Genomic DNA, 115,343 nt, shown 5'->3' on the forward strand with positions numbered 1-115,343 from the left:
GGATGATGTGTTTGGTGAAGAAGTCGTCGCTGGGCACCGCCTGCAGCGTCACCTGGACCCCGATCTGGGCGAGCATGTTCTGGATCAGCTCGCCCTCCGACTTGGTCAGCTGGAGGCCCGACGGCATGACGAACTTCAGGTTCAGCGGCTTGCCGTCCTTCATCCTGGTCTGCCCGCTGAGCTTCCAGCCCGCCGCGTCGAGCGCGGCCTTGGCCTTCTCCGGGTCGTAGGTCCCGAGCGCCCCCGCGTTGTCCTGGTAGCCCTCCTGGGTGTTCATGAAGAAGTGGTTGTTCAGCAGCGTGATGGGCCAGTCGAGGCCCTGCAGGTCGGACTGGGCGATGGCCTGCCTGTTGATCGCCATGGTGATGGCCCTGCGCACGTTGACGTCCGACAGGACGGCGCTCTCGCCGTTCATCGTGATGTGCCGGAAGTCGGGGCCGGCCGCCTGCCGTACGAGCGAGCCCTGGGTGGACTTGGCCCTGGCGTAGTCGGGAGCGGAGGGGCCGATGTCGAAGACGTCGATCTCGCCGTTGGTGAAGGCGCCGACCAGCGAGTCGCTCTCCATGGAGCGGTAGATGACCTGGTCGAGCTTGGCCTTCTCGCCCCACCAGGCGTCGTCGCGGACGATCGTGATCGTCTTGGCCGTCTGGTCGAAGCCCTGGAACCTGAACGGGCCCGCCGTGACGGGGATCTTGTTCAGCCACGAGGTGTTGAAGGTCTCGGGCGAGGTGTTGGTGGCCTTCGGATAGAGCGGGGCGAACAGCGACTGCCAGTCGCCGAAGTCGTTCTTGAAGGTGATGACGACCTCGTAGTCGTCCTTGCCCTTGGCGACGCTCTCGATGTCCTGGTACCCGGTGGTGGAGGCGACGCGGAAGTCGGGGTTGGCGCCGTTCAGCGCCTTCCACTGGGCCGCGTAGTCCTGCCAGGTGATCGCCTCGCCGTTGGACCACCTGCCCTTGGGGTTGAGGGTCAGGGTCACCACCTGCTTGGGGTCGGTGGCCGTCACCCTGCCGTCGGTGAGGTAGTCGGCGTTGCCGCTGATCACGCCCTTCTCGTCGGAGACGAACGGCGAGGGCAGCATCCCCGCCACCACGCTCCGCACGTTGGCCAGGTTGCCGTCGACGTGGTTGATGTTCCACTGGGTCGGATACTCGTCGATGCCCCAGCGCAGCGTGCCGCCGTCCTTGACCCGGTCGCGGGGCACCACGTTGACGTCGAAGGCCTTCAGCGCGGCAGGGGCACCCGCCGAGGGCTCTCCCGCCGGGCCTGCCGTGCCTTGCTCTCCGCCACCGCCTCCACAGCCCGCCAGGGCCAGCGAACCTGCCATGGCCAGGGCCACGGCGAGCCGGGATCTGCTCACTTGCTCCTCCTGCGCTAGACGACTTCGAGCTTCTCGGCGTAGTGACATGCCACGCCTTGATCGACGTCGAGCGGCCTGACCTCCGGCTCGACCTCCACACACCTGACGCGTTCGCCGTCGGTGAGGGCCTTGAACTTCGGGCACCGCGTGCGGAACCTGCAGCCCGAGGGCGGGTGGGCGGGGCTCGGCAGGTCTCCCTCGAGCAGGATGCGCCGCCTGGAACGTTCCTTCACGGGGTCGGGCAGCGGGATCGCCGACAGCAGGGCCTGCGTGTACGGATGCATCGGCGCCCCGTAGACCCGCTCGACGTCGCCGATCTCGGCGATCCTGCCGAGGTACATCACCGCCACGCGGTCGGCCAGGTGCCTGACGACGGCCAGGTCGTGCGCCACGAACAGGTAGGACAGGCCGAGGCGGCGCCTGAGGTCCTCCAGCAGGTTGACCACGCCCGCCTGGATCGAGACGTCGAGGGCCGAGACGGGCTCGTCCAGCAGGACCAGCTTGGGTTCGAGGGCCAGCGCCCTGGCGATGCCGATGCGCTGGCGCTGCCCGCCGGAGAAGTCCTGCGGATAGCGGGCGGCGTGGCCGGGATCGAGGCCGACCAGGTCGAGCAGTTCGCGCACGCGCGTGCCCGCGTCGCGCCGCCCCTGGGTGCGCAGCGGCTCGGCGAGGATGTCGTAGACGGTCATCCTCGGGTCGAGCGAGGCCAGCGGGTCCTGGAAGACGACCTGCATGTCGCGCCGCAGCGCGGTCCTGTCGCGGGCGCCGAGGGCGGCCACGTCACGACCGAGCACGGCGATCGTGCCGCGCTGCGGCTTCGTCAGCTCGAGGATCTCCGTGAGCGTCGTGGTCTTGCCGCAGCCCGACTCACCGACCAGCCCGAGCGTCTCGCCCCTGCGGATGTCGAAGGTGATGCCGTCGACCGCGTGGACGGTGCCGACCCTGCGCCTGAACACCGCGCCTTTCGTCAGCGGGTAGTGCTTGACCAGGTCGGCCACCGACAGCACGACCTCGCGGCCCTCGCGGGGCGTGGGCGCGGCCCTGACAGCGGGCCCGGCGGCGGGTTCGGCGGCGGGCTCCGGCGTCGCGGCGTGCCTGCCTCTGACCTCCCCCGCCACGTCGTATACCTCGGCGGGCGACAGGTTCTCCCTGGCGATCTCCTCCGCCCGGATGCACGCCGCCAGATGCCCCGGGCCGTTCACCGGCTCGAGCGGCGGCTCGGCCTCGGCGCACGCCTCGATCGCCATCGGGCAGCGCGGCGTGAACGGGCAGCCGGGCGGCAGCTCGGCGGGTGAGGGCGGGTTGCCCTCGATCGGCACCAGCGGCCGGCGCCCTCCGGCGTCGAGGCGGGGAACGGAGCCCAGCAGGCCCATCGTGTACGGCATGCGCGGCCGGTAGTAGATGTCGTCGACCTGCCCCACCTCGACGGCCCTGCCCGCGTACATGACCAGGACCCTGTCGGCGAAGCCCGCCACCACCCCGAGATCGTGGGTGATCATCACGATCGCCGCGCCCGTCTCCTTCTGCGCCTTCTTCAGCACGTCGAGGACCTGCGCCTGGATGGTGACGTCGAGCGCGGTGGTCGGCTCGTCGCAGATGATGACGTCGGGGTCGTTGGCGACGGCCATGGCGATCACCGCGCGCTGGCGCATGCCGCCGGAGAACTCGTGAGGGAAGGCCCTGGCCCGCTGTCCCGGGTTGGGGATGCCGACCAGGTCGAGCAGCTCCACGGCCCTGACCATGGCCTGCTCGGCCGTCACCTTCTGGTGGACGCGCACCGCCTCGGCGATCTGGTCGCCCACCCTGTAGACGGGCGTGAGCGCCGAGAGCGGGTCCTGGAAGACCATGGAGATCGTCCTGCCGCGGAAGGCGGTGAGCGTCTTCTCCTTCGCGCCGAGGATCTCGGTGCCGCGCAGCCGTACCGACCCCGTCACGCGGGCGTGCGGGGGCAGCAGACCCATGACCGCCAGGGCGGTCACCGACTTGCCCGAGCCCGACTCGCCCACGATGCCGAGCACCTCGCCCGCGCGCACCTCGTAGCCGACGCCGCGCACCGCGCGCACGTCCCCGAAGCGGACGTCGAGATCGGCGACCTGGAGAACGGGATCGCTCATGAGCCCCTCTTCGAGGTGGGGTCGAAGGCGTCGCGCAGTGAGTCGCCGATGAGGTTGACCGACAGCACGGTGAGGATGAGCAGGCCCGCGGCGAACCAGAACGTCCACGGCGCGAAGACGGCGGTCTTGGAGCCGTCGGCGATCAGGCTGCCCAGCGAGACGTCGGGCGGCTGGATGCCGAAGCCGAAGTAGGACAGCGTGGTCTCGGTGAGGATCGCCGAGCTGACGTTCAGCGTGGCGTCGACGACCAGCAGGGACGACATGTTCGGGATGACGTGCCTGAAGATGATCGTGGGGGCGGGCACGCCCATGTAGCGGGCGGCGCTGATGAACTCGCGCTCCTTGAGCGAGACCGTCATCCCGCGCACGACCTTGGAGGTGATCATCCAGAGGAACAGCGCCAGCATGATCACGAACAGCACCCACGCGCCTCCCGCGAACAGCGGCGACATGATGGCCAGGATCAGGAAGCTGGGCAGCACGAGCAGCAGGTCGACCACCCACATCAGGACCCTGTCGGTCCAGCCGAGGAAGTAGCCGGCGAAGGCGCCGACCACGGCCGCGAGCGTGGTGGCCACGACCGCCACGAGCAGGCCGACGATGAGCGACTTCTGCATGCCGCGCAGGGTGACGGCGAAGACGTCGGCGCCGGTCTGGAGCGTGCCCCAGTAGTGCTCGGCCGACGGCGGCCGCAGGAAGGCGGCGAAGTCCTTGTCGGTGTAGGTCCAGTGGGTGAAGTGCGGGCCGGCGAAGGCCAGCAGGAACATCAGCGCGAGCAGGGCGAAGCCGAGCTGTCCCTGGCGCATCGTGAAGAAGCGCCTGGCCACCACCCTGCCCCTGGACGGCGCCTTGATCTTGACGACCTGCTCGGCCAGCTCCTCGTCGGCGATGCTCACGCCTCAGCCCACCCTCACCCGCGGGTCGAGCGCCGCGGTCAGCACGTCGGACAGCAGGGAGGCCACCAGGACCGACAGCGCGGTCAGGAGCGCGATGGCGGCGACCGTGTTGACGTCGTTGGTGTTGATGGAGTCGATCAGCTGCTCGCCCAGCCCGTGCCAGCCGAAGATCTTCTCGGTGATGGTGGCGCCGACCAGCAGCGAGCCGAAGGTGAAGGCGAAGTAGGTGACGGCGGGGATGAGCGCGGTCCTCAGCGCGTGCCTGGTGAGCGCGGCCCGCCTGGACAGGCCCTTGGCCATCGCGGTGCGGACGAAGTCGGCGCCGAGCACGTCGAGCATCATGTTGCGCTGGTAGCGGCTGAAGATCGCGATCAGGCCGATCGACAGCGAGATCGTCGGCAGGATCAGGTGCTGGACGCGGTCGAGCGCCTGCCCCGGCAGTCCGGCGTCGAGGCCGGGCGTGTACTCGCCGCTGACGTAGACGATCCTCTCTCCGACCAGGCCGTTGAACCACACCCCTGCCAGGATCAGCACGTTGGCGATGACCACCACGGGAACGGCCAGCACGACGAAGGAGCCGATGGTGGTCAGCCTGTCGAACCAGCCGTACTGCCTGACCGCGGCGTAGGCGCCCACGGCGACGCCGAGGAAGCCGCCGAAGAACACCCCGAGGATGATGAGGCGGAAGGTGACCCCCGCCCGTCGCCTGAGGTCGTCGTTGACCGAGTCGCCGCCGACCGTCAGCCCGAAGTCACCGGAGACGACCCCTCCCGCCCAGGTGACGTAGCGCGCGAGCAGCGGGGTGCGGTTGTTGAGGTTGAGCTCGTCGAGCCTGGCGTCGATCACCGCGGGAGGCAGCGGCGGGTTGCGTCCCTCGTAGTTGGCCCGCGGGTCGAGCGCGCTGGCCGCCAGCATGTAGGCAAGACTGGTGGCGACGACCACGAGCACCACGTAGTTGAGCAGCCTGCGGACCAGGAACCCCGCCATCGCCTCCCCTTCACCCCTCACCAGGTGTAGCCATATTGCTACACCATGTGATCCCCGGGGTGTGGCGAAGCGCCGAAGAGAGCCTGACTACCTTCCCGACAGCTCGTCGACGGCGGCGCGCACGTCGTCGCTGGTGATGGTGGTCAGCTCCGACTCGCTGGCCGTGTTGCCCAGGGCGGCGAGGCGGACGTCCCTGCGCATGGCCGCCCGCTCGAACAGCGAGCGGGCGAAGCGGCCGTTGCCGAGGCCGTCGATCAGCCGCTCCTGGCAGACCCAGGTGAAGACCTCGTCCAGGTCGGCCTTCGCGGCCTCGTCGAAATGGTCGCCCGACCGCTCGGCCAGCAGGATCGCGATCTCGGCGAGCTCCTGCGGCGCGTAGCTGGGAAAGGCGACCCGCTGGTTGAAGCGGCTGGACAGCCCCGGGTTGGTGGACAGGAAGCGGTCCATCTCACGCTCGTATCCGGCCAGCACGATGACGAGCCTGTCGCGGTCGTCCTCGGCCCGCTTGAGCAGCGTCTGCACGGCCTCGGCGCCGAAGGCGTCGCCGCCGGAGTAGCCGGGGTTGACCAGGCTGTATGCCTCGTCGATGAACAGCACCCCGCCGAGCGCCCTGTCGACCAGCTCGTTGGTCTTGATCGCGGTCGCGCCGAGATGCTGACCGACCAGGTCGGCGCGTTGCCCCTCGACCACGTCGGGCCTGGCCAGCAGGCCGAGCGCGGCGAAGATGCGGCCGAGGATGCGGGCGACAGTGGTCTTGCCCGTGCCGGGCGGCCCCGCGAAGACGAAGTGGCGCATCTGCGGAGGGGTGGGCAGGCCGCGCTCCTGGCGCATGCGGGCCACCTGGAGCTGGGCGGCAATGGCGTGGACCTGTCGCTTGACGGGTTCGAGCCCCGCCATGCGGTCGAGGTCGGCCAGCGCCTCCTCCAGCGTGGGGGTGGCCTGGTAGCCGCGGAAGCGCGCGGTGAGCTCGTTGAAGGCCTTGGTGACGTCGGCGACGGTCGTGGTGGTGAGGTCCGCGGTCGAGGGGGTGCCGCCCGCGCCGACCACCCGCACGTCGCGGGCCTGCGCCGCGGCCTCGACCAGGCTGCGCACGAAGCGCGCGTTGCCGAGCTCGTCGACCAGGCCGCGCCGCTGGACGTCCTCGAACAGGCCGAGCAGCGCGGGCCGCGCCTCGGGGGCCAGGCTGTCGCCGCGCCGTCTCTGCAGCAGGTCGGTGATCTCCAGCAGCTCGGCGGGCGAGTAGCTGGGAAAGCGCACCCTGGTGGCGAACCTGCTCGACAGCCCCGGGTTGGAGGCCAGGAAGGAGGTCATCTCCTGCTCGTAGCCCGCCAGGATGATGATGAGGTGCTCGCGGTCGTCCTCGGCCCGCTTGAGCAGCGTCTGCACGGCCTCGGCGCCGAACCTGTCGGGCTGGCCCTCTGAGGAGTTGACCAGGCTGTACGCCTCGTCGATGAACAGCACCCCGCCGAGCGCCCTGTCGACCAGCTCGTTGGTCTTGATCGCGGTCGCGCCGAGGAACTCGCCGACCAGGTCGGCCCGCTGGGCCTCGACGACGTAGGGGGTCTCCAGCAGCCCGAACGCGTAGAAGATCTTCGCGACCGAGCGGGCCACGCTCGTCTTGCCCGTGCCGGGCGGTCCGACGAAGACGAAGTGCCTGGTCGGCCTGTCGGCGGGGTAGCCCGCCTCGGCGCGCAGCCTGGAGGCCTCGATGGAGGCGGCGATCGAGCGCACCTGCTCCTTGACGGGCAGCAGGCCGATCATGTTCTCGAGCTCGGCGAGGGCCTCCTCCACCGAGATGGGCGGCGGCGGGGTGTTCCTGTCGGCCTGCTGGGGCCTGCCCTGCTGGGTCTCACGGACGCGCACCCTGACGGGCTCCTCGGCCACCAGGTGCGCGCGGGCCCTGCGGGCCTGGACGAACCGGTAGAGCAGGACGGCCGCGGCGGCGCCGTAGGCGGCCCAGAGCGCGATGCCGTCGGAGACGGGAGCCAGGGCCGCGGCCAGCGCGCCCGCGGGGACCAGGGCCATCAGCACGGTGATCCACGGCGGCACCCAGCGGATGAGGTGCGCGGCGGCGGCCACGGGCACGGCCAGCACGAGCAGCAGCGTGGGCACCATCGAGCCAGGAGGGAACATCTGGTCGATCAGCGAGACCGCCACGGCCCACCCGGCCAGCACCACGGCGGTGGCGGCGGCGCGGGGGAAGCGCAGGGCCAGCGCGACGAAGCCGAGAAGGATCAGCGTGACGAAGAAGGTCTGCAGCAGGTCCCAGCCCATGGCCGCGCCCACGCCCACCGAGCCGATCAGGACGCAGGCGAACAGCACCCTGCGGACGGCGGGGGGAAGGCGGAAATAGCGATGCCGTACCTTCTCGAACTGCTCCCGCGCCGCGTCCCGCATCACGCCTCCCCGGTCCGACCCCGGTTATACCGTACGGGCGTGGGCCGCGCGCTATGCGGCGCGCGCGAAAACCGCGATTGGACAGGGCTCAGCGGCGCTGGTGCCGTCCCGGGTACTCCCCGACGACGACCTGCTTGGGCGTCACGCGCAGGACGTCGGAGCCGGGGTCGGGCAGCGCGACTCCGCGCACCTCGATCCAGAACCTGGGATGCGGCTGGTCGGTGGCGAACACGGCGACGCGGGGGTCGCGCTCGGCCGCCTCCCACGCCTCCTCTCCCGCGATCAGGCGCAGCTCGCCCGAGGCGCTGATCGAGGTGACCGCGCCGACGGCGAGCGCTCTGGGGCCGAGGGAGTCGGCGTAGGCCAGGACGACGCCCCTGGAGAAGGTGAGAGCCTGCCGCACCTCGGCAGTGAGGGTCACCGGCGGCCCCGCCCCTTCCATGGAAGGCTCAGCCATGATCAGGGAGGCGCGCCATGGGCCTGGCGCGCCGCGCCACCAGGCTCTGACGGCGCGCAGCACGAAGAGCACGACCACCGCCGCGCTCGCGCCCAGCGCCACCCGCCAGCCCCACGCCGCCGCCTGCTCCCCTGCTGGGCCCACCCCGCCGGGCGCCGCCGCGCCCGGCAGGGCCCCGCCAGGCGCGAACGCCGCGACCAGGCTCGCCGTCGCGGCGGCGGCGCAGGCCAACGCGGCCGTGAAGGTCAGCGCCACGGCCGCGGCCAGCCATCTGTCCGCGCGCAGCGCGCCGAGTCCCGCGAGCCCTCCCCTGTCGCGGACCCTGACCAGCAGGTACGGCACCGCCAGCGCGGCCAGCCCGCCCGCCGGGTGCGTCACCAGGGCGGCGAGCTCCAGCGCCACCAGCACCGACCAGGCCCTGGCCAGCACGACCCACAGCGTGACGCCCAGATCGCGGCGGGCGGTGCGCTCGCCGTACGCCATCGACAGCTGAGCGAGCGCGCGCACCGGACGGCCGCGCCAGGCCTCGGACAGCACCCGCAGCGCGACCAGCGCGGGCGCGTTGAGCAGCACGATCCCGGCCAGCCCCGCCCACAGCGGGTCGGCCACGGGCACGAACAGGGAGGCGGCGTAGGCGGCGAAGGCGATGGCCGCCGTCGCCACCGACAGCCCGAGCCAGCGGTCGCGGCCGAGCATCACGGGGACGACGGACCAGATCCGCACCCTGCGCGCCTGCCTGAAGGTGAGCGAGCCCAGCAGGACGATCACGATCAGCCCCGACAGGCCGAGCGGCACGTCGGGGACGGGGCCCGTGACGACCAGCGCGCCTGAGACGGCGACGGCGACGGCGGGCAGCAGCCTGGTCTGCCGCGACCAGACCTCCAGCGCGCGCCTGGCCCTGCCGGTCTCGCGCGGGTCGATCGTCCACGCGGGGTCGTGGTGGGCTCGCGGTGGGTCCCATCGCAGCAGGGTGAGTCCGTAGTTGACGCGGGCGCCGGCGTGCGCGCCGTCCCTGTGCAGCGCGGACAGGTAGGCGGCCGCGGCGCGGCGGTGCTCGCCGCGCAGGAGCGCCAGGTCGCCGGTCAGGGCGTGCGGCCCCGCCTCCTCGGGGGCGAACCTTCTCGCGGCGGCGATGTGGGCGGCCGCCTCCCCGAAACGTCCGGGGACGCGGCGCAGCGCGGCACCGAGCCGCAGTCTCGACTGCCACGACCCGGGGGCCAGGCGCGCGGCCTGCTCCGCCTCGAGCACGGCCTCGGGGTCGCTGCCGAGACGTTCGAGGGCGAGGCTGGCCAGGCGGTGTCCCCACTCGCCCGCGTGGTCGAGGGTGATCGCGCGCCGGGCCGCGGTCAGCGCGGCCTCGGGGTGGTCGGCCACGAGGTGGTCGAGAGCGACGGCGCACCATTCGGCAGCGGAATCCGAAGCCTCGCCGTCGCTCCCCACACCCGCCATGATCCGTTCGCGGCACCCCATACGAAAGATCAGGACATATGGCTGTATCTCTCTAGAGAGGTACCGGCACGGTATGTGATCAGTCGATCCAGGTGTGCGACGTACCGGACATCGCCTAAGCTGCCACGCATGTTCCATGACCGAGCCAGACCCGTCATGGACACCGCATGACGATCCTGCAGAGCGCACCGAGGTCGTCGCGGGTCACGGGGCAGCGGCAGGCCAACCGGTGGTCGGTCCTGGTTCTGCTGTGCCTGAGCCTGCTGCTCATCACCGTCGACGCCACCGTCCTGCACATCGCCGTCCCCGCGTTGACCGCGGCGCTGGAGCCTTCCTCGGTCGAGCTGCTGTGGATCATCGACGCCTACTCGCTGATCGTGGCCCCCCTGCTGATCATGTTCGGCACGCTGGGCGACCGATACGGGCGAAAACGCCTGGTGCTGTGGGGCTACGTGCTCTTCGGCCTCGCCTCGGCGGCCGCCGCCTTCGCGCCGACGCCGCTGACGCTGATCCTGGCCAGGGGGCTGCTCGGCGTGGGCGGCGCGATGATCATGCCGGCCACGCTCTCCATCATCCGCCAGGTCTTCACCGACCGCCGCGAGCGCGCGCTCGCGCTGGGCGTGTGGAGCGCGGTCGCGGCGGCGGGCGCCGCCGTCGGCCCGCTGGTCGGCGGCCTGCTCGTCCAGCACTTCTGGTGGGGCGCGGTCTTCCTGATCAACGTCCCCATCCTGCTCGTGCTGCTGCCCGCGGCCTCCCGCCTGCTGCCCGAGTCGCGCAGGCTCACCGGTCGGCCGTGGGACGCCACCAGCGCGGCGCTGTCGGTGTTCGGCATCCTGGCCCTGGCCTTCGGCCTGAAGGAGGCGGGCGCGGGGCACGCCGCCGGCCTCGCGGTCCTCCTCACCGGCGCCGGTCTGCTCGTCTGGTTCGTACGGCGGCAGCGCCGCCTGCCCCATCCCCTGCTCGACGTGGGCCTGTTCAGGGACAGGGCCTTCGCCACCGGGGTGGCGGGCGTGCTGTTCGGCGTCTTCTCCCTCGTCGGGCTGCAGCTCATGCTCGCCCAGTACCTCCAGCTCGTCCTCGGCGACAGCCCGCTGCGCGCGGCGCTCAGGATGCTGCCGCTGGTGCTGTCGGCCATCGCAGGCGGTCTCGCGGCGGCGAGCGTGCTGCGCAGGATCGGCATGCGGGCCACCATGAGCGGCGGGCTCGCGCTGGTGGCCGTCTCGCTCACGCCGACCCTGTCATGGGGCGTCGAGGCCCATCCGCTCATGCTCGCGGTCTGCTTCGTCGGCATCGGGTTCGGGCTGCAGGTCGCCCTGCTGGCCGCCTCCGACACCATCATGTCGGCCGCGCCCGAGGCCAGGGCCGGTGGCGCGGCGGCCATCGAGGAGACCGCCTACGAGCTCGGCGCGGGGCTCGGCGTCGCGGTGCTCGGCACGATCACCGCGGTGGTCTACGCGCCCGGCGTGCCCACGGTGCAGGGGGTGCCCGCTCCCGCGATGGACCAGGCCAGGCAGTCGCTGGCGGGCGCGGCGCACGTCGCGCACGAGGTGGGCGGCGGCCCTGGCGCGGCGCTGCTCGACGCCGCGAGGTGGGCTTTCGTCCACGCGCTTCACACGACGATCGTCGTCAGCGTCGTGCTGCTCGCCCTCACCGCGGCCGCGGTGGCCCTGCTCATCCGACGCGACTGAGGTTTCAAATGACCCGATCAGGTCACAGGAATACCGTGAGACGGACCCTCCACGATCTCGCCACGCTCGCCGCCAGGATCGGGGTCGGCGGGATCTTCTTCGCAAACGGCTGGCACAAGCTCGAGGTGGGGCTCACCGCCACCGGCACCCAGTTCGCCACGCAGGGTGCCCCGGCTCCCGGCGCGTGGGCGGCGGTCACCATGCTCACCGAGCTGATCGGCGGGGCGTTACTCGTCGCCGGGCTGTTCACCGCCCCCCTGGGGCTGGTGCTCTTCGCCGAGACCTTGGCCGTCTTCTTCGTGGCCAGGCCGCTGAACCCGATCGACACCAACCTCATCGTGGTGCTGGGCGCGGCCGCCGTGCTGCTGGCGGTGACGGGCGCCGGGCGCGTCTCGGTCGACCACATGGTGGTGATCAGGCGCAGGGAGGCCGAGGCGGCCGACGAGTTCGCCGCCGATCACGAGGCCGACAACGTCATCGCCTCGCTGCGCGACCCCGACGCCCCGCACCAGCCCGGCCCCCTGCACGGCGACGACATGCGAGGTTCGGCCGCCCCCGAGACGGGTCCCCCCGTGCCGGACTCCCGTGGAGCGGGCGAGACGGAGGTGGGGCCCGGTGAGGACACCGCGCCGCACCACCTCCCGCGCACCGTGACCGACGAGCTGCCCGGCGACACCCTGGTGGCGGGCAAGAAGACGGCGAGCGCCGCGCGGAGCGGGCGCGACCGTACGGGAAGGAAGCCTGCCGACCCCGCCGAGTGACGCCACCCCCTCAGGACGCGCCCCGGGCGCGGCTCAGATCTCCACGCGGCTCGGGGCGGGCGGCGCGGGTTCGGCGACGCGCCTGCGGACGGGGCGCAGGAGCCCCTGGGTCATCGCGATCGCGACGAGGATCACCACCGCCCCTACGGGCTGGTTCCAGGCCAGGCTCTCCCCCAGCACCGCCACGCCGGACACCACGGCGAAGACGGGCAGGAGGTAGGTCACCGTCGAGGTCGTCGTCACCCCCGCCCGCACCTGGACCCAGTACAGCAGCAGGTAGGCGATGCCGGTTCCGAGCCCGCCCAGCGCCAGCATGCTCCACCACACGGCGGGCGGCGCCGACAGGTCGACCAGGGCCACCCCCGCCAGCGGGGTGATCACCCCCAGTTGGAGGGTGCCGCTCAGCAACTGGCCCGCCGCGAGCACCACGGGCGCCTCCGAGCGGCGCCCGGTGATGAAGCGGCCCAGGTAGGAGCCGCCCACGCCGTAGCAGAGCGCCGCCCCGAAGCAGGCCAGGCTGCCGCCGAGCTCACCGCCGCTCAGCGGCTGCCAGACGCCGAGGACCACCATCACGCCCGCGAACCCGAGCCCGAGCCCCGCCATCCTGCTCGCGCTCGGCTTCTCCGCGCGCAGCAGCAGCGTGAAGGCGAGGGTGCACAGCGGGGTGGTGGCGTTCCAGATGGCCGCCACGACGGAGGAGACGTACTGCTCGCCGTAGGCGAAGAGGGTGAAGGGCAGGGTCGTCAGGACCACCGAGGCGACCTGGAAGTGGGCCCACAGCCGCGGGTCGCGCGGCAGCGCCCTGCGGCTGAGCGCCAGGGCGACCAGCAGGGTCGCCGCGCCGATCGCCATGCGGCCGAAGGAGACCTGGAGGGGGTGCAGCGCGCCGACGGCGACCTTGATGAAAAAGAAGCTGTTGCCCCAGATGAGGGCCAGTAGCAGGAAGGCGGGCAGCCAGCGGCCCACGGGGGTGCTCTTCACGAGGACAGGAGCGTAGTCGTGACGCCCCGCCGAGTCGTAGGGAAATATCCCTATTTGTCCGTAGCGGCGGCCGCGGTCGCGCACGCCTCGCGGTAGTCGCCGCCCGTGGCCAGGTAGTGCGCGGTCAGGCGCTGGAGCATCTCGCGCAGGTGGGCGCGCTCGCCGGGCTCCAGCGGGGCGAGCACGTGGTCGTCGACGAAGCGGAGGACGGCCGTGGCCTCCTCGAGCCTCACCCTGCCCTTGTCGGTGGCCACGATCATCTTGCTGCGCCTGTCGGCGGGGTCGGGCACCCGCTCGACCAGCCCCGCCTCGACCAGCTGGTCGACCAGGTAGACCATCACCGTGCGGTCGAGCCTCAGCTGGTTGGCCATGTCGATCTGGTTGCGGGCGCAGCCGTGCGCCGCCGCGTTGACGACCATGTAACCGCGCTGCGAGCCGGGGAAGCCCTCGAGCGCCCGCTGCGAGGCGGACAGGTGATTCTGAAAGACCTGGGCGAGCAGCCAGCCGAGGGTGTCGTCGAGCCCGGCCGGGAGCTCGTGCTCAGTCTTCATGGGGACCAGTCTACTGCGCTTGACAGACAAGCTGCTCGACAGACAATCTGTAAAACAGATTATCTGTCCAGCCGATGAAAAGGATCACCATGCCCCAGCTGCTGCACATCGACGCCTCGGCGGTCCACGACGGATCGGTCTCCAGGCAGGTGGCCAGGTCGTTCAGGGACGCGTGGGAGGGCGAGGTCGTCTACCGCGACCTCGGGGCGCGCCCGGTACCGCACCTCACCGAGGCCGGGATCGTCGCGAGGCACGCTCCTGCCCAGGAGCACGACGCGGAGCAGGCGACCGCGGCCTTCCTGCAGGATGCGCTGGTGGAGGAGTTGCTACAGGCGGAGGCATACCTGTTCGCCGTGCCGATGTACAACTTCGGCGCGCCCTCGACGTTCAAGGCGTGGCTCGACCAGGTCCTGATCCCGGGGCGGACCCTGGGCATGAGCCCCGACGACAGCCCGATCGCCGGCAGGCCCGCGACGCTCATCAGCGTGCGCGGCGGCGCGTACGGCCCCGGCATGCCCAGGGAGGGCTGGGACTTCGCCGACCCGTACCTGCGCAAGATCCTCACCGAGGTGTTCGGTCTGGAGCTGCGGGTGGTCACCGCCGAGCTGACGCTGGCGGACACGACGCCCGCCATGGCAGGGCTGCGCGAGGCGGCCGCCGCCTCACAGGCCGCCGCGCACGTCGCCGCCCGCGAGCACGCGCGCCGGATCAGCGCGAGGTCGCTCGTCTAGCGGGTGCTCGCCCTGATGGCCAGCCGCGGTTCGAGAAGTGTGGCGTCGGGCACCGGGCGGCCTTCGAGCTTGGCCATGAGCAGCTCGACCGCCCGGTTGCCGACGTCCTCGGCGGGAATCAGCACCGAGGTGAGCGGCGGGCTGGCGCGCTCGGCGACGTCGTCGGGGCAGATGGCGACCACGGACACCTCGTCGGGCACCCGCCTGCCGAGCAGTCGCAGGGCGCCGAGCACGTGACCGACCGACGCCTCGTTGTGCACCACCAGCCCCGTGAGGTCGGGATGCTGGGCGAACAGATCCTTGACGGTCGCGGCCACCTCGTCGAAGGTCTCCTCGCACGGCAGCGCCACGCCCGCCTCGCCCGCGGCCTCGACGAACCCCTCTCTGGTACGGCGGGCATAGCCCGTGCCCCGTTCGTAGACCACCGACGGAGCGCCGAGCAGGGCGAGCCTGCGATGCCCCAGGGAGGTCAGGTGCTCCACGCACAGCGCGCCCGCCCTGGCGAAGTCGAGGTCGACGCAGGTCAGGCCGGAGGGGTCGGCGGGGAAGCCGATCAGCACGCTGGGCTCCTCCAGCCCGCGCAGCAGCGGCACGCGAGGGTCGTCGAGCTCGACGTCCATGAGCACCATGCCGTCGACCATCGAGCTGGCGGCGACCCTGCGCAGGCCGTCGGGGCCCTCGTCGGCGGTCATGAGCAGCACGTCGTGGTCGTGCCTGCGGGCCATGGCCACGACCGAGCTGGCGAACTGCATCAGCACCGGCAGGTGCATGCCCGCGCGCAGCGGCAGCACGAGCGCGATGACGTTGGAGCGCCTGCTGGCCAGGGCTCTGGCTCCCGCGTTGGGGTGGTAGCCGAGCTCGCCGATGCTGCGCAGCACCCGCGCCCTGGTCGTCTCGGAGATGGCGCGCTTGCCGCTGAGCACGTAGGAGACTGTGCTCACCGCGACGCCCGCGTGCCTGGCGACCTCGGCGATGGTGACTGCTCGGTTGGTCATGCGAACCGCATTCCGCTCAGAGTGACCCCTTCATTCTCGAACACGACATAAAGATCGTGCACGCCTGCCGTACTCGCAAGATCGCAGCGGGTCTCGGCGAGCTCGCCGGGTCCCGGCACGGGGACGGTGGCCAGCACCTGGCCGGAGAGCGGGTCGCCGAGGCGCAGGGTCAGCATCGCGCCCCCCGCGCTGGCCGCGGTGATCACGCAGGAGTCGTGCGCGGCGAAGGCGACCTGCCGGTAGAGGATCCAGGCGCCCGGCGCCTCCCCTCGGACGGTGTCGCGGTCGGTGAAGGTGATCGCGTCGTACTCGTCGTGGTCCACGGCCCTCAGCTCGCCGGGGTCGCGGGGTGGGATGCGCTCGCCCTCGACGTCGAAGGCCGCGCACAGGCGCAGGTCGCGGGCCGAGCGGCCGACCATCAGCAGGTGGGTGGCCTCCTCCACGACCAGGCGGCCCCTCGTGACGTCCCAGAAGGCGAGGTCGCGCCGGTCGGGCTCGAAGCTGACGCGGGCGCTCTGTCCAGGGGCCAGCCGTACGCGCTCGAAGCCGCGCAGGCGGCGCAGCGGCTGCTTGACGCGGGAGCGGCGCTGGTGGGTGTAGAACTGCACGACCTCGACGCCCTCGCGCTCGCCGGTGTTGGTGACGGTCACCTCGGCCCTCGCTCCGTCCATCGTGAGGTCGGTGTAGGCGAAGCCGGTGTAGCTGAGGCCGTGGCCGAAGGGATAGAGCGGGGCGCCCCGGTAGTAGAGGTAGGTGGCGTCCGAGGCGATGATGTCGTAGTCGAGCAGGTCGGGAAGCTCGCAGGCGTCCCTGTACCAGGTCTGGGTGAGGCGGCCCTCCGGGTCGCGGTCGCCGAACAGCACCTCGGCCAGGGCGTGGCCGTACTCCTGGCCCCCGTGCGAGGACCACAGGACGGCGGGCACGTGCTCGTCGGCCCAGGTGACGCCGAACGGGTAGCCGCTGCTGAGCACCAGGACGGTGGCGGGGTTGGCGGCGTGGACGGCGCGCAGCACGGCCTCCTGCGCGGCGGGCAGGTCCAGGTCGGTGCGGTCCTCGGTCTCCCGCCCGTTGACCAGGGGATGGTCGCCCGCCACGACGACCGCGACGTCGGCGGTGGCGGCCAGCTCGGCCGCCTGCCTCGCGCCGCTCGACAGCAGCTCCCACGACAGGGCGGCCGGCTCGTCGGCGAGCACGAGGCGTCCGTCCTCCTCGGTGACGTAGCGCCCCGAGTGCAGGTGGCGCAGGGCGCCGTCGGCCCTGCGGAAGGTCTGGCGCACCTCCCACCCGTTGGGGCCCGGCTGGTCGCAGGCCAGGCGCCCCTCCTCGTCGGCCGAGAGGAACTGGCCGTTGAGCGGCGAGCGCAGGGCCAGCGCTCCCCCGCCCCAGTCGAAGACGTCGAACTCGTGCCCTCCGAGGGCCACCCTGTCCACGCCCTCGCAGAAGACGGTCTCGCACCTCTCGGCCATGCCCTGCAGGGCGGTGACCGCGTAGGGCAGGGTGCCGCTGTACCAGTCCTCCATCAGGGTGTCGGCGAGCTGGCCGATGACGGCGACCTTGAGAGGGGCGCGCAGCGGGAGCAGGCCTTCGTTCTTGAGCAGCACGATCGACCTGGCCGCCGCCTCGCGGGCGAGGTCCTGATGCTGCCCGGGGGTGTACGGCGCGCTCTCCCCCGGCTCGGCGGCCTCCTCGTCGTCGAACTCGCCGAGGCGCACGCGGATCGACAGCACGTGGCCCGCGGCCCTGTCGATGTCCTGCTCGTCGAGCAGGCCCCGCTCGAGGGCGGTCCTGAGGTGGGCGAGGGTGTCGGCGGGACGGTCGTCGTCCTGGGTGAAGCTGTCGAGGCCCGCCTTGACGGCCGCGGCGTAGGCGGTGGGCGCGTCGGGGTGGTAGGCCTGCAGGCCGTACAGGTTGCCCGGGGCGTAGGCGTCGCTGACGACCAGCAGCTCGTCGGGCGCGGCGGCGCGCAGCACGTCGTTGATCAGCGGGCTGAGGTGGGCGGGCCGCCCGTTGACCAGGTTGTAGGAGGGCATGACGGCGACGGCGGCCTGGAGCGGCGGCAGGAAGGCGGGCAGCTCGTACTCGTGCAGCACTCTCGGCGGCAGGTTGCTGGAGGTGACGCAGCGGTCGGTCTCGTTGTTGTAGCCGAGGAAGTGCTTGAGCGTGGGGGCGGTCCTGAGAACGGGACCCCTGCCGCACAGGCCCGTGGCGTAGGCGGTGGCCAGCAGCCCTGTCAGCCACGGGTCCTCGGAGTAGCCCTCCTCGTTGCGGCCCCATCGCGGGTCGCGCAGCGGGTTGACGACGGGGGCCCACACGTTGCGGCCGGCTCCCGCGGGGTCCTTGCGATGGGAGGCGAGCACCTCGTCGGCGGTCGCGGCGCCCACCCTCTCGACCAGCTCGGGGTCCCAGGTGGAGGCGAGGCCGACGGCCTGGGGGAAGACGGTGGCGGGACCGAGCCAGGCCAGCCCGTGCAGGGCCTCGGTCCCCGTCCTGAACGCCTTGACGCCGAGCCTGGGGATGGCGGGCTGGTGCTGGTGGAGCAGCGACAGCTTCTCCTCGAGCGTGAGCCTGCCGAGCAGGTCTGCCACGCGGTGCGCGGTGGGGTGCGCCGGGTCTCGGAAGGGTTCGTTCATGTGGGGGGTCCGCCTGTCGAAGCGCTTCGATAACCGATCCGGATATTTCGGGGTTGTTACCGGGATGGGTGCTCTGAGCGTGCCCGCTGGTGCGTCCCCGGGTCAAGACCCCTTGGCGAAGCGCTTCGACAATCTCTCGCCGGCCCGCCACCGATCAGCGGGGCGGACCGGAGACAGGCCGGAGGTCAGGGACGGCGCGTGAGGTAGCCGCCCATGGTGCGGAAGAGCTCGGTGGCGGGCAGGTCCGTGCCGTCCTCGGTGCGGACGCGTTCGATCACCAGGCCGTGGCTGCGGCCCTTGCGCGCCTCCGCGCCGGCGACGATGACGACGCCGTCTCCCTCGCGGATGAAGACCCGGCCGGGCGTGCCGCCGTACCTGCCGGTGGAGACCGACGCCTTCAGCACGCGCACGCGGGCGCCGTTGTAGTGGGTGAAGGCGTTGGGGTACGGGTCGGACTGCGCCCGCACGAGCCTGGCGATGTCCTCGGCAGGCCAGTTCCAGTCGATCTCGCTGTCCTCGATCGAGCGCTTGTGGAAGAAGCTGGCCTTGGACCTGTCCTGGGGCGTCCAGTCGGTGCGTCCCGAGGCGATGAGGGCGAGCGACTCGGTGACGATGGGGGCGATCAGGTCGACGGTGCGATGGAACAGGTCGGTGGCGGTGTCGTCGGGCCCCACGGGCACCGCGCGCTGCAGCACGATGTCCCCCGCGTCGAGGTCCTCGTCCATCATGTGCGCGGTGACGCCCACCTCCTCCTCTCCGTTGATCAGCGCCCAGATGAGCGGGGAGAAGCCCGCGTAGGCGGGTAGCAGCGAGTCGTGCACGTTGAGCGTGCCGTGGCGGGGCAGGGTGAAGATCTCCGGCGGGATCCAGGTGCGCCAGTTGTTGGCGACGATGAGGTCGGGATCGGCCTCCTTGAGCCTGGCCATGAGCTCCTGGTCGTCGGGGCGGTTGCGCAGGAGCACGGGCACGCCGTGCTCCTCGGCCAGGTCGGCCACGGAGTCGCTCCAGATCCGCTCGTAGGCGTGCTCGCTCCTGGGGTGCGTGACGACGAGGACGACCTCGTGGCCGGAGTCGAGCAGCGCCCTCAGTGTGCGGTGGCCCCAGGTCTGGTAGCCGAACATCACGATCCGCATGGCGTCTCCTTGTAGGGGGGATCGGAACGGGTTAGGCTCCCCTTAATTAGGAGAGGCTAACCTAACCTCGAAAGGCGCTCAATGCGGGTTCACGACCTGATCGGCATCGGATTCGGCCCTTCCAACCTCGCGCTGGCGATCGCGTTAAAGGAGAACGGACCGGTTGACGCGGTCTTCTTCGAGAAGCAGGCGACGTTCGGCTGGCACCGCGGCATGCTGCTCGACGGCACGACGATGCAGGTCTCCTTCCTGAAGGACCTGGTCACGATGCGCAACCCGGCCAGCGAGTTCGGCTTCCTGAGCTACCTGCGCGACAGGGGGCGCCTGGCCGACTTCATCAACCACAAGACGATGTTCCCCTCGCGCCTGGAGTTCCACGACTACCTCGAGTGGGCGGCGGCCCCCTTCGCCGACCAGGTGGAGTACAGGTCCGAGGTGGTCGGGGTCACGCCGGTGAGCGTCGACGGCGTGGTGGACCACCTCGACGTGGTCGTACGGCAGGGCGGCTGCGCCGACGAGCTGACGACCAGGCGCACCAGGAACGTGGTCATCGCCGCCGGTCTGGAGCCCGTGCTCCCGCCGGGGGTCGTGAGCGGCGAACGCGTCTGGCACAGCGAGGAGCTGCTCGACCGCCTTCCCTCGCTGCGCGACCCCCGGCGCGTGGTCGTGGTGGGGGCGGGACAGAGCGCCGCCGAGGTCACCGACCACCTGCACGGCGCCTTCCCCGACGCCGAGGTGTGCGCCGTCTTCTCCAAGTACGGCTACACCCCCGCCGACGACAGCTCCTTCGCCAACCGCATCTTCGACCCCGAGGCCGTCGACCACTTCTACGGGGCGTCCGAGGAGGTGAAGAGGATGCTGCTGGCCTACCACGCCTCGACCAACTACTCGGTGGTGGACCTCGAGCTCATCGACGAGCTCTACCGGCGCCACTACCAGGAGAAGGTGCGGGGGACCGAGCGGCTGCGCATCTTCAACGCCTCCCGCGTGGTGGAGGTGGCGCGCGGCCCCAGGGTCACCGTGGAGTTCCTGCCCACGGGAGAGCGCACCGTCCTGGACGCCGACGCCGTCGTCTACGCCACCGGCTACCGCTCGGGCGACCCGCTCACCCTGCTGGGCGAGGCGGGCGAGCTGTGCGAGCTCCTGCCGGACGGCGGCCTGCGGATCGGGCGCGACTACCGCGTGGCCACCAAGGAGGAGATGCGCTGCGGCGTCTACGTGCAGGGCGCCACCGAGCACACCCACGGCCTCACCTCCACCCTGCTGTCGAACACCGCGCTCAGGGCGGGCGAGATCGCCGCCTCGGTCAGCATGAACCGGTCGTACGCGCTCCCCCGCTGACGGGCCCGACGTGGTGGCGGCCGATCGGGATGACCAGCGGGGTCGCGCTGACCGGGTCGGCCGTCACCACGCAGCGCAGGCCGAAGACCTCCTCGACCAGCGCCGCGTCGACCACCTCGAGGGGCGGGCCCTCGGCGACGACGCGGCCCTCCTTCATCACGATCACGTGGTCGGCGTAGCGGCAGGCCTGGTTGAGGTCGTGCAGGACCATGACGACCGTGCGGTCCTGCCGTCTGTTGAGATCGACGACGAGGTCCAGGACGTCGATCTGGTGGGCCAGGTCGAGGAAGGTGGTCGGCTCGTCCAGCAGGAGCACCGGGGTGTTCTGGGCGACCGCCATGGCGATCCACGCCCGCTGGCGCTGCCCTCCCGACAGCTGGTCGAGCGGCCTGCCCGCGTGTTCGAGCATCCCGGTGGCGACCAGCGCCGCCGTGACCGCGTCCTGGTCGGCCGCCGACCACTGCCGCCACCACGTCTGGTGCGGCGACCTGCCCTGCCCGACCAGGTCACCGACCGTCAGACCCTCCGGCGCGACGGGCGACTGGGGCAGGATGCCGAGCCGCTGGGCGACCTGGCGGGTCGGCATCGCGTGGATGGAGCGGCCGTCGAGGTGGACCGCGCCGCCGCGCGGGGACAACAGCCTGGCCAGCGCGCGCAGCAGGGTCGACTTGCCGCAGGCGTTCGCGCCGATGATGACGCTGATCCTGCCAGGCGGCACGGCCAGGTCGAGCCCGTCGACGACGAGCCTGTCGTCGTAGGCCAGCCGCAGCCCCGTGGCCGTCAGCGACGGATTGGTCACGTCTTTCACCCTCCCGTGCCCGTCCTGTTGGCGCGGGCCAGTTGCCACAGCAGGAACGGCGCCCCGAGGACGCCCGTCACCACCCCGACGGGCAGGACGGAGTCGGCCAGCAGGCGCTGACTGATCAGATCGCCCACCAGCACGATCGTCGAGCCGGTGAGAGCGGAGGCGGTGAGCGGCGGGCTGCCCGCGCGGGCGGTGCGCTGCGCGATCTGCGGCGCGGCCAGCGCGACGAAGAGCACGGGCCCGGCGGCGGCGGTGGCGAAGGCGGCCAGCGCCGCCCCGCCCAGCAGCAGCGCGAGGCGGACGCGCTGCACGGGCGTGCCGAGCCCTCCCGCGACCTCGTCGCCGAGACGCAGCGTCCGCTGCCACCGCCCGAGCAGCAGCACCGAGGGAAGCAGCACCGCCAGCGCGAGCGCCAGCGGCCCCGCGTGCTGCCACCCTCTGTCGTTGAGGTTGCCCACCAGCCAGCCGAGCACCTTCTGCGCCTGGTACAGCTCGGCCCTGCTCAGCAGGTAGGAGGTGAGGCTGACGCACATCCAGCTGACCCCGATGCCCACGAGCACGATCCGGTAGCCCGTGGTGCCGCGTTTCCAGGCCAGCAGGTAGATCGCCAGCCCGGACGCCAGCGCGCCCGCCAGGCCGAGCGTCTGCGGGGCCAGGCCCGCTCCTGTGCCGAGCACCACGCCCGCGGCCACGGCGGTGCCGGCTCCCTGGGTGATGCCGAGCATGTCGGGGCTGGCCAGCGGGTTACGGGTGACGGACTGGAAGATCGCCCCCGACAGGCCCAAGGCCGCGCCCGCCAGCAGGGCCACCGTCGCCCTGGGAAGGCGCAGCTCCCAGACCACGAACAGGTCGGCCCGCTCACCCGCGCCCAGCAGCGCGTTCAGCAGGCCGTGGGGAGTGAGGGCGTAGTCGCCCGAGCCCATGGCGACGGTCAGGCAGAGGGCGAGCAGGGCGGCCAGGCCCGCGCCCAGCCAGACCACCGCCAGGCGCAGGCGCAGGATGCCGGAGACGGGCGGCCTGGTCAGCCGGAAGTGCAGGCGCCCTCGGGAGAGTTCGAGCACGGTCACAGCTCCGCGAGCCTGCGACGGCGCACGAGCGCGATGAAGAAGGGTGCTCCGAGGAAGGCGGCGACCAGGCTCACGTCCAGCTCGCTCGGGCGCACGACGACCCTGCCGAGGATGTCGGCCGCCAGCAGCAGGCAGGGGGCCACCAGCATCGAGGACGGCAGCAGCCAGCGGTGGTCGGGCCCTGTGACGGTCCTGACCAGGTGCGGCACGACCAGGCCGACGAAGACGATCGGGCCGGTGACCGCCACGGCCGCGCCGGTGAGCAGGGTGATCGCCAGCGCGCCGCCCAGCCGTACCAGGGCGAGCCTGCGGCCGAGCGCGGCGGCGACGTCTTCGCCGAGCGAGAGGCTGTTGAGCGCGGGCGCGGTGCTCAGCGCGAGGAGGGCGCCGGCGGCCAGGAACGGCGCGACGGCCAAGAGCGTGCCGCCGTCGTGACCGGTGAGGGAGCCCGACGACCAGTACCTGTAGCGGTCGAGCGCCTCGGGGTCGGTCAGCGCGATGCCGCCGGTGAGCGAGTCGAGCAGGTAGGTGACCGCGATGCCGGCCAGCGCCAGCTTGACAGGGGAGGCGCCGCCCCTGCCCCTGCTGCCCAGCAGGTAGACGGCCACGGCGGCGGCGGCGGCCCCGGCGAAGGCGAACCAGATCGACGGCAGCAGCCCGCTCACGCCCAGCGCTCCCGCCGCCAGGACGATGCCGAACGCGGCGCCCGCGCTGACGCCCAGCAGCCCGGGATCGGCCAGCGGGTTGCGGGTCAGGCCCTGCATGACCGCGCCCGCCAGGCCGAGCGCCGCCCCCGCCAGCACGGCGACCAGCGTGCGGAACAGCCGCGTGCCGCCGACGATGGCGGCCACCTCGGGATCCACGCTCGCCGGATCCACGAGGGCGCGCGCGACCTCGTCGAGCGGGATCGCCCGGCTGCCGATCGCCAGCGACAGCAGGCAGAGCACGGCCAGGACGGCGGCGCTGCCCACGATCAACCTCTTCATTAGGTTAGGCATACCTCACTTAAGCCTGACATACAAGGCTTTTCACGGGCGTCAAGATAGGTAAGGCTTACCTTAGTACTCAGATCAAGAAGAGGGAACCATGTCCACACGATTGTCGATGGTGCTCGCCGTCCTGGCGCTGGCCGTCGTCACGGCCTGCGGCGGCCAGACCCCCGCCGGTACGGCCGCGACGCCCGCCCCCACCGCCTCGGGCTCGGCCCCGGCCGCGGCCTTCCCCGTGAAGGTCGAGCATCTGCACGGCACGACCGAGATCGCCAGGCGACCCGAGCGCATCGTCACCATCGGCCTCAGCGACCACGAACCCGTCCTGGCTCTCGGGTTCAAGCCCATCGGCGTGGTCGACTGGTTCCAGCGCACCCCGTTCACCGACTGGCCCTGGACCACGGGCGTGTGGGGCGGCGCCGAGCCGACCGTGCTCGGACTGCGCGAGGACGGCGTCAAGATGGAGAAGCTCCTCGCGCTCAAGCCCGACCTGATCTTCGCGATGTACTCGGGCATCCAGAAGGAGCAGTACGACCAGCTGTCGAAGATCGCTCCCGTGGTCGCGCAGCCGAAGGGCTACGACCCCTACGCAGCGCCGTGGCAGGAGATGACGCTGCTGGCGGGGCGCGCGCTGGGCGAGGAGCCGAAGGCCGAGCGGCTCATCGCCGGCATCAAGGACAGGTTCGCCCAGGCCCGCGCCGCCAACCCGCAGTGGAAGGGGCTGACCGCGGTCGCCGCCGACAGCTTCAAGGCGGGCCAGTACTTCGCCTTCCAGAAGGGCGACCCCAAGTCGGCCTTCCTGGCCGAGCTGGGATTCACCGTCCCCGAGGGGATCACCAAGGAGGCCGGCAAGCTCAACGGCGTCGAATTCGGCTCCGAGCGCATGGACCTGCTCGAGGTGGACCGCCTCGTCTGGCTCACCACCGGCAAGCAACCGTGGGAGCGGATCAAGAACGACAGCGTCTACAAGCAGCTGAAGGTCGCCAAGGAGAGCCGCGACCTCTTCCTGACCTACCAGGACCCGCCGATCGGCGCGGCGCTGTCCTTCAACACCGTGCTCAGCATCCCGTACGCCATCGACCAGGTCGTCCCGCTGCTCAAGAAGTGACCCACCGAAAGGCTGCCAGATGTCCGTCCTTCCGCTGACCGGGGCCCAGACGGGCATCTGGCTGGCCCAGCAGTTCGAGCCGGACAGCCCGGCCTACACCATCGGCTGCTACGTGGAACTGCCCGCCGAACCGCCCGCCGACGCCTCCGTGCTGGCGGCGGCGGTGCGGCGGGCCGTCGAGGAGGCCGAGAGCCTGCACGTGGTCGTCGCCGAGCGCGGGGACGGCCCCGTCCAGACGCCCGCGCCCCCGCCCGCCGGCTGGTCGCCTTCCGTGCTCGAGCTGACCGAGGCGCGGGCCCGCGCGTGGATGGCCGCCGACATGGCGACCGTCGCCGACCTCGCCACAGGCCCGCTGTACGGGCACGCGCTGCTGCAGCTCGACGACGGCAGGCTGTGGTGGTACCAGCGCTACCACCACCTGGTCACCGACGGCTTCGGCATCCTGCGGATCATCCAGCGCGCCGCCGAGCTGTACGGCGGCGCGAAGGGATCCGCAGGCGACTGGTCGCTGGAAGGGCTCGTCGCGGCGGACACCGCCTACCGCGCCTCCGCCGAGCACGCGGCCGACCGCGACTTCTGGCACGGCAGGCTCAAGGGCATGCCCGACGAACCCGCCAGGCTGGTCGAGTGCCCGCCCGTCCCCGCACGCGACGTCGTGCGCAGGACCGTCGAGCTCTCGGTGGAGCGTTCCGACCTGCTGCGCGAGGCCGCCGCCGCCATGGGCACCCGCCTGTCGCGCCTGGCCATCGCCGCCGTCGGCGCCTACCTGCACCGGTCGAGCGGCGAGCGCGACATCGTGCTCGGGCTCCCCGTGACGGCCAGGCGAAGGGGCGAGGACTCCCCCGCGCTGATGTCCAACGTCCTGCCGCTGCGGCTCGCCGTGCGCCAGGCCACCACCGCCGCCGAGCTGGTAGCGGCGGTGGCTGACGAGGTCGGACGGCTGGCCGCGCACGCCCGCTACCGGGGCGAGGACCTGGCCAGAGAGCTCGGCCACCCCGAAGGGCTGCGCTCGCTCATCGGGCCCACGGTGAACGTCATGCCCTTCCACGAGGGCATCAGATTCGGCGAGAGCGCCGCCGCCATCCACTACCTGTCGCTCGGACCTGTCAGCGACCTGTCGGTGGCGGTCTACGACAGGCCCGCAGGACACGGGCTGCGCATCGACCTCGACGCGGACGCGTCGGTCTGCGGTCAGGAGGAGCTCGCCGAGCACGAACGGCGCCTACTGCTCGTGCTGGAGGCGATGGCCGAGCGGCCTCACCTGCCGCTCGGCCGCATCGAGCTGTCCACCGCCCCGCCGCTCGCCCCGCTGCCCGACCTGGCCGAGCTCTCGTGGACCTCCGCCTTCGAACAGCAGGCGGAACGCACCCCCGGCAAGGTCGCGGTCGTGTGCGAGAGCGAGCGGCTCACCTACGCCGAGCTGAACGGCAGGGCCAACGCGCTCGCGCACCTGCTGCGCGCCAGGGGGATCGGCGTCGAGGACGTCGTCGCGGTGGCCGTGCCGCGCTCGGCCGACCTGGTCGTGGCGCTGCTCGGCGTCATGAAGGCAGGCGCCGCCTACCTGCCCCTCGACCCCGACCATCCGGCCGACCGGCTGACCTTCATGGTGGCGGACGCGCGGGCGCGCCTGGTGGTCTCCGTGGCCGGCCACGCCGAGGAGCTGCCGCTGCCCCGCCTCCTGATGGACGAGCTCGGCCCCGAGCCCGCGCCGAACCTGCCCGACGCGGGCGGGGACCGCGCCGCGTACGTGATCTACACCTCGGGCTCGACCGGCCGTCCGAAGGGTGTGGTGGTCACCCACGACGGCGTCGGCGCGCTCATCGCCACCGCCACCGGACGCCTCGGCGTCGACGACACCAGCAGGGTCGCGCAGTTCGCCTCTGCGGGCTTCGACGTCGCCGTCTGGGACCTCATCATGTCGCTGTGCGTCGGCGGCACGCTCGTCGTGGTGCCCGCCGAGCGGCGGGTGGCGGGGGTGGAGCTGACCGGCTACCTCGCCGAGCACCACGTCACCCACATGATCCTGCCACCCTCGCTGGTGGCCGCGCTGCCCGCCGAGTGCGAGCTGCCCGAGGGGGCGGTGCTCGTCGTGGGCACCGAGACCGTGCCGTCCGAGCTGGTGGCCAGGTGGGCGGAGCGGCTTCGCGTCGTGGTCGCCTACGGACTGACGGAGGCGAGCGTCAACTCCACGCTCTGGCAGGCGGAGAAGGGCTGGCGGGGGCCGGTGCCGATCGGCCTGCCCGACCCCGGCACCCGCTGTCACATCCTCGACTCCGCGCTGCGCCCCGTGGCGCCGGGCGTCACGGGCGAGCTGTACGTGGGGGGCCGTGGGCTGGCCAGGGGCTACCTCGGCAGGCCTGGGCTGACCGCCGAGCGGTTCGTCCCCGACCCGTTCGGCGCGCCGGGCGAGCGCATGTACCGCACCGGGGACAGGGCGCGCCTGCGCCCCGACGGGAACATCGACTTCCTCGGCCGCGAGGACGGCCAGCTCAAGATCCGCGGTCACCGGATCGAGCCAGGCGAGGTCGAGAGCGTCCTGATGGCCGATCCCTCCGTCGCCCAGGCCGCGGTCGTCGCCCTCGAGGACCACCGCGGCGCCAAGCGGCTGGTCGGCTACGTGACAGGCTCGGGCGACCTCGACGCGGGACGGCTGCGCGGGCGCGCGGCGAGCGCGCTGCCCGAGCACATGGTGCCGAGCGCGATCGTGGTGATGGAAGGCCCGCTGCCGCTCACCCCGAACGGCAAGCTCGACAGGCGCGCGCTGCCCGATCCCTCCTGGACCGCGCCGGTGGGCGGCGCCGCCCCCTCCACCCCGGCCGAGCGCACGCTCGCCCGGGTCTTCGCCGAGGTGCTCGGCCTGGAGTCGGTGGGCGTCCACGACAGCTTCTTCGAGCTCGGCGGCGACAGCATCGTCGCGATCCAGCTGGTGAACAGGGCCAGGCGGGAGGGTATGGCCCTCACCCCTCGCGAGGTCTTCCTGCACAGGACGGTCGCGGCGCTGGCCAGGGGCAGGACGGAGACGTCCGCCGCGCCCGCCCACGACCCCGGCGTCGGCCTCGCGGCCGAGACCCCGATCGTCGCCGCGCTGAGGCGGCGGGGCGGGCCGATCGACGGCTTCCACCAGTCGGTGGTGGTGCGCCTGCCGGGCGAGCTGGACCCCGAGGTGCTCGTGGGGGCGCTGCAGGCCGTCCTCGACCATCACGGGATGCTGCGCGCGCGGCTGCTGGGAAGCGACGAGGGCTGGGAGCTCGAGGTGCCTCCGCCCGGCTCGGTGCGCGCGGGCGACGTGCTCTCCCGCGCGGGATCGGGGACGGTCGCCGCGCATCGGGCGCGGGCGGCGGCGCGGCTGGATCCCCGTGCGGGGGTGATGCTGAGGGCGGTGTGGCTGGAGGCGGAGCGGCGGCTCGTGCTGGTGGTCCACCACCTGGTCGTGGACGGCGTCTCGTGGCGCATCCTGCTGGACGACCTCGCCCAGGCGGCCCGCGCGCTGTCGGACGGCGCCCGCGTCGAGCTCCCCCCTGTCGCCACCTCGTTCACCCGCTGGTCCCATCTGCGGGAGAGCGATCCTGCCTCCGGCGGCGTGGCGGGGCCCTCGGGCCCCGGGGACCCAGGCGCCGGGGACCCGGGCGCCGGGGACCCGGGCGCCGGTTCCGGGTGGGAGCCGTTCGGGTTGCGGGCGTTGGACGCCTCGCTCGACACCGCGGCGGGCGAGCGCTCGCTCACGGTCTGTCTGCCGGTCGCGAAGACCGCGCCGCTGCTGGCCGAGCTGCCCGCCCGCTACCACGGCACGGTCGACGACGTGCTGCTCACCGCGCTCGCCCACGCTCTCTCGCGCGGACGGCGCGACCCCGTCCAGGTCGACCTCGAAGGCCACGGCCGCGACGGCGACGCCGACCTCACCCGCACGATCGGCTGGTTCACCACGGTCTCCCCCGTCGTGCTCGACCCCCTTGAGCTGGGCGACGCTCCTACGACGGGCGGCGCGATCAAGCGGGTCAAGGAGCGGCTGCGGGCCGTACCCGCCCCGGGCCGGCCCGCCGGCTCGATCCTGTTCAACTACCTGGGCCGCTTCAGGTCCGGTGAAGGCGCGGACTGGGCGCCCGCCGACGACGCCGAGCCGTTGACCGCCGGGAGGGACCCCGGCATGCCGCTCTCCCACCCGCTGGAGATCAACGCCCTCGTCCGCGACGGCGCGGAGGGGCCCGAGCTGAGCGCCACATGGTCGTGGCCCGGCGGGGTGCTCGCCGACGCCGACGTCGCCGACCTGGCCCAGGGCTGGCTGGAGGCGCTGGGCGCGCTCGCCGTCCACGCGGGCGAGCCCGGAGCCGGGGGGCACACGCCCTCCGACTTCCCCATGGTCGCGCTGTCCCAGGAGGAGATCGACGCGCTCGGCCCCGAGCTCGAGGACGCCCTGCCCGCCACGCCCCTGCAGCAGGGGCTGTACTTCCACTCGCTGTCCGACCCCGGCGTCTACACCGTCCAGCAGGTCATCGAGCTGGCGGGCCCCGCCGAGGCGGGCGCTCTGCGCGCCGCGCTGCGCCGTCTGGTGGAACGGCACGCGCCGCTGCGCGCCGGGTTCCTGCGCGGCGACGACGGCAGGGTCACGCAGTTCGTCGTGCGCGACGCGCCCGTCCCCTGGCGGGAGGTCCACGACCAGGACGTGGAGACCGTCGCCGCGCAGGAGCTGGCGCGGCCCTTCGATCCGGCCGAGCCGCCGCTGCTCAGGGCGGCGCTGGTCGGCGGCTCGACGCTCGTCCTGACGCTGCATCACCTGGTCGCGGACGGCTGGTCGGTGCCGATCATGCTGCGGGAGCTGCTGGGCGATCACCGGGCTCGCGTCACGCCGTACCGCGACTACTTCACCTGGCTGCTCGGACGCGACAGGGAGGCGGCGCGCGAGGCCTGGCGGCGAGCGCTGGACAGGCTCGAAGGGCCGACGCTGCTGGCCCCGCAGGAGGGACCTGGAGGGCAGGTGCGCTTCGAGGTCGGCGGCCTGCTCCCGTGGGCGCGGTCGCGGGGGCTGACGCTCGGCACGGTCGCGCAGGGCGCGTGGGGGCTGCTGCTCGGCCGCCTCACCGGCGGCCACGACGTGGTCTTCGGCTCCACGGTCTCGGGCAGGCAGGCCGACGTGGAGGGCGTCGAGTCGATGGTCGGCCTGCTGGTCAACACCGTTCCCGTACGGCTGGCGTGGCGTCCGGACGACCGTCCGGCCGAGCTGCTGGCACGGCTCCAGGACGAGCAGGCCGACCTGCTCGACCACCAGCACCTCGGACTGGCCGAGATCCAGCGGCTGACCGGATTCACCGGCCTGTTCGACACCCTGGTGGCGGTGGAGAACTACCCCATCGAAGGGGACATCCAGGGCATCGCAGGCGTCGAGGTGCGGGACGGCTCGCACTACCCGCTCTCGCTCACGGTCGTGCCGGGAGAGCGGGTGGAGTTCAGGCTCGACCACGCCATCGGCGAGCAGGCCGCGCTCAAGATCGCCGAGGGGCTGCGACGCCTGCTGGAGGCGATCATCGCCGACCCCGGGCTTCCTGTCGGGCGGATCGATCTGGCCGACCCTGAGGGCGCGCCGCTCGTGGGCGCGGTCAGGGAGGTTCCACCGGCGACGCTGGCCGGCGCCTTCGCCGCCCAGGCCGCCCGCACCCCCGAGGCGACGGCTCTGATCTCCCCCGCCGAGCTGCCGGAGGCCGAGCGCTCACGCTCCGAGCTCGCGAACGCCGAGCTCTCCCACGCAGAGCTGTCCTACGCAGAGCCGTCCTACGCAGAGCTCTCCTACGCCGAGCTGGATCGCAGGGCCGAGAGGCTGGCCCGGCGACTGGCCGCCCGCGGCGCGGGTCCCGGCTCGTTCGTCGCGGTGGCGCTGCCCCGCTCGGCGGAGCTGGTCGTCGCGCTGCTGGGCGTGCTCAAGGCGGGCGCGGCCTACGTCCCTCTCGATCCTGGCTACCCGGCCGAGCGCCTGGCCTTCATGCTCTCCGACAGCGGCGCCCGCCTCGTCGTCGGCGGCCGGGACCTCACCCCGCCGGACGGCGTGACCCGCATCACCGTCGACGAGAGCGTTCCCCTGGAGGAGGTGTCCTCCGGCGGTGCGGACGGGGACGCTCCGCGGGCCGCTTCGCCTGACGACCCCGCCTACCTCATCTACACCTCGGGCTCGACCGGCAGGCCCAAGGGTGTGGTCGTCACGCATCGGGCGATCGTGAGCCACCTGGCGTGGGCGCAGGGCGAGTTCGCCATGGACGCCTCCGACCGCATGCTCCAGCAGGCCTCGGCCGGCTTCGACGCCTCGGTCTGGCAGATCTTCTGGCCGCTGTGCTCGGGCGCGGCCGTGGTGCTCGCCGAGCCGGGCGGGCACCTCGACCCCGCCTACCTGGCCACGCTCATCAGGGAGCAGCGGGTCAGCGTGCTCGACATCGTCCCCTCGATGGTGAGGGCGTTCCTCGGCACGGAGGAGGTCACCGCCGACCCCTCGTGGGCCGCCAGCTTGCGCAGGGTCTTCGGCGGGGCCGAGGCGCTGGACGCCGACCTCGCCGACCGCTGGCGTGAGCTGACCGGCGTGCCCGTGGACAACTGCTACGGACCGACGGAGGCCACCGTCCAGGTCACCTGGCAGGACGGCTCCGCGCGACCCGCCTTCCCGGCCCTCGACGCCGCCCGGGTCGCCGGTGCGACCGTGCCGATCGGCGGGCCCGTGTGGAACACCAGGCTGTATGTCTTGGACGTCTGCCTGCGCCCCGCGCACCAGGGCGAGCTCTACGTCGCGGGAGACCAGCTCGCCCTCGGCTACCACGGGCGAGCCGCGCTGACGAGCGAGAGGTTCGTCGCCGACCCGTACGGCCCGCCGGGCACCCGCATGTACCGCACAGGCGACCTCGTGAGGCGGCGCGCGGACGGGGCGCTCGACTTCGTCGGCAGGACCGACCACCAGGTGAAGATCCACGGCAACCGCGTCGAGCTCGGCGAGGTCGAGGCCAGGCTCGCGCGGCTGCGGGGCGTCGCCGAGGCCGTGGTCGTGGCCCGCGAGCACGGCGGCGCCACCCGGCTGGTGGGCTACGCCGTGCCGGAGGAAGGGACGGTGGCCGACGGCGGCGAACTGCGAGCCGCGCTGGCCTCGGTGCTGCCGGCGCCGATGGTGCCGAGCGCGGTCGTCGTGCTGGAGCGGCTGCCGCTGACGCCCAACGGCAAGGTCGACCGCGCGGCGCTGCCCGTCCCCGACGCGCTCCCCCGTCAGGTGCGCGCGCCTGGCACCGCGCGTGAGCGGCTGTTCTGCGAGATCTTCACCGAGGTCCTGGGCGTCGAGGCGGGGGCGGACGACGACTTCTTCGCCCTCGGCGGCGACAGCATCGCCGCGATCGCCGTCTCGGGCCGCGTCCGGGCGATGGGTCTCGCGGTCAGCCCGCGCGACGTCTTCGCCCGCCGTACGCCGTCGGTGCTGGCGGAGGGCGCGCGCGAGGTGGGAGAGGAGCGGGCCAGGCCTGACCTGCTGGGCCTGGGAGAGGAGGAGATGGAGCTGGTGCGCGCGGCCGGCGACGTCGCCGTCGAGGACGTCTGGCCGCTCTCGCCGCTCCAGGAGGGGATCTTCTTCCACTCCAGCTACGACGCGGGCGCGGTCGACGTCTACACCTCCCAGGACGTCTTCGACTTCGACAGGCCGCTCGACGCCGGCAGGCTGCGCGCGTCGTGCGCGGCGCTGCTGGCCCGCCACGCGAGCCTGCGCGCCGCCTTCACCGCGGAGGGGTTGTCGCGTCCGGTGCAGGTCATCCGCGCGGAGGTGGAGCCGCCGCTGCGCGAGGTCGACCTGTCGGGGCTGCCGCCCGCCGAGCAGGAGGAGGCGGTGGCCGCGCTGCTGGCCGAGGACAGGAGGCGCCGCTTCGACCTCGCCGAGGCGCCGCTGATGCGGCTGCTGCTGATCCGTCTGGGCGGCCGTGACCGCGTGGTGCTCACCCACCACCTGATCCTGTGGGACGGCTGGTCGGCCTGGCTGGTGCTGGAGCAGCTGTTCGACGGCCTCGCCGACACCGCGAGCCCCGCAGGACCGAGCGGCCTCGCCGACGACGCGAGCCCCGACCGGCCGAGCGGCCTCGCCGGGCAGGCGAGCCAGGACGGACCGAGCGGCCTTCCCGGCGCAGCGGGTGCCGCGGCTTCGGGCTCCTACCGGGACTATCTCGCGTGGCTGGCCGGCCAGCCGCCCCAGGCGGCGCTGGCGGCGTGGGGCGAGGCGCTGTCGGGCCTGGCCGAACCGACCCTGGTACGGCCTGCCGACGACGGACTGAGCCCGGCGATCGCGGTGAACCTCGACGTCGTGCTGCCCGCGGGCCTGTGCGACCTGCTGCGCGCCACCGCCCGCGAACGCGGGCTGACCCTCAACACCCTGCTCAACACCGCGTGGGCCCTCGTGCTGTCCGCCGCGGTGGGCAGGGACGACGTCGTCTTCGGCGCGGCCGTGGCGGGCCGTCCTGCCGAGGTGCCCGGCGTGGAGGACATCATCGGGATGTTCCTCAACACCGTCCCCGTGCGCATCGCGCTCGACCCGCGTGAGTCCGTGCTCGGCCTGCTGCGGCGGGTGCAGGAAGAGCGGGTGGCGCTGATGCCGTACGAGCATCTGGGCCTGGGTGAGCTGCAGCGGCACAGCGGTCATCGCAGGCTCTTCGACACCCTCTTCGTCCTGCGCGACGCGGGCGGTGAGGAGCGGATGGCCGCGTTCACCCACCGCAACGGCATCGTGGGCGTGTCGGGGGTGGACGCCACCCACTACCCGCTCACCCTCGTGGTGACCCAGGGCGCCAGGCTGCGGGTGACGCTGTCGTACCGGCCCGACGTGATCGGCGGGGACGAGGCCCACAGAACGCTGGAGCGCTTCACGACCGTGCTGGAGCGCCTGATCGCGAGCCCGCACGACCGGGTCGGCGCGCTCGACCTGCTCCTGGACGATGAGCGTTCGCGAGCGGACACATCCAGGCCGCTGCCTCCCGCGACCGTGGCCGAGCTGCTCGCCGAGCAGGCGGCGCGCACGCCCGGCGAGGTGGCGCTGGTCTCGCGCGAGGGCAGCCTCACCTACGCCGAGCTCGGCGCCAGGATCAACCGGCTGGCCAGGCTGCTGCTGGAGCACGGCGCCGCGCCTGAGCAGGTGGTCGCCCTGGCGCTGCCGCGCTCGGCCGACATGGTCGTCGCGCTGTTCGCGGTGCTCCAGACGGGCGCCGCCTACCTGCCGCTGGATCTGGAGTACCCGGCAGAGCGGCTGGAGTTCATGATCGGTGACACCTCGCCCGTGTGCGTGGTGACCACGAGCGCCGTCGCGCTGCCCGAGACGGGGGTGCCGCGGGTGGTGCTCGACGATCAGGCGACCGCGCGCAGGCTCGCGGCCCTGCCCTCCTGCGAGCCTGCCGACGACGAGCGGCCCCGCTTCGCGCGCGGCCTGCCGCACCGGCTCGACCATCCGGCGTACGTGATCTACACCTCGGGGTCGACAGGGCGGCCGAAGGGGGTCGTCACGCCGTACCGCGGGCTGACGAACATGCAGTTCAACCACCGCGAGGCCATCTTCGAGCCGACGATCGCGGCCGCGGGCGGCAGGCGGCTGCGGGTGGCGCACACGGTCTCCTTCGCCTTCGACATGTCGTGGGAGGAGCTGCTGTGGCTGGTCGAGGGGCACGAGGTGCACATCTGTGACGAGAACCTGCGCCGCGACGCCGAGGCCCTGGTCGCCTACTGCGACAGGGAGCGCGTCGACGTCGTCAACGTGACGCCCACCTACGCCCACCACCTCATCGAGGAGGGCCTGCTCGAGGGGCACAGGCCCGCGCTGGTGCTGCTCGGCGGCGAGGCGGTCGCCGAGACCGTCTGGACCGCCCTGCGCGACACCCAGGACACCTTCGGCTACAACCTCTACGGGCCGACCGAGTACACGATCAACACGCTGGGCGCCTCCACGCACGACAGCCCGACGCCCACCGTCGGGCGGCCGATCTGGAACACCCGCGTGTACGTCCTGGACCGCGCGCTGCGCCAGGTGCCGCCCGGCACCCCCGGCGAGCTGTACATCAGCGGGGCGGGGCTGGCGCGCGGCTACCACCGCCGCCCCGGCCTGACGGCCGGGAGCTTCGTCGCCGACCCGTACGGCACGCGGCCGGGCGCCCTGATGTACCGCACAGGCGACCTCGTACGGCTGCGCCCCGACGGCAACCTCGACTTCCTCGGCCGCACCGACGACCAGGTGAAGATCCGCGGACACCGGGTCGAGCCAGGCGAGGTCGCGGCGGCGCTGGAGGAGCACCCGCAGGTCTCCCACGCGGCGGTCGTCGCCGACGGCGGCCACCGGCTGCTCGGCTACGTCGTGCTCCACGACGAGGCGGCCGACCTCGCGGCGCTGCGGCTCTCGCTGAAGGCCAGGCTGCCGGGTTACATGGTGCCCGCCGCGCTCGTCGCGGTCGGCAGGCTCCCCCTCACGGTCAACGGCAAGCTTGACGTGCGGGCGCTGCCCAGGCCCGCCGTCACCGGCGGCGGCGCTGCCCGCCCGCCGGGCTCGGCGCGCGAGCGCGTCCTGTGCGAGCTGTTCGCCGACCTGCTCGGCGTGGAGCACGTCGGTGTCGACGACGACTTCTTCGATCTGGGCGGCCACTCCCTGCTGGCCACCCGCCTGGTCAGCAGGGCTCGCGCCGCGCTCGGCGCCGAGCTGGCGATCCGCGACCTGTTCGAGGCGCCCACCGTCGCCGAGCTGGCGGCGAGGGTCACGCTCTCGCGGCGGCGGCCGGCGCTGACACCCGCCTCGACGCGCCCCGACGAGCCTCCGCTGTCGTTCGCCCAGCAGCGGCTCTGGCTGATCGAGCAGTTGGAGGGCGCCTCCGCGCTCTACAACTTCCCGCTGGTGATGCGGCTGCGCGGAGAGCTCGACCTGGAGGCGCTCGGCGCGGCGCTGGCCGACCTGTCGGCCCGCCACGAGGCGCTGCGCACCCTCGTCGTCGAGCGGGAGGGCCGTCCCTTCCAGCGCGTGCTGCCCCCCGAGCGGGCGCGTCCCGCGCTGGAGCTGGTCGAAGGCTCCCTGGAGAGCTTCCTCGAGCGCCCCTTCGACCTGGCCGCCGAGCCGCCGTTGCGGGCGGGCGTCGTCAGGCTCGGGCCTCACGAGCACGTGGTGGCGCTGCTGCTGCACCACATCGCCACGGACGAGTGGTCGGACGGCCCGTTCCTCCGCGACCTGTCCGCCGCCTACGCCGCCCGCAGGGAGGGGCGGGCTCCTTCGTGGGAGCCGCTGCCCGTGCAGTACGTCGACTACACGCTCTGGCAGCGGGAGTTGCTCGGCGACAGGAACGACCCTGAGAGCCTGGCCGCGCGCCAGCTCGCCTACTGGGGGCAGACGCTGCGCGGCGCGCCCGAACGGCTCGACCTGCCCGTCGACCGTCCCCATCAGGCCAGGCCGAGCCCGGCGGGCGCGCGGCTGGCGGTCGAGCTCGACCCCGAGACCTGCGGGCGGCTGAGGGCGCTGGCGCAGCGGGCGGGGGCGAGCATGTTCATGGTGTGCCACGCGGCCGTCGCGGCGCTGCTGCACCGCATGGGCGCGGGCGACGACCTCCCGGTCGGCGCGCCGATCTCGGGCAGGACCGACGAGGCCGTGGACGACCTGGTGGGCTTCTTCGTCAACACGCTCGTGCTGCGCGCCGACCTGTCGGGCGAGCCGAGCTTCGCCGAGCTCCTCGACCGCGTCAGGGAGCTGGACCTGGCCGCCTTCTCCCACCAGGACGTGCCGTTCGAGGCGGTCGTCGAGGAGCTCAACCCGGTGCGCTCCCCCGACCGCAACCCGCTGTTCCAGGTCATGGTCGGCTACCGCAACAGGGCGGGCGACGACTTCGCGCTGGAGGGCCTCGAGGTGCTCCCGCACCCGTTCGAGGTGACGACCGCCACGTTCGACCTCGTGTTCTCCTTCGTGGAGGGCGAGGGCCTCACCTGCGTGATCGAGTACCGCACCGAGCTGTTCGACCGCTCCACCATCGCGTCGCTGGGCGAGCGGCTGGCGGCGCTGGTCGCCGAGGTCGCCGCCGATCCCGCACGCCCCGTCGGCTCGGTCGAGGTGCTCGTCGGGGGAGAGCGCGAGCGCGTCCTCACCGGCTTCAACGGCACCGACCGCCCGGTGACCGAGGAGAGCCTTCCCGCGCTGTTCGGGCGGATGGTCGCCGAGCGCCCCGACACCGTCGCGATCGTGGACCACTCCCCTGCGGTCACCGGGGGCTGCCACGCGGCGCCTGACGGCGCGCGGTCGCTCACCTACGCGGAGCTGGACGCGCTGTCGGACCGGGTGTCCTTGTTGCTCGCCGAGCACGGTGTGCGCGCCGAGAGCGTGGTCGGGGTGGCGCTGCCGCGCTCGGTGGAGAGCGTGGCGACGATGATCGCCGCGACCAAGCTGGGCGCCGCCTTCCTCCCGCTCGACCTGGCCCACCCCGCCGACCGGCTGGCCTACATGGTCGCCGACTCGGGCGCGCGGGTGGTGGTCGCCGCCGCCCCGATCGACGGGCTCGACGTGCTGCTGCTCGACCCCGGCCGCCTGCCCGACGGGCCCGCCCCCGTCCGTCCGGCCGTGGCGCGGGACCAGGCCGCGTACGTCATCTACACCTCGGGCTCGACGGGACGCCCCAAGGGAGTGGTCGTTCCGCACCAAGGGCTCGCCAGCCTGCTCGCCACCGCCGTCGACAGGATGGGGCTCACCCCTGACAGCAGGGTGCTGCACTTCGCCTCCATCGGGTTCGACGTGACCGTCTTCGAGCTGTGCATGGCGCTGTGCCACGGCGGCACGCTGGTGCTGATCCCCGACGAGGCGAGGGTGCCCGGCAGGGAGCTGACCGACTTCATGACCCGGCAGCGGATCACCCACGCCATGCTGCCGCCCTCGCTGGTGGCCGCGCTGCCCGAGGGCTGCTCGCTCCCCGAGGGCTGCACGGTGCTGGTCGGCACCGAGACCGTGCCGCCGGGCGTGATCGAGCGGTGGGCCGGACGGCTGCGCCTCATGGCGGCCTACGGGCTGACCGAGGCGACGGTGAACTCGACGCTCTGGGAGGCCCGTCCCGGCTGGACCGGCGCGGTGCCGATCGGGGTGCCCGATCCCAACACGCGCGCCTACGTGCTCGACGATCGCCTGCGTCCCGTGCCGCCAGGTGTGGGGGGCGAGCTGTACATCGCGGGCGACGGCCTGGCGCGCGGCTACCTCGGGCGTGCGGCGCTGACCGCCGAGCGCTTCGTGGCCTGCCCGTTCGGCCCGCCCGGCAGCAGGATGTACCGCACCGGCGACAGGGCCAGGTGGAGGGCCGACGGCTCACTCGACTTCCTCGGCAGGGCCGACGACCAGGTGAAGATCCGCGGCTTCAGGATCGAGCCAGGGGAGGTCGCGGCGGCCATGACCAGGCACCCCTCGGTCGCCCAGGCGGCCGTCGTCGTCGACACCGGCGGCCCCGAGCCCCGGCTGGTCGGCTACGCCGTGCCGGCGGGCCCGCCGGAGGGCTCCTCACAGGCGCGCGGCGCGCTCGATCCCTCGCAGGTGCGCGCGCACGTGGCAGGGCTGCTGCCCGCCGCGATGGTCCCGTCCGTCGTGGTGGTGCTCGAAGGGCCGCTGCCGCTCACGCCCAACGGCAAGCTGGACCGCGCGGCGCTGCCCTCGCCCGACTGGTCGGCGCTCGCGGGCGGCTCCCGTCCGAGCACCGGCGGGCAGCGGGTGCTGGCCGAGCTGTTCGCGGAGGTGCTCGGCCTGCCCGAAGTGGGCGTCCACGACAACTTCTTCGAGCTCGGCGGCCACTCCATGTCCGCGATGCGGCTGATCGGCAGGATCAGGACCCGGTTCGACACCCGCCTCTCGCTCAGGGCCGTCTTCGACGCCCCGACCGTCGCCGCGCTGGCGGACAGGCTCGCGGCTGACGCGCTCAAGAGCCTGGACGAGAGCGCTCGCACCGGGCAAGAGGCGGGCGAGGGCGCGGGGGGCGGCACAGGGCGGCGGGTGCCGCGGCGGAGGGCGCTGCCCGCCGCGCCCGCCCAGGAGTGGCAGTGGACCAGGCAGGGCGAGGGCCGCCCCTACGACATGGCCTTCGCGCTCCGCTCCCCCGTCCAAGGCGCGGCCGCGGCGGCGCTGGCCGACGTCGCCGCCCGCCACGAGCCCCTTCGTACGGCCGTGGCGATGAGGAACGGACTGCTCGTGCAGGAGCCCGCCGCCCAGTGGCTGGAGCTCGTCGGGGTGGACGACCTCGACGAGGCGCTCCACACGCTGGCGGCCGAGCCGGCCGACCTGGAGGGCCGCCCGCCGCTGCGGGCCAGGCTGCTCACCGACCCCTCGGGTGGCAGCGCGCTGCTGCTGACGATGCACTACCTCGGCGTGGACGAGTGGTCCGTGGTGCCGCTGCTGCGCGACTTCGCCACCGCCTACCAGGCCAGGACCAAGGGCCTCGCCCCCGCGTGGGAGCCGCTGCCCTTCGGCTACGCCGACTACACGCGATGGGCGCACGAGACCGACGACGGCGGACAGCTCGCCTACTGGCGGCGAGCGCTGAGCGGCCTGCCGCGCGAGCTGGCGCTGCCGTACGACAGGGCGGGCTCGAACGGCGCCGCGCGCACGGACGGCGCGCCGCGGCGGGGTGACTTCCTGCGGGTCGCCTTCGACGAGGAGTTGCAAGCGGGCATCGACAGGCTGGCCGCCGAGACCGGCGTGAGCAGGTTCATGGTGCTGCACGCGGCGCTGGCCGCGCTGCTGACCGCCAGGGGCGCGGGGACCGATCTCCCGATCGCCTCCCTGGTCGCGGGCCGCGCGGAGGATGGCCTCGCCGACCTGGTGGGGTGCTTCTTCAACACCGTCGTCCTGCGCACCGACACCTCAGGCGAGCCGGGCTTCCGCGAGCTGCTCGCCCGGGTGCGCGAGACCGACCTGGCCGCGCTCGACCGGCAGGACGTCGCCTTCGACAGGGTGGCGAGGGCCCTCGGCCTGACCGCCCCGCAGGTGATGCTGGTCCACCACGAGCAGGCCGACCTCGGCGGGCTGGTCTTCGAGCAGATCCCGACGGGCGCGCTGCTCGCCGACCTGACGCTCAGCTATTTCGAGCCGCGCGGCGACGCTCCCGTGGTGTGCCTGCTGGAGTACGCGACCGGCCTGTTCGACAGGTCCACGATCCAGTCCCTCGCGGACGACCTGGTCCGCATCCTGACGACCGAGACAAGGAGAGACGCATGAGCACCAACCCGTTCGACGACCCCGAGGGCCGCTTCCTGGTGCTGGTCAACGACGAGGGCCAGCACTCGCTCTGGCCGTCCTTCGCCGAGGTGCCCGCCGGGTGGCGGACGGTGTTCGGCGAGGAGGCCCGCGACGCCTGCCTGGAGTACGTGGAGCGAAACTGGACCGACCTGCGGCCCCGCAGCCTCGTGGAGGCCATGGAAGCGGGCGGGGCCGCGGGCTGACTAGGGCGCGCGGTGGCCCGACCAGGCCGCCCACAGCGTCGCGTAGCGCCCTCCGGCGCGCACGAGCTCGTCGTGCGTGCCGGTCTCGGCGACCCGCCCCTGGTCGAGCAGCACGACGTGGTCGGCGGAGGCGGCCTGGGTGAGCCGGTGCGCGACGACGAGAGCGGTCCTGCCCTCGATCGCGGCGGCCGCCGACGCCTCCAGGGCCCTCGCCCCGGCGCTGCCCGCCTCCGCCGTCGCCTCGTCGAGCACGACGACGGGAGGATCGGCCAGCACGAGCCTGGCCAGCGCGAGCTGCTGGGCCTGCGCGGCCGTCAGCCGGTGCCCGCCGTCCCCCACGACGGTGGCCAGGCCGTCGGGCAGCGCCCGCGCCCAGCCCAGCGCCCCCACCCGGTCGAGCGCCTCGGCCAGCTCGCCGTCGCTCGCCTCCGGCCTGGCCAGCCTGAGATCCTCGGCCAGCGGGCCGGCGAACACGTGCACCTCCTGCGTGACCAGGGCGACCGAGCGGGCAGGGCCGTCCACGGTGATCGAGCCGCTGTCCGGCGGGTGGATGCCCGCGATGAGCTTGGCCAGCGTGGTCTTGCCCGCGCCGCTCGCGCCGACCAGCGCGACGCGCTCCTTCGCCGCGAGGTCGAGGTCCACCTCGCGCAGCACGGGATGTCCGCTCCTGTAGGAGTAGCCGACGCCCCGGACGCCGACAGCGGCCGCCGCCCCCGAGGCCAGCGCCGGAGCGGGCTCGGCGGCGGCGCCGACCACGCCGACCAGCCTCGCCAGGCCAGCGCCCGCGGCCTGGGCGTCGTCGACCAGCCCGAGCGCGATGTTGATCGGGGTGAACAGGCTGTGGAAGTAGAGGGCGGCGGCGCCTGCCGTGCCGATGCTCACGCCGCCGCTCCGCACCAGCAGGAACCCGGTCACCAGCACCGCCGACAGGCCGACGAACTCCGCGAGGTTGAGCCTGGCGTAGAACCTGGTCACCAGCCTGGCGCCGCGCAGCACGAGATCCACCGCCGCCGACGACCTGGTCGCGACCAGGCCCACGTGCTCGTCGCCGAGCCCGAACGCCCGCACGGTCGAAGCACCGCCGACCGTGCCGAGCAGTTGCTGCTGCTGGGCGCCGACGGCCACGCGCTGCGCGGCGTACAGTGGGACGGCGCGCCCGGCGTACCAGCGCAGCGTGTGGATCTGGATCGGCGCGGCCAGCAGCGCGACCAGCAGGAACCTCCAGTCGAGGACGGCCAGGCCCACCAGCGTGAGCCCGATCGTCAGCACCGAGCGGGCGAGGGCGGGAAGGGCGTCGCGCACCGCGTTGGTGATCACCGAGACGTCGCCGGTGACGCGGGAGGTCAGGTCGCCGGAGCCGGCCCGCTCCAGCTGGTCGAGCGGCAGGCGCAGCGCCCTGTCCACGAAGCGTTCGCGCAGCGTGGCCAGCATGCCCTCGCCGAGCTTGGCGATCAGCGAGACGCCGATCGCGGTGGCCACGCCGTGCCCGACCGCGATGGCCGCCAGCCAGGTGACGGGCTCGGTGATCGCGGCCGCCGGGCTCGACCGGCTGACCAGATCGATGATGTGGCCCAGCACGGGGGCGGTGAGCAGGCCGATCGCCGTCGCCGCCACCAGCACGGCGAAGCCGCCGAGCGCCGTCAGCCGGTGGGGGTGGGCCAGCTCGCGCACCGCCGCCCAGGTCTGCGCCGCGTTCGCGGTGGGCAGCAGTTCGCGCTCCTCGGAGGTCGCCATGGGTCCTCTCCTCGTGGCACTCACGTCAGGACCGTGGCCCTGTAGGTCTCGTGTCCTTCGACGAGCTCGGCGTGGGTTCCGCAGGCGGGCGGGCCGCCGCCGTCCACGAACACCACGCGGTCGGCGGCGGCCAGCAGCGCGGGACTGGTGACGACCATGATCGTCGTCCGGCCCTGTCGGGCGGCCCTGACGCCGTCGGCGATCCTTGCCTCGGTGGCGGCGTCGACGGCGGTGGTGGGGTCGTGCAGGACCAGCACGGGCGGGTCGGCGGCCAGGGCCCGGGCGAGGGCCACCCGCTGGCGCTGGCCCCCCGACAGCGACAGGCCCCGCTCGGTCAGCGGGGTCAGCAGGCCGTACGGCAACGCGCCTGCCACCTCATCGGCCCCCGCGGCCACCATCGCCGTCTCGGGAGCCGGCGTCTCCGGCGGCGCGGACGCCGAGGGGGTGCCGGTTGCCGGGGTGCCGGTTACCGGGATGGCGGCGGTGATGTTGTCGAGGAGGGTGCCCTCGAACAGGTCGGCGTCGTGCTCGGCGACCACGATCGCGCGGCGCAGTTCGGCGGGGTCGAGGCCGGTCAGCGGCGCGCCGTCCAGCTCCACCACCCCCGCGTCCGGATCGGCCGTCCTGCCGAGCACCCGCAGCAGCGCGTGCGCCACCGCCGCGTCCCTCGTCACGACGCCCAGCAGCTCACCAGGAGCCACCTCGAAGCTGACCGCCCGCAGCGCGCCGTAGGAGACCTCGCGCAGCGCGATCGCACCCCTGACCGGACGCGAGGGGGTGGCCTGGCCGCCCGTCACGGCGGGCGGCGAGGACAGCACGGAGGCGATCCGCGCGGCCGACGCCCTTCCCTGCGCGAACTCGCCGTTGGCCCACGCCAGGATCGACAGAGGGCTGAGCAGGAACTGCGCGAGGCCGACCGCGGCCACCAACTGGCCGACGGTGATGTCGCCCTGGGCGGCCAGTCGTCCTCCGACCAGCGCGACGACGGCGATGAACAGGCCGGTCAGCACGAGCATGCCGCCGTCGTGCCAGGCCTGGGCGCGGGCCGCCCGCAAAGTGGCGGCCAGGGCGTCCCTGCTGGTGCGGCGGTACCTGGCGACGGCGGCGTTCTCCGCGCCGATGCCCTTGAGCACCCGCAGCCCCGCGATCAGGTCGGCCGCGACGCCCGAGGCGCGGGCGGCGCGCTCCTGCTCGGCCCCGCTGCGCCGTTCGAGCGGCTTGCCCAGCAGGTGCGCGAGCATCAGCAGCGGCGGAATGCCCAGCAGGACGAGCAGCCCCAGCGGGAGCGAGACCCGCAGGAGCGCGATCCCGCCCGCCAGCAGGCCGGCCAGCGCCGCGACGGCCGCTGCCATGGCGACGTTGACGGCGCCGACCCGTTTGGCGTCGGAGGTGGCGACGGCGACCAGCTCGCCTGGCAGCCGCCCTGTCTCGGCCCCGCCCCTGGGCTCGAGGACGCGCTCGGTCAGCTCGATCCGCAGCCGGTGCGCGGCCTGCTCGGAGGCCCGTTCGGCGGCGCGGAAGCTGAAGCGGTAGCTGGAGGACAGACCTGCGAAGACGACGGCGAGCGCGGCGATCCAGAGCAGGAGCGCGCCGCCGTCGCCCGGCGAGATGGCCTCGTCGATGACCACGCCCACCATGACGGGGACGAGGGCTTCACCGGTCTGGTGGCCGGCGGCGAGCAGGGCGCCCGCCGCGGACTGCTTCCACTGTCCGGTGACGGCGCGCCGCAGCACGTCACGGCCGTTGATGGGCACTTGCTCGTCCCTCCGGTCGCCAAGATCAGGCAAACATAAGGTAAGCCTAACCTAATGGCCGGGTCACGGGGAGGGCAGGCGGCCCGAGTCGACGGAGTCGAGCACGCGCGCCGCCCCGCCCAGGGCGGCGGCGCCGTACCCGAGGGTGGAGGCGACGATCTCGCAGCCGCCGAAGTCGGCCGCGATGCTCAGCGCCCGCGCCTGATCGGCCGCCGCGGGCAGCAGCCAGGGTGCGAGCGGCACGTAGTAGCCGCCGAGGATCACCGCGTCGGGGTCGAGCAGGTTGGCCGCGATCGCGATGCCCCTGCCGAGGTCGCGGCCCACCGTCGCGAGCTGGTCGAGGGTCGCCGCGTCGCCCGCCTTCGCCCTGCGGACGACCTCGTCGATCTCCGACTCCACCTCAGCGGGGTCGGTGGTGGAGACGAGCACGCCGATGCCCGCCACCGCCTCCAGGCAGCCCGTACGGCCGCAGCGGCACCGCGGCCCCTGCGGGTCGATCTGGATGTGCCCGATCTCGCCGCTGAAGCCCTGGCCGCCGCGGCGCAGCCGTCCGTCGAGGATGACGCCCGCGCCGACGCCCACCTCGCCGGTCAGATAGACCAGGTTGGGCGTGCCGCCGAGCGGCCCGAAGCGGTGCTCGGCCAGGACCGCCAGGTTGGCGTCGTTCTCGACCTGGATGGGGAAGCCGGGATCGCGCAGCGCCTTGGCCAGGTCGCCGGCGAGGTCGACCTCGTGCCAGCCGAGGTTGGGCGCCACCCTGACCGTGCCGTCGGTGCCGATCAGCCCGGGTACGGCGACCGCCACCCCGAGCACCTGCCGCTGGTCCTTGGTCATGCGGTTGACCACGCGCCTGGTGAGGGCGGCGACCGCGGCGACCGCCTGGGCGGGCGTGGCGGTGGCGCCGGGGAAGGCGCGCCGCCACGACAGCAGCCGCTCTCCCGACAGGTCGACGGCGACCGCGGTGAGGTAGTCGACGTTGACCTCGAGACCGATCGACGCGTACGGCGAGCCGTCGAGGACCAGCATGGTGGCGGGCCGTCCGACGCGGTTCTCCGTCAGGCCGGTCTCGCGCACGAGCCTGCGGTCGATGAGGTCGGCCACCAGGCTGGAGACCGTCGCCTTGTTGAGCCCCGTCGAGGCGGCGATGTCCGCCCTGGAGCACGGCGCGTTGTCCCGCACGAACCTCAGCACGACGGCCAGATTGGTCGCCCGGACGTCGCCGAAGTCCGCAGGCCGAGGGCCTGTTGAGGAAGTGATCAAGATCAGCCCCGTTCCCGATCGGCCTGGCAGGCCCCATCATGCCGCAACAGCGCGCCCGTTCACCAATCCGTGACGCCTTTCCCTTGTGGGAGCGGTGCCACTGGACTAATTTGTTTGGCTAGCAGACGAACTAACCTTACATGGAGGGAGCACGCCGTGACCACTCGCCGCGGATTCCTCGGGCTGGTGGGCATGAGCGCCCTGGCCCTGGCCGGCTGCGCCACGCCCAGCACCCGCAAGCCAGGCTCCGGAGGCGCCACCGCGGCAGCGGCCGACAAGCTCAAGACCCTCATCCCGACCTACGTCCCGTTCGCGGGGGTGAAGCCCGACCTGCCTGGCACCGTCTCCACCCTGCCGGGCGTCCCCGACATCAGCGGCGGCTTCACCCGCTACCCCGCCAGTCCCGCGGCGGCGCTCACGCAGAAGGCGGGCAAGGGTGGCTCCTACAAGGCGATGACCCCGCTGTGGGGTCCCCCTCCTCCTGGGCTGGCCGGCAACTCCTACTTCCAGGCGGTCAACGCCGACATCGGCGCGACGGTCGAGTTCCAGATCTCCGACGGCACCACCTACGCCGACAAGGCCATCGCCAGGCTCGCGGCGGGCGACGTGCCCGAGCTCATGGTCATCCCCAGCTGGGAGATCGAGAAGATGGCGGACTTCAACACCGCCGTCGACAGGGCCTTCGAGGACCTCACCCCCTACCTGCAGGGCGACAAGGCCAAGCCGTACGCGTTGCTGGCCAACCTGCCGACGGCGGCCTGGCAGTGGTCGGTGTGGAACGGCAAGCTCATGGGCGTCCCCTACCCCACCGAGCCCTTCCCCTTCGCGCTGCTCTACCGCAAGGACGAGTTCGAGAAGAACGGATGGAACCAGAGCCCGAAGAGCGCCGAGGAGCTCTACCAGCTCGGCAAGGAGATCACCGACCCCAAGGCCAGGCGCTGGGCGTTCGGCGACATCCACGAGATGGCCTGGCCGATCTTCAAGGTGCCCCAGGATTGGCGGCTCGAGGGCGGCAAGCTCGTGCACAAGTACGAGACGCCCGAGTGGCAGCTCATGCTGGAGTGGATGCGCAAGCTCTTCGCCGAGGAGCTCATCCATCCCGACGTGGCCAGCAGCAAGGGCGCCAACGAGAAGGAGCTCTTCGCCGCCGGCAAGATCGTGGTCTACCGCGACGGCCTCGGCGGCTGGAAGGAGCTGCTGCAGCAGCACACACCCAAGAACCCGTCGTTCGAGCTGGGCGCCTTCCCCGTGTTCGCGCACGACGGCGGGACGCCGATCATGTACCACAACAACGCCGCAGGCATCTTCACCTTCATCAGGAAGGGCCTGCCCAAGGCGCAGGTCGAGGAGTTGCTGTCGATCCTGAACTGGTGCGCGGCGCCGTACGGGACCAAGGAGTACGAGCTGTCGAACTTCGGGGTCAGGGGCAAGCACTTCGAGCTCGACGCCGCCGGCACCCCCAAGCTGACCGAGCTCGGCACCAAGGAGGTCGCCTACACCTACGGCTTCCTCGGCGGACGCCCGCTGTACGTGGACTGGCCCTTCCCCGAGGCGGCCAAGGCCAACGTGGAGTGGCAGAACGCCACCTTCCCCTTCATCGAGAAGACCCCCTTCGACGGCATCAGGGTGCAGCGGCCCTCCAAGTACTCAGGCCTGCAGGTGCCGACCGAGGACAAGTTCACCGACATCATGCGCGGACGCCGCCCCGTCGGCGACGCCAAGCAGATCGTGACCGAATGGAAGCGCGACGGAGGCGACGAGGCGCGCGAGTTCTACATGAAGGTCCTGCGGGACAACGGCCGTGCTTGAGCAGGCCGAACGCTCCGGGCCTGCGGGCGACCTGACCTCGCCCGCAGGCACCGGTCGCCGCCGGGGGAAGGCGTCGGCGCTGCGGGTCAGGCTGCGGCGCGACTGGCAGCTGCTGCTGATGGTCTTCCCCGCCATCGGGCTGCTGCTGCTGTTCCACTACGTGCCGCTGCTCGGCAACGTGATCGCCTTCCAGGAGTACTCGCCCTACGTGGGCATCGGCGACAGCCCCTGGGTGGGCCTGGCCAACTTCCAGTGGCTGCTCATGGACGAGAGCTTCTGGCAGGCGACGCTCAACACCCTGTTCATCACCGCCTTCCAGCTGATCTTCTACTTCCCCGTGCCGATCGCGCTGGCGATCCTGCTGGACAGCGTGGCCAGCAGGCGGCTGCGCATGCTCATCCAGAACATCGTCTACATGCCGCACTTCTTCTCATGGGTGCTGGTCGTCACGCTGTTCCAGCAGATGTTCGGAGGCGCGGGACTGCTGGCGCAGACGCTGCGCGCCAACGGCTACCAGGGCGTCGACATCATGACCAACCCCGACACCTTCGTCATGCTGGTCACCGCCGAGTCGGTGTGGAAGGACGCCGGCTGGGGGATGATCATCTTCCTGGCCGCCCTGGCCGCCATCGACCAGAACCTCTACGAGGCCTCGGCCGTGGACGGCGCCTCCCGCTGGCGGCGCCTGTGGCACATCACGCTGCCGGGGCTGCGTCCGGTGATCATCCTGCTGCTGATCCTCAGGCTGGGCGACGCGCTGAACGTCGGCTTCGAGCAGTTCTTCCTCCAGCGGGACGCGGTCGGCCGCGACGCCGCCGAGGTGCTCGACACCTTCGTCTACTGGCGCACGATGCTGACCGGCGAGTGGAGCTACGGCGCGGCGGCCGGGCTGGTCAAGGGGCTGGTCGGCCTGATCCTCATCCTGGTGGCCAACAAGCTGGCCCACCGCTTCGGCGAGCAGGGAATCTACAAGCGATCATGAATGTCTGGGAAGAGAAGCCCTCGAGGCTCGGACGGCTGGCGAAGGGCGCGATCCTCACCGCCATCGCGGTCTGCGTGCTGTTCCCCCTCTACATGGTGGTGCTGACCAGCCTGTCCACCCAGGACGCGGTGGCCAGGGCCGGCGGCCTGGTGACCGTGCCGGGCGAGCTGTCCCTGGGCGCCTACCAGGAGCTGTTCTCCGGCGGCGTGGTCAGCAGGGCGGCGATGGTCAGCGTCGGGATCACCGTCGTCGGCACGCTGATCAGCGTCACGGTCACCGCGCTGGCCGCCTACGGCCTGTCGCGGCCCGGCTCGGTGATGCACAGGCCGCTGCTGTTCCTGGTGCTGCTGACCTTCCTGTTCAGCCCCGGCATCATCCCCAAGTACCTGCTGGTCAGCTCGATCGGGCTGATCGACTCCTACTGGGCGCTGATCCTGCCCGGCGCGGTGGCCGCCTTCAACCTGGTGGTGATGCGCGCGTTCTTCATGAGCATCCCGCAGGAGGTCATGGACAGCGCCCGCATCGACGGGGCGAGCGAGTTCACCGTCCTGCGCAGGATCGTGCTGCCCATGTCGAAGGGCGTCACGGCGGTGATCGCGATGCTGTACGCCGTGGGGTACTGGAACAACTTCTTCGACGCCGTCCTCTACCTCAACGACAACGCCAAGTGGCCCCTGCAGATGGTGCTCAGGCAGTACGTGCTGCAGGGCCAGTCGATGTTCGTCGGCCAGGGCGGCGACACCACGATCGCGGGCCGGGCGCTGCCGCCCGACCTGGCCATCAAGATGTCGATCGTGGTGGTGGCGCTGCTGCCGGTCCTGGTGGTCTACCCGTTCGTGCAGAAGCACTTCACCAAGGGAGTGATCATCGGGGCGATCAAGGGCTGAGGCGCCACTCGTCCAGGAACTCCTCGATGTCGTAGGGCATCAGGTTGAGCGGCGGCCCTGACATCGCCTTGCGGTTGCCCTCGACGATCTTCTCGTTGATCTCTTCGAGAATGCGTCTGACCTCGGCCTCCGTGGTGGCCCCCCGCGCCTGCGCCAGGGCGGCGTGGGCCTCCTTGCGCAGGGCCAGGGAGGGCGGCAGCGGCATGGACAGGTTCTCCTCCGCCAGCTTCCTCTTGACCCACCACAGCTCGTCGGCGATCTCGTTCCTGTCGGGCAGCGGTTTGCCCGCGCCCGGAAGGTTGTCGAACTCGCCGCGCTCCTGCGCTTCGCGGATCTGCCTGTCGATCAACGTCTCGAAGCGATCGGTCATGGGCGTTCCTCCCGCGTCTCAAGGGACCTCTCCATCCTGACACGCGCCGGCCCCGCCCCCTCAGCCGGAGGCGGCCAGCGCGGGAACAACCCTGAGGGAGGGCGTGGCGGGGGCGACCGTTCCCAGATCGAGTAAGGCCGAGGGATGTGGTCACATCTCGGCGGTGAGCCTGGCGATGGCGCGCATCTTGTTCATGGCGTCGAGGGCGGCGACCTTGTACGACTCGGCCAGCGTCGGGTAGTTGAACACCGCGTTGACCAGGTAGTCGACCGTCGCCCCGCACCCCATCACGGTCTGCCCGATGTGCACGAGCTCAGTGGCGCCCGTGCCGAACACGTGGACCCCGAGCAGCCGCCTGTCCTCCGAGGAGACCAGCAGCTTGAGCATGCCGTACGAGTCGCCGATGATCTGGCCCCTGGCCAGCTCCCTGTAGCGGGAGATGCCCACCTCGAACGGGATCCTCTCGCGGGTCAGCTCGTCCTCCGACTTCCCGACGAAGCTGATCTCCGGGATGGTGTAGATCCCGATCGGCTGCAGTTCGCTCATGTCGGGGACGGGCTCGCCGCAGGCGTGCTGCGCGGCGAGCCTGCCCTGCTCCATCGAGGTGGCCGCCAGCGCGGGAAAGCCGATCACGTCGCCGACGGCGTAGATGTGCGGGACGGGGGTGGCGTAGTCGGCGTCGACCCTGATCCGGCCGCGATCGTCGGCGGACAGGGCCCGCGGCCTCCAGGCAGAGCTCGGCCGTCTTGCCCTGGCGTCCCGCCGAGTACATGACGCAGTCGGCGGGGATCTTCTTGCCGCTCTCCAGGAGGGTCAGCGCCCCGCGCGGCCTGCGCTCGACGGCGGCGACGCTCTCGCCGAAGCGGAAGGTGACGGCCAGGTCCCTGAGGTGGTACTTGAGCGCCTCGACGATCTCCAGGTCGCAGAACTCCAGCATCCGCTCGCGACGCTCCACGACCGTCACCTTGGTGCCGAGCGCGGCGAACATCGAGGCGTACTCGATGCCGATGACCCCCGCCCCGACGACGACCATCGTCTCGGGGACCCGGTCGAGGTGCAGGATCGCGTCGGAGTCGATGACCGTGCGGTCGTCGAACTCCACGGTGGAGGGACGGGCGGGCGACGTGCCGGTGGCGATCACTATCTTCTCGGCCGTGACCTTCCGCTCCTCCTCGCCCGTGACGCCGATGGTGTGCGCGTCGAGGAAGCGGCCCGTCCCCTGCAGCAGGGTGACGTGGTTGCGGGCCAGCTGGCTGCGGATGACCTGGATCTCGCGCCCCATGACGTGCTGGGTGCGCATCCCGAGGTCGGCGACGGTGATCTCCTCTTTCACCCGGTAGCTGGCGCCGTACAGCTCCCGCTGGTTGAGGCCGGTGAGGTAGAGCACGGCCTCGCGCAGCGTCTTGGACGGGATCGTGCCGGTGTTGATGCACACCCCGCCCAGCATGTGCGTCTTCTCGACGACGGCCGTGCGCCTGCCGAGCTTGGCGGCGGCGATGGCCGCCTTCTGCCCACCGGGACCCGACCCGAGCACAAGGAGATCGAAGTCGTACATCGGTGCAGGCCTCCCAGCCGATGGACTCTCCCGGCGGTTCGCCGGCAGTTCCATTGCAACACGCGCGGACGCCCGGGAGAACGGCACCGATCAGGCGGGCTAGGCCGAGGTTCCCGCCATGACCCTGTCGACGATCGCCGTCGCCCCCTCCTGCCTGGCGCAGTGGGCGCAGCAGAACCAGCGCCTGTTCGCCTCGACGCCATGACCGATGATCTTCTGGCCGCAGTGCTCGCAGATGGGCGCCATCGCCTGGATGGCGCACTGGAAGGAGTCGAAGGTGTGCACCGCGCCCTGGGCGTGCACCTCGAAACTCATGTCGTAGTCGTTTCCACACACTTCGCAGACGGCCATGTCGCTCCTCCGATCAGGGATCCTCCAGCGGAGATACCCAGGTGGGGCGGCGCATGCGTGCCTCCGGCGAAGTCTTGGCCGATGATCTACCGGCGGGGCTAGAGCGTGGCGCCGCCGTCCACCACCAGGTCGGTGCCGACGGTGAAGCCCGCCTCGGGAGAGGCCAGGTAGAGCACGGCCGCGGCGATCTCCTCCAGCCTGCCGACCCTGCCCACCGGCACCGCCGACCTCATCCGCTCGTCGCGCTGCTCCACGCTCTCCCCTGGGCGCATGGACATCGCGGTCGCCGCGGGGCCGGGGCTGACGGCGTTGATGCGCACGCCCTCGGCGATGTACTCCAGCGCCGCGGCCTTGGTCAGCGCGCTCACCGCGGCCTTGGAGGCGATGTAGGCGGCCATGCCGCTGTAGCGCTTGTGCGCGCCCAGGTTGGAGGCGGTGTTCACGATGACGCCGCCGCCGGAGCGGCGCATGTGCTCGATCTCGTGCTTCATCGACAGCCACACGCCTGTCACGTTCACGTCCATGACGCGGGCCCAGGTCGCCTCGTCCAGGTCGGTGACCGCCCCGCCGGCGAAGACGCCCGCGTTGTTGAAGGCGATGTCGAGGCGGCCGTGCCTGGCGACCGTCTGCTCGACCATCGCCGCGGCGCCGCCCGAGGTGCTCACGTCGGCGATCACGTGGCTCGCCGACCCGCCGGCGTGCTCGATCAGCTTCACCGTCCCGGTCAGCGGCTCGGCGCCGCGCCCTGCCACCACGACCGTGGCCCCCTCGGCCGCGAACGCCTGGGCGGCGGCCCTCCCGATGCCCGATCCGCCGCCGGTGACGAGTACGACCTTGCCGTTGAAACGCATGACCACTCCTATCGAGAACGAGTGGTCTTGAATATGCCCTATCTGGAACGAACGGTCAAATATCCGAGGAGCAGGGGCACGCCGAGCGCCCCGAGCAGCGCCAGCGCCACGGGCAGCGAGAACGCCGCGCTCAACCCCGCCACCAGCAGCGGGCTGATGACGAACCCGGTGTAGGAGATGGTCGAGACGGCCGAGACCAGCGTCCCTTCCTCGTCGCCGACCGCGGCCCTGCTGAGCATCGCGGGCACCAGCGGCCCGAGCGCGAGCCCGGTGATCGCGAACCCGACCAGTGACAGCCAGGCCGTGGGAGCCAGCCCCGCCAGGACGATGCCGCCACCGCCGCCGAGCCCCGCCAGCACGTAGAGCGGGCGCAGCCCGAGCCTGGGAAAGGCCTGCGCGGTCAGGCGGCCCGCGGTGAGCGCGCCCATGTAGGCGGCGGGCGCCGCGCTGGCCAGCAGCGCGGAGGCCGAGCGGAAGTCCTCCAGCAGCAGGACCGACCACTGCTCGACCGAGTTCTCGATGATCAGCGCGAACGCGGCGAGCACACCGAGCAGCAGGGCGTGCCGCCAGGCCCCCTTCGGTCTGCTGTCGGCCACCGGCTGCACGCCCCTGCCGAGCGGCAGCCCCATCGCCAGCGCCGCGCAGGCCAGCACCAGGACGGCGATGACCGCCAGCACCTGCGCGGGGCCGTACCCGAGAGAGCGGGCCAGCCCCGTGGCGGGAGCGGCCACGATCACGGCGACGGGGAAGGCGGCGTGCACGGTCTGGAAGAGCCTGCCGCCGGACTCACGCTCGGCCCTGCCCGTGGCGGTGTTGAGCGCGATGTCGAGGGCGCCGCTGGCCGCGCCGAGCCCGACCAGGGCCAGGCCCAGCGCCAGCGGGGTCGTGACCAGCCCGATGCCCGCCGCCGCCAGCGCGAACAGCGCGGTGCTGACGGCCAGCGCGATCCGCTCCCTGCCCCTGACCAGCCGGCCGGTGAGCGCCATCGCGGGGATGGCGCCCACGGGCACACCGGCCAGCGCCAGACCCAGGTCCGCGTTGGTGGCGCCGACCTGGGTCTGCACGGCCGGCAGCAGCGCCGACCACGACCCCCAGAAGACACCCCAGACCGCGCAGACCGCGACGAGCCTGGCCAGCGTCATGCGAGCGTGAAGGTGCCGACCCTGACGTCGCCGGTGAAGACGAGGTAGACGTCGTGGACGCCACGGACCGGAGTGATCGGTGTCATGGCCGTAGCGTATGTGTAGACATCACCCGTCGCAGGCGCTTGGAGCGTGCCGAGCAGCCTGCCCGTCGGCGAGCCGAGCCGCACCTCGACGGAGCCGCCGGTCACGGAGGCGAGCTGCGCGGTGAAGGTCGAGCCCAGCCTGGAGTCCTTGAAGGCCAGCCAGTCCCCCGCCTTGCCGCCCACGGCCTCGCCGCGCTCCTTGCTGAGATCAACCAGCCGCACGCCCTTGTAGTCGTCGAAGTCGATGGCCCTGGTCGGCTTCGACAGCTCCCGCGGAGGGATCCGCTCCCCCGCGACCTGAAGGGTGGCGCGCTGTCTGATCGCCGAGGACGAGCCGCCGACCAGCACGTCGTGGGTGGCGCTCTCGACCGTCCATCTGCCTCTGGTGACGTCCCAGAGCGCCAGGTCCTCCTTCTTGAGCGTGAACCGCACCTCGCGGCTCTCGCCGGGCCGCAGCGAGATGCGCTGGAAGCCGCGCAGCTGCTTGACCGGCTGGACCACGCGGGAGCGCTGCTGGTGGGTGTAGAGCTGGACGACCTCGTCGCCCGCCCTCGACCCTGTGTTGGTGACCCTGACGCTGACCTGCCCGTCCTTGGTGACCTTCAGTCCCTGGTAGCCGAACGTGGTGTAGGACAGGCCGTGACCGAAGGCGTAGAGGGGGTCGCCCCGGTGGTACAGGTAGGTCATCCCGGTCTTGGTGATGTCGTAGTCGAGGATGTCAGGCAGGTCGCTGGAGCGGTACCACGTCTGGGTGAGCCGTCCTGCGGGGTTGACCTCGCCGAAGATCGCGTCGGCCACCGCGTGCCCCGTCTCCGGGCCGGCGTGCGTGGTCCACAGCAGCGCCTTGGCGGTGACCGTCACCGGGTAGCTCGTCTCCAGCACCACGACCGTGTTCGGGTTGGCCCGCTGCACGGCCTCGATCAGGCGCAGCTGGGAGGCGCCGAGGGTGAGGTCGGCCCTGTCGTGGAGCTCGCGTCCCGCGACGAACGGGTGGCTGCCCACCACCACGACCGCCGCGTCCGCGCCCTTGGCCGCCTCGACGGCCTGCTTCACGCCGTCGGAGACGACCTCCATGGCGAAGCGGGCCGCGTCGGCCTTCGCCCCCATCGCCAGCGTGCCGTCCTCGCGGACGGTGAGGTAGTGCTCGGGGATCGACCACCAGCTCTCGTTGACCTCGTAGCCGACGTACTGGATCAGGTAGGAGCCGTCGCCCTGCTTCTCGAAGCGGAACTGCTGCTGGACGAACCAGCCGTCGGGCTCGTCGGAGTTGGCGAGGAAGGTGCCCCAGTTGCCGGTCAGCAGCTTGCCGCTGGCGGCGTTGCGCAGGGTGGAGACGCCGCCCGTCCAGTCGGTGAGGTCCCACTGGGCGGCGGCCGTCCTGTCGGATCCGACCGTGACGGCCTGCGCGAGGTCGGCGGAGGCGGTGACGTACTTGCCGGTGGCGGTGTGCCTGAGCGCGACCCTGTCGAGCGCGTCGAGCCCGGTCACCTGCGCGCGCTCGGCCAGAGCCCGCTTCGGGGTCACCTGGTACGGCAGCGCGCCGCCGTACCAGTCGCGGTGCAGCCTGTCCTGCAGCGGTCCGACGACCGCCACGGATCTGGTCCTGTCCTGGTCGAGCGGCAGCCTGCCGTCGTTGCGCAGCAGCACCATGGCCTCGGCGGCGGTGCGCCTGTTGAGCGCCCTGTGCGCGGGCGAGTCCACGACCTCTTTGGTGATCTTCGCGTAGGGGCCGCCACCGGGGTCGGCGTGGCCGAGCCTGATCCTGATCGACAGGACGTGCCGTACGGCGGTGTCGATGTCGGCCTGCGTGATCAGGCCGCGCTCCAGCGCCGCCTTGATGGAGGCGGTCATCGGGGCGGTGTCCATGCCGTCGACGGTGAAGCTGTCCTGGCCGGCCTTGAGCGTGGCGGCGTAGGAGGTCGGCTCGTCGGGGTAGTAGTTCTCGACCTGGTAGAGGGCCTGGGGCGCCCACGCGTCGCTGACGTTGTAGAGGACCTTGTCGGTCCAGGTGCGCACGACCTCGTCCTGGTCGGGGTTGACGGTGTTCGGGCGGCCGTTGACGAGGTTGTAGGAGCCCATCACCCCCGTGGCGGCGTCCGCGCTGATGGCGGGCTTGAAGGCGGCCTCGTCGTACTCGTGCTTGACCCTGGGCGGCAGGTTGGAGGAGGTCAGGGAGCGCTGGTACTCGTTGTTGTTGGCCAGGTAGTGCTTCAGCACGGGGGCCGTCTTCAGGTACACGGGGTCGTCGCCCGACAGCCCCTTGCCGTAGGCGGTGGAGATGGCGCCGGTCAGCAGCGGGTCCTCGGAGTAGCCCTCCTCGTTGCGTCCCCAGCGCGGGTCGCGCAACAGGTTGACCACCGGCGCCCACACCTGCGTGCCCCACAGCTCGGGATTCTCGGCCGCGTAGCCGCGCACCTCGTCGCCGGTGGCCGCGCCGACCCGCTTGATCAGCTCGGGGTTCCAGGTGGAGGCCAGGCCGACGGCCTGCGGGAAGATCGTGCCGCTGGCGAACTTCTGCTTCCACCCGTCGCCGTGGTCGTTCGACCAGCCCACACCGTGCAGGGCCTCGGTGCCGTTCTTGTGGTACGGCAGGCCGAGGCGCGGTATCGCCTCCTGCGACTGGTGCAGCAGCGAGATCTTCTCGTCGGGCGTGAGCCTGCCGAGCAGGTCCTCCACCCGCTCGGCCAGCGGCCTGGACGGATCCTGGTAGACGGGCGCGTCGGTCGTGAAGGCCGACAACGACACGACGAGGGCAAGTGCTAAGAGAGCTCGCTTCACTTGATCGCTCCTACGGTGACGCCGCGGGTGAGTGTGCGCTGGAAGATGAGGAAGAAGGCGACCGCGGGGACGATCCCGAGCAGCGCGGCGGCGCTGGACATCGTGGCGTCCATCATCTTCTCGCCCTGGAGCAGGCCGAGGACGACGGGCACGGTCTGGTTGTCGTTGGAGACCAGGAAGATCAGGGGCAGGAAGAACTCGTTCCACGTCCAGATGAAGAAGAAGATCATCAGGACGCTCAGCGTCGGGCGGCTGATCGGGACCACCACCGACCACAGCGCTCTGAAACGACCCGCGCCGTCGATGTGGGCCGCGTCGAGGATCTCCCTGGGGAACTGGCCGAGGACGGCGCTGAGCAGGTAGGTGCCGAAGGCCGACTGGATCACCGTGAAGATGATGATCACGGCCAGCCTGGTGTCGTAGAGGCCCGTCGCCTTGGCCAGGTAGTAGAGCGGGTAGACCAGCGCCTCCTGCGGCAGGGTGTTGGCCGCGAGGAAGACCACGAGCACCCACATCCTGCCGCGCACCCTGCCGATGCCGATGGCGTAGGCGTTCAGCACCGACAGCAGCACCGCGAGCACGGCGACGCTGCCGCTGATGAGCGCGCTGTTGAACAGCTTCTCCCCGAAGTCGACCCTGGTCCAGAAGTCGGCGACCGCCTCGAGGGAGAGCCCCTCGGGCAGGGAGAAGGGGCCGTTGGCGGTGTAGTCGCGCTTGGACTTGACGGCGTTCAGCGCGACGATCACGAACGGCGCGACCATGGCCAGCGCGAGCACGGCGAGCGAGGCCGTCAGGGCGCCCCTTCTCATTCGCGCTCCTGCAGGCGTAGGAAGGCGACGGTCACCAGCAGGATGACCAGCGCGAGCACGGTGGCGATCGCCGAGCCGTAGCCGACGTTGAGCCGCTCGAAGAAGTTGAGATAGGAGAAGTAGGAGGGCACCATCGTGGCGTTGCCAGGCCCTCCCCTGGTCAGCACGTAGATCGGGCCGAAGACCTTCAGCGCGGCGATCGTGCAGGTCAGCAGCACGACGAAGATCTCGGGCCTGATCTGCGGGATCGTGACGTGCCAGAACCTGCGCCACCAGGAGGCCCCGTCGAGCTGTGCGGCCTCGTAGAGGGCGGGGTCGACGCGCTGGAGCCCGGCCATGAAGATCACGACGGGGTAGCCGAGCTGGAACCACACCATGACGGCCATGACGGTGGGCAGGGCGTAGCCGGGGTCGCCGAGCCAGTTGCGGTCCAGGCCGAGCGGGCCGAGCAGCTCGTTGAGCGCGCCGTACGACGGGTTGAGCAGCCAGCCCCAGACCACGCCCGCGACCGCCACCGGCAGCACCTGGGGCAGGTAGTAGGCGGCGCGCAGCACGCTGGGCAGGCGCCTGCCGCGCAGGGTGAACAGCGCGGCCGCCAGCACCAGGCCTAGCAGCGTCGGCACGACCGCCATGGCGACGATCAGCGCCACGTTGTGCTGGAAGGACTGCCAGAACCGCTCGTCCCTCAGCAGCCGCGCGTAGTTGTCGAGGCCGATCCAGCGCGGCGCCCCCACCCCCGACCAGCGGGTGAAGCTCGCCGCCACGTTCATGCCGAACGGCACGACGATGACGGCGAGGATCAGCACCGCGCTGGGCGCCAGGTAGAGCCAGTAGCCCCTGCCCGCCCTAGTCGCCGACATCGGCGAGGTTGTCGTTGTACGGCCCCGCCAGCTCGTCGAGCACCTGCTGCGGCGTCTTGGTGGCGTTGATGAGCTCCTGCACGCCCGCGACGAGCACGTCGTAGTAGCCGGGGGCGGGCCAGTCGGGGTAGAAGGCGAGGCCGTCCTGGCCCGCGAGCCTGCCGAAGTTCTCGATCAGCTCCTTGCTCTTGGGGTCGGTGATGGCCGAGGTGTCGGCGGCCACGGGGATGCCGCCCGAGTTGCCGAGGAGGTTCTGGATCTCCTTGCTCATCGTGATGTCGATGAAGTCGTAGGCGAGCTCCTTGTTCTTCGCGCGCTCGGGCACGACCCACAGGTTGCCGCTGGAGCCCGGTGCCATGCGGCTGCCGGGCCACAGGAAGGTGCCCCACTCGAAGTCCTTCACCGTGGACTGCACGGTGCCGTACCACCAGCTGCCTGACACCATCATCGGGAACTTGCCGGCCATGAACGCGTCGCCCATGTCCTGGGCCTTGAGCCCGGCGGCGTCCTTGCTGATGTAGCCCTTCTTGACCCAGTCGGCCATGGTCTGGGCGGCGTAGGTGAGCTCGGGGCCCTTGAAGTCGGTCCTGCCCTGGTAGAGCTGGTAGGCGTTGACCCACGGGCGCTGCGCCTTGCTGAGCGCGAGCTGGTAGAAGACCTGCTGGGCGGGGTACTCGGCGCCGCCCATGGCCAGCGGTGTCTGGTCCTTGGCGACGAAGGCGTCCATCACCTTCGTGAACTCCTCGAAGGTCGTGGGCACCTCGAGCCCGGCCTTCTCGAAGAGCTTCTTGTTGTAGTAGACCATGACGAACTCGCCGTAGTTGGGCACGCCGTACCAGTTGCCCGACCCCATGATGCCGCGCTCGTCGTACCTGGCGGTGGTCTGCAGGCTGCCGGTCAGCAGCTTGTCCCAGCCCCGCTCGGCCGCCTCGGCGCTGAGGTCGGTGAGCAGTCCGGCCTTGGCCAGCGCGCCCGCCGTGGCGTTGCCCTTGTTGTACTCGGTCAGGTCGGGGGCGGCGTCGGAGTTGAGCACCTGCGAGGCGGTCTTCTGCATCGCCTCGAACCCCTTCTCCTCGAACTTCACCTTCACGCCGGGGTGCGTGGCCTCGAACTTCTTGATCGCCTCGGCCCACGCCTTGGCCATGGCGCTGTCGGGGCCCTCGTAGTGCCACAACGTGAGGGTCTTGGCCTCCTGCGGTGAGGGGGCTTCGGCCGTGGCGCCGCAGGCGGTCAGCACCAGGGTGGCCGCGACGGCCAGCGCTAGTCTGCGCATCGTCATCTCCTGAACGAGACCCGCTTGGGCCCCGTGCTCGTCAGGACACCGCGGGTGCGGGTGACCGTGGTCTCCCCGTCGGTGTCGTGGATGGTGGTACGGCCGTCGCCGTCCCCGAAGGAGACGACGGTGATCTCGGGGTGGTCGCCCACGGTGTCGCCGGGCTCGGCGGTCGGGATCAGGGCGCCGTGCCGGACGAACAGCGGGATCTGGTCGAGCGGCTTGATCACGGTCACGTAGCGCCCGCCGGTCAGCGTCTCGCCGCTCCACCAGTCCACCCAGTCGCCCTGCGGCAGGTAGACCTGGCGCTCGCCGGTGGGCGAGGTCATGGGCGCCACGAGCAGGTCACGGCCCAGCAGGTACTCCAGGTCGGCGCGCCAGGCGACGGGGTCGTCCGGATGGTCGACGCACAGCGCGCGCATCATGGGCGTCCCGGTGCGCGCCGACTCGACGGCCGCGGAGTAGAGGTAGGGCATCAGCGAGTACCTGAGCCTGATCGCCGCCCTGACCTCCTCCTCGACGGCGGGGAACTCCCACGGCTCGCGGCTGGTCGTGCCGTGGAAGCGGACCAGCGGCGACAGCGCGCCGAACTGCGCCCAGCGCACGTAGAGGTCGTCGGAGGGGGTGCCGGTGAAACCTCCCGCGTCGTGGCTCCAGAACGGGATGCCCGACAGGCCGTGCGACAGGCCGCCGCGGATGGTCGAGCCCATGGCGGCGTAGCTGGTGGCGATGTCGCCGCTCCACTGCGCGCTGTGCCGCTGGCCGCCGAGGAAGGAGGAGCGGGCCCAGACCAGGGTGTGACCGTGCACCTCCCTGGTGACCTCCGCCACGGCGTCGTTGAAAAGCAGCGAGTAGACGTTGTGCAGTTCGAGGCCGCTCATGCCGTTGTGCGCCCGCGCGTCGTGCGGCACGCCCTCGGCGAAGTCGGTCTTGAAGACCTGCACGCCCTGCTGGAGCAGCGGCCTGAGCAGTCCCTGGAACCAGGCGACCGCCTCGGGGTTGGTGAGGTCGACGAAGGCGCAGGCGGGGTAGGAGCCGTGCCAGCAGTCCGCGACGTACACCTCTCCTTCCTGGTTCTTCAGGAAGTAGTCGGTGGCCTCGGCGAAGAGCGGGCTGAGGTGGGAGACGTAGGGGTTCATCCAGAGGCAGACCTTGAAGCCCATCCCGTCCAGCTCGGCCAGCATGGCGTCGGGGTCGGGGAAGCGGTCGGGGTCCCAGCGCAGGTCGGACCAGTGGCCCTCGGTCTGCCAGTAGGTGTCGAGGTGGAGCACGTCGCAGGGGATGCCGCGCTCGCGGATCTTCTTCGCCCTGTCCAGCACGCGTTCCTGGGTGTCGACGAAGAAGCCCGAGGAGATCCAGGTGCCGAACGCCCACTTCGGCGGCAGCGCCGGACGGCAGGTCAGCAGGTCGAACCGGTCGAGCACCTCCGAGGGGGTGGGCCCCGCGATGACGTAGTAGTCGATGAGGTCGTCGGGGACGATGATCTGCACGGTGCTGTGCGTGGTCTGGCAGACGTCGAACTCCGTCGGCAGCCCGCTGTCGACCAGCAGCCCGTAGCCCCTGCTCGACAGGTAGAACGGCACGTTCTTGTAGGCGCGCTGCGACTCGGCGCCGAAGGCGTCGAAGTTCCACATCAGGGGGCGCTGGCCGCGCTTGTCCAGCGGGGTGAAGGACTCACCGAAGCCCGCGAACGCCTCGTCGGGCGCCGCCACGAGGCTCTCGTGGTAGGCGACGGGGCCCGTGGCCAGGGAGCGGCCGAAGGGCAGGGTCCTGAGCCTGCCGCTGATGTCGGTGTGGCCGGGGTCCTGCTCGGTCAGCAGCCCGCCGGCCGCGTCGGTGAAACGCAGGTGGAAGGGGGCCAGCGTGATCTCGGCGCGGACGGCTCCCGCGTCCACGACGAGCCGGCCGGAGCCGCCGTCGAGCCCCTCCAGTGTGGCGGGGTGGGCGCCGGGACTGACCAGGGCGATGGCGCGGGAGGAGCGGGTCCGGGCGTCGGCGTCCTGGGCGAGCCGCACCCTGATCACGCCCTCGCCCGCCGCTCCCACCTGCACCACCAACGTCTCCTCCGCGCCGGTGAACGCCTTGAGCGTGACGCCCTCCCCGTCGGCGGCGACGACCTCGGCGCGCGTCACCGCGGACAGCCCCTCCTCGCCGCGCTCGCGGACCGGCAACTCGGGCGGGTCGGCGACGAAGTACTCGTGGGGGACCAGCGGGGGCCGGTACGGCATGGGGCACTCCTTCGAGGGGCTGCGTTGAGCTTTAATTAGTTTGCTTGCTATACCAACAAACGTCAACGGAAATCCCAGGGAGCGCGATGTTCTACGGCGGCGACTACAACCCCGAGCAGTGGCCGGAGGAGGTCTGGAAGGAGGACGTCGCGCTGATGCGGCGCGCGGGGGTGAACCTGGTGACCGTGGGCGTCTTCTCGTGGGCCAGGCTCGAACCCTCGCCGGGCGTGTACGACTTCACCTGGCTCGACACCGTCATGGACCTGCTGCACGAAGGCGGCGTCCAGGTGGACCTGGCAACGCCGACCGCCTCTCCCCCTCCGTGGTTCTCACTCCTGCACCCGGACGCGCTGCCGGTCACGGCCGAGGGGACGCGCCTGACGCACGGCAGCAGGGACACCTACTGCGTCAGCGCGCCGCCGTACAGGCAGGCCTCGATGTCCATCGCGAGGGCGCTGGCCGAGCGCTACCACGCGCATCCGGCGCTGGCGATGTGGCACGTGCACAACGAGTACGGGACGCGGTGCCACTGCGACCACGTGGCCGCCGCGTTCAGGCAATGGCTGGAGATCAGGTACGGCGCGCTGGCGGCGCTGAACGAGGCGTGGACGACCGCGTTCTGGAGCCAGGGCTACTCGGCGTGGGAGCAGGTGACGCCGCCGCGCGCCACCCAGTACCTGCCCAACCCCTCGCAGGCCCTCGACTTCAGGCGCTTCCTGTCCGACGAGCTGCTCGGCCACTTCACCGCGCAGCGGGACCTGCTGAAGTCCTTCACCCCGCACCTGCCGGTGACCACGAACTTCGTCTTCGGCGACTGGGTGCCGGTGAACCACCAGAGGTGGGCGAGGGAGGTGGACGTGGTCGCGATCGACCACTACCCGTCGGGACCCGGCACGACGGCCGTGGAGGAGGGCGCGTTCGCCGCCGACCTGGCGCGCTCGTGGGCGGGAGGACGGCCGTGGCTGCTGATGGAGCAGGCGGCGGGGGTGGTCTACACCGGCGCCCGGATGGTGGCCAAGCGCGAGGGCGAGACGATCAGGCACAGCATGCAGCACGTGGCGAGAGGCGCGGACGGCGTGCTGTTCTTCCAGTGGCGCGCCTCGAGGGGCGGCGCCGAGCAGTGGCATGCGGGGATGGTGCCGCACGCGGGCCCCTCCTCCCGCCTGTTCGGCGAGATCTGTGAGCTCGGCGCGCTGCTCTCGGACACCGAGGCCGACGGCGAGGTCGCCGCCGAGGTCGCGCTGCTCTGGGACGCGGAGGCGTGGTGGGCGCTGGGATCGCCCGGCCTGCCCTCCCTCGAGCTCGACTACCTCGACGCGCTGCGGCAGGCCCACCGCGTGCTCTACCACCACGGCCACACCGCCGACTTCGCCGCGCCCTCGGCCGACCTGTCGCGCTACCGCGCGGTCCTGGTGCCCAGCCTCTACCTGCTCTCCGACGCCGACGCCGCCAACCTGGCCCGCTACGTCGAGGCGGGCGGGACCCTGGTCGTCTCCTTCTTCAGCGGCGTGGCCGACGAGCACGCCAGGGTACGGCTGGGCGGCTATCCCGGAGCCCTGCGCGACGTGCTGGGCGTCAGGGTGGAGGAGCTGCGCCCCCTCGACGGGCCGGTGTCGCTGACGCACGGCCTGACCGGCACGCTGTGGAGCGAGGTCGTCCACCTGGAGGGCGCGACGGCCGTGACCGCCTACCCCGACGGCGCTCCCGCGATCACCCGCAGGCGGGGCGCGTTCTACCTGTCCACCCGCCTCGACGACGCCGGATACGCGTGGGTGCTGCGGCAGGCGGGGCTGGCGATGCCGGACTCGCCCGTCGAGCTGGTCAGGCGCGGCGACACCGTGTTCGCGATCAACCACACGGACCTGCCGCACACCGTCGCGGGCCCTGGCGGCGGGCCACTCCGCCTGGAGCCAGGACAGGTGCGCCTCTATCCGGCGCAGACCTCGCGGTAGGGCACCTCGTCGAAGTGCTCGCGCCACTCGGTCTCGGTGAGCTCCCTGCCCGCGCGCCCGCAGACCAGCCGCGCCATCCTGGCGGGGTCCACCACGAACTCGTGGACCAGGCCGTCGGCCTCGGCGACGTAGAGCAGGCCGCCGTCGGGGCTGAAGGCCACCCCGCCGCCGCCCGGCACGCCCGCGAAGTAGGCGCTCATCGCGCCGCCGAGCCGCCTGCGCGCCCCCACGTCCCACACCTGCAGGGTGCCGGGGGCGTCGCCCACGCTGGCCAGCAGGTCGCCTCCAGGCGAGAAGGCCAGGTGCGCGACCCGTTCGGCCACGCCTCTGAGCAGCGGCGACGGCTTGCCGCCTGCGTCGATCGCGCGCAGCGCGATCCTGCCCATGCTGTCGCCGCTGACGGCCATGACGCCCTTGTCGCTGATGGCCAGGACACCCTCGCCGAACCCGTCGCCGAGGGGCCTGCCGGTGGCCACGTCGTAGAAGCGGCCGTCGAAGGAGGCCTCGCGCCTGCCGTCGGGCGTCAGCACACCCCCGGGACTGCGGGTCCTGAGGGTGGCCAGCCGGCGACCTGTCCTGGCGTCGATCCTGGTCAGCCTGAAGTCGACGGGCGCCTGCGTGAGGGCGGTGGTGACGACGAGCGTGCCGCCGTCGCGGGTGAACTGCGTCCCGGACGGCGGCATGCCGTACGGCTGGGGCGCCGTCCAGAGCCGCCGGCGGGTGCTCAGGTCCCACAGCGTCATCGGCCCGTCGTCGGCGACGGTGAGCAGCCGATCGCCCGAGTGCGCGAAGGTCGCCTGCCCGGTGGCGGGGAGGACCCAGACCTTGCGGCGGCGGGCCACGTCCCACAGCACCGTGGTGTGGTCGTCCGGCATGGTCACCGCCCACCGGCCGTCGGGGCTGAGCCGGGTGCCGTACGGGGCGCGGTCCAGGCGGAAGTCGGTGACGCGCGGGGTCAGGTCGAGAGTGACGACCGTGTCGTCGAGCAGGTAGCGCAGGTCCTGCCCGTCGAAGCGGACGTCGCTCACCTCCCCCTCCGCCCGGTAGGCGAGGATCTCCCGCTGGTCGGCGACCCGCCAGACGCGCAGGGAGCGGTCGGCGAAGGCGGCCAGGTGGCGGCCGTCCGGGCTGAAGCGCAGTCCCCTGGCCGTCGCCCCGCACAGCTCGCAGGACGGCGCGGCCGGCCAGTACTCGTGCTCGCCTCCGGGAAGCGGGCGCTGCCGTCCCGTCGCGGGGTCGACGAGCTTGATCTCCCTGCCCGCGCAGGCCAGGGTCGCGCCGTCGGGGCTGAAGGCCGCCGCGTACGGCTGGTCCTCGCACGCGGCGCTCAGCCGGTCGTCGGTGGTCCAGGAGGGCAGGCGGCGCACGTAGAAGCGCGGATCGCCCGGCACGACGAGCAGCCGTCCCTTCCTGTCGACGAGCGGGTGCTGCCGCCCGACGTACCCCTCGTCGAGGAGCGTGCCGAACGTGCGGTCCGCTTCGTGGTCCCACAGGTGGATCACCTCGTCGGTGAGGCTGACCGCCAGCGTGGACTCGCTGTCGCCGTACTCCGCCGAGCGTCCGCCGGAGCCCTCGGGCATCGCCTTGCGCGCCACGAGCCCGCCCGTCGCGACGTCCCATACGGTGATCCACTTGTCGGTCGTCACGGCGACCCTGCGTCCGCTGCCGTTGACCGACACGCCCGACAGGTGCTCGCTCTCCAGGCCGGGTACGGCCCAGCTGGCCGTCCTTGCGCCGGTCCGCACGTCGTGGACGGCCACGCCGCTCTCGCTGACGCTGACCAGCGAGCGCCCGTCGTGGCTGAGCACCCGCCGCGCCACCCCGTTGACCGGCGGATCGCGGAAGGCCGCCCGCTCGCTCTGCTGGAAGGCCGACATCAGCGCCGAGCGGGTGTCGGGGCCCGGCGAGATCCGCCAGGCCGCGACGGCCAGCAGCATCGCCTTGACCGGGTCGCCCGCCCGCAGCGCGGCCGTCTCCAGCGCGACGTTCCTGGCCGTGGCCGTGTCGCGCTGGGCATCGGCCCTCCTGCCCTGCCAGAGCGCGAGGCCGCCCGCGACCAGCGCCACGGCCAGCGACCCTGCGAGCGCGAGCGTGGTCAGCCTGCGGCGGCGGGTCCGCCTCCTGGTCAGCTCGGTGCCGGCGCGCAGGTAGTCGCGTTCGGTGGGGGTGAGGGTGACGTGCTTACGGCCGGTGGCCGCCCAGTTCAGCACGTTCTCCAGGCGGCTGCCCTGCAACAGGTCGCCGTCGCGGCGCCCGTGCTCGGCCCACTGCCTCGCGGCGGCGCTGAGCCCGTTGAGGACGGCGAGGCCCTCTCTGTCCGCCTCGACCCACCTGCGCAGCCTCGGCCAGGCGCGCAGCAGCGCCGGACGGGAGAGCGCGACCAGGCCGTCCCTCTCGGTGACGACGTAGGAGAAGGCGCGCAGGATGCGCTCGACCGCCTCCTGCGGCCTGCCGTCCACGAGCTCGGCCCTGGGCGCCCACCTGCCGGTCTCCTGCCCGTCGTCGCCGACGGCGACCAGGCGGAGGAAGACCTCGGCGGCCAGCTCGCGCTCGCGCGGGCCGAGCCCCGTGTAGGCGTCCTCGGCGATGGTGCCGAGCGAGGGATCGTCCGTGTCGTGGACGTGCACGCCCCTGGCCGTCCGGCTTCCTGCCGCCAGCAGGCCGGGTGTGTCGCGGGCGCCGCCGCTGACCAGGGCGAGCAGCAGCTCGCGCGCGGTCGGCCTGGCGGCGGGCTCCTTGTCCATGGCCGCGCCCACCAGCGCGCGCAGCTCGGGCGGCAGCGGGCTCAGGTCGGCGGAGTCCGACAGCACCCTGTGCATGACGCCGCCCAGGTGGTCGGCGTGGAAGGGGTCGCGGCCGGTCGCGGCGAAGAGCACGACGGCGCCCCAGGCGAAGACGTCCACCGCGGGAGTGGCGCGCGCACCCGTGAGGACCTCGGGCGCCATGTAGCTGGGCGTGCCCGCGACCTCGCCGCTCCTGGTCAGCGACATGCCAGTGGTCCTGGCGATGCCGAAGTCGATCACCCGGGGCCCGTCGGGGCCGAGCAGCACGTTGTCGGGCTTGAGGTCGCGGTGGATCACTCCGGCCTCGTGGATGGCGGTCAGCGCGGTGGCCACGGCGGTCGCCAGGCGGTGCAGGTCGTCGCCCGAGAAGACGCGCCCGGCGGCGCGCAGGCTGGGGCCCTCCACGTACTCGGAGACGATGTGCGGCCTGGGCCCCTCGGTCTCGACGTGCAGGACGCGGGCGGTGCAGAAGGGGGCGACCCGCTCGGCCGCGCTCGCCTCCTTGGCCAGCCGTCCCGCCCCCGCGGCGTGCAGCACCTTCACCGCGACCCTGCGGCCCTCACCGTCGTAGGCCTCGTAGACGACCCCCTGGCCGCCCTCGCCCAGTCGTCCGGCCAGCCAGTAGTCACCGATGCGCTCAGGATCCCCCACGAGGGGTTAGATGCCGCTTACCGAGGCGAAGTTGCCCTGATGAAGCGCCACGTCGATGAGCGCCGTCCATCTCCTCGCCGCGACGGGCCCCGCCATCGCCTCGACGCGTGGCCGGGCAGCAGCCGCCAGGTTGAACCAGGCCGCCAGCAGGAGGGCCAACCTGGCCGATATATGCGCCTTTGCTATTACATCCGCCACTCGGCTCCTGCGTCAGGTCATGGCCGAGCGGTCAAAATGCATTGAACGGGGGCGAGCGGCCCCGTAGGTTGGCGCGCATGGCGGTTCGCAACCATTCGCCAAGCTCCTGTCAAGCGGCGGGGCAGAGAGTGGGAGCACGCGGAAGGGGGGCAGACCATGCGACGCATCAGGAGAGCCAGGACGGCGGCCAGACGGCGGCTGACCCGCACACCGGACCTTGACCTGCGGTCCCCGTCGGGACGGCAACTTCCCTACTGATGTGATCTTTACGAGGGTTTTACGCGGTGCCCGATATGTAATGTGATGTCACGAAAACATCACGCTGGGGGGCGCTCTGATGACGAGGCTGGTGGTGGTGCCGGCGCATGTGGCCCGGCACAAGGTGCGCGACATCGGATCGGCCCGCCGCGAGAACGGCAAGGCCGATCCGAAGGTGGTCGACCTGGGGGCCTACAGCGGCCGGAACGTGATCCGCCTGCCTTCGGGCCCCACACCCGCCGCCTAGACCTTGTAGAGCTTCTCGGCGTAGGAGTCACCGTAGTAGCGCTCGAGCTCCTCGAGGGACTCCTCCGTCTTCTGCACGCTCTTGACGATGGCGGCGTGCGAAGGCAGCGCGTCGGGGTTCCAGGTCTCGGGCTTCCAGAGGTTCGAGCGCAGGAAAGCCTTGGCGCAGTGGAAGAAGATCTGCTCGATCTCCACGACGATCGCGAGCTTGGGGCGGTTGCCCTTCACGATCAGCTCGTCGAAGAACGGCGCCTCCTTGACGAGCCTGGCCCTGCCGTTGATCCGCAGCGTCTCGCCCCTGCCGGGGACGAGGTAGAGCAGGCCGACGTACGGGTTCTGCAGGATGTTGTGGAAGCCGTCGGCCCTGCGGTTGCCCGGCCTGTCGGGGATGGCGATCGTGGTGTCGTCGATGACATGGGTGAAGCCCGCGGGGTCGCCCTTGGGTGAGACGTCGCACGCGCCGCTCGCGTCGGCAGTGGCGATGAGACAGAACGGCGAGTTGGCCAGCCATTCCCTGTCGCGCTCGTGCAGGACCGCCCGCTCCTTCGTGACGGCGCGCGGCATCACCTCGCCGAGCAGCTCGCGCAGCTCTTCCTCGGACTTGATCTCCGCCCAGTCCATACGATCCCCTCTGCAGTTCGTCCGGCCTTGCCCATCTTTGACCATCGGACGGTCATCACCGGCATCGGGGGTCGCGCTCAGCCGCCCGAGGTGAGGGCGATGCTCTCGGGGACGGCGGCGAAGGCCTCGTCAAGCCGCGCGCGCAGCCCTGCCCGCCCTTGTTGTCCTCCCGCGGCCGCCCAGCTCAGGGCGGCGTGCCGCCAGGCCGCCACGGCGACCTCGATGACCAGCTTCAACCGCACGTCGCCCGGGTCGAGGCCGAGCCTGGCGCCCATCCTGGCGAAGGCGGCCTGCGTGGTCTCGTTGCAGTAGCGCAAGCTGTGCGCCTCCACCGCGGGGGTGAGCCCGCACAGCGCCCTGGTGGCGAGAAAGCGGGCGTCCCACCCGTCGTCCATCCGCTCCAGGCTCGCCCGCAGCGCCGTCAGGAAGGCGTCGAGCACCAGGCCCCCGCACCTGCATCGTGTCGACCTCGGAAAGGAAGGTCGACCACAGCTCGGTGTCGGCGGCGAGCGCGACGTCCTCCTTGGAGGGGAAGTTGCGGAAGAAGGTGCGCTTGGACACCTCCACCGCGTCGACGAGCTCGTCGAGCGTGGTCTGGTCGAACCCCTTCTCGGTGAACAGCCGCAACGCCGTCTCCATCAGGGCCTGCCTGGTGCGGGCCTTCTTTCGCTCCCTGAGCGGCAGCTCGCGCAGATCCATGGGCTCACTCTACCCACAATCGCCGTTTGACAGCTAACGCCACGAAGTGGCATTTTCGGCCGAGTGGCAATCCAAACACGGCCCCGGAGCTCCACGCTCACCCTCACGGTGGTGCTGCTCGGCTTCCTCGTCGTCCCCATGTCCATCTCGGGCGCCGCCGTGGCGCTACCGGGAATCGGCGCCGACCTGCGCACGGCCGGCGCGCCGCTGCAGTGGGTCATGAACGCCTACAACCTCACCTTCGCCTCCTTCACCCTGGTCGCGGGTTCGCTGGCCGACCTCGTCGGTCGCCGCAGGGTGTTCGCCGCGGGCGCCGCGATGTTCGCGGCAGGCTCGGTCGCCGCCGCCTTCGCGGGAGAGATCTGGCTTCTGGACTCCGCCAGGGCCCTGTCCGGCGTGGGCGCGGCGGGCGTGATGGCAAGCGGCGCGGCCATCCTCGCCACGACCTTCGACGGCCAGGCCAGAACCAGGGCCTTCGCCCTGCTCGGCACCGTCGCGGGGGTCGGCCTCGCGCTCGGCCCGACGATCTCGGGCTGGCTGGTCGGCGGCCTGGGCTGGCGGGCGATCTTCGTGTCGCACGCGCTGGTTCTGGTGGTCTCCCTGCTCGGCCTGCCCTTCGTGGGCGAGTCACGGGCGCCCCGTCGGCAGAAGGTGGACGTCCGAGGCGCGCTGACCTTCGTCACCGGGCTGGCCGTCCTGACGATCGCGGTGGTGCAGGGACCGCAGTCGGGCTGGACGAGCCCCGGCGTGCTCACACTGGCAGGAGCGGCGGCCGTGCTGCTCGGCGCCTTCGTGGTGACGGAGCGGCGCAGCCCCCATCCCGTGCTCGACCTCACCCTGGTACGCGACCGCCGCTTCCTCGCGCTCAGCCTCCTGCCGGTCGCGACCACCTTCGGCATGGTGACGCTGCTGACCTACCTGCCCACCTACTTCGCCGGCGTCCACGGCGCGACGCCGCAGCAGGCGGGCCTGTGGATGCTGGTGCTCACCACGCCCGTGCTGCTCACCCCTCCCGCGGGCGGCTGGCTGCTGAACCGCGGCGTCTCCCCGAGAACACTGGTCACCGCGGCGGTGGTGATGCTCGGCGCGGGCAATGCCTGGCTGGCGACGACGGAGGCGGCCCTGCCCGCCGTGCCGATGCTGCTGGCAGGGGCGGGCGCGGGCCTGGCCTTCGGCGTCGGCGACGGACTGGCGATGAGCATGGTGGCGCCCGAGCGGGCGGGGATGGCCGCGGGCTTGGTCAACACGATGCGGATCGGCAGCGAGGCGATCGTCATCGCGGTGTACGGCTCGGCGCTGGTCAGCCTGGTCCAGGCGGACGTGGGCGATCCTGAGCTGGCCGACAGGATCGCCGCGGGCACGAGCGCCGCGCCCGAGCAGTTCACCGGCGCCTTCCACCTCGTGCTCTGGGCGGTGGCGCTGATCACGCTGGCGATGGCGGCAGGGATCCACACGATGCTGCGCCCCTCGCGGGCGTGACAGGGATTCGAAAGTGCGCAGGCGGTCGCGCGCTCGGAGCGGCAACCAGCCGTCAACCGTCTTTCCATCGCGGTGGCGCAGTGTGGCAATGTGACTGCAGTGACCCGCCCCCCTGTGCTCTCGCCACGGCCGAGCAAGGCGCTCATCATCGGCCTGGTGATCTCGAGCGCCTGCGCCCTGCTCATGCTGGCCCTCATGCTGGTCTCCAGCGATCCCCAAGGCTTCGGCCTGTCGGCGGTGATGGCCGTGGCGCCGCTTCCTGTGCTGCTGGCCGCGGTTCTGGCGCTCGACAGGCTGGAGCCCGAGCCCAGGCTCCACCTGTCGTTCGCCTTCGTGTGGGGCGCGGGCGTGGCCGTGGTGGTGGCCATCGCCCTCAGCCTGGCGGGTGAGGCGCTGGTCCTGAGCGCGGGGTACGGCAAGACGGTGGCCGACGACTTCGGCACCGTCATCCTCGCGCCGGTGATCGAGGAGGGCCTGAAGGGCGCGGCGCTGCTGCTGCTCCTGCGCAGGCGCAGGGAGATCGACGGGCTGACCGACGGCATCATCTACGCCGCCATGGCGGGGCTGGGCTTCGCCGCCGTGGAGAACGTCGGCTACTACCTCAGCGCCTACACCGAGAACGGGACCGACGGCGCGGTGGGGCTGTTCGTCTTCCGCGGCCTGATCGCCCCGCTCGGCCACCCTGTCTACACCTCGATGATCGGCATCGGGGTGGCCTACGCCGCCACGCGCCGCACCCCGGTCAGGTTCCTGGCCATCCCGCTCGGCTACCTGGGCGCGGTGGTGCTGCACGGACTGTGGAACGGCGCGGCGACGCTGGGCTCGCTCCCTGCGCTGGGCGTGGTCTACCTGCTCGACCTGTGCGTGATCATCGCGCTGGTCGTGGTGACCGTACGGGAGCGCAAGGCGGTGCTCGCCAAGATCGGCGGCATCCTGCCCGCGTACCTGCCCACCGGGGTGGTCTCTCCCCAGGATGTCGGCATGCTCAGCTCGCTCGGGGCGAGGAGGGACGCCCGCCGGTGGGCGAAGGGGCACGGGCTCGCCAAGCCGATGGCCGACTACCAGCAGGCGGCCACCGAACTGGCCATGCTGCACCTGCGGGCGGAGCGGGAGGCCATGCCCGCCGAGGAGTTCACGACGCAGAGGGAGGCGCTGCTCCACGTGATGGGCGCCTCCAGACGCTGGTAGCAGCGCTCGTCAGCGGCCCCCGACGGCCCTCCGCACCGACCCGCGCGCGCAGCCGGACCGGACCCGGTCAGAGCTTGAGGAAGTCGCGCAGGTGATCGAGCACGAGGTCAGGGCGCTCCTCGGCCAGGAAGTGGCCGCAGTCGGGGATCTCCGCACCCCGCACGTCATGGGCGTAGTCGCGCCACACCTCCTCCACCCCCACCCTCGCGGGAAGCCCCGCCTCGCCCCACAGCGCCAGCACCGGCATCTCCAGTCGCTTCCCGGCGTCGTAGTCGGCGTCGTCGTGCGCCGCGTCGTCGGGGAAGGACGCGCGGTAGTCGTCGAAGCCCGCCCTCAGCGCGCCGGGCTGGGAGAAGGCGCGGTAGTACTCCTCTGCGTCGAGCGCGGCCCTCTGCACGGTCCACTTCTCGAAGAAGTAGCCGAGGTAGCCGCGCACGTCCGCGCCCGCCAGCCGTTCGGGCAGGTCGGGCTGCAGGTGGAAGGTCCAGTGCCAGGTGCCGAGCGCGATGCCTGAGTCCATGTCGAAGCGGCGCCACATCTCCCTGGTGGGGATGATGTCCATGACGACCAGCCGCTCGACCTCGTCCGGGTGGTCGAGGGCGTAGCGGTGGGCGACGCGCGCTCCCCTGTCGTGGCCGACCAGCGTGAGGCGCTCGTGGCCGAGCTGCCTGGCCAGCTCCCGTACGTCGGAGGCCATGGTGCGCTTGTCGAAGCCAGTGAGCGGTTTGTCCGTGCGGCCGTAGCCCCTGAGGTCGGGCGCCACCACCGTGAAGTGCTCGGCCAGCGGGCCGATGAGGTGCCTCCAGCAATGACTGGTCTGCGGCCAGCCGTGCACCAGCATCAGCAGAGGTCCTTCGCCCTCGATCAGGTAGTGCATGCGCAGGCCGCCGACGTCGGCCATCCGTGATTCCGCCATGGTGTAACTCCATCGTGTGGTTACATGGTTAACCTCATCATAGGGTTAGGGGTATGCGAGCGCGAGACTGGGTCTGGTATGGCGGGCGACCTTCGCTTGATTTCGTCAACACCTACCGAAACCGCAAGGGCGAAGGCTGGGAGCTGCTGCGCGAACCCGCGGACCTCCTGGCCTGGCTCGGCCTGCCCGAGAACCTCCCCCTGGGCACCGGCACACCCGCCACCACCCCACCACCAAGCGCCTTGCCCTCATCCACGGGGGAGGGAACCGCCACACCCGGAGCCTTCCGGGGGGAGTCCCTCGCAAGTGGAGCCAGCGGCCGAGGTGCGTCCGTCGCGGGTGAAGCCAGCAGCGCGGACGAAGGCAACGCAGGTGCGAGCGAGACACACGGGAGCCGCGCGGATGAAGGCGGCTCCAGCGGCTCGAGTGCGGTTGAGGGGGTGGTGGCGGGGATGGCGTTGCTGGTGGAGGCCAGGGAGTTGCGGGAGGCCATCTGCCGCTGCCTCGACGCGGCGATGGCGGGCGAGCAGGGCTTCCCCGAGCCGATCAACCGGTGGGCCGCCCGGCGGCAGCCGTCCCTGGTGCGACTCTCGTCCGACCTCTCGGTCGTACGGCTCCCGCCGCGCGATCCCGTCGTCGCGGCCCTGGCCGAGATCGCCTGCGACGCGATCGAGCTGATCGGCGGCCCTGACCTGCGGCAGGTGCGGGTGTGCGCGTCCCCCACGTGCGGGCTGCGCTTCGCCGACCGGTCAAACGCGGGGTCCAGGCAGTGGTGCTCGATGAAGCGGTGCGGGAACCGCGAGAAGGTGCGCCTGCACCGCGCCCGCCGCGGCGAGCTTTAGCACGATGGACGCGATCAGCGTCACGAGCACCCCCGTCTGCAGGCCCAGCGTGCCGACGAGGGTGGCCATGGCCGCCGCGCCGAGGGAGGAGCCGACGTAGCGGGCGGTGTTGCTCGCGCCCGACCCCATGCTGACGCGATGCCGCGGCACGCTCTCGATGGCGAGGTGCGCCAGCGAGGAGTTGATCAGTCCGCTCCCCACGCCGCTGACGAGCAGGCCCGCGACGGTCAACGGGAGCGAGAGGTGGCCCGCCACGCCGAGCAGCCCCGCGTATCCGGCGGCGCTCAGCAGCAGGCCGAGGGAGAGGCGCGAGCCGGCGCCGAGCCGTACCCTGCCTGCCAGCAGAGGGGTCAGGAACGACAGGCCGGACCAGATCGCGAGCAGCAAGGCGCTGCCCATCGGGGTCATGCCGTGCGCCGACTGCAGCACGCTCGGCAGGAAGCCGAGCACGCCGACCACGGTCGCGCCGACGATCATCGCGCCGCCCGTGGAGACCAGGAACGAGGGGCGCCTGAACAGGTCCAGGTCGAGCAGCGGCTCGCGGCGGCGGCGTTCGGCCGCGACGAAGGCGACCAGCAGCAGCGCGGCGGCGACGAAGGCGACGGCCACGACCGGACGCGTCCAGCCCTGGCGCCCCTCGGTCACGCCCGTGACCAGCGCCGCCACGCCCAGAGTCAGCAGGACCACGCCGGGCAGATCGAGCCTGCGCGGCTCGGCGGATCGCGACTCCTTCAGCGTCAGGGCTGAAACGATCGCCAGCGCCAGCGCCAGCGCGGACGTCAGCCAGTAGACCGTCCGCCAGCTCCATGCCAGCGCCAGCATCCCCGACAGCAGCGGCCCCACCGTGGTGCCCAGGCCCATCATCGCGCCGTAGGCGGCGGTGGCCCTGAGCCGCGGCCCGCCCGCGGGATGGGTGTGGCCGACGATGCCGAGGCTGGCTGCAAGCATCGCCGCGCCGGCCCCGCCCTGCACCAGTCGCGCGCCGGCGAACACCGGCACGCTGGTCGCCAGCGCCGCCACCACGCCTGCCACCGCGAGCACGCCGGTGCCGATGACGAGCGTCCTCTTGCGTCCGTAGTCGTCGGCCAGCCCGCCCGCGACCAGTAGCAACGCCGACAGTCCGAGCGCGATCGAGCTGAGGATCCACACCGGCCCCGTGGGCCCCGCGCCGAGGTCGCGCGCGGTGTCGGCCAGCGTGACCATCGGCAGCGTGTAGGTGGCGAGCACGAGGAACGGCACCGCGTTCAGTTGGTTCATTGAACGAACCTAGCACGGTTCAATCAATGAACTAAAGTGGGGGGCATGGCGCTGGGAAAGAACTACGAGGGGCAGGACTGCTCGCTGGCCAAGGCCCTGGAACTGATCGGGGAGCGCTGGACCATGCTGGTGATCAGAGACGCGATGTACGGCGTACGGCGCTACGGCGACTTCCTCGCGCACCTGGACATCCCGCGCGCGGTGCTGTCACAGCGGCTGGGCGCGCTGGTGGAGGCGGGCATCCTCGACAAGCGGCGTTATCAGGACCATCCGCCCAGGGAGGAGTACGTGCTGACCGACGTGGGCAGGGAGCTGTGGCCGCCGATGCAGGCGCTGGCCCACTGGGGTGAGCGCCATCTCAGCAGCACGGGGCCGCGGCGGCTGTTCTTCCACCTGACGTGCGGGACCAGGCTCGACCCCACCGCGCACTGCCCGGCGTGCGGCACGCGGCCTCCGCTGGAGGACCTCGAGGTACGGCCTGGCCCGGGGCTGGAGAGCTCGAGGGACGACGCGGTGAGCGTCGCCCTGCGCGAGCCGCACCGCATGCTCACCCCCCTCCCCTGACCTCCGGCGAGGGGCAGGGGTGCCGGAGGGGTGGGGGCCCTCCGGCCTGGAGGCGAGGTCAGGACTCGCGGTAGTACGGGTCGGCGACGACACCCTCGCCGCGCTCGTCGGAGTACACGTAGACCTCGCGCCCGCCGACGAACACGCGCAGCGCCCTGCTCATGATGTCCAGCGGGTCACCGGACCAGATCACGACGTCGCCGTCCAGGCCTGGCCTGAGTGAGCCGACCCTGTCGTCCAAGCCCATGATCTTCGCGGGGTTGACGGTGATCGAGCGCAGCGCGGTGTCGCGGTCGAGCCCCTCCTTCACCGCCAGCGTCGCCTGGTACACCAGGAAGTGGATCGGCACCACGGGATGGTCGGTGGTGATCGCGAGCTCCACGCCCGCCCTGGCCAGGATGCCGGGGTTGCGCAGCGAGCGGTTGCGCAGCTCCACCTTCGACCTGCTGGTGAACAGCGGGCCGATGATCACCGGGATCTGCCGCTCGGCCAGCACGTCGGCGATCAGATGTCCCTCGGTGCCGTGGTTGATGATCAACCGGTAGCCGAACTCGTCGGCCAGGCGCAGCGCCGTGGCGATGTCGTCGGCCCTGTGCGTGTGCTGGCACCAGGGCAGCTCTCCGTCCAGGACCCTGCCGAGGATCTCCAGCGTGCCGTCACGGTCGAACGGCTTGCCCTCCGCGGCGGCATGGTCGCGCCTGGCCTGGTAGTCCTGGGCCTTGCGGAAGGCGTCCCGGATCACCGCGGCCACCCCCTGCCTGGTGGACGGCAGTTTCTTCTGGTCACCGTACACACGCTTGGGGTTCTCCCCCAGCGCGCTCTTCACGCTGACGGGCTCGCGGACCAGCATCTCCTCAACGGTCCTGCCCCAGCACTTCACCGCCACCGTCTGGCCGCCGATCGGGTTGCCCGAGCCCGGCTTGATGACCGCCGTCGTGACGCCGCCCGACAGCGCGTCGGCGAAGCCGAGGTCGCCCGGGTTGATCGCGTCCAGGGCGCGCAGCCTGGCGCCGTTGGGGTCGGTCATCTCGTTGGTGTCCTGACCGGCCCAGCCGTCGGCCTCCTCGTGGACGCCCAGGTGGCCGTGGGCCTCGACGAAGCCCGGCAGCACCCAGCCACCCTCCGCGTCGACGACCTGGACGCCGTCGGGGATCTCGACGTCCCGCCCGACGGCCACGATCTTGCCGTCCTGGATGAGCACAGTGCCGGCGTCAATGGGATCGCCGTCGACGGGCACGACGTATCCGCTGGTAATCGCGATATTCATGGAGAAAACCTAGCGGAATTGACCACCCCTTTTTCCCCGTATCTCCTCCGCTGTCAGGAGATGTCCGGCATGATGATCCCTTTGATCTCACGAAAGGAAGCTGAGCGTGATCAAGTCGGTTCTGGCGGCGACACTGGCCTTGGGCGGCATCCTGGTGGCTCCCGCGGCCGCGAACGCCGCGGGCTACACCCCCGAGGGCATCTGCGGGAAGGGGTTCGCCGTCGTCAACAGGGCTCCCGTCGGCTCGTGGGGCACGGTCTACCTCCTGTACAACCGCAGGAACGGGCTCAACTGCGCGGTCACCATCAAGTCGAAGCACACGGGCGTCAGCACCCGCACCTCGGTGCTGCTCGAGGTGGCGCGTCCCTTCAGCAACAACACCCCGCCGTACATCGAGCGGGCCTCCGACGACAAGCGCTACAAGTTCTACGCCGGCCCGGTGAAGCTCCAGGGCAAGGGCATGTGCGTGCGCTTCTCCGGCGCGATCGCCAACCGCCCGACCAAGGCGCAGTTCGCTCGGGGCGGGAACGGCCGCTTCACCAACTGCGGCTGACCGTAGCCCCGTCCACCCGGCCCGACGGCGTGCCGGATGGACAGGGCGCGCGGATCAGGGCTCGATGAGACGGCGCGGCCCCGGGCCGTGCTCGGCGAGCGCGTCGCCGGGATTGACCAGCACGCACTGCTCGAAGGACAGGCAGCCGCAGCCGATGCACTCGGTGAACCTGTCGCGCATCCGCTCCATCTTCTCGATGCGCGCGTTGATCTCCTCGCTCCAGCACGCGGACGCCCGCAGCCAGAACTCCCGCGTCGGCGGGGTGTCCTCGGGGAGGAAGCCCAGCACCCCGCCGATCACCGACAGGGGCATACCCACGCTCTGCGAGGCGCGGATGAAGGCCACCCTGCGCAGCGTGGTGCGGTGGTAGCGGCGCTGGTTGCCGGCGGTGCGGCGGCTGGTGATGAGGCCCTGGCGCTCGTAGAAGCGCAGCGCGGAGGAGGGCACGCCACTGCGCTCGGAGAGCTCCCCGATGGTGAGTTCCTTGGCTATCACCTTCTCACTTTAGTTGACTTCAACCTTGGTTTAAGTACGAGCCTGAGCGCATGACAAACGCCTCACTGTCCCAGTGGATCAGGAACCAGGCCCACCCGCTCGGCACGCACGACCCCCTCGCCCCGCTGACCGACCTGCGTCCGTTGCTCGACATGGTGGGCGAGGCCCGGATCGTCGCCCTCGGCGCCGCCACCCGCCAGGCCCGCGAACCCGCCGCTCTCGCCCACCGGATGCTGCGACTCCTCGTCGAGGAGCGGGGCTTTCGCTCGCTCGCTCTGGAGGGCGACGACCCCGAGCGCGTGGGGCTGGCGGAGTACGTCCGCACCGGCAGGGGCGAGCCCCGGGCGCTGCTGGCCGACGCTCGCTCCTTCTGGCAGACCGAGGAGATCCTCGGCGTGGTCCGATGGATGCGCGCCCACAACGAGCGCCATCCCGGCGATCCCGTCAGGTTCGCGGGCACCCCGGACGGCACGCCCCAGGCCGTACGGCTCGACAGCCTCGAGTCCATGGAGCGCTCGCTCGCCGAGCACACGATCCGGTGGCACGAGCACACCGGGGACAGGATCGTCTACTGGGGAGGCATCGCGCACACCGTGGCCGCGGGCCTGCCCCATCGCACGGCGGGAGCCCACCTGAGGGAGCGCTACGGCTCCGGCTACCTCTCACTCGGGCTGACCTTCCACCACGGCTCGCTGCCCGAGCCCGTCCCCTTCCCTCCCGCCCACTACGCCGAGTCCGCCCTGAGCGCCGCCATGCCGCAGACCTACCTCCTCGACCTGCGGGCCGACGCCCCTGCACCGGTCAGGGCCTGGCTCGGCGCGCCGTCCGCCACCCGCGTGATCGGCCCCGGCTACACCACCGAGAGCGACGCCGACCACCAGTTGTCGGACGGCTCGCCCGCCGCCTGGTTCGACGTTATCGTCCACACTCACGACGTCACTCCCGCCCGGTTCCTGGAGTTCGAGCGGCCTTCACGGTAGGACAGCCTGCGTAGCAGGACCTCAGCGGGGCCGCGGTGTCCCGCGCGCCGCATCCACTCGGCCAGCAGGATCGAGACGATCCAGACGCCGACGGCGACGGCGAACGTGGCGGCGGAGCCCATGTCGTCCCTCAGGCCCAGGGTGAAGGGATAGAACAGCGCCACCCACACCACCGACTGGAACAGGTAGAAGGTCATCGACCGCTGTCCCAGCGCCGCGAGGGCGACGGTGAGCCGTCCGTGGTCGCGTCCGATCCTGGCCGCCACCAGGCCGACGGCGGCTGCCATGCCGATGCCGCCCGCGTATCCGGTGAGGGTGTGCGCGGTGGTGACCGTCCAGGCGAGGGGGTGGGAGGTGGTCGTCCACGCGCCGGTCGCCACCAGGGCCGCGGGCAGCCTGCCGAGGACGGACACCCCGAGGAAGAGCACGGTGACCCTGCGCAGCAACGGCAGGTGCCGCTCCGGCTCGTCGAGGATCCGGCGTCTGGCCGCCCAGATGCCCAGCAGCATGCCGGGCACCACGACGACGGTGGCGATCGGCGTCTCGATCGGCCACGACGCGATGCCGTCGACCAGGTGCGCGCCGAACGTCTCCGCCATGGTGTCGGCCAGCATGAACGGTCTGCCGGCGGCGGCGGCCTCCCGTGCCACCATGCCCTGCCAGGAGATCAGGAGGGTGGCCGGCAGGAGCGTCAGCGCGCTCGTCCACCACAGCGTGGAGTCCCTGGCTCGCACGAGCGGGGTGAGCGCGAGCAGCGTCAGCCCGTAGACGCCGATGATGTCCATCGGCATGAACGCGGCGTGCGCGAAGCCGATGACGGTCAGCCAGAGACTCCTGCGTCGCAGCAGCTTCCTCAGGGAGATCCAGTCGCTGCCCCTGGCGTGCTGGCGCTGGGCCAGCTGCCCGAGCCCGTAGCCGAACAGGAACACGAACATGGCGCGCGCCTGGTTGTCGGTGAAGAGCGATTTGACGAACTGCGCGGCCGTGTTGAGCGCGGCAGGCCCGTGGGCGGGGTCACTGACGAACACGGGCGCGTGCGCCAGGGCGATGGCCAGCAGCATGAAGCCGCGAGCCAGATCCGGCGCCAGGGACCGGGCGCTCACGCTCGTGGGCGCCGCGGCGGAGAGGGAGGTGGTCACGCCTGATCCTTCCGGGGGGCTGTGGCGGTCATCCGACACGCCGCAGGATCGGCAGCGGGATCAGGCCCTGAGCGGGCGCTGGTGAACACCGAGCCCAGGACCGCGCCGATGGGCAGGGGCGCCACCATGCCCATCGCCGCGTTCATCCCCAGGACGCTCGGCAGCATGAGGGTCCCGAGCACGAGCCCGCCGGCCCCGAGCGTCACGTCCCGCGTGAAGTACATGACGACCAGCATCAGGGTGGGCCAGAACAGGTGGCTGAACAGATCATGTCCGTTGGTGAAAGACTGCCGGAGTTCGATCAGCCCTCTGGCCCACCCTGCCCGCACCGCCGTGGTGGTCGGGTTCATCGTGCCGCCTCCTTCGACGCGCGCGCCGCCGCTGCGCCACGGCCGGACTCGGCCTGGCTGACCAGGGTCAGGTAGGTCTCCTCCAGTGAGGCCCTGCGAACCTCGAGTTCGCCGACGGCGTCGCCGTACTGCTTGAAGAGCTCGTGAACGAACCGGGTCGAGTCGGTGGTGGAGTGCGTCCTGTGCTGCCCGTCGAGGGTCCAGCGCACCTGGTCCTGGCCCGCGATCTGCCGCGCCAGCTCCTCCTCCGAGCCGTCGGCGATGACGCGCCCTCCGGAGAGGATGACGATGCGGTCGGCCAGGTGCTCGGCCTCGTCGAGGTCGTGCGTGGTGAGCAGGATCGTGGTCTGCTGCTCGCCGGCGGTTGTGCACGAGGTCGTGGAACTCCCTGCGCGCCTGCGGGTCGAGCCCTGCGGTGGGCTCATCCAGGAAGAGCAGTTCGGGACGGCCGACGATGCCGATCGCCACGTCGAGCCTGCGCCGCTGCCCGCCGGACAGCGTCCTGATCTTCTTGTCGGCGTGCGCGGTCAGGCCGACCGCCTGGATGAGTTCGTCGGTGTCCCACGGCCTGCGGATGCGCGGGGTGGAGTAGCAGGCGTAGTAGGCGCCCAGATGCGTGAGGAGTTCGCCGATCCGCCATCTGCCGTGGTCGCGCCACGACTGAAGCACGACGCCCAGCCTGGCCCGCCACTCCTCGTCGCCGCGCGCGGGATCCGTGCCGAGCACCTGGACGCGTCCCGCCGACCGCGTCCGGAACCCTTCCATGATCTCGAGCGTGGTGGTCTTGCCCGCGCCGTTCGGGCCGAGCAGGGTCAGCACCTCTCCCTGACGCGCCTGGAAGGTCACGTCGTGCAGGACGTCGGTCGAGCCGTAACGCATGCGCAGGCCGTCCACGTCGAGCACGACCGTGCCGGTGGTCGGTATTAACGATCTGGATAGAGGGTTGTTCATCGTGCCTCGTCTCGGCAGAGGGTCTGGAACAAGGGGGACGGCTTCAGCCGCCTCTGTTCGCCGCCGGCCCTCGCGCGAAAGGGCCCGGCAGGGTGCGCGCCATCAGGCCGGCCGGGTCGACGCCGGCAGTGGCCATGCAAGCAACCCTAGTTGACTAATTCCCTCTTAGCAACACAGGTTGCTTAAACGAAGGGGGGAGCCGGGCAGCGGCCCCGGCTCCCCTCGACGGAAGCAGCGGTGATGACGCCGAAAGGGGAGCCGACCCATGGCCGACTCCCCTTTCGGACCTGCTATCTACCTGTCAGCGACCTCAGCTGCAGCCGCTGGTGGAGCCGCAGCCCTCGCAGACGTAGCAGCTACCGGCCGGACGCATCTTGGTGCCGCACGTCATGCACAGCGGAGCGTCCGCGGTGAAGCGCTGGTGGCTCTCCAGCGTCAGCTCCTTCACCTCGCGCACCGGCTCGGGAGCGGCCGGCTGCACCGCCTTGGCCTCGATCGGAGCCGACTGCGCCAGCGCCTCCTTGTCGACCGCGGGGTCCTCGCCGCGCTGCTGCGCGGTGCGCTCGGCGGCGGAGAAGATGCCGAGCGCGGCCCGCTCGTCGTAGGGCAGGTGGTCGAGCGCCAGGCGACGGAAGATGTAGTCCATCACCGAGGTCGCCATCCGCACGTCCGGGTCGTCGGTCATCCCGGCGGGCTCGAAGCGCATGTTGACGAACTTGCTGACGTAGGTCTCCAGCGGCACGCCGTACTGCAGGCCTATGGACATCGCCACGGAGAAGGCGTCCATGACGCCCGCCAGCGTCGAACCCTGCTTGGACATCTTGAGGAAGACCTCGCCGAGCCCGTCGTCGGGGTAGGACGAAGCGGTCATGTAGCCCTTGGCGCCGCCCACGGTGAAGCGGGTGGTGACGCTCGGCCTGGAGTTCGGCATCCTGCGCCGGGTCGGGCGGTTGACCTCGATGACCTTGACCTCGGGCTCGGCCGCGGCCTTGGTCTCGTCCTTCTTGGCGCCGTTGCCCGCCGACAGCGGCTGGCCGACCTTGCAGTTGTCGCGGTAGACGGCCAGGGCCTTGAGGCCGAGACGCCAGCCCTCCATGTAGACCTGCTCGATGTCCTCGATCGTCGCCGACTCGGGCAGGTTGACGGTCTTGGAGATCGCACCGGACAGGAACGGCTGCGCGGCGGCCATCATGCGCACGTGGCCCATGGGCGCGATCGCCCGCTCGCCCATCGCGCAGTCGAAGACCTCGTAGTGCTCACGCTTGAGACCGGGCGCGTCGACGACGTGGCCGTGCTCGCCGATGTACTCGACGATGGCCTCGATCGACTCCTGCTGGTAGCCGAGCTGCTTGAGCGCCCTCGGGATCGTCTGGTTGACGATCTGCATCGAGCCGCCGCCGACGAGCTTCTTGAACTTCACCAGCGCCAGGTCGGGCTCGATGCCCGTGGTGTCGCAGTCCATCATCAGGCCGATGGTGCCGGTCGGCGCGAGCAGCGACGCCTGGGCGTTGCGGTAGCCGTTCTTCTCGCCCAGCTTGAGGCACTCCGACCACTGCTTGGACGCCTCGGCGTGGATCTTGCCGTCCATCGTGCCGAGGGTGCGCAGGCCGTCGTTGGCGCCCGCGTGCTTGCGCATGACGCGCTTGTGGGCGTCGGCGTTCCTGGCATAACCCTCGTACGGCCCGACGACCGCGGCCAGCTCGGCGCTGCGCCGGTAGGACACGCCCGTCATCAGCGAGGTGATCGCCCCCGCGACCGCGCGACCGCCGTCGGAGTCGTAGGCGTGACCGGTCGCCATGAGCAGCGCGCCCAGGTTGGCGTAGCCGATGCCCAGCTGACGGTAGGCGCGGGTGGTCTCACCGATCTTCTCGGTCGGGAAGTCGGCGAAGGTGATCGACACGTCCATCGCCGTGATGATCAGCTCGGTGAGCTTGACGAAGCTCGCCACGTCGAAGCTGTTGTCGTCCCTCAGGAACTTCATCAGGTTGATGCTGGCCAGGTTGCACGAGGAGTTGTCCAGGTGCAGGTACTCCGAGCACGGGTTGGACGCGGTGATGCGGCCGGTCTCCGGGCTGGTGTGCCAGTCGTTGATCGTGTCGTCGTACTGCACGCCGGGGTCGGCGCACTCCCACGCGGCCTTGGCCATCTTGCGGAAGAGGTCCTTGGCGTCGACCTGCTCGATGACCTCGCCGGTCAGGCGGGCGCGCAGGCCGAACTGCTCACCCTTGTCCACCGCGCGCATGAACTCGTCGGAGACGCGCACCGAGTTGTTGGCGTTCTGGTACTGGACGCTGACGATGTCCTTGCCGCCGAGGTCCATGTCGAACCCGGCGTCGCGCAGCGCGCGGACCTTGTCCTCCTCGCGCGCCTTCGTCTCGATGAACTCCTCGATGTCGGGGTGGTCGACGTCGAGGACGACCATCTTGGCGGCCCTGCGGGTCGCGCCGCCCGACTTGATCGTGCCCGCGGAGGCGTCGGCGCCGCGCATGAAGCTGACAGGGCCGCTGGCCGTACCGCCGCTGGACAGGAGCTCCTTGGAGGAGCGGATGCGGGAGAGGTTCACCCCCGAACCCGACCCACCCTTGAAGATCACGCCCTCTTCCTTGTACCAGTCGAGGATCGACTCCATGGTGTCGTCGACGGCCAAGATGAAGCAGGCGCTGACCTGCTGCGGGCTCTGCGTGCCCACGTTGAACCACACCGGCGAGTTGAACGCGAAGATCTGGTGGACCAGCGCGTGCTTCAGCTCGTGGTCGAAGATCTCCACGTCCTCGTCGGAGGCGAAGTAGCCGTTCTCCACCGCGGTCCTGGTGTACATCCCGACCACGCGGTCGACCAGCTGCTTCAGGCTCCACTCACGCTGCGGCGTGCCCACGGCGCCGCGGAAGTACTTCGTCGTCACGATGTTGGCCGCGTTGACCGACCAGAACTCGGGGAACTCCACACCACGCTGCTCGAAGTTGATCGAGCCGTCCCGCCAGTTGGTCATGACGACGTCACGGCGCTCCCACGTGATCTCGTCATAGGGATGCACTCCGGGCTTGGTGAAGATCCGCTTCATCTTCAACCCCTTGCGCTTGCCCCCACGCGTCACTGAACCGCTGACCGTCTCCGTCATGACTCCCCCTTCTCGGCTTTCAGTTGCTTGATCTCGGCTTCGAAGTCCGCCAGGCTCTCGAAACCGCGATATACCGATGCGAACCGCAGATACGCCACCTCGTCCAGGTCCCGCAGCGGCCCGAGGATCGCCAGACCGACCTCGTTGGAGGGGATCTCGGCCGCTCCTCTGGCCCTGATGGCCTCTTCCACGCGCTGCCCGAGTTGCGCGAGCGAGTCCTCGGTGACGGGCCTGCCCTGACACGCCCTGCGGACGCCGGCGACCACCTTGTCCCTCGAGAACGGCTCGGTCACTCCGCTGCGCTTGCTCACCATCAGCAGGACCGTCTCCTGCGTGGTGAACCTGCGCCCGCATTCAGGGCAGGTACGGCGACGCCTGATGGCGCCTCCGTCGTCCGTGGAGCGGCTGTCGATGACCCTGGTGTCCGGGTGACGACAGAACGGACAGTGCACCCTTCGCCTCCTCGGCCGCGACATGGGCTCACCACTCGTAAAATGCTCGTCGGCAGACGCTCGCGCCCGCGCCACGGGCTGCCATGGAGCGGTCACGGAAACACAAGTTGTGGTGAACTACATCGGTGTAACTACTAGATGTTGTGGTCCAACCGTAGAAGCGCGCGACCATGAACGCAAGTTGGCCCGGCCCATCCAACCGAAGTCGCTGATCAGCCGCGCTGGAGCCCTGAAACGTCGGCGTGTCGCACTGGTGGGACGGGGATGGGTTGCGTGACGGGTGTCGCCGATGGCCGAATCACCCTTGGATGGGGGGTGATGTGAGCCGGCATGCCGGAGTGTCCGGTACGGAGGCGTGACCGCTTGGGTTCACGTAGAGGGAGCAACGGGTCACCCTCCTGGATTCCCCGCCAGGACCCCTCGCGCCCGCCGTCAGACCCGCCAGAGCACGCCCTGCGCTTCAGGGAGCGAATCGTCCCTAAGCATGGAGCAGCACGCGGCAACCCGAGCATGAAGCAGCACGGGGCAACCCGCAACACGGAGCAACCCGCAGCACTGGCGCCCCAGCGAGCGACCCGAAGAGCGCCCCAGAGGGCCGAATGATCCAGAGGGCGACACGACCCGAAGGGCGACCCGACCCGAAGGGCGACAGAGGGAAGAGCGACCCAGCGGGAAGAGCGACCCGTTGGAAACTCGGGGCGAGGGCTCAGCCAACGCTACTGCGGGCTCTCACACCATCCGGGAGGCCGCTCACCGAAAAGGCGGCGTCGTCAGGCTGTGCGGTCCGGGAAGCTCATCGCCCAGCCTCTACCGGGCCTCCGGCGGCGAGACCGGCGGAATCATGGTCAGCTCCATGATCCCGCCGAGCCTGACCGGTCAGGCAAGGGGCTGACCAACGTCTTCGTCGTCAGCGACTCCCAGCAGATGTACGACTACGTCGGCGTACGGACTTGAGACGCCATCGTCAAGCCCCACGGACTCGAGACACCGTCATCAGGACCCACGGGCCCGAGACACGTCGTCAAGACGCACGGGCCCGAGACACCATCGTCAGGGGGTGCGCTCCGGGAGGTACAGTCGGCCGCCGGGACGGATCAGTGAGCTGCTCAGGCCGTTGAGCCGCATGATCTCCGCCGCCGTCGCGGCCGTGTCGTCGCCGGGTGACACCGCGGCGGCGATGGTCCACAGCGTGTCGCCCTTCTCCACGACCACCCACGGCAGCCCTTCGCCTCCCATGCCCCTCGACTCCTGGGCGATCGCCCAGCTGGTCGCCTTGGCGCCGAGCACGAACCCGCCCAGCGTCAACGCCGCGAACAGCCCCACAAGCACGATCCGACCCCGCCTGGTCAACCTCATCGGAGCGCGCCGAACCGCCTGACCTCGCGGGCCTGCCTCCGCCAGCCGTACGCGCGGGTCGGACCACCCTCGAGCACGATCTCCCGCCCTTCGCCTGCCGAGCGCACGCCGGACCCGAAGCACGGCCAGCCCCGGACCCCGCAGACCATCCAGCCCGGGTACAGCACCGTGATTCCTCCTCTGCGGTCGACCGACCCCATCGCGCGGCCTGCCGCCTCGCCCCTGCCTGCTGCCTCGACCCTGCCTCTCCCCTCGCACCTGCCTGTCGCCTCGCACCTGGGCCTCCGTACGGCCCCGTCCCGCCCGGCGCCCCTTCCCTACCGGGCGCCGCTGCCCTCCCTCCAAGCGCCGCTGATCCCTCACCTGCGGGCGTTCGGAGCGTCCGCCTCGCTCCTCCGCGCCCACGTCCGAGTAGGCCAGCCGGAGACCCCGCGCCTCACGACCGACCGGCAGGCCGGTGGATCGGACGGCTCGCGAGTCGTCACCCACACGCGAAAACATCTTCCCCTCAGCATTGGCGGGCGAGCGGGCTTGCCGAACGGCTCCCGCACCGGCTCGCAGACGCGCCCACCAGCCCGACCTCACCCCTTCGCCGACCGGCCGGCGGCTGGGCCGACCGGTGCCCGCGTCACCGCGAGATCGCGAGGTCCACCGGCCTCCTCTGGCCTCCTCGTCGCCCGGCGGGCGCGTCGATCCGCCGTCCCGCACCTTCGCGATTCCCCTGGGCCCACTCGTCACCGCCCCCAGCCGTTCCGTTCTGCCCCCCGTACCGGGTTCGCGTCGCGGCCGCACCGGCTCCTGGCTCGCGCCGCCTTGCAGTACCCGCAACCGCCTGTCCTCCGACCGGCCTGCCCCCGTCACAGGACGCTCCTCACCTCGCCCCCCGCCATGCCGACGAGCGCCCGCACGGCGCCCCCGCCGTTCCGACTCGACCTCGTCCACCGTGCTACGACGCTTCTCGTACGGCCCGGCCTCCCCCACCGTCCCGCGCTCTCTGCCGTACGGCCTGGCCTCCCCCACCGTGCTGCGCTCTCTGCCGTACGGCCTGGTCACCGTGCTGCAACCTCCCCCGTACGGCCCTCCCGCCTCCCGCGCCCCTCGGCCTCCGCGGTCAGGCCCGACCTTGCCCCTCGCTTCGCCACCTTCGCCATCCCGCCCCGTCTCCTCTCTTGCCCTGCGGCCTCCCCCGTCCGACGCCGTGTCCCCCCTCCCCCAGTGGCCTCCGCCACCCCGCTCCCCCGCATCCCGCGCTCCGCGACCTGCGCCATCCCGCTCCCCCTCACCCCGTCCTTCATGGCCTCCGTCAACGCGCGCCCACCGGCCCGGTCCTGCGCGACCGCCGCCATCTCCTACCGTCGCACTGCTCGCCCCGCGACCCCCGCCATCACGTACCGCCGCGTCCCGTTCTGCACGACTACCGCCGTCACGCACCGTCGGGCCCCTTGCCCCGCGACCCCCGTCAGCACGCTCGGCCCCACCCCGTTCTGCCCGGCCTCCGTCATCGCGGTCGCGCCCATCCCGTCCTGCGCGACCGCCGCCGTCACGTACCGCCGCGCCCCTCGCCCCGCGACCTCCGCCATCCCGCTCCGCATCACCACGTCCTGCCCGGCCTCCGTCAACGCGCTTCCACTCGCCCCGTCCTGCGCGACCGCCGCCGTCACGTACCGCCGCGCCCCTCGCCCCGCGACCTCCGCCATCCCGCTCCGCATCACCACGTCCTGCCCGGCCTCCGTCAACGCGCTTCCACTCGCCCCGTCCTGCGCGACCCCCGCCATCCCGCACCGCCGCGTCCCTCGCCCCGCGACTCCCGTCAACACGCTCCGCCGTGGCACTCTCTCTGCGGCCTTCACCGTCCGGGTCGGGCTCCTGCCATGCCCGGCGGGCTTTCCCGTACGCCCCGGTCTCGCCCCGCACCCCGTGGCCGCCCCCTTGCGGCGGCGCGCCCTGCCTCGACCTGGCGCCTTCGCCGTACCGTTCTGCGGCTTCTGCGCGCCTTAGCCCATCCGGCTCCGGACCCACGCCACCAGGCGCACTCGGCGTCTCAGCGGCAGCAGGGGCCGGGTCGGCGCGACCTCGGCCTCTGGGAACGGCCTGACGGTCGTGCTCCATGGGCGGGTCGCAGGCCGTACCGGCGAATGAGCGAGTTGGCGGCACCAGACGGAGGCGGCGCGCGCCCTCGGGGGCGCGCCGGCGCTCCTCTCTCGTGATGTCGGCGATCAGGGTGAGTTGGCTGTCTTGGCTGGTTGAATCTGTGCTTGTGGTCGCCCGCACTGATGACCTCCCGCCACCGTCGACCCATGGAAAAGGTCGAATAAAGATCAGCGAATCGAACACGGTGTCGATCGAACTCCCGTACGATGTTGTACACCACGTCGCCGTCGATTTCGAGGAAGACTCGAACAAATGTTTGAAGTTGATCTCCATTGGCGGTACGGTCGCTGTGTGCGACATGAAGACCACGGACCGGAAGGCGCGCCGATGAAGCGGGCCGCCGGGCGAGGAGGAGAGCATGAGCGAGCGGAGTGACGACAACGGCGTCAGCGACCTTGCGGTTCGCCGTCGCGACTCCCTGGGCCTGACGCCCAGGCAACGCAAGATCCTTGAGGTGATCCGCGACTCGGTGCAGCAGCGGGGTTACCCGCCGTCCATGCGCGAGATCGGCGAGGCTGTGCAGCTGACGAGCACGTCCAGCGTCTCGCACCAGCTGACGGCGTTGCAGCGCAAGGGCTATCTGAGGCGTGATCCACATCGGCCCCGCGCTCTTGAGGTCAGGCTGCCCGGCGAGCCGGTGCTGTGGGTCGACCCCGACGGCGGCGAGGACGAAGCCCCGGTGAACAGGCCGACTGCGGCGTATGTTCCGCTGGTCGGGCGCATCGCCGCCGGTGGTCCGATCTTGGCCGAGGAGAGCGTCGAGGACGTCTTCGCGCTACCCAAGCAGCTGGTCGGCGAGGGCACCCTCTTCCTCCTCCAGGTCACCGGTGACTCGATGATCGAGGCGGCTATCGCCGACGGTGACTGGGTGGTCGTACGGCAGCAGCCGGTTGCCGAGAGCGGCGACATCGTGGCGGCCATGATCGATGGCGAGGCGACGGTGAAGACGTTCAAGCGCAAGGACGGCCATGTCTGGCTGGTCCCGCACAACTCCAACTACGACCCGATCCCCGGCGACGAGGCCAGCGTCCTGGGCAAGGTCGTCGCGGTTCTCCGCCGCCTCTAGCCGCGGGGCTCTCCACCGCTCGATCGGCCTCTACTGGGAGATGGCCGATCGAGCGGCCCGTGGTGCATGCCGCACAGCTCTCCAAGTCCACGACCTTCAGCCGTTCGAGACGGCCGTGAGGCGTGGGTGTCGCACGCTCCTCGATCGCGAGGTCGTGAACTTTCGGCAATTCGATCGCCGGGCCAGGTTGGCTGGCTGCCCAGGCTCGGCGCTTGACGTGCGGCTTCCCCTCGTCCGAATGTCGCGCGAGCCCCGCAATCGAGTATCGCGATTGCTCGAGTATCTGCGAGCTCGGGTTGCTAGATCGCCACGCCGTTCCGACGGCCGATCGCACGGCTTCTTATTCATGTCGCGTATCTCGCCCGCGTCTGAGCGTCGTGCGACCGCGGTTTGATCGAATGACGTATGAACAGCAAACGCGGCCTGCTCGGACGATGCCTGAGCCCTACATCCGCGACGGTTCGCCAGTGCCTGAGGTGTCACGCGAACGCGGGCTGTCGTGTGCCATATGAGGTGGCAAGCGCGATCTGTTCGAACGGTGCCTGCGCGCTCAACAACTCAGGCTGATCGACCAGTGTCTGAGGTGTCGTGCGAACGCGGTCGGATCGAACGGCGCATGAGGCAATGATCGTGGCCTGCTCGAACCGTGCCTGAGTGTTGCAATCTGGAGCTGTTCGAACGGCGTCGGGCACATGTCTCGGCAGCGTGCACGCGGAGCGCCGGGTGATGCCGCCCTTGAGACGGCGGGTTGGGCGTCGGTGAGGTGGCGGCTCACGCAGGATCTCGCAGGCTGGCATGCCTGTCCGGTCAACCCATGGCTGACATGAGAGGCCACCTCGCGGTCGGTCAATGGCTGGCATGGGCGTCCACGTCGCGGTCGGTCAATGGCTGGCATGGGAGTCCGTCTCACAGTCAGCCATCGGGTACGGCACGAGCCGAGAGGTCGCCGAAGATCTCGCCCTCGTCGACGGCGAACGAGACATCGTCCGCCGCCTCCCGGTCGCGAGACCGTTGCGCGCGCGTGTCGCGCCTCGCGCCGAGCGCATGGCCGCGCATCGCTCGCGGCATCGGAGCGCGCAGTCTTGGGTCGCTCGATCGGTCCTCCGGCGGGGGCGGCCGATCGGGCGGCCCATCTCACTCGACTCTCGAGGATCCAGCGACCCTCGTGATCACTCAGTGCAGGTCGCCGAGTCCTGCTGGAGTGGACGCGGCAACTTTGGCTACCACTCTCCCGCACGGATGACCGTCGAGGCAGATCGTGCGCAAGGCGCTCGGCCCGGTTGGGCTCGCGGTGATCGCCCCGCCGCTGGGTGGTGGAGCCCCCTTTCTACCCTGACTGACGGCCCACCGTCGGCTGGCCCGCGACTACGGAACTCTCCCCACGAGCTCTGCAGCAATGATCCGTTGAACTGCGATCAGCGGCATGGATCACCGTCCTGCGCCGGGCCGTGCCGCCGTACGTCGGCAGGCAGGTGCCCTTCCCTGGCCCCTACTAGCTGAGCGCCAGTTGCTGCGGCCACGCTAGCGCGCGGCGACTGCTGTGTGGCGGTCCCCGCTATGCTGCGGCCGTGCCGGATTCCTCGGACCGCCCGCTCCTGTTCCTCGACGTGGACGGCCCCCTCATTCCATTCGGGACGCCCGAACCGCACCCAGGTGAGCACGTAGGCGACCGGGCAGCGCCGCAGCCGCTGCCAGCAGGGGTGAACCCACTGCTGGCCAGGATCGATTCCCGACACGGGGTGCGGTTGTCGGCGTTGCCGTGCGATCTCGTGTGGGCGACGACCTGGATGGCCGATGCGAACGAAGTGATCAGTCCGTTGCTCGGCCTACCCGAGCTACCGGTGATGGACTGGCCGGATCTGGAAGAGGAGGGGCCGCTGCACTGGAAAACCCGTGGACTGGTCGATTGGGCGGCCGGACGCCCGTTCGTTTGGGTCGACGACGAGATCACTGACATTGATCGCACGTGGGTATACGAACACCACCACGGGCAGGCGCTCCTGCACCGCGTTGATCCTCGTCGTGGTCTCACGCACCCCGACTTCGTCGCGATCGCCGACTGGTTGGCACGGCTATAGCCGATCCGGTCGCGGCCCCCCTGCCGCCTGGGACGAGTGTCACAAAGGCTTCTCGCAAACGTTCCCAGTCCTCGTCGGACAGGCTGCTCTCGAGCGAGGGCGACTCGGGAAGGGCAGGTGGGAACGACTCGGCTCGAGGCGCGGGTCATCGGCACTGAACAGGCTCAGACCTCCATGGCCGACCAGACATGCAGGACGCCCCGCGTCGGCGAGCTCACCGGGTGGGGACGGCTGACCTGGCTGGATAGCTGATGAAGCCGTGTTTCACATCAACGACAAGAGCGCCGCTTGACGGCCAGGCGTGGAGCGAGAGCCGATCTCCCAAATGAGCCGGTCGCCCGGTGGGCGGGTCACCTCAAGTGAGGTCATGCGAAGTGAGCCGGTCGCCCCATTGGGCCGGGAACCCAACTGGGGCGGGAACCCAAACGGGGCGGGAACCCACAGTGAGCTGGTCGCCCAGCAAGCCGGGTACCCCGAGCGAGCCCAGGCACCGGTAGCGGGCTGGGTACCTACAGTGCCTCGGCATTTTCCCGAAGCCGCGCTCGGGAGCAAGCCCGTGCTCGGCTGCTGCGCCCTGCCGTCCTGCGAAGACCGCCGGACGTGCGCTCCCTCGGCTGAGCAACATGGCGGTGCCCCCGGCCGGCGCGGCGCATACCGGAGACGCGCCCACTCCTCGAGCGAGCACACCCTGGAGGACCGCATCGAGGCCGAGCTCGCGCTGGGCGCCGACCTCGACCTGCTCCCCGAGCTCGAAGCGCAGTGGTTCCTGCGCGAGCCCTCGGCGGACCGCTGCATTCCACAAAAGGTCACGGAAGCGGTTAAATCCTGTGATATTGGATCACCGACATGACGTTGGAATCCAGAAGGGACGCATTTCGTGCGATTGTTAACCCGCCTGATGGCGGTCACCGCCTCGACGGTGACCGTGCTGTCGGTGACAGCCGCCGTCTCCGCCGCCGCGGTTCCCGAACTCGTGGTCAACGGCACCTTCGGCAGCGGTACCGCTCCCTGGTGGAAGTCCGCCAACACCACGATGGCCCTGGACGCGGAGCGTCTGCGCGTCAACGTCCCGGGCGGCACCGCCAACCCGTGGGACGCCATGATCGGCCATAACGACATCAAGCTGACCAGCGGCAAGGCCTACAAGCTGTCGTTCGACGCCTCGGCTTCCGCTCCGGTCACCGCGGTCACGACCGTCCAGCTCGCGAACTCCCCGTACACCAACACGCTGACCAAGACGATCTCGCTCACCACGACGAGCAAGCGCTTCAGCTTCCCGTTCACCTCAAGCCTGAGCACGTCGGGCGGTCAGGTGTCGTTCCAGCTGGGCAAGAACGCGGGCTTCAGCTTCTACCTGGACAACGTCTCGCTGACCGAGACGTCATCGACATCACCATCCCCTTCTCCCTCCCCCACGACGACACCCACGACGTCTCCTACGACGTCTCCTACGACGACGCCGAAGCCGGAGGAGCCGGGCTCAGGGCCGGTCGCCATGACCGACGGCTTCTATGTCGATCCGCAGTCCAATCCGGCGATCTGGGTGCGCGCCAACGCGGGAGACTCCAGGGCGGCGCGCATCAAGTCGTCGATCTCGGACAAGCCGATGGCGCGCTGGTTCGGCAACTGGAGCGGCGACGTCGGCGCGGCGGTCTCCCGTCACGTGGCCGCCGCCGATGCCGCGAACAAGCTCCCGGTCCTGGTGGCCTACAACATCCCCGGTCGCGACGCCTGTGGCGGCCACTCTGGCGGCGGCGCGGGCAGTGAGTCGGCGTACAAGACGTGGATCTCCGCGTTCGCTTCCGGGATCGGCAACCGCCCGGCGATCGTCGTCATCGAGCCCGACTCCCTCGGCGACTTCGGCTGCATGACCGACACCGCCATCCAGGCCCGTAACCGCATGCTGGTGTACGCCACCCAGCAGTTCCGCGACAAGGCCCCCAACGCGTGGGCCTACCTCGACGGCGGCAACGCCGGCTGGGTCGCGGCGGGGACGATGGCCACCCGCCTGAAGAACGCGGGCGTCGGCAACATCCGCGGCTTCTCGGTGAACGTCTCCAACTACTACACGACCGCCCAGTCGGCCACCTACGCGAGCTCGGTCAAGGCGTCGCTCGGCGGCACCGCCACGTTCGTGATCGACACCAGCCGCAACGGCAACGGCTCCAACGGGGAGTGGTGCAACCCCGCGGGCCGCAAGCTCGGGACCCCCACCCAGCTCGGCGGTGGCGGCGGAGCCGAGATGCTGCTGTGGGTGAAGATTCCCGGCGACTCCGACGGCAACTGCGGCATCGCGCCGAACGTCCCCGCCGGCCAGTTCAGCCCGGCCATCGCCATCCGCCTGATCGACGGCACCTGACCAACTCGTGAGCGCCCGGCCCGCGCGGGAGCGGGTCGGGCCATCCTCCCCCATTCGGTTCGGAACCCGTCAGACCGCCCTGATGCGGACGCCGAGAACCCGGTTCTTCAGCCGGCGAGTCAACGGCCTGGGCTGATCTCGCTCAGACCGCGGAACCGCCAAGCCCATCGTCGCGACCTCGAGCAGCCCGCTGCTCTGCTTCTCGCTCGTGCCGCGCCCGTTCGGTCGCGACACGTTCCCTGAGCTGCCGGTCCTCGGCCTCGCGAGGAGAGGGGATCCGGCTCCGCCTGTCGTGCTTGAGCGCCAGCCGGATCGCCCCGTAGATGACCAGGAAGAGCACCACCATCGAGAACAGCCAGCCGATCACGCCACCCGGATCGATGCCCATGCCCGTGCCTCCGTCGCAGCTGCTCCACCCGCACGGATGACCGTCGAGCGTGAGAAGTACCTGATCATCTCCTCGACCGTGACCCTGGGCAAGCCGGAAAGGACAATTCGTGCGTCGTGGGTGACACTGATCAGGTGGACGAAACCATCCGTAGGCCCCCCAAGGACGGTCTGAAGTGGGCCGGCGCCGGGCCGGACGTCATCGCCTGCTGGATCGCCGACATGGACTTCCCCACCGCCCCCGAGATCGTCGAAGCCCTTCAGCGGCGTGCGCGCGGCGATCTCGGCTACCCCGCCTGGGCCGCTGAGCCCCAGGCCGGCCCCCTGGCCGAGGCGTTCGCCGAGCGGATGCTGGTCACGTACGGCTGGGACGCGGAGCCGTCGTGGGTGCGCTCGTTCTCCGACCTCAACCAGGCGCTCCAGGTGATGCTCCACCTCACCACCGGATCCGGAGACACCGTCGCCATGCACGCCCCCGCCTACCCGCCGTTCCTCGGCACGATCGCGGAGATGGGCCGCCGCCTGCGCACCGACGTGTCCGATCTGAGCGGATGCCGTGCGCTCGTCCTGGTCAACCCGCACAACCCCACGGGCAAGGTCTTCAGCAGACCGGAGCTCGTCGCGCTCGCCGAGCAGGCCGAGCGGCACGACCTGGTCGTCATCGCCGACGAGGTGCATGCCGACCTCGTCTACGCGCCTGGGCGACACATCCCTTTCGCCTCGATCCTCCCCGAGCGCACCATCACGCTGACCTCGGCCACCAAGGCCTTCAACCTGGGCGGCGTCCGCTGCGCACTGGCCCACATGGGCCCTCCGCGGGTGCGCGAGGCGCTCAGGGCGCAACCCTCCTTCCTGTACGGCGGAGCCAACGTCTTCGGCGTCGAGGCCACGGTCGCCGCCTGGCGGCACGCCGACGGATGGCTACGTGACACCATGACCGTCCTCGACCGCAACCGGCGCCTGATCGCCGAGCGCCTGCCCGGATACGTGCCGCCCGAAGCCACCTACCTGGCGTGGCTGGACCTGGGGCGGCCGGGCATGGCGGAGGTGCTGGAACGCGAGGCGAAGATCATGGTGAGCGACGGCGCCGCCTTCGGGGCCGGAGGCGAGAGCTTCGTCCGGCTCAACTTCGCCACCTCGGAGGCCATCCTCACCGAGGTGCTGGACCGCCTGGACCGAGCCCGCTCCGCCGGTCTCCTGCGCTGACCGCGCATGAGGGGGTCGCCCGTCACCGGTGACGGTCACGGGCGACCGGGTCGTCACGGCACGGGGGGAAGGGCCGGCGCAGTGACGGCCGGATGCTCGTTCAGTGCCGCCATCGCCAGTTCCACCGCCTTCTCCAGCTGCGGGTCGCGTCCCGCCACCCTGTCCTGCGGCGTGATGACCACCTCGATGTCAGGGTCGACGCCGTAGTTCTCGACGCCCCACCCCTGTCCCTCCAGCCAGAAGGAGTAGCGGGGCTGCGTGACGATGGTGCCGTCGACCAGCTGGTAGCGCCCGTCGATGCCGATCACGCCACCCCACGTGCGGGTCCCGACGAGTGGACCGATGCCGCGGTTCTTGATCCCCGCGCTGACGATGTCGCCGTCGGAGCCGGCGAACTCGTCGGTGAGCGCGACGATCGGCCCGCGCGGCGAGTCCTCCGGGTAGCGCATGGGCTCGTACCCTCGCGAGATCGCCCACCCCGTCACCTTGCGCGACAGCTTCTCCAGCACCAGCTCGGACAGGTGGCCGCCGCCGTTGCCCCTGACGTCCACGATCAGCCCCTCCTGCGGCATCTCGGTGCGCAGGTCACGGTGGAACTGCGCCCAGCCGTTGGCGACCATGTCGGGCACGTGCAGGTAGCCGAGCCTGCCGCCCGACGCCTGCCTGACGTAGGCGCGACGGTCCTCCACCCAGTCGTGGTAGCGCAGCGCGGTGTCGTCGGCCAGCGGCGTCACGACCACGCGGCGGGTGTCGCCGCCGGCGGCCGGCCTGATCGTCAGCTCGACGGGGTGGTCGGCCGTGCCCGCGAGCAGGGGGTGCGGGCCGCGCACCGGGTCCACGGGACGGCCGCCGACGACGACGATCGCGTCGCCCTCGCGGACGGCCACGCCCGGCGCGAGCAGCGGCGAGCGGGCGGCGTGGTCGGAGGACTCGCCAGGCAGGATGCGGGTGACCACCCAGGAGCCTTCCTGGAGCGCCAAGTCGGCGCCGAGCAGGCCCTGGCGGCGCCTGGGGTCGACCGGCTGGCCGTTGGGTCTGGCGTAGGCGTGCGAGGTGGCCAGCTCGCCCTGCACCTCCCACAGCAGGTCGATCAGCTCGGAGTAGCTGCCGATCCGTTCGACCAGCGGCGCGTAGCGCTCGAGCGTGCCCGCCCAGTCGACGCCGTTCATGTCCTCGCGCCAGAAGTGGTCGCGCATGAGCCGGCCTGCCTCGTGGTAGGCCTGCCGCCACTCGGCGACGGGGTCGATGGTGACAGGGACCCTGCCGAGGTCGATGGTGATGACCTCTTCGCTCTCGCTCGCTGCGCGCGTCTGCAGGCCGTCCTTGCCCGTGACGACCAGGCGGGTGCCGTCGCCGCTGATCTCGAACGCGCGCACGTCCCTGGCCAGCTCGCACTTGCTGCGCTTCTTGAGGTCGTAGCGCTCCAGCGCGACCTCCTCACGCTCGTTGCCGTCGCCGAGCTCGCCCGCGAGGGGGTGACGCAGCCAGAGCAGCGCGTCCTTGCCGGTGCGCAGGTTGCTGTAACGGCCAGCGGGGACGGGGACGGCGACGACACGGGCGGGCAGTCCCTCGGCGTCCACCTCGGTGACCGGCTTGACGTCCTTCTTCTTGTCCTTGCCCTCCTCGCCGGAGTCCTCGGCGCCGTTGAAGCCGCGGCCCTCCAGCGAGGGCGCGAACGGTGAGGACGTGGTGGCCTGCAACGGCACGATGTACGGCTTGGCGCCCGCGGGGAAGGACAGGTCGAACACGTGCGCGTCGTAGACGGGGTCGAACGTCCTGATCGACAGGAACGCCAGGTGCTTGCCGTCCTTGGTGAAGACGGGGGCGTAGTCGCTGAAGCGCTGCGAGGTCACGTCGATGGTGGAGGTGCCGTCGACGCGCCCCATCTTGATCTGCCGCAGCGGCTCGTGGTGCGGGTGCGACCAGGCCAGCCAGGCCGAGTCGGGCGAGAAGGTGATGCCGTTGATGTCGCCGTTGACGGTTCTGTCGAGCTCCCTCACCGAGCCCGCGGAGGTGTCGACGGCGAGCAGGCGTCCGTCGTGCGTGGCGAGTGCGACGTGCTTGCCGTCGGGGGCGGCGGCCAGGTCGAGGACCCGTCCGATCTGGCCGGCGGCGAGCGTGCGGATCTCTCCGCCGGGCCTGCCGACCTCCAGGGCGTCCTCGCCTGAGGCGTCGCTCACCCAGACGGCCAGGCCGTCCTCGCCGAGCACGCGCGGCAGCCGTACCCTGACGCCCGGCTCGGCCCTCAGCACGCCGGAGGGTCCGTCGCGGTGGGTGACCCAGTGGGCGGTGCCGCGGATCTCGACCGCGCTGGCCCTGCCGGTGGCGTCGGGCGAGAAGTCGGCCACCTTGGCCGGCGCGGGGCGCCTGGCCCGTGCGGGGCGAGGGCCGCCGAGCCTGACCTCCAGCTCGTACGGCTCGCCGTCCAGCGAGTCGAGCATCCAGAGCGCGCCCGCGTGGCTGTAGATCACCCGGGCGCCGTCGGTGGCGGCGTGCCTGGCGTAGAAGCCGTCGTGTGAGGTGTGCCTGCGCAGGTCGGAGCCGTCGGGCAGGGCGGAGTAGAGGTTGCCGGTGCCCTCGTGGTCGGCCAGGAAGGCGATCCTGTCGCCGACCCACATGGCCGACCAGTACTGCGCGGTGCTGTCGGCGAACAGCCTGGTGAACTCCCCCGACCCGTCGGCGTCGATCCAGATCTTGGCCGCGGTGCCGCCCCTGTAGCGCTTCCACTGCGAGGGCTCGCGCCAGATGGCCGACACCGTCACGACGCCGCCGCCCTCGTTGACCGCCGCCTCGCTGACCCACCCGTACGGCAGGCGCTCGGCCTGGCCGCCGTCCAGCGGCACGGCGTAGGCCCACATCCTGTCGCGGGAGGGCTGCCCCGCGGGGCTGATCGCCAGGACCCTGCCGTCGGTCGTCCAGCCGCGCACGCCCGTGACGGCGTTGCCCCAGTGGGTGAGTCTTTCGCCCTCGGGTCCGTCGATCTCGGCGGCGAAGGCCTCGGGAGCGCCCTCCCTGGTGCTGGTCCACGCCAGCCGGGCGCCGTCGGGGGAGAAGCGGGGGAAGGAGACGGGGGTGCGGTCGGCGGTGAACCGCCATGCCCTGCCCCCGTCCACGGGGGCCAGCCAGACGTCGTCGTCGGCCACGAAGGTGATCAGGTCTCCGTGCAGGTGTGGGTACCTCAGGTAAGCGCCATTTGTCACAGATGCACACTAATGCGCGACCTCGTCGGCGGCTGAAGATTTTCTTGCCTGGAATCCCCGCCGCTCAGGCGGTATCGACCAGCTGCAGTAGCTTCGTCACGGTGTTCCAGTTGCGCATCGTGCCGGCGTTCTTCGTCCGCTTCTCCAGCAGCGGCGGGAGCTTCGGCCTGGCGAGGCCGTTGGGGAAGTCGATGTACAGCTCGCGCTCGCCGATCCGCATGACCTCGGGCGCGTAGCTGCCGGGGTCGATGCCCTCCAGCGCCTCGCGGTCGGGCGGCGCGGCCAGGAAGACCACCGCGAACTTGGCCGGTTCGCGTACCTCCAGCGGGTTGCGCTCGACCACGGCCCGCCACTCGTCGGCGGTGCGCACCATGACCGCGACGGGCAGCGCAAGGCGCTCGCCGATGGCGCGCTCGATCGCCTCCGTCGGCTGCGGCTCTGCGGTGAAGACGGCGTTGCCGCTGCGCAGGTGGGTGCGGACGTCGGTGTAGCCGAGCCCTTGGAGCAGGTCGCGCAGGTCGGCCATGTCGACCTTGGTGCCGGGGTTGACGTTGATCCCCCGCAGGAGCGCCACATATCGCATGTCCCGAACGCTACGCCGTGAACCTGCCGGCCGCTGTCAGGTATCCGGCGAACGGACGCGACGTTCCCGCGCGCGCCGACGTCCTACTGGAGGGGCGTGAAAGACAGACGGCCACCGGGTGACCCGGTGGCCGTCGGCCTGCCCTGCCGTACGGGAGGTTCCTGAGGAACGCCCTCGATCGGACTAAGGAACGATGTTGACCAGCTTCGGCGCGCGGACGATCACCTTGCGCGGCTCACCGCTCAGGTGCGCGCGCACCTTGTCCGAGGCCAGCGCCAGCGTGCGCAGGTCGTGCTCGGAGATGCCGGGCGAGACCTCCAGCCTGTCGCGCACCTTGCCCGCCACCTGCACCACGCAGGTCACGGAGTCCTGCACCAGCAGCTCGGGCTCGGCGACAGGCCAGCCCGCGTGGGCGACCGACCCCGTGCGGCCCAGCCGCTCCCAGCCCTCTTCGGTGGTGTACGGCGCGACCAGCGACAGCATGACCGCCAGCGCCTCGGCGCCCTCGCGCACGGCCGGGTCGGCCGCGCCGGGGCCCGAGTCGATGGCCTTGCGGATCGCCGAGGTCAGCTCCATCATGCGGGCCACCGCCACGTTGAAGCGGTAGGACTCGACCAGCTTGGTGACCTCGTCGATGGTCTTGTGCGTGAACTTGCGCAGCTCCAGGTCGCCGTCGGCGAAGGAGACGCCCGGCTCGCTGGCCACCTCGTTGAACACGCGGAACACCCTGGCCAGGAACTTCTGCGAGGCGGCCGGCGAGACGTCGGCCCAGTCGATGTCGTCCTCGGGAGGACCGGCGAAGACCATCGTCAGCCTGACCGCGTCGACGCCGAAGGAGTCGATCTGCTGGCCCAGGTCGACGCCGTTGCCCAGCGACTTCGACATCGCCTTGCCGCCGTTGATGACCTGGCCCTGGTTCAGCAGGCGCAGGAACGGCTCGGTGAAGTCGACCATGCCCATGTCGTGCAGCACCTTGGTGAAGAACCTGGAGTACAGCAAGTGCAGCACCGCGTGCTCGACGCCGCCGACGTACTGGTCGATCGGACCCCACTCGCGGACCTTCTCCACGTCGAACGGGCCGTCGGTGTAGCCGGGGTCGGTGTAGCGCAGGTAGTACCAGGAGCTGTCGACGAAGGTGTCCATGGTGTCGGTGTCGCGCCTTGCCGCGCCGCCGCACTTGGGGCACTCGACGTTCACCCAGTCGGTGGCGCTGGCCAGCGGGGAGACGCCCTTGGGCGACAGCGCCTCGCCACGCAGGTCGGGCAGCGTGACGGGCAGCTGCTCGTCGGGGACGGGCACCTCGCCGCAGTCGGGACAGTGGATGATCGGGATCGGCGTGCCCCAGAAGCGCTGGCGGGACAGCAGCCAGTCGCGCAGGCGGAAGTTGACGGTCGCGACGCCCGTGCCGCGCTCCTCCAGCACCTCGATGATCTTCTCGATCGCCTCGGCCTTGCTCAGGCCGTCCAGCGGCCCCGAGTTGACCAGCTTGCCCTCGCCGGGGGTGGCGACGCCGGTCTCGCCAGGGTCGGCCAGGCCGGTGTGGACGACGACCTTGACCGGCAGGTCGAAGGTGCGGGCGAAGTCGAGGTCGCGCTGGTCGTGCGCGGGCACAGCCATGATCGCGCCGTGGCCGTAGTCGGACAGCACGTAGTCGGCCGCCCAGACCTGGATGCGCTGGCCGTTGACCGGGTTGATCGCGTAGCGGCCCAGGAAGACGCCGGTCTTCTCCTTCTCGGTCGACAGCCGCTCGATGTCGCTCAGCTTGGCGACCTCGGCGCGGTAGGCCTCGAAGGCGGGCCGCTGCTCGTCGGTGACGATCTCCTCGGCCAGCGCCGCGTCGACCGCGACGACGAAGAAGGTCGCGCCGTACAGGGTGTCGGGGCGGGTGGTGTAGACCGTGACGGGCTCCTCGCGCCCCTCGATCTCGAACTTCACATCCGCGCCCGTGGAGCGGCCGATCCAGTTGCGCTGCATGGTCAGCACGCGCTCGGGCCAGCCGCCGTCCAGGCCCGCCATGTCGTCCAGCAGCCTGTCGGCGTAGTCAGTGATCTTGAAGTACCACTGGGTCAGCTCGCGGCGCACGACGTCGGCGCCGCAACGCTCGCACTTGCCCGCGACGACCTGCTCGTTGGCCAGCACGGTCTGGTCGTTGGGGCACCAGTTGACCAGGCCGCCCTTGCGGTAGGCCAGGCCGCGCTCGAAGAAGCGGATGAACAGCCACTGGTTCCAGCGGTAGTACTCGGGGTCGCTGGTGTGCAGGCGGCGCGACCAGTCGAAGGAGATGCCGTAGCGCCTGAAGGAGTTGGCCTGCGTCTCGATGTTGGCGTAGGTCCACTCGGCGGGGTGGGCGTTCCGCTTGATCGCGGCGTTCTCGGCCGGCAGGCCGAAGGAGTCCCAGCCGATCGGGTGCAGGACGTTGTAGCCCTTCTGGAACCAGTAGCGCGCGACGACGTCGCCGATGGCGAACACCTCGCCGTGCCCCATGTGCAGGTCACCGGAGGGGTAGGGGAACATGTCGAGCATGTAGCGCCGCTCCCGGGGGTCGGCGGCGTCCTCGCTCGCCCGGAAGGGGTCGTGCTCCTCCCATCGCTGCTGCCACTTGGCCTGCAGCGCCTGCGGATCGTACTCACTCACGGCGATGTCCTTCGGTTGACTCTGACCCATAAGAAAACCCCTCGTTCACGCAACGAGGGGCTGCCGCGACGACGGGAGGTTCAGCTCGACGGCCGTCGCGGCCCGCTAAGGAGCTGGGTCGCGGAACGCATACGTCAAGACTAGCGCAGCCCGCAACCCCTCGTCTTCAGGGAAAGCCATGCCGGGCAGGAGACGTGCGGGCACAATGGACCCTTCTGCTCCCGTCGGACCGAGGGTGGTGTATGCAACCTTTTCCGGTCGTCTCACCCCGAGAACCTTCGAGCTACGTGCCCCCGTATGTCCCTTTAGTCTACTCTCGTCACTGTGGCGCGCTCCGCTGAGCCCGGGTGGGAGCCCGACGACCTGCCCATGCAGGATCCGCCGACCGATCCCACCGGCTTCTCACGTTTGGCTGCGGAACCACCGGCATCGCATGAGATCATGCCGGGTGCGTCCAATCCGGACATAACATCGGGAGGTACGGCAGCAATGGCAACGGAGAATTCCGGAGCGTCACCCTTGCCGCCGTCCTGGCCCGAAGTGCCGACGTCGTGGCCAGAGGCTCCTCGTAACGAGCCGGTGCCCACGTCCTGGCCCGAGGCCCCGCGCATCGAACCCGCCTCGGGGTCGTGGCCCGAGGCCCCCCGCGCGAGCGGCGCCGCGCCGAACACATCCGAGCCTCCGCCCGTCCGCGACCCGCTGCCCGCCTGGTCCAACCTGTCCAGTCCCGCACCGTGGCCGCCGCCCCGGCAGGACCCCCTCTCCGGCCCGTCCGGCCCGGAGAACGACCCGCTCTCCTCCTCCTACGGCACCGCCGCGAGCGGCGCCCACGCGGCGACGCACACGGGAGCTCACGCAGGAGCCCACACGGGTACCCACCCCGGGCTCGACCCCCTCGCCGGCCCTGCGAGCACCCACCCCGGGCTCGCTCCTCTCGCGGGCCCCCCGAACGCCCAGCCGGGCTTCGACCCCCTCACCGGCGCCTCCTCCGCCCCGCGCAACGCCGACCCCCTCGCAGGGACGCAGGGCCTCGACCCCCTGGCGGCCCCCGGCAGGCAGGACCCCCTCGGCGGCCCCGCCGACCGCACCGTCGTCGTGGGCGCCCACGCCGCGCCGCCCCAGCCGCAGGACAGCCACCCCCAGGAGACCCACCCGCGCGAGGCCCAGGGCGAGGCGCGGCCCGGCTCGAACCTGAGCCGCGACCCCTCCGACCCCGACCACCGCTTCGTCACCGCGGGCCAGATCAGCGGCTCACGCACGCCTCCCCCCGAGCGCCAGCAGGAGCTCTGGGACACCGTCTTCGGCGAGGGCTACGAGTCCATGGGCGACGACGGCTCCGACGACGAGCCGGGCAAGCCCGTGTGGCTCTACGCCCTGGCAGGATCGGTCGCCATCGCGCTGGTCGCCGCCCTTCTGTGGGCCTTCCTGGCCGGGCCGCTGGCCTCCGAGCCCGAGGCGACGCCCTCCAGCGAGCCGTCCACCACGGCTCCCGTGGGCAAGCCCACGGCCAGGAAGTCCACGGTGGGTCGGCTGCCCAGGTTCCCCGGCGAGGCCTCCCCTGTCACGGGCGCCCTGGCCGACCCCGACGCGGGCATCTCCGTCCCCCGCCTGGGCGGCCCGTGGAGGGCCGACGTGCGCTCCACCATGAAGTCCACCTACGGCTACAGCACCCGCCAGTTCGCCGTCATCGGCACCGACTCGGCGGGCAAGCAGGTCTTCGCCCAGGTCATGACGGGCCCGCTGCCCGCCAAGCTGGCCGGCTCCTTCAGCTCGCCCGAGAGCCTGGAGCCGGTGATCAAGGCGGTCGTGGTCTCGGCCCGCAAGCTCTACTTCTCCACGCCGAACACGGCGAAGAAGACCGCCACCCAGACGCTCAAGGTGGGCGGCCTGCCCGGGCAGCTGAACGCCTACGAGGTGACCGTGGACGGGGTCAGGACGACGGTCGTCGCCGCGGCGATCGTCACCGGCGCGGACGTGCCTGCGATCGTCTACATGTCGGTGCCGTCGGAGCACAAGGAGCTGCTGCCCGACGTCAACAGTGTCTTCAAGCAGATCAAGGTCACCGCCGCCTCCTGACCCCGCACTCAGGGGGTCAGAAGGTGCACTCCATGTGCTTGATCCCGTTGATGAAGCTGGAGTGCAGCCGGTCGGGCTTGCCGCCCTCGATGCCGGGCACCCGGCGCAACAGCTCGCGGAACATCACCGTGATCTCCCTGCGGGCCAGGTGCGCGCCGAGGCAGAAGTGCGGGCCGGGCCCGCCGTAGCCGACGTGCGGGTTGGGGTCGCGAGTGATGTCGAAGGTGTCGGGGTCGTCGAAGACGGCGGCGTCCCTGTTGGCCGACCAGTAGAAGAGCACCGCCTTCTCACCCTCGCGGTAGAGATGGCCGTTCATCTCGAAGTCGCGGGTGACCTTGCGGCGCATGAAGTTGACAGGAGAGGCCAGCCGGACGATCTCCTCCACCGCTCCTGGCAGGTGCGCGTCGGGGTCCGACAGCAGCAGCGCCCGCTGCGAGGGGTTCTTGGTGAGCAGGCGCAGGCCGTAGGAGATGGCGTTGCGGGTGGTCTCGTTGCCCGCCACGACGAGCAGGATGAAGAACGAGCCTAGCTCCTGCATGGTGAGACGCTCACCGTCGAGGTTGGCGTTGACGAGCGAGGAGGTCAGGTCGGCCGTGGGGTGCTCGGCGCGGTAGGCGGCCAGGTCCTGGACGAGCTGCTGCAGCTCGAGGCCCGCGTTGAGCAGGCGTCCTGCGATGTCGCTGACGTCGCCGCCGGTGTACTCGGGGTCGAAGCCGCCGAGGATGAAGTTCGAGCGGTCGAAGACGAACCGGTAGTCCTTCTCGGGGATGCCCATCATGTCGCAGATGATCTTCAGGGGCAGCCTGGCCGCCACCTCGGTGACGAAGTCGCAGCCGGGCCCCTTGGCCAGCAGGTCGTCGACGATGCGGGCGGCGGCCGACTCCACGTCGGCCTCGAACTGCTTGATCATCTTGGGGGTGAAGGCCCTGGAGACGATCCTGCGGAGCCTGGCGTGGCGGGGGTCGTCCATGTTGATCATCGAGCCGAAGTACTCGGTGAACTCGGCGGGCATGTCGGGGATGTTGGTCGCGCCGCCCTGTCCCGAGCTGAAGACGGAGGGGTTGCGGCTGGCCTCCAGGATGTCGGCGTGCCGCACCAGCGCGTGGTACCCCGGCCCCTTCGGCGCGAAGGAGACGTCCATCTCCTCGAAGAAGACGGGCGCGTCGAGGGCGCGCAGCCTGGCGAACGCGGCCTCGCGCTCGGTCATGGGCAGCGCCCAGAAAGCCTGATCCGACAGGTCGAAGTCCACGAGCGTCATGAGCTCCATGGTTGGCGGAAGTAAGTACTTACGTCAAGATTGTGTCGGGGTCCGACAATGATCGGCCTCAACGTTCGTGGCTCCCATCATCCGCCCCGGCGATCATCACGATGCAGCGTGGAGGCATGAGATCTGACGTGGTGATCACCGGGCTGGGCGCGACCACACCTCTGGGCGGGGACGTGGCCCGAACGTGGGAGGGGCTCCTCGCGGGCAGGTCGGGGGTGCGGACCACGGAATGGGACCTGCCCGTGCGGATGGCAGCGCTGCTGACCGACGACCCCGCGGAGATCCTCGGCAGGCCGCTGGCCCGCCGTCTCGACCGCTGCGAGCAGGTGGCGCTGGTGGCCGCGAGGGAGGCGTGGGCCGACGCCGGCGCGCCCGAGGTCGATCCCGTACGGCTGGCGGTGGTGATCGGCACCGGCACCGGCGGTGCGCTGTCCATGCTCGGCCAGGACGACATCCTGGAGAGGGACGGCGTGCGCAGGGTCTCGCCCCACACGGTGCCGATGCTGATGGCCAACGGCCCCGCCGCCTGGGTGAGCATCGAGCTGGGTGCGGAGGGCGGCGCGCACGCCCCCGTCAGCGCGTGCGCCTCGGGCTCCGAGGCCATCGCGCTCGGGCTCGACCTGATCAGGCTGGGCAGGGCGGACGTGGTGGTGGCGGGCGGCGCGGAGGCGTGCGTCCACCCTCTGACGCTGGCCGGCTTCTCGCAGGCCAGGGCGCTGTCCAGGCGCAACGACGAGCCTGAGCGCGCCTCCAGGCCGTTCGACGTGGCCCGTGACGGCTTCGTCATGGCCGAGGGCGCGGGCCTGGTGGTGCTGGAGCGGGCCGAGTTCGCCGCCGCGCGCGGGGCCAGGGTGCTGGCGCGGCTGGCGGGGGCGGGGATCACCTCCAACGCCGTCCACATCACCGCCTCCGGTCTGGACGGCCAGTCCCGCGCGGTCGCGATCGCGCTGCGTGAGGCGGACGTCTCCCCCGAGGACGTCGGCCACGTCAGCGCGCACGCCACCTCCACTCCCGAAGGGGACGTGGTCGAGGCCCAGGCGATCGTCAAGTCGATCGGCGCGCACCCGCCGGTCACCGCGATCAAGTCGATGCTCGGCCACCTGTGCGGGGCGGCGGGCGGCGTGGCGGCGGTCGCGGCGGTTCGCTCGCTCATGGACGGCCGCATCCCCGCCACCCTCAACCTCGACTCCCAGGACCCGGCGATCGAGCTCGACGTCGTCACGGGCTCGCCGCGCCCTCTGCCCGAAGGGGCGGTGATCGTCAACGCTTTCGGGTTCGGCGGGCACAACGTCACCCTCGTCCTGAGCCGATGACGGCCGTCACGTGACGATCAGGGGCCGGGGCCACGACACGGCGGCCGAGCCGCCGGTCCCGCAGCTGATCCGTGTCCTCCGACAAATACGTTGAACCCGTCAGGCGGCGCCCGTTAGGTTCGCCGCGTGACGTTCTTCTTCCGACTGCGCTGACCACCGCCGGCGGGCCCGAGGCAGGCCTGAGGCTCGCGCCCACCGCCGGCGATGCGGGACGGCTGTCCGCCGTCCCGGGTCGCGTCGTGGGAGAAGACACGTGCATACGCTCCTGGTGGCCAGGACCGTGCGCGGCCTGGAGCCGCTGGTGGCCGAGGAGGTCGGCCACACCGTACGGCGAAGGCACCGCGAGGTGTGGTTCGAACGGCAGAGCCCCGATCCCGGTGTCCTCGAGCTGAGGACGGCCGACGACGTGCTGCTGCCGGCGGCCGTCGCGGGCGGGGTGGGGCGGGCCAAGACGGCTCTCGACCGGCTGAGGGCGCTCGCGGCCGGTGTGGACGCCGCGGCCATGGTCGAGCTGAAGACGGCCTTCGGCGGCTCGCCGCTGGTCAAGGGGGTGGACGTGTCCGCCTCCTTCCTCGGCCGCCGTGCCTACAACCGCTACGACATGGAGGACGCGGTGGGCGGCGCGCTCGCCGCCCGGCTGGGCGTGCCGTACCACTCGAGAAGGCACGGTCCGCCGCCGCCCGCCACGCTGTCGTGGCGGGTCAGTGTGGAGGGCGACGAGGCGGCGATCGGGCTGCGCATCGCCGACAGGCCGCTGCACCGCAGGCCGTACAAGACGAGGACGGTGCCGGGCACGCTGCACCCTCCGGTGGCCGCGGCGATGGCCAGGCTGGCGGGGCTCGAGGGGGCGCGCACGGTGCTCGATCCGTGCTGCGGGGCGGGCACCACGCTCATCGAGGCCCGCTCGTACGCGCCCGTGGCCCGCTGTCTGGGCGTGGACCTGAGCCCCTCGGCGGTCGCGGCCGCCGTGGGGAACGCGGGCGGCGGCGGCATCGGCTGGGCCGTCGCCGACGCCGGGCGGCTGCCGCTGCCGTCAGGCAGTGTCGACAGAGTCCTGGTCAACCCGCCGTGGGAGCGCCAGGTCGCCTCGGGCGGTTCGTTCGGCGGGTTCTGGCGGGAGCTGCGGCGGGTCCTGGCCGAGCGGGGACGGGTGGTGGCGCTGCTGCCCGGCCCCGCGGATCCTCCGGGATTCGAGGTGAGGGACACGATCGCGGTGAGCCTCATGGGACGGCACGCCGTGATCGCGGTGCTCAGTCTCGCAGCCAGTCGAGGACGAGGTCGTTGACCCTGCGGGGCTGTTCGAGATGGAGGAAGTGACCCGCGCCTTCGACGCGCTCGGCCTTCGAGCCTTCGGGCAGGTGGGCGAGCGCGTCCTTGGTCAGGTGCTCGCCGAGGCAGCCGTCCTGGGCGCCGTGCAGGTAGAGGACGGGCCTGGTCGGCTCCGAGGGCTTGGGGTACCTGCCGCTGGGCGGCGTGGCGCCGAGCATGGCGCGGTAGTAGCCGATGGCGGCGGCGAGGTTGGCGGGAGCGCCGAGGCTGCGCCTGACGAACTCGAGGTCCTGGGTGGCGTCGTAGCCCGGCGACCAGTCGCGCCACAGTCCTTCGAGGAAGCCGTCGGCCGCTGCGGCCTGCTCGGCCAGCCCGGTCTGGAACAGGAAGATGTAGAAGGAGCGCTTGAGCTGCTCGTACTCCATGAACCCGGCCAGCAGGGCGCCGACGGGAGGCACCGCCATGGCCACCGACCTGCGGAAGCGCTCGGTCGTGCCGTAGACGGGGAAGGCGCCCCAGTCGTGGCCGACGAGCACCGCGTTCTCGTCGCCGCCGAGCTCCTCGTGCAGGGCGACGACGTCGGCGACCAGCGCCGCGCCCTCGTAGGCGCCGTCGGCGGGCACCTCGGTGGGCGCGTAGCCGCGAAGGAACGGCGCGACCGCGCGATAGCCGCGCTCGGCCAGTTCGGGCATCAGGTGGCGCCAGGTGTGCGCGGTGTCGGGGAAGCCGTGCAGGCAGAGGGCGAGGGGGCCGTCGCCCAACGCCAGATAGGTGAACTCGACCCCGTTGGCGTGGATGGTCCTGATCTCCATGGCGGACAAGTCTGCCACCGCCTCAGTGCTCGTAGCGCAGGTGCTTGACGCCGTTGATGAAGTTCGACAGCAGGAAGTCGGGCTCACCCACCGAGCGGATCTCCGGCAGCCTGGTGAACAGCTCGCGGAACATCACCGTCATCTCCCTGCGCGCCAGGTGCGCGCCCAGACAGTAGTGCGGTCCCGGTCCGCCGAAGCCGACGTGCGGATTCGGGTCGCGGGTGATGTCGAAGGCGTCGGGATCGGTGAAGACCGCCTCGTCCCTGTTGGCGGAGTTGTAGAAGAGCAGCACCTTGTCGCCCTTGCGGTACATCCCGTGGTCCTGGGTGACCGTCCTGCGGAACTGGATCACCGGGGTGGAGTAGCGCACGATCTCGTCGCACGCCTTGACGATGCGCCTGTCGAAGTCGGCCATGAGGTGCTCGCGCTGCTCGGGGTGGTCGGTGAAGAGCTTGAGCCCGTAGGCGATCGCATTGCGGGTGGTCTCGCTGCCCGCCACGACCAGCAGGATGAAGAACGAGCCGAGCTCCTGGGACGACAGCCGCTCCTCGCCGTTGACCAGCAGGCTGACCAGGTCGCCCGTGGGACGCTTGCGCCGCTCGTCACCGAGGCTGGCGGCCAGCCTGTTGAGCGAGTGCCCCGCGTGCAGCAGCTTGCCCAGCCCCTTGGCGACGTTCCACCGGTTGAGGTCGGGCCTGATGCCGGTGTACTCGGGGTCGGCGTTGCCGAGGATCACGTTGGTACGGCGCAGCACCATGTCATGAAATTTCGGCGGAACACCCATCATGTCGCAGATGACCCGGACGGGAAGCCTGGCGGCGATCTGCTCGACGAAGTCGCCCGGCCCCTCCTTGATCGCCTGGTCCACGATCTCGGCCGCCGCGACGGCCAGGTCGTCCTCCATCTTGGCCAGGATGCGCGGCGTGAACGCCCTGGAGACGATCCTGCGCAGGCGCGCGTGCCTGGGATCGTCCATGTTGATCATCGAGCCGAAGTAGACCGCCAGCCATCGCGGCATGTCGGGGATGCTGTTGGAGCACGGCTCGCTGCTGAACAGCGCGGCGTTGCGGCTGGCCTCGGTGACGTCGGCGTGCCTGACCAGGGCGTAGTAGCCCTCGCCCGCGCCGATGAAGGGCACGACGTTCTCCTTGACGAACACCGGTCTGTCGAGCTCGCGCAGGCGTCTGAACGCGTCCATCCGCTCGGCCTGCGGGAGCCCCCAGAACGGGATCTGCGACAGATCGACGCTCATGGCTCCATGCTTGACGCAAGTGATTACTTACGTCAAGAGTCCACGCCGTGGTCAGACGAGCATCGAGGCGGCCTTCTCGCCGATCATGACGGCGGGCGCGTGGGTGTGCCCCCTGTTGACCGTCGGCATGATCGAGACGTCGGCCACCCGCAGCCCCTCCAGGCCGCGCACCCTCAGCTCGGGGTCCACCACGGACTCCTCGTCGAGGCCCATCCTGCAGGTGCCCACCGGGTGGTAGAGGGTCTCGGCGCGCTCGCGCACCCACTGCGCCAGCTCGTCCTCGCTCTCCTGCCCCTGATAGGGGGCCATCGGAGCCGTGGCGTACGGCCCGAGCGCCGCCGTCGCGAACAGCCGCCTGGCCATCCGCAGCCCTGCCACCAGCCTGCGCAGGTCGGCCTCGGCCGTCAGGTAGCCGGGGTCGATGACCACGTCACGCCCGTGCAGCCCGATCCTGCCCCTGCTCTCCGGCTGCAGCAGCACCGCGCCGATCGTCAGCCCGTGCTCGGTGGGAGCGGTGAGCCCGTGCTCGAAGAAGAACCCCGGCGCGAAGACCAGCTCGATGTCGGGCGCGGGCTCCTGCTCGGCGGTCCTGATGAAGGCGACCGCCTCCCCCACGTTCGTGGTCAGCATGCCCTTGCCCAGCACCAGGTAGCGCAGGAGGTTGCCGATCGTCTCGGCCTGCTTGGTGAGCGTGATCGGGCGGGGGCAGCTCATGTAGACGGCGGAGGCGAGGTGGTCCTGCAGGTTCCTGCCGACCCCCGGCAGCTCGTGGATGACGGGCACGCTCGACTGACGCAGCTCGTCGGCGTCACCGACGCCCGAGCGCATCAGCAGGTACGGCGAGCCGATCGCCCCCGCCGACAGGATGACCTCGCGCCTGGCTCTGACCTGGGCGCCGCCGTCGTGCTCGACGCCGACGGCCCTCTTGCCCTCGAACACCACCCGCTCGACCCGCGCGCCGGTGATGAGCGTGAGGTTGGGGCGCTTGAGCGCGGGACGCAGGTAGGCGTCGGCCGCGCTCCACCTGCGGCCACGCCGCTGGGTGACGGGGGTCGGGCTGTAGCCCTCGTTGGAGGGGCCGTTCAGCTCGGGGAGCCTGTGCAGGCCGAGCTCCTCGCAGGCACGCAGGAAGGCGTGCGTGACGGGATTGGGGCTGCGCAGTTCGGAGATGTGGATCGGGCCCGCCTCGCCGTACACGCCGCCCGCGTTGCCGCCCGTGCGGCGCTCGGCCCGCTGGAAGAAGGGCAGGACCTCGTCGTAGGACCAGCCGGGAATCTCCCACTGGTCGTAGTCGCGCCGGTGGCCGCGCACCCACATCTGGGCGTTGAGCGAGGAGGAACCGCCGACCACCCGGCCGCGCGGCCAGTAGAGCTCGCGCCCCGCCAGCTCCTGCTGCTTGGCGGTGGAGTAGTTCCAGTCGTAGTCGGTCCTGAAGAGCTTGGCGAAGGCGACAGGCATGCGGATCTCCAGCTTGTCGTCCTGCCCACCCGCCTCGACCAGCGCTACTGTCACCGAAGGGTCACTGGAGAGTCTGTTGGCGAGCACGCAGCCCGCCGAGCCCGCACCGACGATCACGAAGTCATACTCCACAGACAGTGCTTACTTCACCTGGCCGCTGCCGTCCATATCCATCTGTAACCTTTGTTACCTACCGGTTGGTATGCGGTGACTGCGAAGATGTCGCGCGTAGTGATACGTGCGAGGGAGGAAGGCCTGCCATGCTCAACCTGTCGATCGTTCTCGAGGACAGCGCCCGCACCGCGCCCGACGACACCGCCATCGTCTTCGGCGATCTGCGCCTGCCGTACTCGATGGTGGACACGATCGCCAACCAGGTGGCGAACCTGCTCGTGGCGCGCGGCATCGGCAAGGGCGACAAGGTCGCGCTGGCCTGTCCGAACCTGCCGTACTTCCCCTTCGTCTACTTCGGCATCCTCAAGGCGGGCGCGACCGTCGTGCCGCTGAACGTGCTCCTGCAGTCGAGGGAGATCGCCTACCACCTTGACGACAGCGACGCCAAGGCGCTCTTCTGCTTCGAGGGCAGCCCCGAGCTGCCGCTCGGCGAGCGCGGCAAGGCCGGGTTCGAGGCCGCCGAGGGCTGCGAGCACTTCTTCGTGCTGCCCGCCACGGCCCTGGCGACAGAGTCGGAGTACGGCGAGTCGATCTGGGCCGCGCTGAACGGCATGGCGGGTGAGTTCCAGACCGTGCAGACCGCCCCCGAGGACACAGCGGTCATCCTCTACACCTCCGGCACCACGGGCCAGCCCAAGGGCGCCGAGCTCAGCCACCAGAACATGCTCATGAACGCCATGGTCAGCGACGAGATGTTCCCCCGCACGCCGGGCGGCGACACCTACCTGGCCGTGCTGCCCCTCTTCCACTCCTTCGGCCAGACCGTCGTGATGAACACCGGCTTCCGCCGCAGGAGCACGATCGTGCTCATGCCGCGCTTCGAGCCGGGCGAGGCGCTGGCACTGATGACCAAGGAGAACGTCACGTTCTTCGCGGGCGTGCCCACGATGTTCTGGGCGATGCTCACCAAGATCCACGCCGAGGGCGTCCCCGTGCCCTCCGCGCTCAGGCTGGCCGTCGCGGGCGGCGCCTCCTCGCCCGTCGAGGTGCTGCGCGACTTCCAGCAGACCTTCGGCGTGGGCATCCTGGAGGGCTACGGCCTGTCGGAGACCTCGCCGGTGGCCAGCTTCAACCAGCTGGGCCGTCCCACCAAGCCCGGCACCATCGGCACCCCGATCTGGGGGGTGGAGATGAGGCTGATCGACAGCGACTGGAAGACGATCGAGGGCGAGGGCCCGGGCGAGATCGCCATCCGCGGCCACAACGTCATGAAGGGCTACTACGGCAGGCCCGAGGCGACCGACGAGGTCATGAACGACGGCTGGTTCCGCACCGGCGACATCGCCACCCGCGACGCCGACGGCTACTACGCGATCATCGACAGGGCCAAGGACATGATCATCCGTGGCGGCTTCAACGTCTACCCGCGGGAGCTGGAAGAGGTCCTGATGACCCACCCCGCCGTGTCTCTCGCGGCCGTGGTCGGGGTCGCGCACGAGTCGCACGGCGAGGAGGTCAAGGCGTACGTCATCCTGACCGCGGGGGCCTCGATCACCGAGGCGGAGCTCGTGGACTGGTGCAGGGAGAACATGGCCGCCTACAAGTACCCGCGCGTCATCGAGTTCCGCGACTCCCTCCCGATGACCGCCACCGGCAAGATCCTCAAGCGCGAGCTGCGCTAGCCGCGGGCGCCGGGGCCGCTCTCGGGGCCCCGGCCGCTCAGTCGCGCCGCTCCCAGATCAGGGAGTAGCGCCACAGCAGGTGACGGCGGAAGCGGGAGCCGGGCAACAGGGTCCGCGACGCCTGCCGTACCTGCGCCCACGACAGGTCGGGCGGCTCGATCGGCACGGCGGGACCGCCCTTGCCGCCGTGTCGCCACGCCAGGAACCGCGCGGCGGGCAGGCCCGCCCCGCTGATGATCCAGTCGAGCGGGGTGCGGTTGCCGGCCAGCCCGACGACGACCAGCCGCCCGCCGGGCGCCAGCAGCCTGGCCATCGCGCTCAGCGCCTTGGAGAAGTCCACGTGGTGCACGACGGCGACGGCGCTGACGAAGTCGTACGCGCCGTCGGGCAGCGGGTCGTCGAGGAAGTCGGCCTCCACGAAGTCGGCGTTGGCGACCTGCGCGCTCTGCCGCCTGGCCTGCCTGATCGCCTCGGGGAAACGGTCCACCCCCGTGACGGTCCGCGCCCGCCCCGCCAGCTTGCGGACCAGCAGGCCATCGCCGCAGCCCACGTCCACCGCCGCGCGGCACCCGTCGGGGACCGCGCCGAGCACCAGCGGGTGGTAGTGGACGTTGTGATTCCAGTACGGATCCGGCATCCGGACACCCTAACGTCGCCCGTTCCCAGAGAAGGCGACGCGCGGGGGTAGGGCGGGCCCTACCCCCGAGATGGGTGCGCGCAGGGATGATCCGGACAGGGGCCCGGCTGAAGACTGGAGGCACGCCACCACCTGCTCAGGAGGACCCCCGATGACCACCACCATGACCACCACGACCGCCACGACCGTCACGGACGTCCCCGACCCCGTCAAGGCCGCCTCCGCCCTCTGGTTCGCCGCCGTGGGAGCCGGCGCCTTCGAGGCGGCCCTGGCCGTCGGCCAGGCGCTGTCGGCGGGAACGCCCTTCTCCGAGCTCGCGGGCGGCCTGGCTGTACGGCTGGCGATCTTCGCGGCCGCCGTCTTCCTGGCCGTCGTGCTGCGCCAGGGACGCGGCTGGGCCCGAATCGCGCTGGCGGTGTCGCTGGGCGTCTTCGGCACCGTCTCGCTGGTGATCGAGCCGATCCAGTGGCTGCTGGCGGGCAACTCCGTCACGACGTTCCTCACCACGGCCGACGCCATGACCCTGACGTTCACCGTGAGCAGGATCCTGCACCTGGCGGCGGTGCTGGGCGCCATGACGCTGATGTTCAGCCCTTCGGCGAACGCCTATTTCCGGCGCAAGCGGTGATTCGGACGACCGTGTAGGGTTTGCGGTCGTGCAAAATCGCCTGACCGGTATGTTGATCGGCGCCGTCTTCGGCGCCGTCTTCGTCTTCGTGAACGCTTCGAGCCCGCTGAACTCCGTGCTCGCCACCGTCCTCCAGGTGGCCGCCTCCGTGGCCCTGGCCTTCATCGTCATCATGTGGTTCACCGCCGGCAAGCGGCTCAGGACCGGCGCCGCCGCCTCCGCCCGAGAGCCCGGAGGGAGCTTCTACGGCCGCGGTTACCTGTTGATCGTGGCCGCCGAGGCGATCCTGCTCTTCGGCGGCATCGCGGTGCTGCGAGCGCTGGGGAGGCCCGAGGAGACCAACGTCGCGTGGATCTCACTCGTCGTCGGCCTCCACTTCGTCGCCCTCGCGCCGGTCTGGAAGGAGCCCAGCATCCTCATCCCCGGGGTGGTGCTCACGGTGCTCGGCGTGGTCGGCCTGGTCATGACGTTCACCTCGGCCATCGCCTGGGTGCCGATCGTGAGCGGCGTGGCGTCGGGCGTGACGCTGCTGTCCGGCTCCCTCGCCTACAGCAGGCGCGCCCTGACCTCCCTGAACCCCACGAACTGACCCCGTCGCAACGCTCCTTCCCCCGGCGGGCCCGCACCGTCGCGCCCGGATGACTATGGCCAAGAGCCGGTCCGGGGACGACAATCCGCTGAGGGGGTGGGACATCCCGGCCGTCGGCCTGCTGGGCCCGCCCACCGGCCGCGCGCTGCCGCGACGTCGCCCCGAGAGGGCGGGCGCTGTCCGCCGGCTTCGACAACCCGGCCTGGAGGTCTCGCCACGATGAGCTTTCTCCCCCCGCCCGAGACCACGCCCGAGGCCCAGCGGCTCTTCGACGATGACGTCGCCGAGCTCGGCTACGTCATGAACACCTCCAGGCTGTGGGCCTACCGCCCCGAGACCCTCGCCGGCCTGTCCGGCCTCATGGGGGAGATCGCCGACACGCACGGCTTCACCCGCAGACGGCGCGGCATCCTCGTCACGGCGTGCGCCTCGGCGCTGGGCGACTCCTACTGCTCGCTGGCCTGGGGGCTCAGGCTGGCCGAGGAGACCGGCGCCGGCGCCGCCGCGGGCGTGCTCGGCGGCGACGACAAGGGGCTCACGGAGGACGAGCGCGTCATGGCGGCGTGGGCGCGCAAGGTGGCCCGCGATCCCAACAGCACCGGCGAAGCCGACGTGGCCGCGCTGCGAGAGGCGGGGTTCGGCGATGCCGAGATCTTCGCGATGACCGCCTTCGTGGCGCTGCGCGTGGCGTTCTCGACCGTCAACGACGCTCTGGGCGCCCGTCCCGACGCGGCGCTGCGGTCCACTGCGCCGCGGGAGGTGCTCGACGCGGTGACCTATGGCAGGCCCATCGAGTGAGGCGGCGAGAGGCTCATGACTGGTCCGCGTGATCGCCTGCGCGCACGGCCTCGAGGTAGTCGGCGATGGCGTCCCTGTTGCGGGTCAGGCACGCGACGCGCTCGCTCATGCGATCACGTTCGTGCTCCAGGGTGGCGATCATCTCGGGCGTCGCGTCGGGGAAGTGGATGACCCTGGGCTTGTTCAGGCAGGGCAGGATCTGCTTGATGATCCTGGTCGGCAGTCCCGCGTCGAGCAGACCCCTGATCTGGGCGACCCTGTCCACGAGCGACTCGTCGTAGTCGCGGTAGCCGTTCGGTGAGCGGCTGGGGTTGATGAGCCCCTGCTCCTCGTAGTAGCGCAGCAGCCGCCTGGGGGTGCCGGTGCGCTCCGACAGCTCTCCGATGAGCATGTGACCCACCTCATATCCCGCCACGTTGACCTTCACATCGGTGTGATGGTTCAAGCATACGGAACATGAGAAACGACGCCACCCCTCTTGCCGCTTCCCCCACCGGCTCCGAACAGGGCAAGCTTCCCATGGCGGCGCTGCTGGCGCTCTCCACCGCCGTCTTCGTCACCAGCCTCACCGAGACACTGCCGGCCGGCGTCCTGCCCGCGATGAGCGCCGACCTCGGCGTCAGCGAGTCGGCGATGGGCCAGTCCGTGACGATCTACGCGATCGGCACCGCCCTCACGGCGATCCCGCTGACCGCGGCCACCGCGGGATGGCGGCGCAAGCGCCTGCTGCTGACGGCCATGGCGGCCTTCGCCATCGCCAACACGGTCACCGCCGTCTCGGCGAACTTCCCCGTGACCATGGTGGCCAGGTTCGTCGCAGGTGTGGCCGCCGGTCTGGCCTGGGCGTTGCTCGCCGGGTACGCCCGCCGCATGGCCCCGG

At 71.3% G+C, this 115,343-nt stretch carries 82 protein-coding genes and 3 pseudogenes (2 of these 85 only partly in view); 30 read left to right on the forward strand and 55 right to left on the reverse strand.

Going from position 1 to position 115,343, the window contains the following annotated elements:
• The 6 genes from FHR33_RS13970 to FHR33_RS13995 all read right to left on the reverse strand — a co-directional run.
• Nucleotides 1–1,360, reverse strand: partial view of an ABC transporter family substrate-binding protein gene (locus FHR33_RS13970; RefSeq protein WP_312895527.1) — the 5' portion only. It extends 359 nt beyond the left edge of the window; 1,360 of the gene's 1,719 nt are visible here — the first part of the coding sequence; its start codon is at nt 1,358–1,360; its stop codon lies beyond the left edge, outside the window.
• Nucleotides 1,361–1,374: 14 nt separating this feature from the next.
• On the reverse strand, nt 1,375–3,474 hold the full coding sequence (locus FHR33_RS13975; RefSeq protein WP_183646982.1) for a dipeptide ABC transporter ATP-binding protein: 2,100 nt from the start codon (nt 3,472–3,474) through the stop codon (nt 1,375–1,377).
• Entirely contained in the window at nt 3,471–4,370 is a 900-nt protein-coding gene (locus FHR33_RS13980) for an ABC transporter permease (protein WP_312895528.1), read from the reverse strand. The genes FHR33_RS13975 and FHR33_RS13980 overlap by 4 nt, the downstream gene beginning before the upstream one ends.
• 3 nt (nt 4,371–4,373) lie before the next feature.
• Complete coding sequence (locus tag FHR33_RS13985; RefSeq protein ID WP_183646985.1) at nt 4,374–5,357, reverse strand: ABC transporter permease; 984 nt, start codon at nt 5,355–5,357, stop codon at nt 4,374–4,376.
• A gap of 87 nt (nt 5,358–5,444) precedes the next feature.
• On the reverse strand, nt 5,445–7,754 hold the full coding sequence (locus tag FHR33_RS13990; protein ID WP_183646988.1) for an AAA family ATPase: 2,310 nt from the start codon (nt 7,752–7,754) through the stop codon (nt 5,445–5,447).
• A gap of 88 nt (nt 7,755–7,842) precedes the next feature.
• Nucleotides 7,843–9,651 (reverse strand): hypothetical protein, encoded by a 1,809-nt coding sequence (locus FHR33_RS13995; protein WP_246451822.1) that lies wholly within the window; start codon nt 9,649–9,651, stop codon nt 7,843–7,845.
• Between the two features lie 176 nt (nt 9,652–9,827).
• Here FHR33_RS13995 and FHR33_RS14000 point away from each other — a divergent pair, with 176 nt between their 5' ends.
• Nucleotides 9,828–11,348 (forward strand): MFS transporter, encoded by a 1,521-nt coding sequence (locus tag FHR33_RS14000; RefSeq protein ID WP_183646994.1) that lies wholly within the window; start codon nt 9,828–9,830, stop codon nt 11,346–11,348.
• Between the two features lie 35 nt (nt 11,349–11,383).
• On the forward strand, nt 11,384–12,109 hold the full coding sequence (locus FHR33_RS14005; RefSeq protein WP_183646997.1) for a DoxX family protein: 726 nt from the start codon (nt 11,384–11,386) through the stop codon (nt 12,107–12,109).
• Nucleotides 12,110–12,142: 33 nt separating this feature from the next.
• Here the strand turns inward: FHR33_RS14005 and FHR33_RS14010 are convergent, their stop codons facing one another.
• Together FHR33_RS14010 and FHR33_RS14015 are read right to left on the reverse strand one after the other, a co-directional pair.
• Nucleotides 12,143–13,090, reverse strand: coding sequence for a DMT family transporter (locus tag FHR33_RS14010; RefSeq protein ID WP_312895530.1), 948 nt, complete (start codon nt 13,088–13,090; stop codon nt 12,143–12,145).
• Between the two features lie 50 nt (nt 13,091–13,140).
• Nucleotides 13,141–13,641 carry a MarR family winged helix-turn-helix transcriptional regulator gene (locus FHR33_RS14015; protein WP_183647000.1) on the reverse strand — a complete coding sequence of 167 codons (501 nt, stop codon included), beginning with the start codon at nt 13,639–13,641 and terminating at the stop codon, nt 13,141–13,143.
• 89 nt (nt 13,642–13,730) lie between these two features.
• Here FHR33_RS14015 and FHR33_RS14020 point away from each other — a divergent pair, with 89 nt between their 5' ends.
• The gene (locus FHR33_RS14020; RefSeq protein ID WP_183647003.1) at nt 13,731–14,372 is read left to right on the forward strand and encodes an FMN-dependent NADH-azoreductase; all 642 of its coding nucleotides are present in this window, start codon (nt 13,731–13,733) and stop codon (nt 14,370–14,372) included.
• Here the strand turns inward: FHR33_RS14020 and FHR33_RS14025 are convergent.
• The 3 genes from FHR33_RS14025 to FHR33_RS14035 form a co-directional block, all read right to left on the reverse strand.
• Nucleotides 14,369–15,367 carry a LacI family DNA-binding transcriptional regulator gene (locus FHR33_RS14025; RefSeq protein ID WP_183647005.1) on the reverse strand — a complete coding sequence of 333 codons (999 nt, stop codon included), beginning with the start codon at nt 15,365–15,367 and terminating at the stop codon, nt 14,369–14,371. The two genes, FHR33_RS14020 and FHR33_RS14025, sit on opposite strands and share 4 nt — an antisense overlap.
• Nucleotides 15,364–17,997 carry a glycoside hydrolase family 3 protein gene (locus FHR33_RS14030; RefSeq protein WP_183647008.1) on the reverse strand — a complete coding sequence of 878 codons (2,634 nt, stop codon included), beginning with the start codon at nt 17,995–17,997 and terminating at the stop codon, nt 15,364–15,366. Before FHR33_RS14030 ends, FHR33_RS14025 begins: the two co-directional genes overlap by 4 nt.
• 185 nt (nt 17,998–18,182) lie before the next feature.
• Nucleotides 18,183–19,130 carry a methionyl-tRNA formyltransferase gene (locus FHR33_RS14035; RefSeq protein WP_183647010.1) on the reverse strand — a complete coding sequence of 316 codons (948 nt, stop codon included), beginning with the start codon at nt 19,128–19,130 and terminating at the stop codon, nt 18,183–18,185.
• 81 nt (nt 19,131–19,211) lie between these two features.
• Between FHR33_RS14035 and FHR33_RS14040 the strand changes: the two genes are divergently transcribed.
• Complete coding sequence (locus FHR33_RS14040; protein ID WP_183647013.1) at nt 19,212–20,471, forward strand: lysine N(6)-hydroxylase/L-ornithine N(5)-oxygenase family protein; 1,260 nt, start codon at nt 19,212–19,214, stop codon at nt 20,469–20,471.
• Here FHR33_RS14040 and FHR33_RS14045 read toward each other — a convergent pair.
• The 3 genes from FHR33_RS14045 to FHR33_RS14055 are packed head-to-tail and all read right to left on the reverse strand — an operon-like array spanning nt 20,437 to nt 23,329.
• A complete protein-coding gene (locus FHR33_RS14045; protein ID WP_312895531.1) occupies nt 20,437–21,270 on the reverse strand; it encodes an ABC transporter ATP-binding protein in 834 nt (277 codons plus the stop codon). The two genes, FHR33_RS14040 and FHR33_RS14045, sit on opposite strands and share 35 nt — an antisense overlap.
• A 5-nt stretch (nt 21,271–21,275) precedes the next feature.
• Nucleotides 21,276–22,343 carry a FecCD family ABC transporter permease gene (locus FHR33_RS14050; protein ID WP_183647019.1) on the reverse strand — a complete coding sequence of 356 codons (1,068 nt, stop codon included), beginning with the start codon at nt 22,341–22,343 and terminating at the stop codon, nt 21,276–21,278.
• The gene (locus tag FHR33_RS14055; RefSeq protein ID WP_246451826.1) at nt 22,340–23,329 is read right to left on the reverse strand and encodes a FecCD family ABC transporter permease; all 990 of its coding nucleotides are present in this window, start codon (nt 23,327–23,329) and stop codon (nt 22,340–22,342) included. Before FHR33_RS14055 ends, FHR33_RS14050 begins: the two co-directional genes overlap by 4 nt.
• 100 nt (nt 23,330–23,429) lie before the next feature.
• Here FHR33_RS14055 and FHR33_RS14060 point away from each other — a divergent pair, with 100 nt between their 5' ends.
• From FHR33_RS14060 to FHR33_RS14070, 3 genes are read left to right on the forward strand one after another with little or no spacing between them, the layout of a single operon-like run.
• Nucleotides 23,430–24,440 carry an iron-siderophore ABC transporter substrate-binding protein gene (locus FHR33_RS14060; RefSeq protein ID WP_221241090.1) on the forward strand — a complete coding sequence of 337 codons (1,011 nt, stop codon included), beginning with the start codon at nt 23,430–23,432 and terminating at the stop codon, nt 24,438–24,440.
• Between the two features lie 19 nt (nt 24,441–24,459).
• A complete protein-coding gene (locus FHR33_RS14065) occupies nt 24,460–39,636 on the forward strand; it encodes a non-ribosomal peptide synthetase (RefSeq protein ID WP_183647025.1) in 15,177 nt (5,058 codons plus the stop codon).
• Nucleotides 39,633–39,860: an MbtH family protein gene (locus FHR33_RS14070; RefSeq protein ID WP_183647028.1), complete on the forward strand. Its 228-nt coding sequence runs from the start codon at nt 39,633–39,635 to the stop codon at nt 39,858–39,860. The genes FHR33_RS14065 and FHR33_RS14070 overlap by 4 nt, the downstream gene beginning before the upstream one ends.
• On the opposite strand, the gene FHR33_RS14075 is transcribed toward FHR33_RS14070, so the two are convergent.
• The 3 genes from FHR33_RS14075 to FHR33_RS14085 form a co-directional block, all read right to left on the reverse strand.
• The gene (locus FHR33_RS14075) at nt 39,861–41,594 is read right to left on the reverse strand and encodes an ABC transporter ATP-binding protein (protein ID WP_183647030.1); all 1,734 of its coding nucleotides are present in this window, start codon (nt 41,592–41,594) and stop codon (nt 39,861–39,863) included. It lies immediately after the preceding gene.
• A 20-nt stretch (nt 41,595–41,614) separates the two neighbouring features.
• Nucleotides 41,615–43,348, reverse strand: a complete 1,734-nt coding sequence (locus FHR33_RS14080) for an ABC transporter ATP-binding protein (protein ID WP_312895532.1) — start codon at nt 43,346–43,348, stop codon at nt 41,615–41,617.
• A 63-nt stretch (nt 43,349–43,411) separates the two neighbouring features.
• Nucleotides 43,412–44,608, reverse strand: a complete 1,197-nt coding sequence (locus tag FHR33_RS14085) for an ROK family transcriptional regulator (protein WP_183647033.1) — start codon at nt 44,606–44,608, stop codon at nt 43,412–43,414.
• 156 nt (nt 44,609–44,764) lie between these two features.
• Here FHR33_RS14085 and FHR33_RS14090 point away from each other — a divergent pair, with 156 nt between their 5' ends.
• The 3 genes from FHR33_RS14090 to FHR33_RS14100 are packed head-to-tail and all read left to right on the forward strand — an operon-like array spanning nt 44,765 to nt 48,286.
• Nucleotides 44,765–46,417: an extracellular solute-binding protein gene (locus tag FHR33_RS14090; RefSeq protein WP_312895533.1), complete on the forward strand. Its 1,653-nt coding sequence runs from the start codon at nt 44,765–44,767 to the stop codon at nt 46,415–46,417.
• Nucleotides 46,410–47,399 carry an ABC transporter permease gene (locus tag FHR33_RS14095; RefSeq protein ID WP_376773145.1) on the forward strand — a complete coding sequence of 330 codons (990 nt, stop codon included), beginning with the start codon at nt 46,410–46,412 and terminating at the stop codon, nt 47,397–47,399. The genes FHR33_RS14090 and FHR33_RS14095 overlap by 8 nt, the downstream gene beginning before the upstream one ends.
• Nucleotides 47,396–48,286, forward strand: a complete 891-nt coding sequence (locus tag FHR33_RS14100; RefSeq protein WP_183647035.1) for a carbohydrate ABC transporter permease — start codon at nt 47,396–47,398, stop codon at nt 48,284–48,286. The genes FHR33_RS14095 and FHR33_RS14100 overlap by 4 nt, the downstream gene beginning before the upstream one ends.
• Here the strand turns inward: FHR33_RS14100 and FHR33_RS14105 are convergent.
• The 11 genes and pseudogenes from FHR33_RS14105 to FHR33_RS14150 all read right to left on the reverse strand — a co-directional run bounded on the left by FHR33_RS14105 (nt 48,276) and on the right by FHR33_RS14150 (nt 60,589).
• Entirely contained in the window at nt 48,276–48,656 is a 381-nt protein-coding gene (locus tag FHR33_RS14105; RefSeq protein ID WP_183647038.1) for a DnaJ family domain-containing protein, read from the reverse strand. The genes FHR33_RS14100 and FHR33_RS14105 overlap by 11 nt on opposite strands.
• 150 nt (nt 48,657–48,806) lie before the next feature.
• A complete protein-coding gene (locus FHR33_RS50210; RefSeq protein ID WP_246452841.1) occupies nt 48,807–49,370 on the reverse strand; it encodes an oxidoreductase dimerization domain-containing protein in 564 nt (187 codons plus the stop codon).
• A gap of 61 nt (nt 49,371–49,431) precedes the next feature.
• Nucleotides 49,432–50,265: pseudogene (locus FHR33_RS50215) on the reverse strand (FAD-dependent oxidoreductase); the annotation flags it as partial.
• 45 nt (nt 50,266–50,310) lie between these two features.
• Nucleotides 50,311–50,562 carry a metallothionein gene (locus FHR33_RS14115; RefSeq protein WP_183647041.1) on the reverse strand — a complete coding sequence of 84 codons (252 nt, stop codon included), beginning with the start codon at nt 50,560–50,562 and terminating at the stop codon, nt 50,311–50,313.
• Nucleotides 50,563–50,660: 98 nt separating this feature from the next.
• Nucleotides 50,661–51,413, reverse strand: coding sequence for an SDR family NAD(P)-dependent oxidoreductase (locus FHR33_RS14120; RefSeq protein ID WP_221241092.1), 753 nt, complete (start codon nt 51,411–51,413; stop codon nt 50,661–50,663).
• A gap of 38 nt (nt 51,414–51,451) precedes the next feature.
• Entirely contained in the window at nt 51,452–52,555 is a 1,104-nt protein-coding gene (locus tag FHR33_RS14125) for an MFS transporter (protein WP_183647047.1), read from the reverse strand.
• Nucleotides 52,552–55,386, reverse strand: coding sequence for a glycoside hydrolase family 3 protein (locus FHR33_RS14130; RefSeq protein WP_312895534.1), 2,835 nt, complete (start codon nt 55,384–55,386; stop codon nt 52,552–52,554). The genes FHR33_RS14125 and FHR33_RS14130 overlap by 4 nt, the downstream gene beginning before the upstream one ends.
• A 29-nt stretch (nt 55,387–55,415) precedes the next feature.
• Nucleotides 55,416–56,228: a carbohydrate ABC transporter permease gene (locus tag FHR33_RS14135; RefSeq protein ID WP_183647053.1), complete on the reverse strand. Its 813-nt coding sequence runs from the start codon at nt 56,226–56,228 to the stop codon at nt 55,416–55,418.
• A complete protein-coding gene (locus FHR33_RS14140; protein ID WP_183647056.1) occupies nt 56,225–57,088 on the reverse strand; it encodes a carbohydrate ABC transporter permease in 864 nt (287 codons plus the stop codon). The genes FHR33_RS14135 and FHR33_RS14140 overlap by 4 nt, the downstream gene beginning before the upstream one ends.
• The gene (locus FHR33_RS14145) at nt 57,075–58,361 is read right to left on the reverse strand and encodes an ABC transporter substrate-binding protein (RefSeq protein ID WP_246451847.1); all 1,287 of its coding nucleotides are present in this window, start codon (nt 58,359–58,361) and stop codon (nt 57,075–57,077) included. Before FHR33_RS14145 ends, FHR33_RS14140 begins: the two co-directional genes overlap by 14 nt.
• A gap of 2 nt (nt 58,362–58,363) precedes the next feature.
• Nucleotides 58,364–60,589 carry a TIM-barrel domain-containing protein gene (locus tag FHR33_RS14150; protein WP_183647062.1) on the reverse strand — a complete coding sequence of 742 codons (2,226 nt, stop codon included), beginning with the start codon at nt 60,587–60,589 and terminating at the stop codon, nt 58,364–58,366.
• 86 nt (nt 60,590–60,675) lie between these two features.
• On the opposite strand from FHR33_RS14150, the gene FHR33_RS14155 reads away from it, so the two are divergent.
• Complete coding sequence (locus tag FHR33_RS14155; protein WP_183647065.1) at nt 60,676–62,541, forward strand: beta-galactosidase; 1,866 nt, start codon at nt 60,676–60,678, stop codon at nt 62,539–62,541.
• Here the strand turns inward: FHR33_RS14155 and FHR33_RS14160 are convergent.
• Nucleotides 62,517–65,975: a WD40 repeat domain-containing serine/threonine protein kinase gene (locus FHR33_RS14160; RefSeq protein ID WP_183647068.1), complete on the reverse strand. Its 3,459-nt coding sequence runs from the start codon at nt 65,973–65,975 to the stop codon at nt 62,517–62,519. The genes FHR33_RS14155 and FHR33_RS14160 overlap by 25 nt on opposite strands.
• Before the next feature lie 6 nt (nt 65,976–65,981).
• Nucleotides 65,982–66,134, reverse strand: a complete 153-nt coding sequence (locus FHR33_RS14165) for a hypothetical protein (RefSeq protein WP_183647071.1) — start codon at nt 66,132–66,134, stop codon at nt 65,982–65,984.
• A 376-nt stretch (nt 66,135–66,510) separates the two neighbouring features.
• Between FHR33_RS14165 and FHR33_RS14170 the strand changes: the two genes are divergently transcribed.
• Nucleotides 66,511–66,678, forward strand: a complete 168-nt coding sequence (locus FHR33_RS14170; RefSeq protein ID WP_183647074.1) for a hypothetical protein — start codon at nt 66,511–66,513, stop codon at nt 66,676–66,678.
• On the opposite strand, the gene FHR33_RS14175 is transcribed toward FHR33_RS14170, so the two are convergent.
• The 3 genes and pseudogenes from FHR33_RS14175 to FHR33_RS52580 form a co-directional block, all read right to left on the reverse strand.
• A complete protein-coding gene (locus tag FHR33_RS14175) occupies nt 66,675–67,298 on the reverse strand; it encodes a pyridoxamine 5'-phosphate oxidase family protein (protein WP_183647077.1) in 624 nt (207 codons plus the stop codon). The genes FHR33_RS14170 and FHR33_RS14175 overlap by 4 nt on opposite strands.
• 77 nt (nt 67,299–67,375) lie before the next feature.
• Nucleotides 67,376–67,738 (reverse strand): acyl-CoA-like ligand-binding transcription factor, encoded by a 363-nt coding sequence (locus FHR33_RS50220; RefSeq protein ID WP_312895535.1) that lies wholly within the window; start codon nt 67,736–67,738, stop codon nt 67,376–67,378.
• A 124-nt stretch (nt 67,739–67,862) separates the two neighbouring features.
• Nucleotides 67,863–67,997, reverse strand: a pseudogene (locus FHR33_RS52580) (TetR family transcriptional regulator); the annotation flags it as partial.
• A 63-nt stretch (nt 67,998–68,060) separates the two neighbouring features.
• Between FHR33_RS52580 and FHR33_RS14185 the strand changes: the two are divergent.
• Together FHR33_RS14185 and FHR33_RS14190 are read left to right on the forward strand one after the other, a co-directional pair.
• Entirely contained in the window at nt 68,061–69,476 is a 1,416-nt protein-coding gene (locus tag FHR33_RS14185; RefSeq protein WP_221241095.1) for an MFS transporter, read from the forward strand.
• A 99-nt stretch (nt 69,477–69,575) separates the two neighbouring features.
• A complete protein-coding gene (locus FHR33_RS14190; RefSeq protein WP_183647080.1) occupies nt 69,576–70,664 on the forward strand; it encodes a PrsW family intramembrane metalloprotease in 1,089 nt (362 codons plus the stop codon).
• Nucleotides 70,665–70,731: 67 nt separating this feature from the next.
• Here FHR33_RS14190 and FHR33_RS14195 read toward each other — a convergent pair whose 3' ends face one another.
• Nucleotides 70,732–71,580, reverse strand: a complete 849-nt coding sequence (locus FHR33_RS14195; protein ID WP_221241096.1) for an alpha/beta fold hydrolase — start codon at nt 71,578–71,580, stop codon at nt 70,732–70,734.
• Between the two features lie 53 nt (nt 71,581–71,633).
• On the opposite strand from FHR33_RS14195, the gene FHR33_RS14200 reads away from it, so the two are divergent.
• Nucleotides 71,634–72,422, forward strand: a complete 789-nt coding sequence (locus FHR33_RS14200; protein WP_183647083.1) for a CGNR zinc finger domain-containing protein — start codon at nt 71,634–71,636, stop codon at nt 72,420–72,422.
• On the opposite strand, the gene FHR33_RS14205 is transcribed toward FHR33_RS14200, so the two are convergent.
• Nucleotides 72,330–73,679 carry an MFS transporter gene (locus tag FHR33_RS14205; protein WP_183647086.1) on the reverse strand — a complete coding sequence of 450 codons (1,350 nt, stop codon included), beginning with the start codon at nt 73,677–73,679 and terminating at the stop codon, nt 72,330–72,332. The two genes, FHR33_RS14200 and FHR33_RS14205, sit on opposite strands and share 93 nt — an antisense overlap.
• Before the next feature lie 45 nt (nt 73,680–73,724).
• Here FHR33_RS14205 and FHR33_RS14210 point away from each other — a divergent pair, with 45 nt between their 5' ends.
• Nucleotides 73,725–74,243 carry a winged helix-turn-helix transcriptional regulator gene (locus tag FHR33_RS14210; RefSeq protein WP_183647089.1) on the forward strand — a complete coding sequence of 173 codons (519 nt, stop codon included), beginning with the start codon at nt 73,725–73,727 and terminating at the stop codon, nt 74,241–74,243.
• Nucleotides 74,244–74,301: 58 nt separating this feature from the next.
• Here FHR33_RS14210 and FHR33_RS14215 read toward each other — a convergent pair whose 3' ends face one another.
• Nucleotides 74,302–75,510 carry an amidohydrolase gene (locus tag FHR33_RS14215; RefSeq protein WP_183647092.1) on the reverse strand — a complete coding sequence of 403 codons (1,209 nt, stop codon included), beginning with the start codon at nt 75,508–75,510 and terminating at the stop codon, nt 74,302–74,304.
• A 106-nt stretch (nt 75,511–75,616) separates the two neighbouring features.
• On the opposite strand from FHR33_RS14215, the gene FHR33_RS14220 reads away from it, so the two are divergent.
• Nucleotides 75,617–76,063 (forward strand): spore-associated protein, encoded by a 447-nt coding sequence (locus tag FHR33_RS14220; protein WP_183647095.1) that lies wholly within the window; start codon nt 75,617–75,619, stop codon nt 76,061–76,063.
• A 54-nt stretch (nt 76,064–76,117) separates the two neighbouring features.
• Here the strand turns inward: FHR33_RS14220 and soxR are convergent, their stop codons facing one another.
• Nucleotides 76,118–76,558, reverse strand: coding sequence for a redox-sensitive transcriptional activator SoxR (soxR, locus tag FHR33_RS14225; protein WP_183647097.1), 441 nt, complete (start codon nt 76,556–76,558; stop codon nt 76,118–76,120).
• A gap of 50 nt (nt 76,559–76,608) precedes the next feature.
• Between soxR and FHR33_RS14230 the strand changes: the two genes are divergently transcribed.
• A complete protein-coding gene (locus tag FHR33_RS14230) occupies nt 76,609–77,538 on the forward strand; it encodes an erythromycin esterase family protein (protein WP_183647100.1) in 930 nt (309 codons plus the stop codon).
• Here FHR33_RS14230 and FHR33_RS14235 read toward each other — a convergent pair.
• From FHR33_RS14235 to FHR33_RS14265, 7 genes and pseudogenes are all read right to left on the reverse strand, one after another.
• Nucleotides 77,487–78,677 carry a DUF418 domain-containing protein gene (locus FHR33_RS14235; RefSeq protein ID WP_312895536.1) on the reverse strand — a complete coding sequence of 397 codons (1,191 nt, stop codon included), beginning with the start codon at nt 78,675–78,677 and terminating at the stop codon, nt 77,487–77,489. The genes FHR33_RS14230 and FHR33_RS14235 overlap by 52 nt on opposite strands.
• Nucleotides 78,674–79,027 carry a hypothetical protein gene (locus FHR33_RS14240; RefSeq protein WP_183647103.1) on the reverse strand — a complete coding sequence of 118 codons (354 nt, stop codon included), beginning with the start codon at nt 79,025–79,027 and terminating at the stop codon, nt 78,674–78,676. The genes FHR33_RS14235 and FHR33_RS14240 overlap by 4 nt, the downstream gene beginning before the upstream one ends.
• Nucleotides 79,024–79,978: pseudogene (locus FHR33_RS14245) on the reverse strand (ABC transporter ATP-binding protein). The gene FHR33_RS14240 and the pseudogene FHR33_RS14245 overlap by 4 nt, the downstream one beginning before the upstream one ends.
• Nucleotides 79,979–80,288: 310 nt before the next feature.
• A complete protein-coding gene (locus tag FHR33_RS14250) occupies nt 80,289–83,096 on the reverse strand; it encodes a vitamin B12-dependent ribonucleotide reductase (protein ID WP_183647106.1) in 2,808 nt (935 codons plus the stop codon).
• The gene (gene nrdR, locus FHR33_RS14255; protein WP_183647109.1) at nt 83,093–83,548 is read right to left on the reverse strand and encodes a transcriptional regulator NrdR; all 456 of its coding nucleotides are present in this window, start codon (nt 83,546–83,548) and stop codon (nt 83,093–83,095) included. The genes FHR33_RS14250 and nrdR overlap by 4 nt, the downstream gene beginning before the upstream one ends.
• 1,050 nt (nt 83,549–84,598) lie before the next feature.
• Entirely contained in the window at nt 84,599–84,877 is a 279-nt protein-coding gene (locus FHR33_RS14260) for a LysM peptidoglycan-binding domain-containing protein (protein WP_183647112.1), read from the reverse strand.
• A gap of 1,376 nt (nt 84,878–86,253) precedes the next feature.
• Nucleotides 86,254–86,640, reverse strand: coding sequence for a hypothetical protein (locus tag FHR33_RS14265; protein ID WP_183647115.1), 387 nt, complete (start codon nt 86,638–86,640; stop codon nt 86,254–86,256).
• A 773-nt stretch (nt 86,641–87,413) separates the two neighbouring features.
• On the opposite strand from FHR33_RS14265, the gene lexA reads away from it, so the two are divergent.
• Nucleotides 87,414–88,121: a transcriptional repressor LexA gene (gene lexA, locus FHR33_RS14270; protein ID WP_221241098.1), complete on the forward strand. Its 708-nt coding sequence runs from the start codon at nt 87,414–87,416 to the stop codon at nt 88,119–88,121.
• A gap of 912 nt (nt 88,122–89,033) precedes the next feature.
• Here the strand turns inward: lexA and FHR33_RS14275 are convergent.
• Entirely contained in the window at nt 89,034–89,189 is a 156-nt protein-coding gene (locus tag FHR33_RS14275; protein WP_183647118.1) for a hypothetical protein, read from the reverse strand.
• Nucleotides 89,190–89,689: 500 nt separating this feature from the next.
• Here FHR33_RS14275 and FHR33_RS14280 point away from each other — a divergent pair, with 500 nt between their 5' ends.
• Entirely contained in the window at nt 89,690–90,199 is a 510-nt protein-coding gene (locus FHR33_RS14280; RefSeq protein WP_183647121.1) for an HAD domain-containing protein, read from the forward strand.
• 877 nt (nt 90,200–91,076) lie between these two features.
• Nucleotides 91,077–92,558: a glycoside hydrolase family 6 protein gene (locus tag FHR33_RS14285; RefSeq protein ID WP_312895537.1), complete on the forward strand. Its 1,482-nt coding sequence runs from the start codon at nt 91,077–91,079 to the stop codon at nt 92,556–92,558.
• A 142-nt stretch (nt 92,559–92,700) separates the two neighbouring features.
• On the opposite strand, the gene FHR33_RS14290 is transcribed toward FHR33_RS14285, so the two are convergent.
• Nucleotides 92,701–92,946, reverse strand: a complete 246-nt coding sequence (locus tag FHR33_RS14290) for a hypothetical protein (protein WP_183647123.1) — start codon at nt 92,944–92,946, stop codon at nt 92,701–92,703.
• A gap of 134 nt (nt 92,947–93,080) precedes the next feature.
• Between FHR33_RS14290 and FHR33_RS14295 the strand changes: the two genes are divergently transcribed.
• On the forward strand, nt 93,081–94,151 hold the full coding sequence (locus FHR33_RS14295) for a MalY/PatB family protein (RefSeq protein WP_312895538.1): 1,071 nt from the start codon (nt 93,081–93,083) through the stop codon (nt 94,149–94,151).
• A 53-nt stretch (nt 94,152–94,204) separates the two neighbouring features.
• On the opposite strand, the gene FHR33_RS14300 is transcribed toward FHR33_RS14295, so the two are convergent.
• The 3 genes from FHR33_RS14300 to leuS all read right to left on the reverse strand — a co-directional run bounded on the left by FHR33_RS14300 (nt 94,205) and on the right by leuS (nt 100,598).
• Nucleotides 94,205–97,351, reverse strand: a complete 3,147-nt coding sequence (locus tag FHR33_RS14300) for a S41 family peptidase (protein ID WP_183647126.1) — start codon at nt 97,349–97,351, stop codon at nt 94,205–94,207.
• A gap of 64 nt (nt 97,352–97,415) precedes the next feature.
• Nucleotides 97,416–97,934, reverse strand: coding sequence for a DUF1697 domain-containing protein (locus FHR33_RS14305; RefSeq protein ID WP_183647129.1), 519 nt, complete (start codon nt 97,932–97,934; stop codon nt 97,416–97,418).
• 183 nt (nt 97,935–98,117) lie between these two features.
• On the reverse strand, nt 98,118–100,598 hold the full coding sequence (leuS, locus tag FHR33_RS14310; protein ID WP_183647132.1) for a leucine--tRNA ligase: 2,481 nt from the start codon (nt 100,596–100,598) through the stop codon (nt 98,118–98,120).
• Between the two features lie 549 nt (nt 100,599–101,147).
• Between leuS and FHR33_RS14315 the strand changes: the two genes are divergently transcribed.
• A complete protein-coding gene (locus FHR33_RS14315; RefSeq protein WP_183647135.1) occupies nt 101,148–102,644 on the forward strand; it encodes a hypothetical protein in 1,497 nt (498 codons plus the stop codon).
• A gap of 16 nt (nt 102,645–102,660) precedes the next feature.
• On the opposite strand, the gene FHR33_RS14320 is transcribed toward FHR33_RS14315, so the two are convergent.
• Entirely contained in the window at nt 102,661–103,902 is a 1,242-nt protein-coding gene (locus FHR33_RS14320; protein ID WP_183647138.1) for a cytochrome P450, read from the reverse strand.
• A gap of 125 nt (nt 103,903–104,027) precedes the next feature.
• Here FHR33_RS14320 and FHR33_RS14325 point away from each other — a divergent pair, with 125 nt between their 5' ends.
• Nucleotides 104,028–105,224 carry a beta-ketoacyl-[acyl-carrier-protein] synthase family protein gene (locus tag FHR33_RS14325; protein ID WP_183647141.1) on the forward strand — a complete coding sequence of 399 codons (1,197 nt, stop codon included), beginning with the start codon at nt 104,028–104,030 and terminating at the stop codon, nt 105,222–105,224.
• A 253-nt stretch (nt 105,225–105,477) separates the two neighbouring features.
• Nucleotides 105,478–106,509 carry a methyltransferase domain-containing protein gene (locus FHR33_RS50230; RefSeq protein WP_183647144.1) on the forward strand — a complete coding sequence of 344 codons (1,032 nt, stop codon included), beginning with the start codon at nt 105,478–105,480 and terminating at the stop codon, nt 106,507–106,509.
• On the opposite strand, the gene FHR33_RS14335 is transcribed toward FHR33_RS50230, so the two are convergent.
• From FHR33_RS14335 to FHR33_RS14345, 3 genes are read right to left on the reverse strand one after another with little or no spacing between them, the layout of a single operon-like run.
• Complete coding sequence (locus FHR33_RS14335; protein WP_183647147.1) at nt 106,475–107,305, reverse strand: alpha/beta fold hydrolase; 831 nt, start codon at nt 107,303–107,305, stop codon at nt 106,475–106,477. The two genes, FHR33_RS50230 and FHR33_RS14335, sit on opposite strands and share 35 nt — an antisense overlap.
• 22 nt (nt 107,306–107,327) lie before the next feature.
• Complete coding sequence (locus FHR33_RS14340; RefSeq protein WP_183647151.1) at nt 107,328–108,557, reverse strand: cytochrome P450; 1,230 nt, start codon at nt 108,555–108,557, stop codon at nt 107,328–107,330.
• A gap of 51 nt (nt 108,558–108,608) precedes the next feature.
• A complete protein-coding gene (locus FHR33_RS14345) occupies nt 108,609–110,147 on the reverse strand; it encodes a GMC family oxidoreductase (protein WP_183647154.1) in 1,539 nt (512 codons plus the stop codon).
• 128 nt (nt 110,148–110,275) lie between these two features.
• Between FHR33_RS14345 and FHR33_RS14350 the strand changes: the two genes are divergently transcribed.
• Nucleotides 110,276–111,811: a long-chain-fatty-acid--CoA ligase gene (locus FHR33_RS14350; RefSeq protein ID WP_183647157.1), complete on the forward strand. Its 1,536-nt coding sequence runs from the start codon at nt 110,276–110,278 to the stop codon at nt 111,809–111,811.
• 37 nt (nt 111,812–111,848) lie between these two features.
• On the opposite strand, the gene FHR33_RS14355 is transcribed toward FHR33_RS14350, so the two are convergent.
• Nucleotides 111,849–112,448 (reverse strand): class I SAM-dependent methyltransferase, encoded by a 600-nt coding sequence (locus FHR33_RS14355; protein ID WP_183647159.1) that lies wholly within the window; start codon nt 112,446–112,448, stop codon nt 111,849–111,851.
• A 151-nt stretch (nt 112,449–112,599) separates the two neighbouring features.
• Between FHR33_RS14355 and FHR33_RS14360 the strand changes: the two genes are divergently transcribed.
• The 3 genes from FHR33_RS14360 (at nt 112,600) to FHR33_RS14370 (ending at nt 114,463) form a co-directional block, all read left to right on the forward strand.
• Entirely contained in the window at nt 112,600–113,076 is a 477-nt protein-coding gene (locus tag FHR33_RS14360) for a hypothetical protein (protein WP_183647161.1), read from the forward strand.
• A gap of 49 nt (nt 113,077–113,125) precedes the next feature.
• Nucleotides 113,126–113,665, forward strand: coding sequence for a hypothetical protein (locus FHR33_RS14365; RefSeq protein ID WP_221241099.1), 540 nt, complete (start codon nt 113,126–113,128; stop codon nt 113,663–113,665).
• Nucleotides 113,666–113,884: 219 nt separating this feature from the next.
• Nucleotides 113,885–114,463: a carboxymuconolactone decarboxylase family protein gene (locus FHR33_RS14370; protein WP_183647165.1), complete on the forward strand. Its 579-nt coding sequence runs from the start codon at nt 113,885–113,887 to the stop codon at nt 114,461–114,463.
• Between the two features lie 13 nt (nt 114,464–114,476).
• Here FHR33_RS14370 and FHR33_RS14375 read toward each other — a convergent pair whose 3' ends face one another.
• Entirely contained in the window at nt 114,477–114,854 is a 378-nt protein-coding gene (locus FHR33_RS14375; protein ID WP_183647167.1) for a MerR family transcriptional regulator, read from the reverse strand.
• Between the two features lie 65 nt (nt 114,855–114,919).
• Here FHR33_RS14375 and FHR33_RS14380 point away from each other — a divergent pair, with 65 nt between their 5' ends.
• Nucleotides 114,920–115,343, forward strand: partial view of an MFS transporter gene (locus FHR33_RS14380; protein WP_183647169.1) — the 5' end (the start) only. Its footprint extends 782 nt past the window's final position; 424 of the gene's 1,206 nt are visible here — the first part of the coding sequence; it begins with the start codon at nt 114,920–114,922; the stop codon falls past the right edge of the window.

It is taken from the genome of Nonomuraea dietziae (assembly GCF_014195505.1).
In the GTDB taxonomy this organism is placed as follows: domain Bacteria; phylum Actinomycetota; class Actinomycetes; order Streptosporangiales; family Streptosporangiaceae; genus Nonomuraea; species Nonomuraea roseola.

What these genes read in the sequence shown, in the direction of transcription:
- FHR33_RS13975 (WP_183646982.1), bottom strand. Translation starts at nt 3,474, where the DNA reads ATGAGCGATCCCGTTCTCCAGGTCGCCGATCTCGACGTCCGCTTCGGG.
- FHR33_RS13985 (WP_183646985.1), bottom strand. Translation starts at nt 5,357, where the DNA reads ATGGCGGGGTTCCTGGTCCGCAGGCTGCTCAACTACGTGGTGCTCGTG.
- FHR33_RS13990 (WP_183646988.1), bottom strand. Translation starts at nt 7,754, where the DNA reads ATGCGGGACGCGGCGCGGGAGCAGTTCGAGAAGGTACGGCATCGCTAT.
- FHR33_RS14000 (WP_183646994.1), top strand. Translation starts at nt 9,828, where the DNA reads ATGACGATCCTGCAGAGCGCACCGAGGTCGTCGCGGGTCACGGGGCAG.
- FHR33_RS14015 (WP_183647000.1), bottom strand. Translation starts at nt 13,641, where the DNA reads ATGAAGACTGAGCACGAGCTCCCGGCCGGGCTCGACGACACCCTCGGC.
- FHR33_RS14020 (WP_183647003.1), top strand. Translation starts at nt 13,731, where the DNA reads ATGCCCCAGCTGCTGCACATCGACGCCTCGGCGGTCCACGACGGATCG.
- FHR33_RS14025 (WP_183647005.1), bottom strand. Translation starts at nt 15,367, where the DNA reads ATGACCAACCGAGCAGTCACCATCGCCGAGGTCGCCAGGCACGCGGGC.
- FHR33_RS14030 (WP_183647008.1), bottom strand. Translation starts at nt 17,997, where the DNA reads ATGAACGAACCCTTCCGAGACCCGGCGCACCCCACCGCGCACCGCGTG.
- FHR33_RS14035 (WP_183647010.1), bottom strand. Translation starts at nt 19,130, where the DNA reads ATGCGGATCGTGATGTTCGGCTACCAGACCTGGGGCCACCGCACACTG.
- FHR33_RS14040 (WP_183647013.1), top strand. Translation starts at nt 19,212, where the DNA reads ATGCGGGTTCACGACCTGATCGGCATCGGATTCGGCCCTTCCAACCTC.
- FHR33_RS14055 (WP_246451826.1), bottom strand. Translation starts at nt 23,329, where the DNA reads ATGAAGAGGTTGATCGTGGGCAGCGCCGCCGTCCTGGCCGTGCTCTGC.
- FHR33_RS14060 (WP_221241090.1), top strand. Translation starts at nt 23,430, where the DNA reads ATGTCCACACGATTGTCGATGGTGCTCGCCGTCCTGGCGCTGGCCGTC.
- FHR33_RS14065 (WP_183647025.1), top strand. Translation starts at nt 24,460, where the DNA reads ATGTCCGTCCTTCCGCTGACCGGGGCCCAGACGGGCATCTGGCTGGCC.
- FHR33_RS14070 (WP_183647028.1), top strand. Translation starts at nt 39,633, where the DNA reads ATGAGCACCAACCCGTTCGACGACCCCGAGGGCCGCTTCCTGGTGCTG.
- FHR33_RS14075 (WP_183647030.1), bottom strand. Translation starts at nt 41,594, where the DNA reads ATGGCGACCTCCGAGGAGCGCGAACTGCTGCCCACCGCGAACGCGGCG.
- FHR33_RS14100 (WP_183647035.1), top strand. Translation starts at nt 47,396, where the DNA reads ATGAATGTCTGGGAAGAGAAGCCCTCGAGGCTCGGACGGCTGGCGAAG.
- FHR33_RS14105 (WP_183647038.1), bottom strand. Translation starts at nt 48,656, where the DNA reads ATGACCGATCGCTTCGAGACGTTGATCGACAGGCAGATCCGCGAAGCG.
- FHR33_RS14115 (WP_183647041.1), bottom strand. Translation starts at nt 50,562, where the DNA reads ATGGCCGTCTGCGAAGTGTGTGGAAACGACTACGACATGAGTTTCGAG.
- FHR33_RS14120 (WP_221241092.1), bottom strand. Translation starts at nt 51,413, where the DNA reads ATGCGTTTCAACGGCAAGGTCGTACTCGTCACCGGCGGCGGATCGGGC.
- FHR33_RS14125 (WP_183647047.1), bottom strand. Translation starts at nt 52,555, where the DNA reads ATGACGCTGGCCAGGCTCGTCGCGGTCTGCGCGGTCTGGGGTGTCTTC.
- FHR33_RS14135 (WP_183647053.1), bottom strand. Translation starts at nt 56,228, where the DNA reads ATGAGAAGGGGCGCCCTGACGGCCTCGCTCGCCGTGCTCGCGCTGGCC.
- FHR33_RS14140 (WP_183647056.1), bottom strand. Translation starts at nt 57,088, where the DNA reads ATGTCGGCGACTAGGGCGGGCAGGGGCTACTGGCTCTACCTGGCGCCC.
- FHR33_RS14145 (WP_246451847.1), bottom strand. Translation starts at nt 58,361, where the DNA reads ATGCGCAGACTAGCGCTGGCCGTCGCGGCCACCCTGGTGCTGACCGCC.
- FHR33_RS14150 (WP_183647062.1), bottom strand. Translation starts at nt 60,589, where the DNA reads ATGCCGTACCGGCCCCCGCTGGTCCCCCACGAGTACTTCGTCGCCGAC.
- FHR33_RS14155 (WP_183647065.1), top strand. Translation starts at nt 60,676, where the DNA reads ATGTTCTACGGCGGCGACTACAACCCCGAGCAGTGGCCGGAGGAGGTC.
- FHR33_RS14170 (WP_183647074.1), top strand. Translation starts at nt 66,511, where the DNA reads ATGACGAGGCTGGTGGTGGTGCCGGCGCATGTGGCCCGGCACAAGGTG.
- FHR33_RS14175 (WP_183647077.1), bottom strand. Translation starts at nt 67,298, where the DNA reads ATGGACTGGGCGGAGATCAAGTCCGAGGAAGAGCTGCGCGAGCTGCTC.
- FHR33_RS14195 (WP_221241096.1), bottom strand. Translation starts at nt 71,580, where the DNA reads ATGGCGGAATCACGGATGGCCGACGTCGGCGGCCTGCGCATGCACTAC.
- FHR33_RS14200 (WP_183647083.1), top strand. Translation starts at nt 71,634, where the DNA reads ATGCGAGCGCGAGACTGGGTCTGGTATGGCGGGCGACCTTCGCTTGAT.
- FHR33_RS14205 (WP_183647086.1), bottom strand. Translation starts at nt 73,679, where the DNA reads ATGAACCAACTGAACGCGGTGCCGTTCCTCGTGCTCGCCACCTACACG.
- FHR33_RS14210 (WP_183647089.1), top strand. Translation starts at nt 73,725, where the DNA reads ATGGCGCTGGGAAAGAACTACGAGGGGCAGGACTGCTCGCTGGCCAAG.
- FHR33_RS14215 (WP_183647092.1), bottom strand. Translation starts at nt 75,510, where the DNA reads ATGAATATCGCGATTACCAGCGGATACGTCGTGCCCGTCGACGGCGAT.
- FHR33_RS14230 (WP_183647100.1), top strand. Translation starts at nt 76,609, where the DNA reads ATGACAAACGCCTCACTGTCCCAGTGGATCAGGAACCAGGCCCACCCG.
- FHR33_RS14240 (WP_183647103.1), bottom strand. Translation starts at nt 79,027, where the DNA reads ATGAACCCGACCACCACGGCGGTGCGGGCAGGGTGGGCCAGAGGGCTG.
- FHR33_RS14250 (WP_183647106.1), bottom strand. Translation starts at nt 83,096, where the DNA reads ATGACGGAGACGGTCAGCGGTTCAGTGACGCGTGGGGGCAAGCGCAAG.
- lexA (WP_221241098.1), top strand. Translation starts at nt 87,414, where the DNA reads ATGAGCGAGCGGAGTGACGACAACGGCGTCAGCGACCTTGCGGTTCGC.
- FHR33_RS14275 (WP_183647118.1), bottom strand. Translation starts at nt 89,189, where the DNA reads ATGCCGCGAGCGATGCGCGGCCATGCGCTCGGCGCGAGGCGCGACACG.
- FHR33_RS14290 (WP_183647123.1), bottom strand. Translation starts at nt 92,946, where the DNA reads ATGGGCATCGATCCGGGTGGCGTGATCGGCTGGCTGTTCTCGATGGTG.
- FHR33_RS14305 (WP_183647129.1), bottom strand. Translation starts at nt 97,934, where the DNA reads ATGCGATATGTGGCGCTCCTGCGGGGGATCAACGTCAACCCCGGCACC.
- leuS (WP_183647132.1), bottom strand. Translation starts at nt 100,598, where the DNA reads ATGGGTCAGAGTCAACCGAAGGACATCGCCGTGAGTGAGTACGATCCG.
- FHR33_RS14320 (WP_183647138.1), bottom strand. Translation starts at nt 103,902, where the DNA reads ATGACGCTCGTGGACTTCGACCTGTCGGATCAGGCTTTCTGGGCGCTG.
- FHR33_RS14325 (WP_183647141.1), top strand. Translation starts at nt 104,028, where the DNA reads ATGAGATCTGACGTGGTGATCACCGGGCTGGGCGCGACCACACCTCTG.
- FHR33_RS14335 (WP_183647147.1), bottom strand. Translation starts at nt 107,305, where the DNA reads ATGGAGATCAGGACCATCCACGCCAACGGGGTCGAGTTCACCTATCTG.
- FHR33_RS14340 (WP_183647151.1), bottom strand. Translation starts at nt 108,557, where the DNA reads ATGAGCGTCGATCTGTCGCAGATCCCGTTCTGGGGGCTCCCGCAGGCC.
- FHR33_RS14350 (WP_183647157.1), top strand. Translation starts at nt 110,276, where the DNA reads ATGCTCAACCTGTCGATCGTTCTCGAGGACAGCGCCCGCACCGCGCCC.
- FHR33_RS14355 (WP_183647159.1), bottom strand. Translation starts at nt 112,448, where the DNA reads ATGCCGGATCCGTACTGGAATCACAACGTCCACTACCACCCGCTGGTG.
- FHR33_RS14360 (WP_183647161.1), top strand. Translation starts at nt 112,600, where the DNA reads ATGACCACCACCATGACCACCACGACCGCCACGACCGTCACGGACGTC.
- FHR33_RS14365 (WP_221241099.1), top strand. Translation starts at nt 113,126, where the DNA reads ATGTTGATCGGCGCCGTCTTCGGCGCCGTCTTCGTCTTCGTGAACGCT.
- FHR33_RS14370 (WP_183647165.1), top strand. Translation starts at nt 113,885, where the DNA reads ATGAGCTTTCTCCCCCCGCCCGAGACCACGCCCGAGGCCCAGCGGCTC.
- FHR33_RS14375 (WP_183647167.1), bottom strand. Translation starts at nt 114,854, where the DNA reads ATGCTCATCGGAGAGCTGTCGGAGCGCACCGGCACCCCCAGGCGGCTG.